General features: G+C 51.7%; 92 protein-coding genes, 2 tRNA genes, 1 other RNA gene, 2 pseudogenes and 1 other annotated feature (1 of these 98 running past the window's edge). Of the genes and pseudogenes, 48 read left to right on the forward strand and 49 right to left on the reverse strand.

Annotation, left to right across the window (positions count from 1 at the left end; translation table 11 throughout):
- Window positions 1-218: 218 nt before the first annotated feature.
- From ppx to Q3O12_RS01655, 3 genes are all read right to left on the reverse strand, one after another.
- On the reverse strand, window positions 219-1727 hold the full coding sequence (gene ppx / locus Q3O12_RS01645; protein WP_301669023.1) for an exopolyphosphatase: 1509 nt from the start codon (window positions 1725-1727) through the stop codon (window positions 219-221).
- Window positions 1728-1888: 161 nt separating this feature from the next.
- On the reverse strand, window positions 1889-3556 hold the full coding sequence (locus Q3O12_RS01650) for a surface lipoprotein assembly modifier (RefSeq protein WP_301669025.1): 1668 nt from the start codon (window positions 3554-3556) through the stop codon (window positions 1889-1891).
- Window positions 3557-3669: 113 nt separating this feature from the next.
- A complete protein-coding gene (locus Q3O12_RS01655; protein WP_301669027.1) occupies window positions 3670-4731 on the reverse strand; it encodes a factor H binding protein domain-containing protein in 1062 nt (353 codons plus the stop codon).
- 157 nt (window positions 4732-4888) lie between these two features.
- On the opposite strand from Q3O12_RS01655, the gene Q3O12_RS01660 reads away from it, so the two are divergent.
- From Q3O12_RS01660 to Q3O12_RS01680, 5 genes are all read left to right on the forward strand, one after another.
- On the forward strand, window positions 4889-5257 hold the full coding sequence (locus tag Q3O12_RS01660) for a transcriptional regulator (protein WP_301669029.1): 369 nt from the start codon (window positions 4889-4891) through the stop codon (window positions 5255-5257).
- A gap of 205 nt (window positions 5258-5462) precedes the next feature.
- Window positions 5463-6086: a lytic transglycosylase domain-containing protein gene (locus tag Q3O12_RS01665; protein ID WP_301669108.1), complete on the forward strand. Its 624-nt coding sequence runs from the start codon at window positions 5463-5465 to the stop codon at window positions 6084-6086.
- Between the two features lie 110 nt (window positions 6087-6196).
- Window positions 6197-7579 (forward strand): MFS transporter, encoded by a 1383-nt coding sequence (locus tag Q3O12_RS01670; protein WP_301669110.1) that lies wholly within the window; start codon window positions 6197-6199, stop codon window positions 7577-7579.
- Window positions 7580-7582: 3 nt separating this feature from the next.
- Window positions 7583-8107: a single-stranded DNA-binding protein gene (locus Q3O12_RS01675; protein WP_301669030.1), complete on the forward strand. Its 525-nt coding sequence runs from the start codon at window positions 7583-7585 to the stop codon at window positions 8105-8107.
- A 524-nt stretch (window positions 8108-8631) separates the two neighbouring features.
- On the forward strand, window positions 8632-9555 hold the full coding sequence (locus tag Q3O12_RS01680; protein WP_301669032.1) for a DMT family transporter: 924 nt from the start codon (window positions 8632-8634) through the stop codon (window positions 9553-9555).
- Window positions 9556-9620: 65 nt separating this feature from the next.
- Here Q3O12_RS01680 and fumC read toward each other — a convergent pair whose 3' ends face one another.
- Window positions 9621-11009, reverse strand: coding sequence for a class II fumarate hydratase (gene fumC / locus Q3O12_RS01685; protein WP_301669033.1), 1389 nt, complete (start codon window positions 11007-11009; stop codon window positions 9621-9623).
- Window positions 11010-11152: 143 nt separating this feature from the next.
- Window positions 11153-13132 (reverse strand): transketolase, encoded by a 1980-nt coding sequence (tkt, locus tag Q3O12_RS01690; RefSeq protein ID WP_301669034.1) that lies wholly within the window; start codon window positions 13130-13132, stop codon window positions 11153-11155.
- A 555-nt stretch (window positions 13133-13687) separates the two neighbouring features.
- Here tkt and ccoG point away from each other — a divergent pair.
- Together ccoG and Q3O12_RS01700 are read left to right on the forward strand one after the other, a co-directional pair.
- Complete coding sequence (ccoG, locus tag Q3O12_RS01695; RefSeq protein ID WP_301669036.1) at window positions 13688-15184, forward strand: cytochrome c oxidase accessory protein CcoG; 1497 nt, start codon at window positions 13688-13690, stop codon at window positions 15182-15184.
- Between the two features lie 2 nt (window positions 15185-15186).
- Window positions 15187-15735 (forward strand): FixH family protein, encoded by a 549-nt coding sequence (locus tag Q3O12_RS01700; protein ID WP_301669038.1) that lies wholly within the window; start codon window positions 15187-15189, stop codon window positions 15733-15735.
- A 343-nt stretch (window positions 15736-16078) separates the two neighbouring features.
- Here Q3O12_RS01700 and Q3O12_RS01705 read toward each other — a convergent pair whose 3' ends face one another.
- Window positions 16079-17254 (reverse strand): NAD(P)H-dependent flavin oxidoreductase, encoded by a 1176-nt coding sequence (locus Q3O12_RS01705; RefSeq protein WP_013448810.1) that lies wholly within the window; start codon window positions 17252-17254, stop codon window positions 16079-16081.
- Window positions 17255-17383: 129 nt separating this feature from the next.
- Here Q3O12_RS01705 and Q3O12_RS01710 point away from each other — a divergent pair.
- Window positions 17384-17530: pseudogene (locus Q3O12_RS01710) on the forward strand (IS5/IS1182 family transposase); the annotation flags it as partial.
- A 283-nt stretch (window positions 17531-17813) separates the two neighbouring features.
- On the opposite strand, the gene Q3O12_RS01715 reads toward Q3O12_RS01710, so the two are convergent.
- Together Q3O12_RS01715 and Q3O12_RS01720 are read right to left on the reverse strand one after the other, a co-directional pair.
- Window positions 17814-17888: transfer RNA gene (locus Q3O12_RS01715), tRNA-Glu, on the reverse strand.
- Window positions 17889-17905: 17 nt separating this feature from the next.
- A tRNA-Arg gene (locus Q3O12_RS01720) sits at window positions 17906-17982 on the reverse strand.
- Window positions 17983-18099: 117 nt separating this feature from the next.
- Between Q3O12_RS01720 and Q3O12_RS01725 the strand changes: the two genes are divergently transcribed.
- The gene (locus Q3O12_RS01725; RefSeq protein ID WP_301669039.1) at window positions 18100-19485 is read left to right on the forward strand and encodes a 3'-5' exonuclease; all 1386 of its coding nucleotides are present in this window, start codon (window positions 18100-18102) and stop codon (window positions 19483-19485) included.
- 210 nt (window positions 19486-19695) lie between these two features.
- Here the strand turns inward: Q3O12_RS01725 and Q3O12_RS01730 are convergent, their stop codons facing one another.
- Window positions 19696-20475: a ferredoxin--NADP reductase gene (locus Q3O12_RS01730; protein WP_301669040.1), complete on the reverse strand. Its 780-nt coding sequence runs from the start codon at window positions 20473-20475 to the stop codon at window positions 19696-19698.
- Window positions 20476-21376: 901 nt separating this feature from the next.
- Between Q3O12_RS01730 and dinB the strand changes: the two genes are divergently transcribed.
- A complete protein-coding gene (dinB, locus tag Q3O12_RS01735; RefSeq protein WP_301669042.1) occupies window positions 21377-22435 on the forward strand; it encodes a DNA polymerase IV in 1059 nt (352 codons plus the stop codon).
- Window positions 22436-22640: 205 nt separating this feature from the next.
- Here dinB and Q3O12_RS01740 read toward each other — a convergent pair whose 3' ends face one another.
- The 3 genes from Q3O12_RS01740 to aroD form a co-directional block, all read right to left on the reverse strand.
- Window positions 22641-23237 carry a hypothetical protein gene (locus Q3O12_RS01740; RefSeq protein ID WP_250314077.1) on the reverse strand — a complete coding sequence of 199 codons (597 nt, stop codon included), beginning with the start codon at window positions 23235-23237 and terminating at the stop codon, window positions 22641-22643.
- 277 nt (window positions 23238-23514) lie between these two features.
- Complete coding sequence (rep, locus tag Q3O12_RS01745; protein ID WP_301669044.1) at window positions 23515-25527, reverse strand: DNA helicase Rep; 2013 nt, start codon at window positions 25525-25527, stop codon at window positions 23515-23517.
- A gap of 22 nt (window positions 25528-25549) precedes the next feature.
- Window positions 25550-26314: a type I 3-dehydroquinate dehydratase gene (gene aroD / locus Q3O12_RS01750; protein ID WP_301669045.1), complete on the reverse strand. Its 765-nt coding sequence runs from the start codon at window positions 26312-26314 to the stop codon at window positions 25550-25552.
- A 261-nt stretch (window positions 26315-26575) separates the two neighbouring features.
- Here aroD and Q3O12_RS01755 point away from each other — a divergent pair, with 261 nt between their 5' ends.
- Together Q3O12_RS01755 and recA are read left to right on the forward strand one after the other, a co-directional pair.
- On the forward strand, window positions 26576-28486 hold the full coding sequence (locus Q3O12_RS01755) for an alpha-amylase family protein (protein WP_301669046.1): 1911 nt from the start codon (window positions 26576-26578) through the stop codon (window positions 28484-28486).
- 166 nt (window positions 28487-28652) lie between these two features.
- Window positions 28653-29699, forward strand: coding sequence for a recombinase RecA (recA, locus tag Q3O12_RS01760; RefSeq protein WP_115119194.1), 1047 nt, complete (start codon window positions 28653-28655; stop codon window positions 29697-29699).
- 174 nt (window positions 29700-29873) lie between these two features.
- Here the strand turns inward: recA and Q3O12_RS10925 are convergent, their stop codons facing one another.
- The 5 genes from Q3O12_RS10925 to mutL form a co-directional block, all read right to left on the reverse strand.
- Window positions 29874-30155: a hypothetical protein gene (locus Q3O12_RS10925; RefSeq protein WP_301669047.1), complete on the reverse strand. Its 282-nt coding sequence runs from the start codon at window positions 30153-30155 to the stop codon at window positions 29874-29876.
- Window positions 30156-31139: 984 nt separating this feature from the next.
- Window positions 31140-41018, reverse strand: a complete 9879-nt coding sequence (locus Q3O12_RS01770; protein WP_301669048.1) for a Hia/Hsf adhesin N-terminal domain-containing protein — start codon at window positions 41016-41018, stop codon at window positions 31140-31142.
- Between the two features lie 1221 nt (window positions 41019-42239).
- Complete coding sequence (locus Q3O12_RS01775) at window positions 42240-42575, reverse strand: YbaB/EbfC family nucleoid-associated protein (protein ID WP_301669049.1); 336 nt, start codon at window positions 42573-42575, stop codon at window positions 42240-42242.
- A 79-nt stretch (window positions 42576-42654) separates the two neighbouring features.
- Window positions 42655-44784, reverse strand: a complete 2130-nt coding sequence (gene dnaX / locus Q3O12_RS01780) for a DNA polymerase III subunit gamma/tau (RefSeq protein ID WP_301669112.1) — start codon at window positions 44782-44784, stop codon at window positions 42655-42657.
- Window positions 43556-43595 (reverse strand) — a sequence feature (This ribosomal frameshift element is known only in the genus Neisseria.). (Overlaps the previous gene by 40 nt.)
- 94 nt (window positions 44785-44878) lie before the next feature.
- Window positions 44879-46846 carry a DNA mismatch repair endonuclease MutL gene (mutL, locus tag Q3O12_RS01785; protein WP_301669050.1) on the reverse strand — a complete coding sequence of 656 codons (1968 nt, stop codon included), beginning with the start codon at window positions 46844-46846 and terminating at the stop codon, window positions 44879-44881.
- Between the two features lie 143 nt (window positions 46847-46989).
- On the opposite strand from mutL, the gene Q3O12_RS01790 reads away from it, so the two are divergent.
- The 4 genes from Q3O12_RS01790 to purE are packed head-to-tail and all read left to right on the forward strand — an operon-like array spanning window position 46990 to window position 49102.
- Window positions 46990-47175, forward strand: coding sequence for a DUF3460 family protein (locus Q3O12_RS01790; protein ID WP_002213027.1), 186 nt, complete (start codon window positions 46990-46992; stop codon window positions 47173-47175).
- Between the two features lie 10 nt (window positions 47176-47185).
- Window positions 47186-47854 carry a class I SAM-dependent methyltransferase gene (locus Q3O12_RS01795; RefSeq protein ID WP_301669051.1) on the forward strand — a complete coding sequence of 223 codons (669 nt, stop codon included), beginning with the start codon at window positions 47186-47188 and terminating at the stop codon, window positions 47852-47854.
- A complete protein-coding gene (locus tag Q3O12_RS01800) occupies window positions 47854-48567 on the forward strand; it encodes a tetratricopeptide repeat protein (RefSeq protein WP_301669052.1) in 714 nt (237 codons plus the stop codon). Before Q3O12_RS01795 ends, Q3O12_RS01800 begins: the two co-directional genes overlap by 1 nt.
- Window positions 48568-48616: 49 nt before the next feature.
- Window positions 48617-49102, forward strand: a complete 486-nt coding sequence (gene purE, locus Q3O12_RS01805) for a 5-(carboxyamino)imidazole ribonucleotide mutase (protein WP_301669053.1) — start codon at window positions 48617-48619, stop codon at window positions 49100-49102.
- Between the two features lie 71 nt (window positions 49103-49173).
- On the opposite strand, the gene aroA is transcribed toward purE, so the two are convergent.
- Window positions 49174-50475, reverse strand: a complete 1302-nt coding sequence (gene aroA / locus Q3O12_RS01810) for a 3-phosphoshikimate 1-carboxyvinyltransferase (protein WP_301669054.1) — start codon at window positions 50473-50475, stop codon at window positions 49174-49176.
- 397 nt (window positions 50476-50872) lie between these two features.
- Here aroA and greA point away from each other — a divergent pair, with 397 nt between their 5' ends.
- The 3 genes from greA (at window position 50873) to Q3O12_RS01825 (ending at window position 51982) form a co-directional block, all read left to right on the forward strand.
- Window positions 50873-51349 (forward strand): transcription elongation factor GreA, encoded by a 477-nt coding sequence (gene greA, locus Q3O12_RS01815; protein ID WP_002216944.1) that lies wholly within the window; start codon window positions 50873-50875, stop codon window positions 51347-51349.
- A gap of 135 nt (window positions 51350-51484) precedes the next feature.
- On the forward strand, window positions 51485-51628 hold the full coding sequence (locus Q3O12_RS01820; RefSeq protein ID WP_107859152.1) for a hypothetical protein: 144 nt from the start codon (window positions 51485-51487) through the stop codon (window positions 51626-51628).
- A 171-nt stretch (window positions 51629-51799) separates the two neighbouring features.
- Window positions 51800-51982, forward strand: coding sequence for a hypothetical protein (locus tag Q3O12_RS01825; protein WP_003674521.1), 183 nt, complete (start codon window positions 51800-51802; stop codon window positions 51980-51982).
- Window positions 51983-52043: 61 nt separating this feature from the next.
- Here the strand turns inward: Q3O12_RS01825 and Q3O12_RS01830 are convergent, their stop codons facing one another.
- Window positions 52044-53045, reverse strand: a complete 1002-nt coding sequence (locus Q3O12_RS01830; protein WP_301669055.1) for a tRNA dihydrouridine synthase — start codon at window positions 53043-53045, stop codon at window positions 52044-52046.
- A gap of 76 nt (window positions 53046-53121) precedes the next feature.
- Window positions 53122-56955, reverse strand: a complete 3834-nt coding sequence (locus tag Q3O12_RS01835; RefSeq protein ID WP_301669114.1) for a DUF3683 domain-containing protein — start codon at window positions 56953-56955, stop codon at window positions 53122-53124.
- 260 nt (window positions 56956-57215) lie between these two features.
- Between Q3O12_RS01835 and ffs the strand changes: the two genes are divergently transcribed.
- The 10 genes and pseudogenes from ffs to Q3O12_RS01885 all read left to right on the forward strand — a co-directional run bounded on the left by ffs (window position 57216) and on the right by Q3O12_RS01885 (window position 71984).
- Window positions 57216-57312: signal recognition particle sRNA small type (gene ffs / locus Q3O12_RS01840), an RNA gene on the forward strand.
- A 220-nt stretch (window positions 57313-57532) separates the two neighbouring features.
- The gene (locus tag Q3O12_RS01845) at window positions 57533-57952 is read left to right on the forward strand and encodes a hypothetical protein (RefSeq protein ID WP_301669056.1); all 420 of its coding nucleotides are present in this window, start codon (window positions 57533-57535) and stop codon (window positions 57950-57952) included.
- A 96-nt stretch (window positions 57953-58048) separates the two neighbouring features.
- The gene (gene dld, locus Q3O12_RS01850; protein ID WP_301669057.1) at window positions 58049-59740 is read left to right on the forward strand and encodes a D-lactate dehydrogenase; all 1692 of its coding nucleotides are present in this window, start codon (window positions 58049-58051) and stop codon (window positions 59738-59740) included.
- A 24-nt stretch (window positions 59741-59764) separates the two neighbouring features.
- The gene (locus tag Q3O12_RS01855; RefSeq protein ID WP_301669058.1) at window positions 59765-59902 is read left to right on the forward strand and encodes a hypothetical protein; all 138 of its coding nucleotides are present in this window, start codon (window positions 59765-59767) and stop codon (window positions 59900-59902) included.
- Between the two features lie 17 nt (window positions 59903-59919).
- Entirely contained in the window at window positions 59920-60291 is a 372-nt protein-coding gene (locus Q3O12_RS01860) for a DUF2628 domain-containing protein (RefSeq protein ID WP_301669059.1), read from the forward strand.
- A gap of 154 nt (window positions 60292-60445) precedes the next feature.
- Entirely contained in the window at window positions 60446-60994 is a 549-nt protein-coding gene (locus tag Q3O12_RS01865) for a carboxymuconolactone decarboxylase family protein (RefSeq protein WP_301669060.1), read from the forward strand.
- 135 nt (window positions 60995-61129) lie between these two features.
- The gene (locus Q3O12_RS01870; protein WP_301669061.1) at window positions 61130-62221 is read left to right on the forward strand and encodes an acyl-CoA dehydrogenase family protein; all 1092 of its coding nucleotides are present in this window, start codon (window positions 61130-61132) and stop codon (window positions 62219-62221) included.
- 132 nt (window positions 62222-62353) lie between these two features.
- Complete coding sequence (locus tag Q3O12_RS01875; protein ID WP_002217326.1) at window positions 62354-62524, forward strand: rubredoxin; 171 nt, start codon at window positions 62354-62356, stop codon at window positions 62522-62524.
- 415 nt (window positions 62525-62939) lie between these two features.
- Window positions 62940-70445 (forward strand): annotated as a pseudogene (locus Q3O12_RS01880) (ESPR-type extended signal peptide-containing protein); the annotation flags it as partial.
- 591 nt (window positions 70446-71036) lie between these two features.
- On the forward strand, window positions 71037-71984 hold the full coding sequence (locus Q3O12_RS01885) for a YadA family autotransporter adhesin (RefSeq protein WP_301669115.1): 948 nt from the start codon (window positions 71037-71039) through the stop codon (window positions 71982-71984).
- 685 nt (window positions 71985-72669) lie between these two features.
- On the opposite strand, the gene gyrA is transcribed toward Q3O12_RS01885, so the two are convergent.
- The gene (gene gyrA / locus Q3O12_RS01890) at window positions 72670-75420 is read right to left on the reverse strand and encodes a DNA gyrase subunit A (protein WP_301669062.1); all 2751 of its coding nucleotides are present in this window, start codon (window positions 75418-75420) and stop codon (window positions 72670-72672) included.
- Between the two features lie 202 nt (window positions 75421-75622).
- On the opposite strand from gyrA, the gene Q3O12_RS01895 reads away from it, so the two are divergent.
- Together Q3O12_RS01895 and Q3O12_RS01900 are read left to right on the forward strand one after the other, a co-directional pair.
- Complete coding sequence (locus tag Q3O12_RS01895) at window positions 75623-75757, forward strand: hypothetical protein (protein ID WP_301669063.1); 135 nt, start codon at window positions 75623-75625, stop codon at window positions 75755-75757.
- A 132-nt stretch (window positions 75758-75889) separates the two neighbouring features.
- On the forward strand, window positions 75890-76270 hold the full coding sequence (locus tag Q3O12_RS01900; RefSeq protein ID WP_301669064.1) for a hypothetical protein: 381 nt from the start codon (window positions 75890-75892) through the stop codon (window positions 76268-76270).
- Window positions 76271-76539: 269 nt separating this feature from the next.
- Here the strand turns inward: Q3O12_RS01900 and hscB are convergent, their stop codons facing one another.
- Window positions 76540-77040, reverse strand: coding sequence for a Fe-S protein assembly co-chaperone HscB (gene hscB, locus Q3O12_RS01905; RefSeq protein ID WP_301669065.1), 501 nt, complete (start codon window positions 77038-77040; stop codon window positions 76540-76542).
- 81 nt (window positions 77041-77121) lie between these two features.
- On the opposite strand from hscB, the gene Q3O12_RS01910 reads away from it, so the two are divergent.
- Window positions 77122-77343 (forward strand): alternative ribosome-rescue factor A, encoded by a 222-nt coding sequence (locus Q3O12_RS01910; RefSeq protein WP_301669066.1) that lies wholly within the window; start codon window positions 77122-77124, stop codon window positions 77341-77343.
- Here Q3O12_RS01910 and iscA read toward each other — a convergent pair.
- The 6 genes from iscA to iscR form a co-directional block, all read right to left on the reverse strand.
- The gene (iscA, locus tag Q3O12_RS01915; RefSeq protein ID WP_003712320.1) at window positions 77303-77623 is read right to left on the reverse strand and encodes an iron-sulfur cluster assembly protein IscA; all 321 of its coding nucleotides are present in this window, start codon (window positions 77621-77623) and stop codon (window positions 77303-77305) included. The two genes, Q3O12_RS01910 and iscA, sit on opposite strands and share 41 nt — an antisense overlap.
- 90 nt (window positions 77624-77713) lie before the next feature.
- Window positions 77714-78100, reverse strand: a complete 387-nt coding sequence (gene iscU / locus Q3O12_RS01920) for a Fe-S cluster assembly scaffold IscU (RefSeq protein WP_002225139.1) — start codon at window positions 78098-78100, stop codon at window positions 77714-77716.
- 69 nt (window positions 78101-78169) lie between these two features.
- Entirely contained in the window at window positions 78170-78298 is a 129-nt protein-coding gene (locus Q3O12_RS01925) for a hypothetical protein (protein WP_003712319.1), read from the reverse strand.
- Window positions 78299-78360: 62 nt separating this feature from the next.
- On the reverse strand, window positions 78361-78666 hold the full coding sequence (locus tag Q3O12_RS01930; protein WP_301669067.1) for a hypothetical protein: 306 nt from the start codon (window positions 78664-78666) through the stop codon (window positions 78361-78363).
- A gap of 106 nt (window positions 78667-78772) precedes the next feature.
- Window positions 78773-79987: an IscS subfamily cysteine desulfurase gene (locus tag Q3O12_RS01935; protein ID WP_301669068.1), complete on the reverse strand. Its 1215-nt coding sequence runs from the start codon at window positions 79985-79987 to the stop codon at window positions 78773-78775.
- A gap of 28 nt (window positions 79988-80015) precedes the next feature.
- Window positions 80016-80462 (reverse strand): Fe-S cluster assembly transcriptional regulator IscR, encoded by a 447-nt coding sequence (gene iscR, locus Q3O12_RS01940; protein WP_301669069.1) that lies wholly within the window; start codon window positions 80460-80462, stop codon window positions 80016-80018.
- Between iscR and Q3O12_RS01945 the strand changes: the two genes are divergently transcribed.
- Complete coding sequence (locus tag Q3O12_RS01945) at window positions 80461-80679, forward strand: hypothetical protein (RefSeq protein ID WP_301669071.1); 219 nt, start codon at window positions 80461-80463, stop codon at window positions 80677-80679. The two genes, iscR and Q3O12_RS01945, sit on opposite strands and share 2 nt — an antisense overlap.
- Before the next feature lie 131 nt (window positions 80680-80810).
- Window positions 80811-81983 carry an alpha-hydroxy acid oxidase gene (locus Q3O12_RS01950; RefSeq protein WP_301669116.1) on the forward strand — a complete coding sequence of 391 codons (1173 nt, stop codon included), beginning with the start codon at window positions 80811-80813 and terminating at the stop codon, window positions 81981-81983.
- Between the two features lie 64 nt (window positions 81984-82047).
- Here Q3O12_RS01950 and truB read toward each other — a convergent pair whose 3' ends face one another.
- From truB to rbfA, 3 genes are read right to left on the reverse strand one after another with little or no spacing between them, the layout of a single operon-like run.
- Window positions 82048-82968 (reverse strand): tRNA pseudouridine(55) synthase TruB, encoded by a 921-nt coding sequence (gene truB, locus Q3O12_RS01955; RefSeq protein ID WP_301669072.1) that lies wholly within the window; start codon window positions 82966-82968, stop codon window positions 82048-82050.
- Between the two features lie 57 nt (window positions 82969-83025).
- Window positions 83026-83550: a hypothetical protein gene (locus Q3O12_RS01960; RefSeq protein ID WP_301669074.1), complete on the reverse strand. Its 525-nt coding sequence runs from the start codon at window positions 83548-83550 to the stop codon at window positions 83026-83028.
- A gap of 10 nt (window positions 83551-83560) precedes the next feature.
- Window positions 83561-83932: a 30S ribosome-binding factor RbfA gene (gene rbfA / locus Q3O12_RS01965; protein ID WP_301669075.1), complete on the reverse strand. Its 372-nt coding sequence runs from the start codon at window positions 83930-83932 to the stop codon at window positions 83561-83563.
- Window positions 83933-84103: 171 nt separating this feature from the next.
- Here rbfA and Q3O12_RS01970 point away from each other — a divergent pair, with 171 nt between their 5' ends.
- Complete coding sequence (locus Q3O12_RS01970; protein WP_301669076.1) at window positions 84104-84445, forward strand: polymorphic toxin type 44 domain-containing protein; 342 nt, start codon at window positions 84104-84106, stop codon at window positions 84443-84445.
- On the opposite strand, the gene Q3O12_RS01975 is transcribed toward Q3O12_RS01970, so the two are convergent.
- Window positions 84442-85002 carry a hypothetical protein gene (locus Q3O12_RS01975; protein WP_301669077.1) on the reverse strand — a complete coding sequence of 187 codons (561 nt, stop codon included), beginning with the start codon at window positions 85000-85002 and terminating at the stop codon, window positions 84442-84444. The genes Q3O12_RS01970 and Q3O12_RS01975 overlap by 4 nt on opposite strands.
- A gap of 252 nt (window positions 85003-85254) precedes the next feature.
- Here Q3O12_RS01975 and Q3O12_RS01980 point away from each other — a divergent pair, with 252 nt between their 5' ends.
- Together Q3O12_RS01980 and clpX are read left to right on the forward strand one after the other, a co-directional pair.
- Complete coding sequence (locus tag Q3O12_RS01980) at window positions 85255-85710, forward strand: DUF4948 family protein (RefSeq protein ID WP_301669078.1); 456 nt, start codon at window positions 85255-85257, stop codon at window positions 85708-85710.
- Between the two features lie 112 nt (window positions 85711-85822).
- Window positions 85823-87067, forward strand: coding sequence for an ATP-dependent Clp protease ATP-binding subunit ClpX (gene clpX / locus Q3O12_RS01985; protein WP_301669079.1), 1245 nt, complete (start codon window positions 85823-85825; stop codon window positions 87065-87067).
- 106 nt (window positions 87068-87173) lie between these two features.
- On the opposite strand, the gene Q3O12_RS01990 is transcribed toward clpX, so the two are convergent.
- Complete coding sequence (locus tag Q3O12_RS01990; protein WP_301669080.1) at window positions 87174-88367, reverse strand: aspartate aminotransferase family protein; 1194 nt, start codon at window positions 88365-88367, stop codon at window positions 87174-87176.
- Window positions 88368-88769: 402 nt separating this feature from the next.
- Here Q3O12_RS01990 and Q3O12_RS01995 point away from each other — a divergent pair, with 402 nt between their 5' ends.
- Both Q3O12_RS01995 and Q3O12_RS02000 read left to right on the forward strand, forming a co-directional pair.
- Window positions 88770-89270: a hypothetical protein gene (locus tag Q3O12_RS01995; RefSeq protein ID WP_301669081.1), complete on the forward strand. Its 501-nt coding sequence runs from the start codon at window positions 88770-88772 to the stop codon at window positions 89268-89270.
- A gap of 84 nt (window positions 89271-89354) precedes the next feature.
- Complete coding sequence (locus Q3O12_RS02000; RefSeq protein WP_301669083.1) at window positions 89355-89909, forward strand: hypothetical protein; 555 nt, start codon at window positions 89355-89357, stop codon at window positions 89907-89909.
- A gap of 489 nt (window positions 89910-90398) precedes the next feature.
- On the opposite strand, the gene Q3O12_RS02005 is transcribed toward Q3O12_RS02000, so the two are convergent.
- Window positions 90399-91787, reverse strand: a complete 1389-nt coding sequence (locus Q3O12_RS02005; RefSeq protein WP_301669084.1) for a DEAD/DEAH box helicase — start codon at window positions 91785-91787, stop codon at window positions 90399-90401.
- A gap of 327 nt (window positions 91788-92114) precedes the next feature.
- Here Q3O12_RS02005 and Q3O12_RS02010 point away from each other — a divergent pair, with 327 nt between their 5' ends.
- Complete coding sequence (locus tag Q3O12_RS02010) at window positions 92115-93062, forward strand: class I SAM-dependent methyltransferase (RefSeq protein WP_301669085.1); 948 nt, start codon at window positions 92115-92117, stop codon at window positions 93060-93062.
- A 51-nt stretch (window positions 93063-93113) separates the two neighbouring features.
- On the opposite strand, the gene trxA is transcribed toward Q3O12_RS02010, so the two are convergent.
- Window positions 93114-93446: a thioredoxin TrxA gene (gene trxA, locus Q3O12_RS02015; RefSeq protein WP_003674588.1), complete on the reverse strand. Its 333-nt coding sequence runs from the start codon at window positions 93444-93446 to the stop codon at window positions 93114-93116.
- Window positions 93447-93743: 297 nt separating this feature from the next.
- Here trxA and dnrN point away from each other — a divergent pair, with 297 nt between their 5' ends.
- On the forward strand, window positions 93744-94217 hold the full coding sequence (gene dnrN, locus Q3O12_RS02020; protein ID WP_301669086.1) for an iron-sulfur cluster repair protein DnrN: 474 nt from the start codon (window positions 93744-93746) through the stop codon (window positions 94215-94217).
- Between the two features lie 69 nt (window positions 94218-94286).
- Here the strand turns inward: dnrN and nadE are convergent, their stop codons facing one another.
- Window positions 94287-95108 (reverse strand): NAD(+) synthase, encoded by an 822-nt coding sequence (nadE, locus tag Q3O12_RS02025; RefSeq protein ID WP_301669087.1) that lies wholly within the window; start codon window positions 95106-95108, stop codon window positions 94287-94289.
- Window positions 95109-95304: 196 nt separating this feature from the next.
- Here nadE and xseA point away from each other — a divergent pair, with 196 nt between their 5' ends.
- Both xseA and Q3O12_RS02035 read left to right on the forward strand, forming a co-directional pair.
- Complete coding sequence (gene xseA, locus Q3O12_RS02030; RefSeq protein ID WP_301669088.1) at window positions 95305-96660, forward strand: exodeoxyribonuclease VII large subunit; 1356 nt, start codon at window positions 95305-95307, stop codon at window positions 96658-96660.
- Window positions 96661-97448: 788 nt separating this feature from the next.
- Complete coding sequence (locus Q3O12_RS02035) at window positions 97449-98990, forward strand: L-lactate MFS transporter (protein WP_301669089.1); 1542 nt, start codon at window positions 97449-97451, stop codon at window positions 98988-98990.
- 68 nt (window positions 98991-99058) lie between these two features.
- Here Q3O12_RS02035 and Q3O12_RS02040 read toward each other — a convergent pair whose 3' ends face one another.
- Window positions 99059-100108 (reverse strand): pseudouridine synthase, encoded by a 1050-nt coding sequence (locus tag Q3O12_RS02040; protein WP_301669117.1) that lies wholly within the window; start codon window positions 100106-100108, stop codon window positions 99059-99061.
- Between the two features lie 225 nt (window positions 100109-100333).
- Here Q3O12_RS02040 and pdxH point away from each other — a divergent pair, with 225 nt between their 5' ends.
- On the forward strand, window positions 100334-100966 hold the full coding sequence (pdxH, locus tag Q3O12_RS02045; RefSeq protein WP_301669090.1) for a pyridoxamine 5'-phosphate oxidase: 633 nt from the start codon (window positions 100334-100336) through the stop codon (window positions 100964-100966).
- Window positions 100967-101367: 401 nt separating this feature from the next.
- Here pdxH and Q3O12_RS02050 read toward each other — a convergent pair whose 3' ends face one another.
- From Q3O12_RS02050 to gatC, 8 genes are all read right to left on the reverse strand, one after another.
- On the reverse strand, window positions 101368-101721 hold the full coding sequence (locus Q3O12_RS02050; protein WP_301669091.1) for a hypothetical protein: 354 nt from the start codon (window positions 101719-101721) through the stop codon (window positions 101368-101370).
- Window positions 101722-101734: 13 nt separating this feature from the next.
- Entirely contained in the window at window positions 101735-102094 is a 360-nt protein-coding gene (locus Q3O12_RS02055; protein ID WP_301669092.1) for a hypothetical protein, read from the reverse strand.
- A 186-nt stretch (window positions 102095-102280) separates the two neighbouring features.
- Complete coding sequence (locus Q3O12_RS02060; protein ID WP_301669093.1) at window positions 102281-102799, reverse strand: SMI1/KNR4 family protein; 519 nt, start codon at window positions 102797-102799, stop codon at window positions 102281-102283.
- A gap of 122 nt (window positions 102800-102921) precedes the next feature.
- Window positions 102922-103932: a 2Fe-2S iron-sulfur cluster-binding protein gene (locus Q3O12_RS02065; protein ID WP_301669095.1), complete on the reverse strand. Its 1011-nt coding sequence runs from the start codon at window positions 103930-103932 to the stop codon at window positions 102922-102924.
- Between the two features lie 86 nt (window positions 103933-104018).
- Window positions 104019-105449: an Asp-tRNA(Asn)/Glu-tRNA(Gln) amidotransferase subunit GatB gene (gatB, locus tag Q3O12_RS02070; RefSeq protein ID WP_301669096.1), complete on the reverse strand. Its 1431-nt coding sequence runs from the start codon at window positions 105447-105449 to the stop codon at window positions 104019-104021.
- A 42-nt stretch (window positions 105450-105491) separates the two neighbouring features.
- Entirely contained in the window at window positions 105492-106424 is a 933-nt protein-coding gene (locus tag Q3O12_RS02075) for a VirK/YbjX family protein (RefSeq protein WP_301669097.1), read from the reverse strand.
- Window positions 106421-107866, reverse strand: coding sequence for an Asp-tRNA(Asn)/Glu-tRNA(Gln) amidotransferase subunit GatA (gene gatA / locus Q3O12_RS02080; RefSeq protein ID WP_301669098.1), 1446 nt, complete (start codon window positions 107864-107866; stop codon window positions 106421-106423). Before gatA ends, Q3O12_RS02075 begins: the two co-directional genes overlap by 4 nt.
- Window positions 107867-107928: 62 nt before the next feature.
- Complete coding sequence (gene gatC, locus Q3O12_RS02085) at window positions 107929-108219, reverse strand: Asp-tRNA(Asn)/Glu-tRNA(Gln) amidotransferase subunit GatC (protein WP_118814611.1); 291 nt, start codon at window positions 108217-108219, stop codon at window positions 107929-107931.
- Window positions 108220-108369: 150 nt separating this feature from the next.
- On the opposite strand from gatC, the gene Q3O12_RS02090 reads away from it, so the two are divergent.
- Window positions 108370-109023 (forward strand): MarC family protein, encoded by a 654-nt coding sequence (locus tag Q3O12_RS02090; protein ID WP_301669099.1) that lies wholly within the window; start codon window positions 108370-108372, stop codon window positions 109021-109023.
- Between the two features lie 4 nt (window positions 109024-109027).
- Entirely contained in the window at window positions 109028-110371 is a 1344-nt protein-coding gene (locus Q3O12_RS02095) for an aldehyde dehydrogenase family protein (RefSeq protein WP_301669100.1), read from the forward strand.
- A gap of 48 nt (window positions 110372-110419) precedes the next feature.
- Here the strand turns inward: Q3O12_RS02095 and Q3O12_RS02100 are convergent, their stop codons facing one another.
- The 4 genes from Q3O12_RS02100 to Q3O12_RS02115 form a co-directional block, all read right to left on the reverse strand.
- Window positions 110420-110848 carry a DUF4124 domain-containing protein gene (locus tag Q3O12_RS02100; RefSeq protein ID WP_301669101.1) on the reverse strand — a complete coding sequence of 143 codons (429 nt, stop codon included), beginning with the start codon at window positions 110846-110848 and terminating at the stop codon, window positions 110420-110422.
- 344 nt (window positions 110849-111192) lie between these two features.
- Window positions 111193-112449, reverse strand: a complete 1257-nt coding sequence (locus Q3O12_RS02105; protein ID WP_301669118.1) for an RsmB/NOP family class I SAM-dependent RNA methyltransferase — start codon at window positions 112447-112449, stop codon at window positions 111193-111195.
- Window positions 112450-112484: 35 nt separating this feature from the next.
- Window positions 112485-113342 carry a DUF1853 family protein gene (locus Q3O12_RS02110; RefSeq protein WP_301669119.1) on the reverse strand — a complete coding sequence of 286 codons (858 nt, stop codon included), beginning with the start codon at window positions 113340-113342 and terminating at the stop codon, window positions 112485-112487.
- Window positions 113343-113412: 70 nt separating this feature from the next.
- Window positions 113413-114231, reverse strand: coding sequence for an RNA methyltransferase (locus tag Q3O12_RS02115; protein ID WP_301669103.1), 819 nt, complete (start codon window positions 114229-114231; stop codon window positions 113413-113415).
- Between the two features lie 243 nt (window positions 114232-114474).
- On the opposite strand from Q3O12_RS02115, the gene Q3O12_RS02120 reads away from it, so the two are divergent.
- Together Q3O12_RS02120 and Q3O12_RS02125 are read left to right on the forward strand one after the other, a co-directional pair.
- On the forward strand, window positions 114475-115260 hold the full coding sequence (locus Q3O12_RS02120) for an inositol monophosphatase family protein (RefSeq protein WP_301669104.1): 786 nt from the start codon (window positions 114475-114477) through the stop codon (window positions 115258-115260).
- A gap of 20 nt (window positions 115261-115280) precedes the next feature.
- A protein-coding gene (locus Q3O12_RS02125) for a hypothetical protein (protein ID WP_301669105.1) crosses the window boundary here: on the forward strand, window positions 115281-115343 show its start. 72 nt of this gene lie beyond the right edge of the window; only the first 63 of its 135 coding nucleotides appear in the window; its start codon is at window positions 115281-115283; the stop codon falls past the right edge of the window.

Consider the following 115343-nt stretch of genomic DNA (forward strand, 5'->3'; position numbering starts at 1 on the left):
ATAACCAATGAAAACAACAAGATAATAAATTTACAATTTATTTTGTTTGAATAATCAAGAAACATCTTTCTTGTTTGGTCATATAGTTCTTTTGCTTTATTAAGCAGGTTTTTGCTTGGAGTGGCAAATCGGCCAGATACAAGGCAGTCGGTTTTTTGGGTGTTGCGGATAGGCAAATGCCGTCTGAATCCTGTTCAGACGGCATTTGCCCCGCAAGGTCAGACGGCTTCAACTTTAAACGGCATATTGACTTTTTGCCATTGGACGCTTTCATATTCCAATGCGTCGGCAATCAGGGGGTGGTGTTCCAGCCATTCCCTGTCAATACGCAGGATGAAGCCGTGGCTTTCCGTATCCGTGCGCAACTGCATATTTTTCGGGAAAGACAGGTCTTGGCGCGAACGGCAGAACAAGGCGGCAAGGCGCAGCGACAAAACGGCGTACCACAACATTTCGTTGCCGCCGATAATGCCGCCCATTTTTTTCATATCGCCGCGATGACCGATGACCAGTTGGGCGAGTATGGTTTGTTCCTTGCGTGAAAAGCCCGGCATATCGGCGTTTTCGAGGATGTAGGCGGAATGTTTGTGATATCCCGTGTGGGCGATGTCTAAACCGATTTCGTGCAGCGCGGCGGCACGTCCGAGATACTGTTGCCACAAGGCAAGTTCTTGAACCGTAACGTTTTTAGCGTGGCAGAGGCTGTCCATAAAGGTTTGCGCGGTCTCGGCGGTGCGTTTCGCCTGATTGAGGCTGACGTGGTAGCGGTGTTGGAACTCGGCAACCGTTTGTCCGCGCATATCTTCGTTTAAACCGCGCCCGATCAAATCGTAAAACACGCCGTCGCGCAGGGCGGCTTCGGTTACGGTCATCCTGTCGAGTTTCATTTCCTCAAACGCCGCCATCATCACGGCAAGCCCGCCGGCAAAAACTTCGATGCGTTCCGGTTTCAGGTTTTCAAATTTGGCTTTTTTGACCGAACCGGCTTCGATGATGCGTTCGGCGAGGGCGCGCATACCTTTGTAGGTAATGTCCGCCTCTTGGGGCATTTCGGCGGCAAGCACATCACGGATGGATTTTGCCGAACCCGATGTGCCGACGGCGAAATCCCAACCTTCGCGCCTCATATTTTTGCTGATGCGCTGGATTTCGTTGCGGGCGGCGGAAATGGCGGCTTGGAAGTCTTTGGCGGTGATTTTGTTTTGGAAGAAGCGCAGGCTGTAGGTAACGCAGCCCAAGGGCAGGCTTTCGGTAATGTCGGGATTCAGCGTCGAACCGATGACAAATTCTGTCGAACCGCCGCCGATGTCGATAACCAGCATCTTGCCGCCGCCGGGGGGGAGGGTGTGAATCACGCCGGTATAAATCAGCCGCGCCTCTTCGCGTCCGGCGATGATTTCGATGGGGAAACCCAGTGCCGCTTCGGCCTTGGGAAGGAAATCTGCGATGTTTTTGGCGACGCGGAATGTATTGGTTGCCACGGCGCGCACCTGCTCGGGACGGAAGCCGCGCAGGCGTTCGCCGAATTTTGCCAAGCAGTCCAAAGCCTGTTCTTGGGAGGCGGCACTCAGGTTTTTCTGTTCGTCCAGACCGGCGGCAAAACGGACCATCTGTTTGAACGAATCGATGACTTTCAACTGTCCGTTGTTGTTTTCGCAAATCTGGAGGCGGAAACTGTTGGAACCCAAATCGACGGAGGCAAGGACGTTTGCGGGATTGGTGGTCATGGCGGATACCGGTGGGGAAAAACGCAATGTTACTCTGACGGCGCGGGCGTTGACAATAAATGATGCGGCTGTTTTTGATTCTGTTCACGGATGTTGTCGACGGTATGTTTCCGACAGCAAAAAATGCCGTCTGAAAAACGTTCAGACGGCATTTTTTGCGCTTATTTGAAATCCTTTTCCACGCTCATGAAAATCTGCATGTTTTTGCGTGTGTAAAAACTTTTCATATTGCTGTCGATTTTCAGATAGCGGAAATTGAGTTGCGGCGTAAATCCCTTCCAAGAGATTTTGTCGTGCCACAACGACAGGTTTGCCTGATATTCGTGGTCTTTGCGCGGGAAGCGGTACACAATTGTTCCGGGCGCATCAAAAGTCCTGCGGGTATAGCGCAGGTTTGCCCGCAGACCCAAGCCGCCATTGAACGTTTTGACCGCGCCGACACGCAAACCCTTGCGGACGGAAGCTTGTTCCGCCTCTTTCGTTATGTCGTGCGACCAGTCCGCACCGCCGTAAAGCAGCCAGTCTTTCGGCGCGGAATACATCAGCGTCGCGCCCGCCAGCGGCATATGGCTGTCGTATCGGGCGGCGGTGCGGTCTTCCTGATAACGCTTCCACATATTGCCCGCGTTCAGCGTCAACCGCCAGCGTTCGCTCAAGCGTCGGGAGAAATCGGCATTGAAGCCGCCGACGAAATTGTATCGGCTGCCGCCTAAGAGGTTTTGCTCGACAAACGGCACGATGCCGAACGAGCGCGTTACCGAACGGTTTTTATAGCCGAACGACAGGCGCAGGCTCTGTTCGCTGAAATCTTTGTTATCCCAATAATGCACGCCGCCGCCGCTGATGCCGCCGTAGAGGAAATGATGCCCGCCCGCATTGATTTCGCGCGACACGCCCAAGTCGTAGCGGATGCCATGCGCCTTTTGCGGCAGGCTGTCGGCAGTTTTTGTCCAGCTTTTGCCCGCAAATTCAATCGTTTTTTCGGACGAAGCGTTGTTCACATTGTCCGTTTGCTCGTATTGCAGCGACACATCGGGCTTCCAGCCTTGAGCCTTGTCTATGGCGGCAAGATAGCGGTCGGCAAGCTGCTGCATCGGCGGCTGCAAATCGGGTTTTGCTCGCTCCAATTCCGCCTTCGCCTCGCGGTACTGTTTGTTTTCAAACAGCATTACACCCAAATCGAAACGCGGATACGCCAAATCGGGCTGTTGCGCCAAAATGCCGCGATACAAAGCCACCGCCTCGTCATGGCGCAACTGGCTGCGGCGCAAACCGCCCAGCGCGTAATCGTGCAGAACCGGATTGAAATCCGGCAGGGCGCGATAGCTTGCCAGCAGCGTTTGCAGCGTGTCCCAATCATGGGCGACGACGGCGCGGTTGATCTGCTCTTCCAAACCCGCAAGAGAGGCATTGCCGTCTGAAACGGCTTCGGCGGCTTCCCCGGCTGCAAGGGTTTCAGACGGCACGGACGCACCCGTACCGAAAGCCGCCTCGTTGGAAAACTTCTTATGTGTTGCCACAGGCTTGATTTCGGTCTCTTCTGCCTTGCCGACAGACGCAACAACAGGCGCGGCAGCCCGCTTCGGCGCGGCACGCTGCAACAGGCGGAAGGCATTGTCGATCTGTTCGTCAAAAGATGGGGCATAGGAAGCAAGCGGCAGAACCGGAATTTCCGTTTCGTCAGCCCTTTCAAGCCTTTCGGCAGGCGCTATCCTATCGTCGAACTTGCCGTCCACGAACACCTGCTTCGACACGGGTATAGGTAAGACGGGCGTTTCGGAAACGGCCGCCGTCGGCACGGACAAAAGAAGCAAAGCAAATTTTTTCATAAGTCAAACAGTTTCAGGGCAAGGGACCGGACGGGCAAACCGCGCAGTCAAATGGTCGAAATGCCGTCTGAAAGACCGTTTCCGGTTTCAGACGGCATTTGTATCAGGCGGGATTAACGGGAGCCGGCAAAGCCGATTTTGTCATTTTTGCTATCACCAACAGTTCCGACGATTTCTTCGGCATTAGCACCGAAGAAGCCGAGCGCGTAATTACCTTTATTAGAAGAGCCTTGAATACCGTAGCCTTGAAGGTGGCTTCCATCAATTTCGTTATTATGATCGATATTGGTTATGTTGCCCTTGTTCAAGACGACTTTTTCACCCAAGCCGGTAATGTTGCCCTCACCCGTTCTTTCCTTGAAATCGACGGAGTAGCTCAATACGCCTTGATTTTGTCCGTCAAATGCAGCACCGGAATAAGTCGCTTTACCGGCTGTGGGTAAAACTTCAGTCGGTGTACCTTTGATGGTCAGATAATCTTCATCACGGATAGCCTCAGTTTTATTCACTCTATCTCCTTGAATTGAGTAGGAAGTCGGTTTAACGCCGGCAATCAGAGAATAATTCTGACGGTAGATATGGGACTCGCCTCTGCGGGTCAGTGTATAAGTTTTACCCTCTGCACGTACCTGTGCAGATTCTGTATGTGCAGCGCGGGTCAGCGTTTTCAAAGGTGCTTTAGACAAATCAAGAGAGCCGCTGTTGGCATTTTGACCCAGAGTGCTGACTTGGTAAGTCAAAACAGTTGCATCATCCACACCGTATTCTGCAGCCAACTTACGCACATCTCCTTCAGCCTCACGTTTCAATCCACTGACGCTGACTGAAAAATTAGGTGTGTCGTTTGTCAGTGTAAACGGAGGAGGATTGTTGGCGGCAGTGTTACCGCTATCGGCGGTGTTACCGCTATCGGCAGAGTTGCCGCTATTGGCAGAGTTGCCGCTATTGGCAGAGTTGCCGCTATTGGCAGAGTTACCGCTATTGGCAGAGTTACCGCTATTGGCAGAGTTGCCATTGTTGGCAGCAGCATTGCCGTTATTTGTTTGGTTGCTGTTGGACGGATTGGTAACAGTCGGGTTAGTGTTGGGCAGGGTGCTGCTGGGAGGTTTGCTGCCGCAAGCTGCCAGGCTCAAGGTAATCATGCTCAATGCGAAAACTTTGTTCAAAGTCATCATAAGTCCCCAAAATTTCAGAAAATAAGTAAATAAGTTTATGGTTGTGTAAACCGCTTCCCATCATACCCATATTTACTTTTACTGACAACCAAATTGTTAATGCTATCAATTATTTTGTTTAAAAAAGGTAATAGTCGGCTATTCATAATCCGCCATTATGCATACCGAACAAGATAAAACCGATTTCAGCGAACGTTTGAAAACAGCAATACGCCTCGCGGGTTTGGACGAGCTGTCCAATGCCAGCCTCGCCAACCGCTTCAACCTGCGCCATCCCAATCAGCCTGTCAGTACGCAGGCGTTCCACCATTGGCTGGTCGGCAGGTCGATTCCGACTCCGGATAAAATCGAGACGCTGGCAAAATGGCTGGATACTAGCGCGGAATGGCTGCGCCACGGCAGGCTCTCCGGCACGGAAGGTGCGGTTTCGCCGCAGGAAGCACTGCTGTTGAAATATTTCCGCCTGCTGCCGCCCGAAAAGCGTGATGCGCTGATGGTGCTGCTGCACAATCTGGACGACAGATAGCCGGTGAAAACGGGAAATGCCCGGGCGGTGTTGCCTGTGCCTGTTTGGACAAGCGTTCTTGAGAGCGGTAAAATCGAGATTTGCCTGAAAAGGGCAGGGCGATATGCCGTGTTTGGATTTTGTGCGCGGTTTTTCGCATTGAAAGCAATTATGTCTGTTTGAATATTTAATGCCGTCTGAAACGTCCGGACGCGCCCCATTCCCTATGAACAAAACGACCGATAATTTATCCGTCAACACGTACCGACGCCGCCTGTTGTGTGCCGCTGGTGCGTTGTTGCTCAGCCCGCTGGCACAAGCCGGCGCGCAACGTGAAGAAACGCTTGCCGACGATGTGGCTTCCGTGATGAGGAGTTCCGTCGGCAGCATAAATCCGCCGAGGCTGGTGTTTGACGATCCGAAAGAGGGCGAGCGTTGGTTGTCTGCCATGTCGGCACGTTTGGCAAGGTTTGTCCCCGATGAGGAGGAGCGGCGCAGGCTGCTGGTCAATATCCAGTATGAAAGCAGTCGGGCCGGTTTGGATACGCAGATTGTGTTGGGGCTGATTGAGGTGGAAAGCGCGTTCCGCCAGTATGCGATCAGCGGTGTCGGCGCGCGCGGTCTGATGCAGGTTATGCCATTTTGGAAAAACTACATCGGCAAACCGGCGCACAACCTGTTCGACATCCGCACCAACCTGCGTTACGGCTGCACGATTCTGCGCCATTACCAGAACCTTGAAAAAGGCAACATCGTCCGTGCACTTGCCCGTTTTAACGGCAGCTTGGGCAGCAATAAGTATCCGAATGCCGTTTTGGGCGCGTGGCGCAACCGCTGGCAGTGGCACTGATTTTGAACCCGCGCCGCAACCGAAATACGGCGAATCCTGTATAATCCGAAAATCTGTTCACTGGAAGTTCAGACGGCATTGCAACTGTTGATGCCGTCTGAAAAAATATGATGGCAAGAGATAACCGCATCCAAATGTTTCCGCACGAATGGCGCGCCAGTACGACGCTTTCCGGCGTGTACGCGCTGCGTATGCTGGGTATGTTCCTCGTGCTGCCCGTATTGGCGGTGTACGCCGCCTCGCTGCCCGGCGCGGAAGGCAACAAAACGCTGGTCGGGCTGGCAATGGGCATTTACGGGCTGACGCAGGCTCTGCTGCAACTGCCTTTGGGCATCGCTTCCGACAAGTTCGGACGCAAGAAAACCATTTATGCGGGGCTGGTCGTCTTTGCAGCGGGCAGCTTCCTTGCCGCCGCCGCCGATACATTGCCCTTATTGGTTGCCGCCCGTGCTATACAGGGTGCGGGAGCGGTCAGTGCGGCGGTTACCGCGCTGCTGGCGGATTTGACGCGCGACGGCGTGCGTACCCGCGCAATGGCGATGATCGGTTTGAGTATCGGTCTGACGTTTTCGGTCAGCCTCGTCGTTGCCCCTGTGATTGCCGACGCGGTGGGCGTACGCGGCTTGTTCCTGCTGACCGGTATTTTGACCGTTATCAGCATCGGCGTGGTGGCGTGGATGACTCCCGATCCCGAAGTTTCCAAGCTGCATGAGGACACGCAGGCGCAGCCTTCGCGCATAGGCGAAGTTTTGAAAAACCGCCGGCTGCTGACGCTCGATTTCGGCATTTTCGCCCTGCATGCCGCACAAATGGCATTGTTTACCGCGCTGCCTTTCGCGATGACTCAGCTCGGTTTGGAAAAAATACAGCATTGGAAAGTATATCTTCCTTCTACCGTTGCCGGTTTGGTGATAATGGTTCCGCTGATTATCGTCGGCGAGACGCGCAACAAGCTCAAACAGGTTTTTGTTTTGGGCATCGTCTGCATCGCGGCGGCGCAGCTCGGTTTGCTGTCCGGTATGCGCTCGGTAGGCTTGATTACCGCTTATTTGGTTGTTTACTTTATCGGTTTTAATGTGTTGGAAGCGAGCCTGCCGTCTATGGTTTCCAAAATCGCGCCGTCCGACCTGAAGGGTACGGCGATGGGTGTGTACAACACGATGCAGTCGCTCGGACTGTTTGCCGGCGGCGCGGCAGGCGGCTTGCTGTTTCAAAAATACGGCTTTTCCGGCGTGTTTGCCTTTTGCAGCATATTGATGCTGCTGTGGCTGGTAATTGCCGTTTTATCGCCCGCGCCCAAGCCCGTCAAAAACCTCAGTTACCCTGTCGGCGGCGTATGGCAGGGCAATCGAGACGGTTTGCAACGCGCCTTGTCGCAACTCGAAGGCGTGGAAGACATCGGTTTCAGTTTCGACAGGCAGACCGTCTATCTCAAAGTGTTGCAGAAGGGTTTCGATCAGGCTGCCGCTGAAAAAATCATCACAGGAGTTTAAAAAATGTCATTGAACAAAGTCATCCTCATCGGCCGCCTCGGACGCGATCCCGAAGTGCGCTATATGCCCAACGGCGAGGCGGTTTGTAATTTCAGCGTCGCCACCAGCGAAACTTGGAACGACCGCAACGGCCAACGTGTAGAGCGTACTGAGTGGCACAACATCACGATGTACCGCAAATTGGCGGAAATTGCCGGCCAATACCTCAAAAAAGGCGGGCTGGTTTATCTGGAAGGCAGAATCCAAAGCCGCAAATACCAAGGTAAAGACGGTATCGAACGTACTGCCTATGATATTGTCGCCAACGAAATGAAAATGCTTGGCAGTCGAAATGAAAACAGCGGCGGCGTGCCTTACGAGGAAGGTTACGGTCAGAGTCAGGAGGCTTACCAACGCCCCGCGCAGCAAAGCCGGCAGCCCGCTCCCGACGCGCCGTCCCATCCCCAAGAAGCACCAGCCGCGCCGCGCCGCCAACCCGTGCCGGCCGCCGCCCCGGTCGAGGACATTGACGACGACATCCCGTTCTGAATTTTACGGCAGCACATCCTCGCGGAGGGAAATCATAAAGGATGGAGAAACCTTAAACCTTACGGGGCAGGGTTTCTCTTTTTTGCATTTGTGTCGGCTTGTTGCCGCCCCTTGCGTTGGGCGGAACGTTGCGATTGCGCCGTTCTGGCGTTTTGAGGCAGTGATACCTGCCGCACGCCCCCGCTGTTTTCAGACGGTATAGTGGATTAACAAAAATCAGGACAAGGCAACGAAGCCGCAGACAGTACAGATAGTACGGAACCGATTCACTTGGTGCTTCAGCACCTTAGAGAATCGTTCTCTTTGAGCTAAGGCGAGGCAACGCTGTACCGGTTTTTGTTAATCCACTATATTTTAAAATTCAGGCGGTGTTTCCAAATAGCGCGAAGCAATAGTCGGGCTTCAGCCGGTTTGTTTGAAATCAAAAGGTTGGAATCAAACGCCAAACGCTTGAACCATCATTGCCCGATGCGGCAAACCGGCATCGTCCGGCAATACGGTTGTTTAAAAATGGGGAAATCAGGATGGAAAACCAAAGGCCGCTCCTAGGCTTCGCGTTGGCACTTTTGGCGGCGATGACGTGGGGGACGCTGCCGATTGCCGTGCGGCAGGTATTGAAGTTTGTCGATGCGCCGACGCTGGTGTGGGTGCGTTTTACCGTGGCTGCGACGGTATTGTTTGTTTTGCTGGCATTGGGCGGGCGGCTGCCGAAGCGGCGGGATTTTTCTTGGCGGTCATTCAGGCTGCTGCTGCTCGGCGTGGCGGGCATTTCGGCAAACTTTGTGCTGATTGCCCAAGGGCTGCATTATATTTCGCCGACTACGACGCAGGTTTTGTGGCAGATTTCGCCGTTTACGATGATTGTTGTCGGCGTATTGGTGTTTAAAGACTGGATGACTGCCGCACAGAAAATCGGTTTGGTTTTGCTGCTTGTCGGTTTGCTTATGTTTTTTAACGACAAATTCGGCGAATTGTCGGGTTTGGGCGCGTATGCGAAGGGCGTGTTGCTGTGCGCGGCAGGCAGTATGGCCTGGGTGTGTTATGCCGTGGCGCAAAAGCTGCTGTCGGCGCAATTCGGCCCGCAACAGATTCTGCTGTTGATTTATGCGGCAAGCGCCGCCGTCTTCCTGCCGTTTGCCGAACCGGCACACATCGGAAGTTTGGACGGTACGTTGGCATGGGTTTGTTTTGTGTATTGCTGCTTGAATACGTTAATCGGTTACGGCTCGTTCGGCGAGGCGTTGAAACATTGGGAGGCTTCCAAAGTCAGCGTGGTAACAACCTTGCTCCCCGTGTTTACCGTAATATTTTCTTTGCTCGGGCATTATGTGATGCCTGATACTTTTGCCGCGCCGGATATGAACGGTTTGGGTTATGCCGGCGCACTCGTCGTGGTCGGGGGCGCGGTTACGGCGGCGGTGGGGGACAGGCTGTTCAAACGCCGCTAGTTTGCAGGCAACGGAAAATGCCGTCTGAACGAGGCTTCAGACGGCATTTTTATTTGAGGGAAGGATTAGCGCGGATGAACCATATCGGCGGGGACGACCAGCTCGTCAAACTCTTCGCCCGTCAGCAAGCCCAACCCAACGGCAGTTTCGCGCAACGATTTGTCGTTTTTGTAAGCGGTTTTGGCGACTTTGGCGGCGTTTTCGTAACCGATTTTGCGGTTTAACGCAGTAACCAGCATCAGGGAATGGTGCAGGAAATAGTCGATTTTTTCCGGCACAGGTTCAATGCCGACGGCGCAGTTTTCGTTGAAGCTGTTGCACGCATCGCCCAACAGGCGGATGGATTGCAAGAGGTTGTAGGCGATAACGGGCATATAGACGTTCAGCTCGAAATTGCCCGACGCGCCCGCCATACCGATGGTAACGTCGTTGCCGAACACTTGGCAGCACACCATGGTCATCGCTTCGCATTGGGTCGGGTTGACTTTGCCCGGCATGATGGACGAACCCGGTTCGTTTTCGGGGATTTTGATTTCGCCCAAGCCGCAGCGCGGGCCGCTTGCCAGCCAGCGGATGTCGTTAGCGATTTTGTTCAGGCTTGCCGCCAGCGTTTTCAGTGCGCCCGAAGCGGCAACGGCGGCATCGCGTCCGCCCAAGGCTTCAAATTTGTTCGGCGCGCTGACAAACGGCAGGCCGGACAATTCGGCGAGTTTGGCGGCGGCTTTTTCGGCGTATTCGGGATGGCTGTTCAAGCCCGTACCGACCGCCGTGCCGCCCAAGGCGAGTTCGTACAAACCTTTGAGCGCGTCGTTCAGACGGCCTAAGCCGTGGTCGAGCTGGGAAACGTAGCCGGAAAATTCTTGTCCCAAAGTCAGCGGCGTTGCGTCCTGCAAATGGGTGCGGCCGATTTTGACGATGGGGGCGAAGGCTTGGGCTTTTTTGTCCAATGTATCGCGCAAGGCTTTTACCGCCGGAATAAGGTGGCGGTTGATTTCAATCGCGGCGGCGACGTGGATGGCGGTCGGGAACGCGTCGTTGGTCGATTGCGCGTGGTTCACATGGTCGTTAGGATGGACGGGCCGGTACGCCGCGAAACCCGTACCGGCGATTTCGTTGGCGCGGTTCGCCAGCACTTCGTTCATGTTCATATTGGACTGCGTGCCGGAGCCGGTCTGCCAGACCACTAAGGGGAACTGCCCGTCGAGCTTGCCGTTCAACACGTCGTCCGCCGCCTGCGTAATCAAATCCGCCTGTTCGGGCTTAATCCTGCCGAGGGAAGCATTGGTGGCGGCGGCGGCTTTTTTCACTAACGCCAAAGCATAAATCAGCGGCTGCGGCAGGGTTTCGCCGCCGATTTTGAAATTGTTGCGGCTGCGCTGGGTCTGCGCGCCCCAATAGGCTTCGGACGGGACTTCGACATTGCCCATCGTGTCGTGTTCGGTGCGGGTGTTCATACGTTTCTCCTTTTGAAATGTGAATAAGAGTGATTCGCAAATATTATAATGGAGATTGGCGGAATGAGGAAGCGTCAAGGCGGGAGGGCAAAAAAATGCCGTCTGAAAAGCGTTCAGACGGCATTTGATGCGGCGGATGCGGTTTACAGCATGGATTTCACAGTATCAACCACATTGTCCACGGTAAAGCCGAATTCTTTGAACAGCAGATCGGCAGGGGCGGATTCGCCGAAGCGGTTGATGCCGACGACTGCGCCGTTCAGCCCGACATATTTGTACCAGCCGTCGGCGTGTCCGGCTTCTACGGCGATGCGCGGCAGGCCTTCGGGCAGGACGGCGGCTTGATAGGCGGCGTCTTGGCGGTCGAATACGTTGGTGGACGGCATGGACACGACGCGCACGGCGATGTTTTGCGCGGCGAGGGCTTTTTGCGCTTCCAGAGCCAACTCAACTTCAGAACCGGTGGCAATGATGACGGCTTGGGCGTTGCCTTGGGCTTCGCTGATAACGTAGCCGCCGCGTTTGATGTCGTTCAGTTGTTGTTCGTTGCGCACTTGGAATTTCAGGTTTTGGCGGCTGAAAATCAGGCAGGACGGATGGTCTTCGGCTTTTGCCGCTTCCGCCCAAGCGACCAAGGATTCGGCGGTGTCGCACGGCCGCCATACGTCCATGTGCGGAATCAGGCGCAGGGTGGCGGTTTGCTCGATGGGTTGGTGAGTCGGGCCGTCTTCGCCGAGACCGATGGAATCGTGGGTGAACACGAACACGGGGTTGATTTTCATCAGTGCCGCCATGCGTAAGGCGTTGCGTTCATATTCGCTGAACATCAGGAAGGTCGCGCCAAAGGGTTTTACGCCGCCGTGCAATACCAAGCCGTTCATAATCGCGCCCATACCGAACTCGCGCACGCCGTAGTGGATGTAGTTGCCGCCTTTGTCGCGGGTAACGGAGACGCTGTTTGACCAGTCGGTCAGGTTGGACGGGGTCAGGTCGGCAGAACCGCCCACCAGTTCAGGCAGCTCTTTAGCGAGGATTTCGATGCTGTTTTGGCTGGCTTTGCGGGTGGCGATGGTTTCGGCTTTGGCGCACACTTCTTTCAATGCCGTCAGAACGTACCCGTCAAAGTTTTCCGGCAGCTTTTTATCCATACGGCGCACAAATTCTGCGGCTTCGGCAGGATATTTGGCTTGGTATTGCGCGAACAGTTCGTTCCATTCCGCTTCCAGTTTCGCGCCTTGTTCTTTGGCATTCCACGCATCGTAAATTTCTTGCGGGATTTCAAACGCAGGATATGCCCAACCCAAATGTTTGCGCGTGGCTTCGATTTCGTCCGCACCCAAAGGCGCGCCGTGGGTTTTGTGGCTGCCTTCTTTGTTGGCACTGCCTTTGCCGATTAAGGTTTTGCAGCAGATGATGGACGGTTTGCCGGTTTCGGCGCGGGCGGCTTCGACAGCGGCTTGAATGGCGGCGGTGTCATGACCGTTTACGTTGGGAACGACGTGCCAGCCGTAGCTTTCAAAGCGTTGCGGGATGTTTTCAGTAAACCAGCCGTCCACTTTGCCGTCGATGGAAATATTGTTGTCATCATATAAAACAATCAGTTTGCCCAAACCCAAAGTGCCGGCGAGCGAGCAGGCTTCGTGCGATACGCCTTCCATCAGGCAGCCGTCGCCCATGAAGACGTAGGTGTAATGATCGACGATGTTCAAACCGTCTTTATTAAATTCGGCGGCAAGGATTTTTTCCGCCAATGCCATACCCACTGCGTTGGCAATCCCTTGCCCCAACGGGCCGGTCGTGGTTTCCACGCCGTCGGTGTAGCCGTATTCGGGGTGTCCGGGGGTTTTGCTGTGCAGTTGGCGGAAGTTTTTCAAGTCTTCAATGCTCAGGTTGTAGCCGGTCAGGTGCAGCAGGCTGTACAACAGCATGGACGCGTGGCCGTTGGAGAGGATGAAGCGGTCGCGGTTGTAGAATTTGGGGTTGGCGGGATTGTGATGCAGGAATTTCGTCCACAATACTTCTGCCATTTCCGCCATGCCCATAGGCGCGCCGGGGTGGCCGGAATTTGCTTTTTGAACGGCATCTGCGGAGAGGAAGCGGATTGCGTTTGCCAGTTGAGACATTTTGTATCTTCCTTGCTGGTGTTTTGGATAAGTGGATGGTCAGAAGGCGTTGATTATCGCCCGATTTGCATATGCTTTCAAGAAAAGGAGGAGCGGGCGGTACGGCTGTGCCGGAAGGATATATGCTCCGGGTATCGGGATATCGGTTTCAGCTTGGATGTGAAAGGTGTTTCTATACTTTTGAAAACAAAGTGTTACAAATTATTTATTAAATAAATAGTGTTTGTTTATGATGGGATATCGACGTTTTTTGCAGTCATTTGCCTATTTATTTCTTACCCGTTGTTTTTTAATTATATTCAAATAAGGAAGTTTTCAGCATATATGGCTTTGTCCGTGAAGGGGAGGTGCATTTGGGGCGGTATTGTTCGGATATTTATCTTTTTGCGTATCAATAAGTGCATAAAGTTGTACAATAGCAAGAGTGTATTTTGAGAAAAATATATTTTCTGGAAATATCAAAACGTAAAGACATCAAAAAAAGCAAAATGCCGTCTGAAAAGAAAACAGTAGCCATGACGGACAAACCATTAATCAAAAATCAAGGAACGTAGCATGACCACGGAAAATCAAGCCGGTAATCCGGAACCCGAGCACAGCCCGTCCGAAAAAACAAAAGCCGCACCGAAAGTGAAAAAAACGTTTGATCCGCGTGCCAGCGTGATTCAAATCCATCCCGAAGGCGAACGCATCCATCCGAAAAAAGCGGAAGGGCGGTTTGCCAAATTGCGTATCGCCGCAGTGTTGGCGACCCAGTTTGTGTTTTACGTCATTCCGTGGTTCAACTGGAGTGGCAGGCAGGCTGTCGTTTTCAATATCCCCGAACGGCATTTCTTCATTTTCGGATTGTCGTTGGGGATGGGCGATTTGATTTACCTTGCTCTGCTGCTGATGATTTGCGCCTTCGGGCTGTTTTGGTGGACGACGATTGCAGGGCGACTGTGGTGCGGCTATTCCTGCCCGCAAACGGTTTACACGGAAATCATGCTGTGGATCGACAACCTGGTCGAAGGCGATAGAAACAAACGCCTGAAACTGGAAAAATCGCCGTGGAATTTCACTAAAACCCGCATCAAAGCCACCAAATACCTGTTGATTTTCCTTGTCTGCGCGTGGACGGGCATCACGTTTGCAGGCTGGTTTGTCCCCATCCGCCAGTTCGTTCCCGATTTATTCACCGGAGTAGCAGGCGGCGGCGCGATGTTTGCCGCAGCGTTTTACGGCTTTATGACCTTCTTCTTCGCCCATATTATGCGCGAAAAAGTGTGCCTGCATATGTGTCCGTATGCACGTTTCCAAAGCGCGATGTTCGACAAGGACACGCTGATTGTTTCTTATGACGCGGAACGCGGCGAACCGCGCGGAGCCCGCAAGAAAACGGTCAACAAGGAAGAGGCGGGTTTGGGCGACTGCATCAACTGTGCGATGTGCGTCCAAGTCTGCCCTGTCGGCATCGACATCCGCAATGGTCTGCAATACCAATGTATCGGCTGCGCCGCCTGTATCGACGCGTGCGATGAGATTATGGACAAAATGGGCTATCCGCGCGGATTAATCCGTTATACGACCGAAAGCGCGCTGGAACACGAATATGCCGAAAAAGACATTAAAAAACGGCTGCTCAGACCACGCGTGGCAGGTTACGGCGCGGTGTTGGCAGTGGTTATTGCCGCCTTTTTGGTCGGTTTGTCCACGCGCAAAATGGTCGAAGTCGATATTTTGAAAGACCGTGGCGTAATGGTGCGCGAAAACGCCAAAGGCTGGCTGGAAAACGCATACAGCCTGCGTATCATCAACAACAGCGAAAAAGAACAGCTGATTACCGCAAGTGTCAAAGGATTTGACGAAATCGCCCTGACCGGGCTGCCTGAAGGCGGTATAAAAGTGGCTCCGCGCGAAACAGTAACCCTTCCTGTACAAGTGTCTACCATTCCGGAATACGCGGACAAAGGCAGTCATCCTATCGAGTTTATCTTCCAATACCGGGAAAGCGGTGCATCAGACGGCAAGCCGGTTGTTTTGGAAGAAGACGCAACCTTTATCGGAGAATAACCGTGTCTCAAAACAATCCAATCAAGCCTTGGTACAAACACGTCTGGCCGTGGGTCTTGATGGCGGGTCCGATTTTTGTCGTCATCGCCAGCGTCGCCATGTTTTTTGTCGCACAGCAGCACGCGACAGATTTGGTTACGGACGATTATTATAAGGACGGCAAGCATATCGACATCCAGCTTCATCGGGATGAAGAAGCCGTCAGACGGCATATCGGGGTACAGGTCCTCATTTCCCCCGATATGAATGCGGCAAAGGTATTCGTCAGCGGCGAATTTGACGGCAAACAGCCTTTGAACCTGCTGCTGATGCATCCGACCCGCAAGGTGGACGATCAAACCGTAAACCTTAAGCCTGTCGGTAGTGCGCAGAACGGCAGGGCGGAATATGAGGCGGTGTTCAAAACCCTTCCGCCGACCAACCACTGGTATGTGCGCGTGGAGGACGCGGCAGGCGTGTGGCGCGTGGAAAACAAATGGATTACCAGCCAAGGCAATGCGGTCGATCTGACCCCGATGGACAAACTTTTCAATAATGCCGGAAGCAAATAAAAAAGCCGTGTTTTCATTGCATTGGTTTGTTATATGCAATGTCGGGCAGGCATTGTTTGATTATTCGGCGTGATGGTCTGATTTATCGGACGAAAATAAATGTATCTCATCCCGTTTATTTTTTAACACCCATTCCGAAACGCAGCCTGAAAAATGCCGTCTGAAGGGCTTCAGACGGCATTTGTGTTGTATGCCCGACACAATGCGGAAGGCGTTTTGTTCACATAAAAACGTTTTTTATTTTTCTCCGTTTTTTCAACACTATTCCGGAACACAACCTGAAAAATGCCGTCTGAAAGCCCTTCAGAGGGCATTTTGTTTGCAAATCAAATCCTACCTGATGTCAGCGTCCGAGCGTTGCAACAGGTTCGCTCCCCGTCAGCAGATATTGTATCGTCTCGCGGACGGTGCGGATGGCATTGCCGAAGGGAAGAGGGTCTTTACCTCTGAAGAACAGGCCTTTATCTACTTCTCCACGGAATGCGGCGGCAAGCTGGATATCAATGCAGAATTGTCCGGCTTTGGAAAGCCCGTCGCGCAGGCCGCAACTGGTCAGGCAGTTTAAACCTTGGGTACAGCGGCGCGGGTCAGCTTTGGCGTTTGCCTGAAGTTTGCTTTCACGCTTGATGTAGCTGTCTAGGAATTTGGTGCGGACACCGCGCGCCGGCAAACCGGCAACAGACATAAATTCGACTACTTTTTCAGTTTCCGCACCGGCGAGCGTTTTTTTGAAGTTAAGGTGCGCATCTCCTTCTTCGGTAACGGCAAAAGCCGTACCGATTTGAACGGCGGAGGCTCCCCAGTTCTTTAGGGCGGTTTTGACTTTTTCAAAATTTGCCATGCCTCCCGCAAGAATAAGCGGGATTTTTTCGCTTTCCAGCCCTAAACTTTTGAAAACTTCAAACGTTTCCTCAATCACACGTTTGAAGTCGAATTTAGCATCGTTTACGCCTTCAACGGTTGATGCACCCAAATGTCCGGCCGCGTGGGCGGGATGTTCGACCACAATCGCATCGGGCAATATGCCTTTTTTCATCCAACGTTTCAAAACGATATTGATGCCGCGCGATTCGGACAGAATCGGCAGCAGCGCGACATCTTTATGATAGCCCTCGGTCATTTCCGGCAGGTCCAAAGGCAGACCTGCGCCCATCACGACCGCATCCGCCCCTGATTCGCAAGCCTGGCGGACATACGCGGCGTGGTCTTTGACCGCCTTCATCACGTTGACCGCAATCAGTCCTTTTCCCTCTGAAGCACTTTTGGCTTTTTGGATTTCCCTGTCTAATGCGGTACAGTTCAAAGACGTATATTTCTCTTCACTCGGATTGATTTGGGATTCGGCGAGCAGGTCTTCGTGAAGGTGGCGTAAATCCACACTGGCAATCGTTCCGATACCGTTTTCACGCGCCACCGCGCTAGATAAACCCGATGCGGAAACACCGACCCCCATACCGCCTTGCACGATGGGGATAAGGGATTTTCCACGAATAATCAAAGGGTCAAAAATATTCTGCATCAGTTTCTCCGAGTATACGAATCAGTCAGGCTCATGAAAAATGGTTCTAACTGTTTTAGAACCATTGCTCAAATTTGGTATTATACTCTAAATATTGCAGTGGTAAATAGAAAAGCAGAAGGAGCTTCGGGCATATTCTGTTACGCTTGTTTCAATCGGGAAAGAAAATATTATAGTGGATTAAATTTAAATCAGGACAAGGCGACGAAGCCGCAGACAGTACAAATAGTACGGCAAGGCGAGGCAACGCCGTACTGGTTTAAAGTTAATCCACTATAAATTTGATGATGGCATAAAAAAGTCCTAGTCAGTTGCTGTTAAAGGGGATTGTTAAGAAAAGTAATGCCACGTTGATGGGGTGCAATATATCAGGCGTTTCAATCGGGTAAAATGTTGGACGGACACCGCATTCGGTTATAGGGTATTGGTTTATAAGGTAAAGGTTTGAATATGATTCGATTGTGTCTGTGATTACGATGAAGGGGATAGGTAAAGATATGGTAACGAGTTGCCGAGGCAATAAAAAATCCCCGAGGGATAATCTCGGGGATTTGGAATTTGGCACGCCCACGGGGAATCGAACCCCGGTTACCGCCGTGAAAGGGCGATGTCCTAACCGCTAGACGATGGGCGCATATTGTATTTTCTTACTGGCGCACCCGGAGCGATTCGAACGCCCGACCCTCTGGTTCGTAGCCAGATACTCTATCCAACTGAGCTACGGGTGCGCTGCAAGAAAGATTTGAATTTTAGGGTAATCATCGGATTCTGTCAATTGTTTTGTTGGATGAAATGCCTTAAAAGTGTAAAATATCGGTTTGTTGTTTGAATTTAAAGAGAATAAAATGATTGTTGCTTCTCGCTGGCCCTTGCTGGAAAAGGTATTTTTACGGTTTGGAATGCCTGTTGCCGTGGTTGATTTGGAATCGACGGGCGGCAATCTGTATGAAGACAGGGTAACCGAAGTGGCTTTGGTCAAGTTTGAGCAGGGAAGGGTGGTGAGGCATGAGTGGCTGGTTAATCCTCAAAAACCGATTCCGCAGTTTGTGGCGGAGCTGACGGGGATTTCAGACGGCATGGTTGCCGATGCGCCTGTTTTTGCAGAGATTGCCGGCGAGTTGTTTTCGGTATTGAAGGGTTGTGTGCTGGTTGCACATAACAGCCGTTTTGACTATACGTTTTTAAAGCATGAGTTTCATCGTGCGGGTATCGGATTCTCATCGCCTGCTTTGTGCAGTGTGCAACTGTCCCGGTGTCTGTATCCGCAATTTTACAAGCACAGCCTGGACAGTATCATCGAAAGGTTGGGGATTGTTGTGGAAGACAGGCATCGTGCGATGGCGGATGTGTCGGCGTTGTGCGATTATTTGGAATACAGTCTGTCGGAACATGGGGTTGAGGCATGGATCAGGCAGTGTTTCCGTTTGATGAATCCGAAACCGCTGCCTGCCGCGCTGCCCGAACGGTTGAGGGAACAGCTGTACGGCTTGCCGGACGGTATGGGGGTGCTTGCCTGTTTCGACAGCGGAGGGAAAGTAAATTACATCGGTACGTTTGAACGGGCATATAGCGAGGTTGCGGCTTTGTTGGATTCCGGAAAAGCCCCGTTTGATTGGTGCAATACGGAGGAGGTTCGGTTTTTTCCCGCATTGGGCAGGCTGCATGTACATAAGGTTAAAGCGGAATTGGTCGGGCATTATGGGGCGGATTGTTACGTATCTGCCAAAAATCTGCTGAAAACATTTACGACGGTCAGGTTTGAAAAAGGTTTAGACGGCATCTTGAAGGCAAAAACCGTCGTATTGAAAAATGGTTTGACAGAACATCCGCCTACCGGACTGTTTGCCAATAAAAAGGCGGCGAGACGGGCTTTGTCGTCGTGGGCGGAAACATACGGATTGTGTCCTGTTGCAGCCGGTATCCTGCCGGACGGTTATGCAGAGGATGAGCCTTGTCCCGTATATGTTTCGGACAAATGCGATGAAGCGTGCGGCCGTTCTGACGAACAGGTTTTGGCGTTTGCACACAAGTTGCCTGTTTTGGATTGGGGGAAAATGCATGAGGTGGAAATTACCGAAACTGATCCTTTAACGGGGAAAAAAGTTGTTCTGCATGGAATGGGCGGTGCATTGGAAATGGATGACGGGCTTTGGTATTTCGATAAAGATTTACCGGATGTGTTTAAGGCGAAGTTTAAAACGGACAGGAAAAATATTAAGGAAATCGGTTAAATCGATACCGGTTGGTGAAAGCCGGTAAGTATGTAAACAGCCGTTCGTATTGATTGCCTAATCGGTTTGGGTTGGAATGTGTTGCCGTTTGCAGGTAATGTGTCCGAAGATGCCGTCTGAACTTTTTCAGACGGCATTTTTGCCGAGGCGGTTTTCGTGCCGTGTCGGTTTGCCCTTCCATCCGAAGGCATCGGACAAGCAGGGTGGTTTTTAGAAGCCGTTTTCCATCATGATTTGACCGGGAATGCGGTTGCGGTGCATGGCGTAACCCATGTCGAGCAGCGTTTGGAAAGTGTCTTTGACCATTTCCGGGTTGCCGCAAATCATAAACCGTGTGGATTCCGGGGTGAACTTGGTATGCAGTGCCTGTTCGATGCTGCCGTTTTTTAAGAGTTCGGGAATGCGTTTGCCGCCCAATCCGTCGGAATTGGCGGCACGGGTGGTAACAGGGACGAAACGGAACGAGTGTCCGTATTCGCCTACCAGGGGATGTTCGGACAATGCGGCGAGCCGGTCGTTGAAAATCAATTCTTCGGGAAAAGATACGGAATGTATCAGGTTGACGGTATCGAAACGCTGCCGGATTTCGGGTTGTTCGAGAATGGAAAGGAAGGGGGCGATGCCGGAGCCGGTGCAGAGCATCACCAAATCCTTGCCGTCGGGGAAGCGTTCGGGCAGGAGGAAGCCGGTGGCATTTTTATCGAGCAGGATGGTGTCGCCCTGTTGCATTTTGGCGAAACGGGCCGACATAGGGCCGTCTTGGATGAGTACGGCAAAATATTCGAGCGTGTCGGCATATTCTGCGGAAACGATGGAGTAGGCACGCCAAATAAAGCCTTCCCCTTCGTAGAAACCGAGTCGGGAGAACTGTCCGGCTTTAAAACGGTAGGATTTGGGACGGCTGATGGCGAAAGTGATGAGTTTCGGCGTGTGGTGTTTGACCCACAAAATCTTTTCTTCGGTGAATTTTGCTTCGGGCGAGGCTGCCATGTTGTTGTCCTTGAGTGTGTTTGTCGGGATTATAGCCAATTTGGGTGTTTTTTTTCTACCTTACTCTGCTGGATTTTATGAAAAAATTAGATTTGACCGTTTTTATAATCATACTTTTTGGAACACTACCGAAAATAGATTACCGCCTAGGCAGTAATGACGACGGATAGTTTTACAAAAGTTTCGGCCTACAGTTTATAGGTTTATAATAATAAAAATATCTATCAAAAGAATGTAATTTTTCTTTTTTTAAAAGTTGCATCTTGCCATTCTTGTAATCACATTTGTAATATTCAACATTTTTCAAATCTGAATCAAATAGATATTGAGGTAAAACATTCCCTTCTCTGTCTAGTTCTATTAATTCCTCAAAAACTATCTTACCTTTATAATAAAAAACAATTTTTTGGAAATCTGAATTGATTATATACAGTTTTACATAATCCCAATTAAAATTCGTTATATCACTAATTAAGAATTCTTTTTTATTATAATTAAAACTTATTTTGCTTATTACATTCTTTTCAAATATAAAAAAAATAACAATAGTGATTAATAAAGAAAATATATAAAGTATATTTTTATTCATCTTTTATCTTCTCCATTGTCTGGCTGAAACTTGTGCTCTGATTTGTTTTCTCCTCTGCTGAATTTTAAATCCAGCACCAGTATTATCTAAGTGAATCAATGTATTGCTTGTATTTTGGTAATATTTTTCCAGATAATCTTTTTCTTACGATATCATAATTTCCATTACTGTTTCTTTCTGCTTGATAAAAACCATTATTTTTATAAGTTTCCAAAATTAATCCAGCCAACTCTTTTGTATTTAACCTGTTAGTATATTTGGAATTTGCCCGATGCCGGCAGTAGAATATCCCTTTTATCCTCAGCAGAGCCGATGTCTTCACGCAAAATTATCCACATCGACATGGACGCATTCTACGCATCGGTAGAGCTGCGCGAACAGCCGCATTTGAAAGGGCGGCCGGTGGTCGTGGCGTGGGAGGGCGCGCGTTCGGTGATTTGCGCCGCATCGTATGAGGCACGGCAGTTCGGGCTGCATTCCGCGATGTCGGTGGCAACGGCGAAAAGACTGTGTCCGCAAGCGGTGTATGTGCCGCCGCATTTCGACTTGTACCGTCAGGTTTCCGCGCAGATTCACGCCGTATTCAGGCGTTATACCGATTTAATCGAACCCCTGTCGCTGGACGAAGCCTATCTTGACGTTACCCGTAATTTCAAAAACATCCCTTACGCCAGCGAAGTTGCCAAAGAAATCCGTGCCGCCATTTTTGCGGAAACGGGTTTGACCGCATCCGCAGGCATCGCGCCGAACAAATTTCTGGCGAAAATCGCGTCGGACTGGCGCAAGCCGAACGGGCAGTTTGTGTTGCCGCCGCAAAAAGTCATGGCATTTTTGGAAACCCTGCCTTTGGGCAAAATCCCCGGAGTGGGCAAGGTAACGCTGAAAAAAATGCAGTCGCTGGGTATGCAGACGGCGGGCGACTTGCGCCGTTTTGAGCGCGGCGAGCTCTTAAACCATTTCGGACGCTACGGCTACCGCCTCTATGATTTGGCGCGCGGTACGGACGAACGCCCCGTCAAAGCCGAACGCGAACGCCTCCAAATCTCCACAGAAATCACCCTGCCCGAAGACCTGCCGCTCGAGCAGGCTGCCGGACACCTGCCCCATCTTGCCGAAGACTTGTGGCGGCAAATCACGCGCAAAAACGTCGAAGCCCAAAGCGTAACGCTCAAGCTGAAGACCTACGATTTCCGTATCATCACGCGCACGCTGACTTATTCCTCCGTATTGCCTGACTGCGCAGCTCTGCTGCAGGCTGCGCAAATGTTGACGAAGCGCGTCCCGCCGCAGACGGAAGACGCGTTCCGCCTCATCGGTATCGGTGTCGGCCGCCTTGTGCCGAGAAATCAACAGCAGGGCTTGTGGGCGTAAACCGATTTACCACGCCGTCCAAAAACATGCCGTCTGAACGGTTTTCAGACGGCATGGCTGCTTTATAGTGGATTAACAAAAATCAGGACAAGGCGACGAAGCCGCAGACAGTACAAATAGTACGAAACCGATTCACTTGGTGCTTCAGCACCTTAGAGAATCGTTCTCTTTGAGCTAAGGCGAGGCAACGCCGTACTGGTTTTTGTTAATCCACTATACTTAGTATTTTTTTATATCTATCTTTTAGATATTCACTTTTTGTTTCACTATATTTCAAACTGAAGTATTGAATCAATTCTGACTTATACATCATAGGTACAAAGTAAATGTATTCTTCGACCAAGTTAGTAAAGTATTCCGCAGAAGTCTTTTTAGGAGAGAGTTTAGGTATACTCATAAAATAGGCCCATTTATTCGGGAATTCCTCAAACATTTTCATCTTAGGGAGATGAAATGCTACAAAAAGAGCTACTCCCTTTCTTTGAATATTCGCTAACATAAGGCGATATATTTCCTCACTCTCAGGAAGCTTATACCTCCACATCATCATCCCAAGAGCAGATACTATACAGCGATTGATTTTACTGTTTTCCGCATACTTATTTGCTATTTGCACCAAAACACCCGCAAATTGAACATCTCTAAAAAGCTCCGTATAATAAGAAGACATTTCTTGCCTAGGCTGTTTCTCAAAATCAACAAGAAGCTTTTCGATCTCTTCGCTTGTTTGAGTTTCCCAATTCTCAATATGATGCTTCAGTTCGATTATTTTATTAACTCGAAGCTTAGTTTTGCTGTTCATATTTCTAGTGAGTATTATTTATCATATGAGTATTATTTATCATATGTCCTTTGGAATCAACTTCTGCTGTTTTTCCCTGACTCATTTTTAACTCAATGTCATCTTTAGATATAAAAGTTCTTCCATCTTTGACATTGTTGGGGTCATATGAATGATAGAAGCCACCATCATTTCTTCTCTTATTCATCTGACTCTTATTCAGTTGATTGTGATACAAAGAAGACCCCTCCATATCTCGAGCTGCAAATTGTCTCCGGCTTCGTTTCCCTATCTTGGTTTAATCCGACGGATTGCCTTTTTTCATGCTGTCGAGCCTTCCGATTATATCGGCAAGGTTGCGTCTGCCTTCTTCCTTGCTGACAATCGGCTCGCCGCCTTTGCGCCCCAGGATTTTCAAATCTTCCTGCGGCATTTCGTCTATGAAGCGGCTGGGTTCGGGGAACTGCCATGTGCCTTGTTTTTTGCGTTTGACGCAGTGGGTCAGCGTGAGTTGGCGTTTGGCGCGGGTGATGCCGACGTACATCAGGCGGCGTTCTTCTTCGACGTTGCCTTCTTCGATGCTGTCGTTGTGCGGCAAAACACCTTCTTCGCAACCGATAAGGAAAACATACGGATACTCCAAACCTTTGGCGGCGTGTAGCGTGGATAGCGAGACGGCATCGGTTTCTTCTTCGTCTTTTCCTTCCAAAAGCGTCATCAAGGCAACGGTTTGGGCGAGTTCGATGATGTTTTTGCCGTCTTCCCCGCCTTTTCGTGCAAACCATGATACCAAATCGCCGACGTTGCGCCATTTGATTTCGCCGGCTTTGCCTTCTTCGTTTTGCATCAAATGGTTTTCATAGTCGATTTCTTCGAGCAGGCTGTTGATGAACTCGCCTGCTTCGCCTGTTTCGGCTTTGGCGCGGTAGCTGCCGAACATATCCATAAAGGCTTGCAGGTGTTGGCGGTTGGTATTGTTCAGCGTGGCAAGGGCTTCTTCGTTTTGCGCGGCTTCATACAGGCTGCATTCGTGTTCGTGCGCGTAAGTGTTGAGCTTGCCCAGCGTTACATCGCCGATGCCGCGTTTGGGTGTGGTAACGGCGCGCAAGAAGGCGGGATCGTCATTGGGGTTGGCAAGCAGCCGCACATAAGACAACACGTCTTTGATTTCGGCTTTGTCGAAAAAACTCTGCCCGCCGGAGAGGCGGTAGGGGATGCGCGCGCCGCGCAATGCTTCCTCGAAAATCCTCGCCTGATGCTTGCCGCGGTATAACACAGCGAAATCGGCATATTGGGTTTTGTCGCCGCCGATGAGTTTTTGTTTGACGATTTGGCTGACGACCCAGTCGGCTTCGTGCTGCTCGTTTTGACAGGCAACGACTTTGACGGGCTCGCCTTCGCCCAATTGCGACCAAAGTTTTTTGGTAAACAGCTTGGGGTTGTTTTCGATGACTTTGTTGGCGATTTTGAGAATCCGCGCCGTGGAGCGGTAGTTTTGCTCTAGTTTGATGACCTTCATCTGCGGATAGTTTTCCTGCATTTTGCGCAGGTTTTCCATGTTCGCACCGCGCCATGCGTAGATGGACTGGTCGTCGTCGCCGACGGCGGTAAACATACCTTCCGCGCCGGTCAGAAGTTTCATCAACGTAAATTGGCAGGTATTCGTATCTTGGCATTCGTCAACCAGCAGATAACGCAGCCGCCGCTGCCATTTGTTGCGCACTTCGCTGTTTTGCTGCAACAGCACGGCAGGCAGGCGGATTAAGTCGTCGAAGTCCACTGCCTGATAGCTTTGTAAGGTTTCCTGATAGCTCGCATACACGCGTGCAGTTTGTTGTTCCCAAATGTTCGATGCCGTCTGAAGTACGTCTTCAGGCGTTTTTAAATCGTTTTTCCACAGGGAAATTTGATGCTGCGCTTTGAATATGGCTTCTTTGCCCGTACCGCCTAAGAGTTCGCCGATGATTTTCGCGCTGTCGGTAGAGTCGAGGATGGAGAAGTTTTTTTTGTAACCGATATGGTTCGCCTCTTCGCGCAGAATCTTCATGCCCAAAGAGTGGAACGTGCAAATCGTCAGCCCGCGCGTTTGCGGTTTGGGCAGCATTTTGGCGACGCGCTCCTGCATTTCCGCAGCGGCTTTGTTGGTAAAGGTAATCGCGGCGACGGTATGCGGCAGATAGCCGACATTGACAATCAAATGCTTGATTTTTTGCGTAATCACGCCGGTTTTTCCACTGCCCGCGCCTGCAAGGACGAGCAGGGGGCCGCCGAGGTAACGGACGGCTTCGAGCTGTTGGGGATTGAGTTTCATTGTGTCTTGATGCCGTCTGAAATCAGTCCGCGCCGCTTTCGAGGCAGTCGAGTGCCGCACGGAGGGCAGATACGCCGATTTGCCCCGGCGCGGAGTTTTGCGTTCCCGAACCGAACGTGATGCTTGAGCCGAACACCTGTCCAGCAAGCCGGCTGACCGCACCCGTCTGCCCCATCGACATCGTAACAACTGGTTTGGCGACAAGCTGTTTCGCTTTGAGCGTGGCAGAAAGCAAAGTCAGCACATCTTCCGCGCTTTGCGGCATCACCGCAATTTTGCAGATGTCCGCGCCGCAGTCCTCCATCTGTTTCAGACGGCATACGATTTCTTCTTGCGGCGGCGTGCGGTGAAACTCATGATTGCAGAGCAGGGCGGCGATGCCGTTTTTTTGAGCATTTGCCACGGCGCGCCGGACGGCGGTTTCGCCAGAAAACAGCTCGATATCGATAATGTCGGGCAGGCGGCTTTCAATCAGCGCGTCGAGCAGTTCGAAATAATAACCGTCCGAACACGGGAACGCGCCGCCTTCGCAATGCCGTCTGAACGTAAACAGCAGCGGTTTATCGGGCAGCGTGTCGCGGACGGTCTGCGTGTGGCGCAATACTTCGTCCTTTTTGCCCGCGCATTCCAAAAAGTCGGTGCGGAACTCGACGATATCGAAGGGCAGGTTTTGGATTTGGGGCAGTACGGCTGCAAGTTCGGTAGCAGTGCGGGCAACCAGGGGCACGGCGATTTTGGTGCGTCCGCTTCCGATAACGGTATTTTTGACGGTAAGGCTGGTGTGCATGGCGGTTCAGGCGGCTGGCGGGAAAAGTAAGGGCGTCATTATAGCAAAGGCACAGGCAATGTTTCAGACGGCATTTCTGTGCGGTCGGCTTGATATGAATCAAGCAGCATCCGCATATCGGAATGCAGACTTGGCACAAGCCCTGTCTTTTCTAGTCAGTCCGCAGTTCTTGCAGTATGATTGCACGACACGCCCTACACGGCATTTGCAGGATACGGCGGCAGACCGCCGGTCGGAAACTTCAGAATCGGAGCAGGCATCATGTTGACCCCCACGCAGCAAGTCGGTTTGATTTTACAGCACCTCAAAACACGCATCTTGGACATCTATACTCCCGAACAGCGCGCCGGCATCGAAAAATCCGAAGACTGGCAGCAGTTTTCGCGCCGCATGGATACGCATTTCCCCAAATTGATGAACGAACTCGACAGCGTGTACGGCAACAACGAAGCCCTGCTGCCTATGCTGGAAATGCTGCTGGCGCAGGCATGGCAGAGCTATTCCCAACGCAGCGCGTCCCTGAAAAACATTGACATCGAACGCGAAAACAACCCCGATTGGATTTTGTCCAACAAACAAGTTGGCGGCGTGTGCTACGTTGATTTGTTTGCCGGCGATTTGAAGGGCTTGAAAGATAAAATTCCTTATTTTCAAGAGCTTGGTTTGACTTATCTGCACCTGATGCCGCTGTTTAAATGCCCTGAAGGCAAAAGCGACGGCGGCTATGCGGTCAGCAGCTACCGCGATGTCAATCCGGCACTGGGCACAATAGGCGACTTGCGCGAAGTCATTGCTGCGCTGCACGAAGCCGGCATTTCCGCCGTCGTCGATTTTATCTTCAACCACACCTCCAACGAACACGAATGGGCGCAACGCTGCGCCGCCGGCGACCCGCTTTTCGACAATTTCTACTATATTTTCCCCGACCGCCGGATGCCCGACCAATACGACCGCACCCTGCGCGAAATCTTCCCCGACCAGCACCCGGGCGGCTTCTCGCAACTGAAAGACGGACGCTGGGTGTGGACGACGTTCAATTCCTTCCAATGGGACTTGAATTACAGCAATCCTTGGGTATTCCGCGCAATGGCGGGCGAAATGCTGTTCCTTGCCAACTTGGGCGTTGACATCTTGCGTATGGATGCGGTTGCCTTTATTTGGAAACAAATGGGGACAAGCTGCGAAAACCTGCCGCAGGCGCACGCCCTCATCCGCGCGTTCAATGCCGTTATGCGTATTGCCGCGCCCGCCGTGTTCTTCAAATCCGAAGCCATCGTTCACCCCGACCAAGTCGTCCAATACATCGGGCAGGAAGAATGCCAAATCGGCTACAACCCCCTGCAAATGGCATTGTTGTGGAACACGCTTGCCACGCGCGAAGTCAACCTGCTCCATCAGGCGCTGACCTACCGCCACAACCTGCCCGAGCATACCGCCTGGGTCAACTACGTCCGCAGCCACGACGACATCGGCTGGACTTTTGCCGACGAAGACGCCGCATATCTGGGCATAAGCGGCTACGACCACCGCCAATTCCTCAACCGCTTCTTCGTCAACCGTTTCGACGGCAGCTTCGCGCGCGGCGTACCCTTCCAATACAACCCCAACACGGGCGACTGCCGCGTCAGCGGTACGTCCGCCGCATTGGCAGGCTTGGCTCAAAATGACCCCCACGCCGTCAGCCGCATCAAACTTCTGTACAGCATCGCATTGAGTACCGGCGGACTGCCCCTGATTTACCTCGGCGACGAAGTGGGCACGCCCAACGACGACGGCTGGGCGCAAGACAGCAACAAAAGCGACGACAGTCGTTGGGCGCACCGTCCGCGTTATAACGAAGCCCTGTACGCGCAACGCAACGATCCGTCGACCGCAGCCGGGCAAATCTATCAGGGCTTGCGCCATATGATTGCCGTCCGCCAAAGCAATCCGCGCTTCGACGGCGGCAGGCTGGTTACTTTCAACACCAACAACAAACACATCATCGGCTACATCCGCAACAACGCGCTCTTGGCATTCGGCAACTTCAGCGAATATCCGCAAACCGTTACCGCGCATACCCTGCAAGCCATGCCTTTCAAGGCGCACGACCTCATCGGCGGCAAAACTGTCAGCTTGAATCAGGATTTGACGCTTCAGCCCTATCAGGTCATGTGGCTCGAAATCGCCTGACGCACGCTTCCCGAATGCCGTCTGAACCGTTTCAGACGGCATTTGTGCCGAAGCGGACGGTAGTCCCCAAAAGGGAAACATGCGATAATAGCCGCCCATCACATCCCGCGCCGCAGCCCGTGTTGCGCCGCATCCCACATACCGCATTTGTTCCGGAGTAACCCCAATGTCAGACGACAAAAGCAAAGCCCTTGCCGCCGCACTGGCGCAAATCGAAAAAAGTTTCGGCAAAGGCGCCATCATGAAAATGGACGGCAGCCAGCAGGAAGAAAACCTCGAAGTCATTTCCACCGGATCGCTCGGATTAGACCTCGCCCTCGGAGTCGGCGGCCTGCCGCGCGGGCGCATCGTCGAAATCTTCGGCCCCGAATCCTCCGGCAAAACCACCCTCTGCCTCGAAGCCGTCGCCCAATGCCAGAAAAACGGCGGCGTGTGCGCCTTTGTCGATGCCGAACACGCCTTTGATCCCGTTTACGCCCGCAAACTCGGCGTAAAAGTCGAAGAGCTTTACCTGTCCCAGCCCGATACCGGCGAACAGGCTTTGGAAATCTGCGACACACTCGTCCGTTCTGGCGGCATAGATATGGTAGTCGTCGATTCCGTAGCCGCACTCGTCCCCAAAGCCGAAATCGAAGGCGATATGGGGGACAGCCATGTCGGACTGCAGGCGCGCCTGATGAGCCAGGCTTTGCGCAAACTGACCGGACACATCAAAAAAACCAACACGCTGGTTGTGTTCATCAACCAAATCCGGATGAAGATCGGCGTAATGTTCGGCAGCCCCGAAACCACCACCGGCGGCAACGCGCTGAAATTCTATTCTTCCGTCCGCCTCGACATCCGCCGCACCGGATCCATCAAAAAAGGCGAAGAAGTATTGGGCAACGAAACCCGCGTCAAAGTCATCAAAAACAAAGTCGCCCCCCCGTTCCGTCAGGCAGAGTTTGACATCCTCTACGGAGAAGGCATCAGTTGGGAAGGCGAATTGATCGACATCGGCGTGAAAAACGACATCATCAACAAATCCGGCGCGTGGTACAGCTACAACGGCGCGAAAATCGGTCAGGGCAAAGACAACGTCCGCGTCTGGCTGAAGGAGAATCCTGAGGTTGCCGATGAAATCGATGCGAAAATCCGTGCATTGAACGGCGTGGAAATGCACATCACCGAAGGAAAATTGGACGAAACCGACGGCGAACGCCCCGAAGAATAAAACTTAAAATCCCGATAAACGGTACTTCTGTTGCGAAGTACCGTTTTTTTTGAGCAGCCGGCCGGCTTGGTTTATTTTGCTCGGATTCGGCCGGCATTGGTTTTCAGATCGGACGGTGTTCGAATATGCGGGGCGGCATCGGCATTGTTTGATATGGAATCCCGATTAATATCGTTACCGTTCGGCAGTGTTGTAGAGGCGGACTGCGGATTGTGGTGTAGGGCAGCCGTAGGGCGGATGCGTAGAGTGGCGGTAGGGCGGATATATGGTGTGATGTAGAGTGTGATGTAGGGTGTGATGTAGGGTGTGATGTAGGGTGTGATGTAGGGTGTGATGTAGGGTGTGATGTAGGGTGGGCTTCAGCCCACCAATCCCACTAATCCCACTAATCCCACCATTTCCGCCATTCCCACCCAATCCACCAATCCCGCCAACACATCCGCCAACCGCCGGCAAGCAAATGCCGTTATTCCCGATAAATTCCCACAACTTAAAATCCCGTCATTCCCGCGCAGGCGGGAATCCAGTCCGTCCGGTTTCGGTTTTTTTCCGATAAATTCCTGCCGTGTTGCATCTCTGGATTCCCGCTTTTGCGGGAATGACGGCGGTGGGGTTTCGGTTTTTTTGGACTTCGGGTAAGTTTCTGCACAGACAGCCCTAGATTCCCGCCTGCGCGGGAATGACGAATTAAAGGTTATTTGAAAATCGAGAGACCGGATTCCTGCTTTTTGCGGGAATGGCGGCGGTGGGGGGTTGGTGGATTGGTGGGCTGAAGCCCACCCTACAGCTCGTCCTGAAATCCGTCCTACAACCCGACCCTGCAATCTACTTTATAGCCCGATTCTACAGCCAGCCCTACAACCCGATTCTACAGTCCGTCTGATAAATTCCTACAACCTGAAATCCCGTCATTCCCGCGCAGGCGGGAATCCAGTCCGTCCGGTTTCGGTTTTTTTCCGATAAATTCCTGCCGTGTTGCATCTCTGGATTCCCGCTTTTGCGGGAATGACGGCGGTGGGGTTTCGGTTTTTTTGGACTTCGGGTAAGTTTCTGCACCGACAGCCCTAGATTCCCGCCTGCGCGGGAATGACGATTCGGGTATTTTTGATGATTCAGATTCCGCCAAACAGGCTGTCAAACGGTTCGGTGTCTTTATGATGAGGCAAATCCGAATATCCCTATCCGCCAAAACCGCAACGCCGCTTGGAAACGGCGAGATCGACGGGGATACGGGAGGTAATAAAAACGGTGGGAGCGGTGGGCTGAAGCCCATCCTGCACCCGCATCCTGCACCCATCTCCTACGCATCCGCCATCCACACTCTAAAACACACATCCGCCCGTTATGCGATACGCTTTTCCCGTTGCGAACCATCGGGCGGGGCAATAAAAATGCCGTCTGAAAGCCTTTCAGACGGCATTTTTCAACGCTTCGGGGTTGTTACCAGATATAGCCCACGCCGACACCGCCGCCGGCTTTGCTTCGGGTATTGACGTTGAGCTGGCCTTTGACCACCCATTTGCCGTTGTCGCTGATGCTGGAGTAGCCGACGGCGAGTGCGCCTGTCGAACCGTATGCGCCCGTCGCGGCGGAAATCATCGATTTTCCGGGCAGGTACGATTGCGGCAAGGCGGCTGCGGCATTCGCACCGGCAGCAACGCCTTCCAGTTCGCGTTTCAACGCCCTGACCATACCGACGGCCTGATCGGCGATGCCTTTGGTTGCCGCATACAGCTGGCTGCCGTTAATCGCATCGGTGGAAGTGGCAGAAATTTCGCCTGCCGCGACGTTTTGGATACGTCTTTCTTCGCCGCTCGCGCCGACAGAAACCGCACCGTGCGCCGTTGCGCCGGCAAAGCCGTTTACCGTACCTGTCGCGCCGGCGGTTGTGGTATTACCCGCCGTGCCGTCGGATTTCAGGTTGCTGCCCGGTTTTTCTGTCGCGGTTGAAGCATTACCGAGATAAACGGAATTTTCTACGGTTTTACCTAAGGCTTGCGGTACTTTTTCCGTTGTCTTATTGCCGTCCTTTCCAATAATTTCTTTTTCTTCAGTCAGCACATTGCCATTTGCATCGCGTTTCGCATTAACACTATTACCCAACACAAAAGTGTTTTTAGAAGTAATACGGTTATCGTTACCGAAAGCGTAGCTGCCGCCGGCTTTATCTTCGATGTAGTTCGGATCGCCGAATGCGCCGGATTTTTCCGCATTCACAACGTTGCCCGTACCAATCGCCACCGTGTTATCGCGCAAGGCTTTTGAGCCGTAGCCGAAAGCAATGGCATTTTCGCCTGCCGCATCGGCTTTCGCGCCGATTGCCGTTGCAAATTTGCCACTTGCGCTGGAATCGATTTCATTGCTTCGTTCGATTCTGCTAGTCGCTTTGCCGTCGTTGGAGTGGAAGAACTTAATCCCCTGTTCATTCATATTGTAGATGGCTTCAACCACTGAATTGGTGATAATTTCTTTTCTGCCTTCCACATTATAAGTGGTCAATAACGGGGTTTTACCGTCTTCGTCCACCACGACGTTGTGATACGTTTTGTTGGTATCGTTCGCGTTTCCGGCTGTGCCGACGTTTACCGTTTTACCATCCTTATCTACCGTGATACTCGTGATATTCGGTGTTTTGTTGCCGGTCAATGCGAAAATCTGGCTGCCGTTTACCGCCTGTTTGCTATTTGGCGAAATATCGCCATTAGCCACATTGTCAATGACCACGCCCTTACCGTTCGATTGATTGTTCGGATCAAGGCTGACAACGTGTTTTTCATCGGTGGAAACCTTATTACTCTCCACTTCCCCTTTATCTTTATCCGCAGTACCGTCAGCTTTGGCGTGATACCATTTATCGTTGTCTTTCACAACTTTCTTGCCGTCTGAATCCACGTTACCGAGGGTAACTTCTTTGTCCATATCAGTCGAACCGTTATCTTTCAGTTCATACCATTTAGTTTGACCATTTGCGACAACTTTAGTGATTTTCTTACCGTTTGCATCGGTATTGTAGATTTGCGTTAAAGGCAATTCCACATCGGTTTTCACAAAGGTTGTGGTTACTTTTTCGCCGTTTGCATCGATGCTTTCCACCGTTGCCGCGCTCACTTTGGTATTTTTACCGTCGGCAAAACGGACTTTATCGTTGGCATTTACGGTTTCCGCCTTATCTTTAGATAATCGCTTGTCTTTTGCGCTTTCCGCAAAGGCTTTTTCAGCTTCTGCCGCGTCAGCCAAACCAAGCTTAAAGCCTGATTTCGCAATCGCATCAGCCACTTGGTTACCTGTTACATAACCAGAACCTTTGTTGGTTAGGGTTGTTTCAGTATTGCCATTAGTAGAAATGATTTTACCGTTTTGAGTTTGGTATTTTTCTGTCGTACCAGTTTTCGGCTGACCCGTTGCAGCATCAATATCATCTTTGCTGTAATACTTATCGCCAACTTTAACCAAGCTCGTGCCATCCGGTGCGGTAAATTCATTCGATTTAACCACTTCGCCTTTAGCCAATTCAAAGGTAATTTCGCGCCTACCGTTGACCGTTTTACCGGATACACTGATACCGTTGCCGCTCTTGAATTTCACTTCGTTCGCATTCCGAACTTGATCGTGATATTCCTTTGAGTCGCCTGTGGTTTTGTCCGCAGAAATGACCCAGCCCAAGCCGCGCAAATCGCCCACGGTTGCGGCGGTATTGTCGGCAACAGTCGGATTATTATTCGCGCCTTTTTCATCCAAATTGGTCAAGCCTTTATAGGCAGTATCATTATGCTTTTCAAAATCTGCAATAGTGCCATTTGCCAACGGATGACCATCACCAAATTTCTTCAGTCCGCTCACAACGTTTTTAACCGCTTTATTACCCGCGCTGATGCCGTCTGAAGCCACTTTAATCTTGTCGGCATCAGTCGCCGCCGCACCATTCGCACCGTTTGCCGGCGTAATGGTCAAGCCGTCTTTGGTAATCTTCGTGCTTGCACCGTTTGCACCATTCGCCGTGTCTTTAAACTCCACGCTCTTCACGCCCGTCAATTCATCTTTGAGCGCGTAAGTGAAGTTTGTGCCGTCTTGTTTGACCTTCAGATTGTCGCCGGCTTTCAAAGTTACTTTATCGCCCGACTTCACTAAAGTATCGGTACGCGTGCCATCGGTCGCTCCTGTACCTTCAGTGCCGATGCCCACTTTCCAACCCAGTTTGTTCAGGCTGCCAACCAATTCGGAAGCTTCAACCAAACCGTCGGTTGTTTTCGTACCATTTTGGATAGTAGCCTTACCATCAGCAACCTGTACCGAACCTTTTTTCGGCGTAAAGGTAACTGTGTCGCCGGCCGCACTAATTTTCAACAACTCGCGGTCTGCGGATTTAAATTTAAAATTCAAACCATTGCTTAAAGTTTGAGTTGCTTCGCCGTCGTTGGTATCTGCACCGCCATTGGCATAAGCATTGCTCGCAGTTAAAGTAACCTTTTGGTCTTTCAAGGCTTTCAACTGCTTAAAGCTGACCGCATCGGTATCTTCCGTGCCGTCCGCAACATTGCTGATTTTCACCGGATCTGCACCGCTTGCCGATACCAATTTCACTTTGGTTGTCGCCAGCTTGCCATTTTCGACTTGTTTAGCCATATCCGCCGAACCGTCATCTTTGGCTTCGTAATACTTGTTGCCTACTTTCACAACGGTTTTGTCGTCTTCCGTAACATATTGGACCGGCAAGCCCGTTACATCCACACGGACGGTTGTCTTTTTGTGAGCCGTATCGGTAGCAAGGATCACATTGGCATTCGCACCCCCGACAAATTCAACGGTGTCATAAGGTGAAACAAAATCAACATTATCAACATCACCACCAATCGTTTTTGCGCCGCGAATATTCCAACCTGCATTTAATACATCGCCCACGCTTGCGGCACGATTGCGTTCTGCATCATTGATTGCTTTGTCCAAGTGTGCAGTTTTTCCACCTACACGAGGGTCATCCAAAGTCGAAGCAATACCGTTTAAGTGGACATTGCCGTTTTGACCATTCGTACCCGGTTTCGCGAAGTTCAAGCCATTTGCATCACTGGTAATATCGACCTTATTAGTAGAACCAATAGACAGCTTATCACTCACTGTCGCAGTTTTCACATCAAGGTCTTTTGCTAAAGCGAAGGTTACATTTTTACCATCACGTTTAACTTTTAAGTTTTTACCCGCTTTTAAGGTTAAAGTGTCGCCTGCTTTGAGAGCTTGCTCTTTATTGTCAGCCGCTTGAGTATCATCAATTTCAGTGTCATCACTTTCCACTTTCACGAAAGTTGCGGCATCGTTGATTGCTTTAGCAACATCAACCACTGTGGCGACTTTTTTCTTGTCAGCATCACTCGCGTTTGCAAGGTCTGTTACACCATTCACGGTTACTTTACCGCGATTAGCCTCAGAAGCATCAGTTTTAACAGTTTCAAAGCTACCTTTGGCAACAGACGCACCATTAGCATCCACAGTCAATAAGTTGTCAGCACCATCTTTAGCTTTCACTTTAATCTTGCCGTCGTTATCTTTCTCAAGACCATCGCCAACTTTGGTTTCTGCCACATCAATGGTAATGGTGTGTTTGCCGTTGTTAGATTTGGAAGTAACCTTCGCACCGCCTTTGCCTTCAAACAACACTTCATCCGCCTGTTTGACTTGTTGGCTTGTCTCATTCATCGTACCGTTTTTGCTAGACAATACCCAACCCAATTTACGCAAATCGCCTACGGTTGCGGCGGTGCTGTCAGCCACCAACGGCTGTTTATTCGCACCTTTTTCATTTAGATTCAATAAACCGGTATAAGCACCAGTAGTATCAAGCTGTCTCTCCAAATCGGTTGCAGAATTAGCGGTAGTATTGAAATTCGGATTATTCGTATCGCCATAAGCATTCAAACCGCTTGTAACATTCTTAACGGTTTTACCGCCGACGCTAATGCCATCTTTGGTTACGCTGATGGTGTTTGCGTTAGGCGCACCTGTGCCGCCCGCACCATTAGCTGCTGGAGTGATGGTTAAGCCGTTTTGGTCAATCTTGGTGCTTGCACCGTTGTTACCACCATTCGCTGCACCTTTAAGCTCAATGCTGGTCAGGTCTTTCAGGTCTTTTTTCAGTGAGTAGGTGAAGTCTTTGCCGCTTTGTTTGATTTTCAGGTTGTCGCCCGCTTTAAAGGTTACTTTGTCGCCTGCTTTGACTTCTTGTTCGGTTGCGTTACCCTCTTTTTCACCACCGTCTTCTGCATCAGCAGTCGCCGTCCAGCTTAGGCTGTTTAAGGCAGTTACCAAATCGCCTGCTTTAACCAGTTTTTTCTTGTCGTCTTCAGAAGTAATCTCTTTGACTTTACCTTTCGGAGTTGTGTTATCAACAGCACCATTTGCAGCCGCTCCATTCACAGTAAGCGTGGTCGTGTCTGCAACGATTTTATCGCCATCGCCAATCTTCAAACCGTCGCCAACTTTCGCTTCGTACTTAACAGTAATGCCATCAGTACCATTTTTAGTTACAGTCGCAGTTGTACCCTTACCATCAGCAAAGGTTACATTTGTGCCTGATGTAACGGTTTCAAAATTATCTCCGGCTTGACCAGCCTGACCATTGGCAGCGGTTGTTTTAATCCTCCAACCGCTCTTGTTTACGGCATCAATCACGGCTTTTGCAGTAACCAAGCCGTTGCCGGTGTCTTTGCCATCATCTTCACTAACGGTTGCACCATTATTCGCATCTTTCAGGTCTTTGCCTGTAAACAGTTTGCCGTTGTGGTCTTTGATAACAGAAGTTTTCGCACCGATTTTAACTTCAGCACCTTTACCATTATCTTTTTGGGTTACAGTTACTGTCGTTGTTCCTTGACCATCATCAGTAAAGTTTACTGTGTCATACGTCGCCACATAATCAACATTATTGCCATTGCCTTGAATATTCCAACCTGCACGCAACACATCTTCAATGCTTGCCGCGTGAGATTTTTTCGCTGCATCCACATTTAAATCAACGTGTGAAGACTTCGCTCCTGCACTTGGCTCAGTTAAAGTAGTTGCAATACCATTTAAATAAATTCTCGTATCAGGCGCACCACTTCCTGCTACAGGTGTTCCATTTTCTTTTGCAAAGGTCAAACCGTCAGCCGTACTGGTTACATTAACTTTGTTCGTATCTTTACCAATCGACAACTTATCGCTCACGGTCGCGGTTTTCACATCAAGGTTTTTCGCCAAGTCAAAAGTAATTTCTTTTCCACTACGTTTAACTTTCAGGTTTTTACCTGCTTTAAAGGTCAAGGTATCGCCTGCTTTAAGGGCTTCTTCGGTATTATCTGCCCCATTGGCTGCTGCATCTTCAATATCTTCAGTAGAATTTTCTACTTTTACGAAAGTTTCTGCTTTGTTAATAGCGTCGGCAACATCCTTCACTGTTGCCACGTCCTTATCGGTAGCATCAGTTCCATTCGCACTTTTCGCTTTTACCTGACCTTTTTTGTCGCCGTTGGCTGTGGTGGTGCTTACAACTTCAAGTTTGCCTTTGGCAACAGACGCGCCGTCAGTGCCAACAGTCAACAAATTATCATCGCCTGTTTTTACTTTCAGTTTGAGTTTGCCATCGTCGGTCTTCTCGATGCCGTCTGAAGTCTCAATCTCGGCTTTTTGTACGTCAACGGTAATGGTATGTTTGCCGTTTTCGGTTTTTGCGGAAACGGTAGCCGCACCTGTGCCTTTGAACTCGACTTCTTCGGCGTTTTTAACGGCGGCGTGGAATGCCGTATCGGTGCCTGTGCCATTCGTGGTTTTATCAGCCGAAAGCACCCAGCCGAGTTTACGCAAATCGCCTACGGTTGCGGCTGTGGTGTCGGCTACGGACGTGCCTGTGCCCCCGCCATTTGCAGGTGTTGTAGCAGTATCTAAATTAATCAAGCCATTTTTAGCCGTATTGGTGTTGGCTGCGGGCTGTCCGTTTTGGGTATCCCCATAGGTTTTCAAACCGCTTGCAACGTTGGTAATGGCTTTATTACCTGCGCTAATGCCGTCTGAACCGATTTTGACTTCGGTAGCCGTACCGCCATTTGCCGGGGTGGTAGAAACAGTTAAACCATTTTCAGTAATTTTGGTCGTGGTTTTGCCGTTTCCAGCCGTACCCAAAGCAATACTTGTCAAACCCGTAAGTTCGTCTTTCAGCGAATAAGTAAAGTCTTTTTCAGACTGTTTCACTTTTAAGTTTTTACCTGCTTTGAAGGTTACAGTTTCGCCTGCTTTGACTTCTTGGTCAGTCTCACCCTCTGCTTCGCCATCGGTATCCTTGTCAGCTTTCGCTTTCCAGCTTAATTTGTTTAACGCATCAGCCAAACTGCCTGCATCAACAAGTTTCTTCGTATCGCCCTTAGTGCCATTAGGGGCAGTAACTTTACCGTCTGTTACAGTAAGCGTGGTCGTGTCTGCAACGATTTTTTGGTTATCCAGCTTCAAACCATCGCCAACACTTGCAACAACTTTTCCACCCTCAACTTTCAAGCCGTCGCCGGTATTTACGGTGATTTTTTTATCATCTACCTTCAAACCGTCGCCGGTGGTTACATCGTATTTGACGTTGATTTTAGTCTCGCCATTTTCGGTTACTTTGCTTACGGTTGCTGTGGTCGCATTGCCGTTTTTGAAGTTCACGCTCGTGCCGGATGTAACGGTTTGTGCTTGATCTGCGGTAACGGCGGTTGCACCGGTTTCGGCAGTCGTACCCTCGCCGCTTACCCTCCAACCGCTCTTGTTCACGGCATCAATTACGGCTTTTGCAGTAACCAAGCCGGTGCCGGTGTCATTATCATCAGTAGCAGGGGTGGTATTTGTACCGCCGTTTGTTTGATTGTCCTTACCGGTAAGCAACTTACCGTCTTTTGCAGCGATAACGGAAGTTTTCGCACCGATTTTAACTTTAGTGGTTTTTCCACTATTTTCACTATCCACAGTTACGGTTGTTGTATCTTTATTTTCACTCAAGAACTCAACTGTGTCGTAAGTATGAACAAAATCGACACTTTCTGATTGACCAGTTGTTGAACCGGGTTTAACACCCTTAATATTCCAACCCGCATTCAATACATCTTTAATACTTGCTGCACGAGTGTAATGTGTACTTTGGTTGCCCGCATCAACGTGAGTAGCAGGAGAACCCGCAAGCGTATCGTGTAAAGTTGAACCAATACCATTCAAGTAAACCGTAGTATCGCCATTAGTACCCGTAGCGTCTTTCGCAAAGTTCAAGCCGTTTGCCGTGCTAGTGATATTTACTTTTGGCATTGCAGTACCACCTGCAACTTTATTACCGCCAATCGTTAAGGTATCACTCACTTTCGCAGTTTTAACATCAAGGTCTTTCGCTAAAGCAAATGTTACATCTTTACCATCACGTTTAACCTTTAAGTTTTTACCCGCTTTTAAGGTTAAGGTGTCGCCTGCTTTAAGGGCTTGGTCTTTAGTTGCATCTTGGGTTGTAGCACCATTTTCAATATCTTCATCTGTGCTTTCCACTTTCACAAAGGTTGCCGCACTGTTGATAGCCTCCGCAACGTCGCCGACAGTCGCCACTTTTTTCTTATCATCCGCAGTTGCTTGACCGACATTTGCAGAAGCCTTAACGGTTACTTTGCCACGGTCGTTAGCATTTCCACCTTGACCTGTAGTCGTTGTTGTCTCTACTGTATTAAACTCGCCTTTGGTAACGGACACGCCGTCATCACTTACGGTTAATAAGTTTTCTTCTCCTGCTTTGGATTTGACTTTGAGCTTAATCCTGTTACCGGTAGTAGTATCTTTCTCAAGACCGTTGCCGGCTTCTACTGTTGCCACATCTACCGTTACGGTATGTTTGCCGTTTGTGGTTTTTGCGGACACGGTTGCGCCGTTTTTACCCACAAACTCAACTTCCGTTGCGTTTTTAATGGCAGCGTGGAATGGCTTATCAGCAGTTTCGTCCGTTGTTTTCGTAGATGAAAGCACCCAGCCCAAGCCCGCTAAATCGCCTACGGTTGCGGCTTTGTTGGCTAAACCATTATTTGTTGTACCGACGGTTGCGGTGTTTGTCAGGCTGCTTAAATCAACCAAGTCTTTCTTAGCGTCATTATTATTGCCATTGTATTTAGTCAAACCACTCTTAACATTGGTAATTTCTTTGTTACCTGCACTAATACCTGACGTGGTTACGCTGATTGCGTTAGACGTACCTGTGCCTGCCGCAGCACCATTCGCCGGCGTGATGGTTAAGCCGTCTTTGTCAATTTTGGTGCTTGCACCAGTGCCGCCGTTTGCGTCTTTGAACTCTACGCTGGTCAGGTTTTTCAGGTCTTTTTTCAGCGAGTAGGTGAAGTCTTTGCCGTTTTGTTTGATTTTCAGGTTGTCGCCGGCTTTGAGGGTTACTTTGTCGTTTGTATTGACTTCTTGTTCGGTAGGTGTGGTGTTTGCAGGGTCAAGTTCGCCACCGTCTTCTTTATCGGCGGTGATTTTCCAAGAGCCGCCTGTGTTTGCGCCTTGGGTTTGGGCGGCTTTGATGGTAACGGTGTGTTTTGCTCCATCGCTTGTCGTGGTTACTTCAACGCCTTCGCCTTTGAACTCGACTTCGTCGCCGCTTTTGACGGTCGAGGTCGCGTTAGTGTCGGCTGCGGCAGTACCGTTGGTGGTTTTAAGCTGCCAGCCTAAGCCGTTTAATGTGGTTGCCAAATTGCCTGCGTTGACGAGTTTTTTATTGTCGCCATTATTGGGGGCGGTTACTTTGCCGCCGGTAACGGTAAGGTCAACGGTATCGGCAACGAGTTTGTCGGTGGTGGTGTCAATCTTCAAGCCGTCGCCTGCTTTTACTTTGAACTTGGCAGAACGTCCTTCTTGGTCGATTTCAATTCCGCCGTTTTCGCGGAGGTAGAGGTAGCTGCTTGACAGCTTGGGGCGAGCCTTTGAGCCTTCGGATGCTTCTACTGAGATGGTGCGCTTTCCCTGGTCATCATCATTGGCAGTTGCAAACTCTGTATCTTTTAACTTCCCATCCTTATCAACGACAAGCAAACCAAACTTGTAACTAGAGTTACCATTTTCATCCTCTGTGTAATAATCATCTGTAAAATTCGGATTTTCAGGGTCAAATAAGCTGGGATCTGGGTCATTCCCCCCCCCCGAAGCGTTGGTGCTCGCCTGTGCCGTTGCGGACAAGAGGGTCGCCAATACGGCAACCGCCGCCGTCGCGGAGGCGCGTTTGGTGTGGTTGCGTGTGAGTTCGGATACGACTACCCAGGCATTGAGGGCCGAATTCCAAATGATGCGGTATATTTTGTTCATTTTGTTTTCTCTTTCTGTTTGTTTGAATGGTTAAAAAGGGTTTGGGGGGCGGATGGTACGGTATCCGCCCGGTTTTTGGGGGTTGGGGTTTTTCAGGGAAATTTCCTCAACTTAAAATCCTGTCATTCCCGCGCAGGCGGGGATTTAGTCCGTTCGGGTTGGGGTTTTTCCGATAAATTCCTGTTGTGTTGCGTTTCTGGATTCCCGCGTTCGCGGGAATGACGGTGTGGGGTTTCTGTTTTTTTCGATAAAGTCCTGTGGTTTTTCGGTTATTGGATTCCCGCTTTCTCGGGAATGACGGCGGCGGTGCTTGTCGGTGCGGCGCGTATGACGGGAGGGATTCTCGCTTGGAATATACCATTTTTTTCGCGGGGGGGGGGATTTTACATTAGCGGACGGGTTTGGGGGAGGGGGTGTTTGGGTTGGTGCGGATGGATTGGCGGAGGCGGCAATATTCAAAGATTATCTGGAAGTTTAGAGGTTCCGGATTCCCGCGTTCGTGGAATGACGCGGTGGGGGTTTCTGTTTTTTTCGATAAATTCCTGTGATTTTTCGGTTATTGGATTCCCGCCTGCGCGGGAATGACGAAGTTTCGGACGGTATCGGAATTTTTGTGTTTTGGTTGGCTGAAGCCCGCCCTACGATATACGGATGCGGAAATGAATGGCAGGGCGTAATGGCAGGGTGGGCTTCAGCCCACCGCTCCGACGACATTTCAGACGGCATTTAAGCGGTACGGACGTGTAAATAATGGCAGGGTAGGCTTCAGCCTGCCGATTCCCGCTATTTTTGCCGTTTTTACGTTCCTATCGTTCTCGCTGTTTTTACCGTTCACGCCGTATCCTGCAAACTGATGCCGTCATTCCCGCGCAGGCGGGAATCCAGACCCGTCGGCACGGAAACTTACCGGATAAAACAGTAATGGTAGGGTGGGCTTCAGCCCACCGATTCCGCCGAATCCCGCAACCTGCACGGGAATGACGAAGTTTCAGACGGCATCGGGGCATTGTTGTTTTGGTGGGCTGAAGCCCACCCTACGATATGCACCCTACGATATACTGGAATGACGGCTGTGGGGGGTTGTGTGCTTGTTGGTGGATTGGTGGGCTGAAGCCCACCCTACAGCCCAGCCTACCGGATTCCCGTTTTCGCGGGAATGACGAGGTTTCAGACGGCATTGCCCTCCGTCATTCCCGTCTGCACGGGAATGACGGCCGGGAATCAGCGGAAGAAGTCGCCCACGCCGGGGGGGAGTCCTTGGGTAAATGCGCCCATTGTTTTGTTTGCGGTTTCTTCGGCTTTGCCACGGGCGGATTTGAGGGCGGCGAGGATGAGGTCTTCGAGCATTTCTTTGTCGTCGGCGGCTTCTTGAATCAGCTCGGGGCTGATGTCGATTTTGCGTACTTCGTGCGCGCAGGTCATTGTGATTTTGACTAATCCGTTGCCTGCTTCGCCTTCTACTTCGGTTTCGGCAAGTTTGGCTTGTGCTTTTTTCATATTTTCCTGCATTTGCTGCGCCTGTTTCATCAGGCCGCCTAATCCGGCTTTTCCGAACATTGGTAAAACTCCTGTCTGTTTTGATTGGATAAGGGAAACGGCAATGCCGTCCGAAGGGTTCGGGCGGCATTATATCTGTTTATAGGCGGTTTGCCGCCAATTCCAGTGATTCGGGCTGCCATTGCGCGCCGAATGCCTGGAGGATTTTTTGCGCGGCGGGGTCGGCTTCGAGCAAGGCTTGTGCTTTTTGCCTGCCTTCGGCTTGGACGCGCTTGTCCTGCATCGCGGGGGTTTCCCGGCCGGCTTCGTCCTGCCAGTCTTGGGTTTGCAGGGTGAGTTGCAGCCCGTAGGCTTGGGCGAGGGTGTCGCGGATTTTGTCGAGCCGCTTTTTGTCGGCGGTGGCGCGGGCTTCGGCGGTCATCGCCAAAACCATCAGGCCGGTGTCGGGATGGTATTCCGTCCACGCGGAGTGTTGCGCCGGCATTTGCGCCGCGCCGAGTTTGCGGGCGAAATGCCGGACGATGGCTGCCCAGTTTTCGGTGGAAAATTCGGGCGGCGGGGCGGACGGCGTGTTGTTTCCGTCGATGCCGCCCGCTTCTGCTTCTTCGTCCGTCCCTCCGCCTGCGGTATCGGCAGGGGCGGCGTGTTCCCAATCGGGCGGCGGGATTTCTGCGTTGTCTTCTACGGGGCAGTCATTATCCGGAAAGCCGTAACCGTAGAAAGGTTCTGTAGGGGCTTCGTGTGCAAATGTTTCCGTTTCAACGGCTTCATCATTCGGTGTTGCCTGAATGGGGTTTTCAGACGGCACTTCGGACAAGGAAGCCCCGGTTTCGTTGTCGGCTGCCTTGTTCTTGGAAACTTGGTTTTCGGGCGGCATTCCGGCTTCGGATGCCGTCTGAATGCTTTTTGCCGATGCCTGCGCCGTGCCGTCTGCGGTTTGGGCTTCGTCCGGCGCGTCTTCCCAAGGCGGAACATCGTTGTTTTCCTGATGGGAAACGGGGCCGGCAGTTTTGCCTTCAGACGGCATTGCCGCTGCGGATGCCGTCTGAACGGGTGTTTGGGCGGTTTCCGCTTCAGGGCGCGCTTGGGGCTTTTTTGCGGCGGTTTCCTTTTCGGCGGTTTGTGCCGACGGGGATTGAAGTTCGGTATTTCCAATCACGGCGTTTGCATCACACGAAGCCGCCGCCAAGGGGGCGAACGCGAGCATACGCAGCAGGGTCATCATAAAGCCGGCGTATTCGTCGGGGGCGAGGCCCAGGTCGCGTTTGCCGTGGACGGCGATTTGGTAGTAAAGCTGGATTTGTTCGCCGCTTATGGTTTGGGCGAGGCGGTGCAAAATATCGGAATCGGGGTCGTCGTGCGCCAAGGCGGAGGGGACTGCCTGTATCAGGGCGAGTTGTTGCAGCAGTATGGCAAGTTCGCCCAAGGCGTTGTCAAAGCCGACGGCACGCGTCGCCATTTCCCGCGCTTTTGCGGTCAGGGCCGCGCCGTCTTGGTTGACGATGCCTGTCAGCAGTTCGTACAGGTATTGTTTGTCGACCGCGCCGATCATTTGGCGGACATCGTTTTCGGCAACTTTGCCCGAACCTAGGGCGATGGCTTGGTCGAGCAGGCTTAAGGCATCGCGCATCGATCCGGCGGCGGCGCGTCCCAAAAGTTGCAGGGCGGGGGGTTCGTAGGCGATTTTTTCGCTGTCGAGGACGTGGGCAAGGTGGTCGGCAACCTGCTGCGCGGTCATATTGCGCAAGACGAATTGCAGGCAGCGGCTCAAGACGGTAACGGGAACTTTATGCGGATCGGTGGTGGCAAGGATGAATTTGACGTGTTCGGGCGGCTCTTCCAGCGTTTTGAGCATGGCGTTGAACGCGCTTTTGGAAAGCATATGCACTTCGTCGATGATATAGACTTTGTATTTGCCGGCGGTCGGCGCGTATTGGGCGTTTTCCAAGACTTCGCGGATGTTGTCGATGCCTGTGTTGGAGGCGGCGTCGATTTCGAGCAGGTCGACATAGCGTCCGGCATCGATTTGGGTGCAGCTTTGGCACACGCCGCAAGGTTCGCCGTGTTGCGCGTTTTCGCAGTTGAGGCTTTTGGCAAGGATGCGGGCGATGGTGGTTTTGCCCACGCCGCGCGTTCCGGTCAGCAGGTAGGCGTGGTGCAGCCTGCCTTCGTCCAAGGCATTTTGCAGGGCTTTGACGACGTGTTCCTGACCGACTAAGTCGGCAAAGGTTTTGGGCCGCCATTTTCGGGCGAGAACTTGATAGGCCATGTTTTTCTCTTGGTTTCGGTCGTGATGTTTCTGTCGGTGCGTCGGAATGCCGTCTGAACGGCGGCTTCGGGCGGCGTATTCTAGCATTTTCGGCTTATTGTCCGCGCAAGAACAGTGCGTCCAATTCTTTCAAAGTCAGTTTGACCCAAGTCGGTCTGCCGTGGTTGCACTGGTTGCTGCGCGGCGTGTTTTCCATATCGCGCAGCAGCGCGTTCATTTCGGGCAGGGTAAGCCTGCGGCCGGCGCGGATCGAGCCGTGGCAGGACATTGTGGCGAGGATGCGGTTTTCGTGTGATGCGATGGTTTGGCTGCTGCCGACTTGGGCGAGTTCGCCCAATACGTCGCGTGCGAGGGAGACGACATCGGATTTGCCCAACATTGCGGGTGCGGCGCGGACGGCGAGGGTGTTGCCGCCCATATCGGACAATTCCAAACCAAAGCCCGCCAACGTGTCGGCGTGGTCGGCAAGGGCGGCGCATTCTTCGTGGGACGCGGCGAAGGTTACGGGAATAAGCAGGCGTTGGCTTTGCAGCCTGCCGTTTTCCTGCCGTTGGCGTTTCATTTTCTCGTAGTTGACGCGTTCGGCGGCGGCGTGCATATCGATGAGCAACAGGCTGTCTTCGGCTTGGGCAAGGATGTAGATGCCCAATAATTGGGCGATGGCGAAGCCGAGCGGCGGCATTTCCGAAGCCTGTCCGATGCCGTCTGAAACGTTGTTCGGGCTGCTTTCAGACGGCATACCGCCGCCGAAATACGGCTGCCCGAACCGGTTTGACTCAAGGTCGATGTCGTCGGTTTTTTTGTAAAGCTCAGCATAAGTATTCATTGCCGCGCGGCTTTCGCGCAGGGACAGGCTGCGTTGTTGCGGCGCATATGCGGACTGATAGGGCATAGGCGCGGTTTTGCCTGACGAACCGAAGGCATTGCGCGTATCGGGTTTGTTGCCCGTCGGGTAGTCGGATGCGCGATCAAACAGATTTTCGCTGTCGTTTTCAGACGGCATTGGTGCAGGCGTAACGCCGGTAATGTCATGCAACACTTCGCCTGCGTTGCCGACGCTTTCGGTCAGGTCGGCGCGTGTGTCGGCAAGGGCTTTGTTGAGCGTGTGGAACACAAGTTGGTGCACCTGCTGACTGTCGCGGAAGCGGATTTCTGTTTTGGTCGGGTGGACGTTGACATCTACGGCTTCGGGCGGCAGGTCGAGGAAGAGGACGAAAGCGGGGGTGAGGGCGTTGTGCAAAACGTCGCGGTATGCCTGTTTGACGGCGTGGAGCATCACTTTGTCGCGGACAAAACGATGGTTGACGAAGCAGTATTGTTTGTCGGTTTTGCCTTTGGCGAAAGTCGGCTTGGCAATCGCGCCATAGAGCCGCAATGCGCCGCTGCTGCTGTCGATTTCCAGGGATGCCGTCTGAAAATCATCGCCGACAATGGCGGCAATCCGTTCATGCAGGCTTTGGGCTGGAAGTTTGAACACTTGTTTGCCGTCGCGTTTGAGTGAGAAGGCAATGTGCGGATGCGCCAGCGCGAGGCGTTCGAGCATAGTGGCGCAGTGGGCGTATTCGGTGTTTTCAGATTTGAGGAACTTGCGCCGCGCGGGAGTGTTGAAGAAGAGTTCGGCGGCTTCGATGGTGGTGCCGACGGGGTGGGCGGCGGCGGTGGGGCTGCTGAGTTTGCCGTCTTCGGCTTTGACTTGGGTCGCGTGCGTGCTGTCTTCTTGACGGCTGGTCAGGGTCAGGCGGCTGACGGAGGCGATGCTTGCCAAGCCTTCGCCGCGAAAGCCCATACTGGCGACGTGTTCCAAATCGTTTAAGGTTTTGATTTTGCTGGTGGCATGGCGGTGGAGCGCAAGCCCGATGTCGTCCGGATGGATACCGCTGCCGTTATCGCTGACGCGAATCAGGCGGATGCCGCCGCCCGCCAGTTCGACATCGATCGCCGTTGCGCCTGCATCGATACTGTTTTCAACGATTTCTTTCAGGGCGTTGGCAGGGCGTTCGACCACTTCGCCGGCGGCTATTTGGTTGACAAGATGGTCGGGCAGGGCGGCAATGCGTGGCATAAGGTAGGCTTCCGTTGCAAAAAACGCTTCATTCTATAATAAAACCCCTTACTTTTCTGCCCGTATTCTTGATAAAAGCCGTTTATCCCGTTTGGAAAATACCAGTATAATCACGCCGTATCCCATAAAATTGGAGCACAAAGATGTATCACTACCAATCCGATGCCACACAATTCCTCAACCGCCTGATTGAAGAAAAACCTGAGTTGGAACAGCAGCGTTTGGAAAACAGGGGGCTTTTGTGGGATGTCGAACTCAATCCCGAAGAACAGGAAAACTTTGAGGCGGCAAAAGTAGCGAAAAAACCTTACACCTATTACCAAGACTGAACCTGCCGAAATGACGACCAATCTGTCCAATGTCGCACCGGACCTGCAAAACTATTTGAACGCCATCGGCGAACCCGAACATCCCGTTTTGACGCGGCTGCGTGAGAAGACGGGGCATCACCGTATGGGCAAAATGGCGATTGCGCGCGAACAGGCGGCGGTTTTGGTTTGGCTGGCAAAGCTGATTCGCGCGGAAAAATATCTGGAAGTCGGCGTGTTTACCGGATACAGCAGCACCGCGCTTGCATTGGCGTTGCCAGAACACGGGCGGATTACCGCCTGCGACATCAATGTAACCTTTACCGATACGGCGCGTCAGGTTTGGAACGAGGCCGGTGTGGCACATAAAATCAGCCTGCACCTGCAACCCGCATTGCTGACATTGGATGATTTGATTGCACAGGGTGAAGTCGGAAGCTACGATTTGGCACTGATAGACGCAGACAAACCGCCCACGCCGCAATATTTCGAGCGTTGCCTCAACCTCGTCCGTCAAGGCGGCATCATTGCCATCGACAATATTTTGTTGAACGGAAGGGTGATGCGCGAAGCTGCTTCCGATGCGCCGCCCAGTGTCGGCATCCTCAAAGATTTCAATCAAAACCTGCCGAACGACCCGCGCATCGTCCCCATCACCCTGCCCGTCGGCGACGGTTTGACCCTGCTTCTGAAAAAATAATGAAGACCAAATTACCGCTTTTTATCATTTGGCTGTCCGTATCCGCCGCCTGTTCTTCCGTTTCACCTGTTCCGGCAGGCAGCCAAACCGAAATGCCGATACGGGAAAATGCTTCAGACGGCATTCCCTATCCCGTTCCGACCTTGCAAGACCGTTTGGACTATCTGGAAAACAGGATTATTCGCCTGTCGAACGAAGTGGAAACCTTAAACGGCAAAGTCAAAGCACTGGAGCATGCGAAAACACACCCTTCCGGCAGGGCATACGTCCAAAAACTCGACGACCGCAAGTTGAAAGAGCATTACCTCAATACCGAAGGCGGCAGCGCATCCGCACATACCGCCGAAACCGCACAAAACCTCTACAATCAGGCACTCAAACACTATAAAAGCGGCAGGTTTTCTGCCGCTGCCTCCCTGTTGAAAGGCGCGGACGGAGGCGACGGCGGCAGCATCGCGCAACGCAGTATGTACCTGTTGCTGCAAAGCAGGGCGCGTATGGGCAACTGCGAATCCGTCATCGAAATCGGAGGGCGTTACGCCAACCGTTTCAAAGACAGCCCAACCGCGCCTGAAGCCATGTTCAAAATCGGCGAATGCCAATACAGGCTTCAGCAAAAAGACATTGCAAGGGCGACTTGGCGCAGCCTGATACAGACCTATCCCAGCAGCCCGGCGGCAAAACGCGCCGCCTCAGCCATACGCAAACGATAGTTTTTTCCGTTTTTCCGCTTTTTACCCCATCCCCACCAAGGAGAGATTTATGATTCAAGTCGGCATCATTATGGGCAGCAACAGCGATTGGCCCGTTATGCGGCAGGCAGCGCAGTTTCTTGAAGACTTCGGCGTGAAATACGAGGCGCGCGTCGTTTCCGCACACCGTACCCCGGATTTGATGTTTGAATACGCCGAAACCGCACGGGAGCGCGGCATCAAAGCCATCATTGCCGGTGCGGGCGGCGCGGCGCACCTGCCCGGTATGGTTGCCGCCAAGACCACCGTCCCCGTTTTGGGCGTACCCGTCCCCAGCAAATACCTGCGCGGCGAAGATTCGCTTTTATCGATTGTACAAATGCCCAAAGGCGTACCCGTCGCCACCTTCGCCATCGGCGAGGCAGGCGCGGCAAATGCCGCACTCTTTGCCATCTCTATGCTCGCCAACGAAAACCCTGAACTGGCGCAAAAACTGGCAGACTTCCGCGCCAAACAGGAACAGGCTGTTTTGAATATGGAATTGGAACAGATTTAAAACCCGCCGTCCGCGAATACACAAATGCCGTCTGAAGCCCTGTTTCGGGTTTCAGACGGCATTTCCCCATCTTATTCCGCTGTTTCGGTCAGTGATGAGAACACTTCAAAATAAGTCGGGAAGGTTTTGTGGGTGCATTTCGGATCGTTGATGACGACGGGTACGCCCAACAGCGAAACCAGCGAGAAACACATCGCCATGCGGTGGTCGTCGTAAGTGTCGATGACGGCATCGGGTGTCAGCGTTTCGGGCGGTGTGATGCGGATTGCTTCGGCTTCTTCGGCGACTTTTGCACCGAGTTTGCGCAACTCGTTCGCCATTGCGGCGATGCGGTCGGTTTCCTTGACGCGCCACGAACCGATGTTGCGCAGCGTGCAGGTTTGCCCTGTGGCAAGCGCGACGATGGCGAGGGTCATGGCGGCATCGGGGATATGGTTTGCATCCAAATCAAAGGCTTGGACGGCGCGTTCTTTCGGGCGCGAGACTTCGACGAAGTTTTCGCCCCACACTACATCCGCACCGATTTTTTCCAGCTCTCGGGCAAAGGCGACATCGCCCTGTATGCTGTTTGCGCCGATGCCGGTAACGCGGATGGGCGTGGCGGCAATCAAACCGGCTGCGAGGAAGTAGGACGCGCTGGAGGCATCGCCTTCGACATATAAATGGTCGGGCGCGTGGTAGCAGGCATCGGCGGGAATTTTGAAGACGCGGTAGTTTTCATTGGCAACCTGTACGCCGAATTGCGCCATCAGTTTCAATGTAATGTCAATATAGGGCTTGGAAATCAATTCGCCGACCATACGGATTTCAAATGCCTGTCCGGTCAGCGGCAGCGCCATCAAGAGGGCGGTCAGAAACTGGCTGGATACATTGCCTTTAATCGGAATCACGCGTTCGCCGTTGTCTTGGCGTTCGCCGATATGAAGCGGCGGATAATGTTCGTTGCCGAGATATTCGACATCGGCGCCGGCAATCCGCAGCGCATTGACCAAATCGCCGATGGGGCGTTCGTGCATACGAGGCACGCCGTGCAGATGATAATCGCCGCCCAAAACGGCCAGCGCGGCGGTCAGCGGACGGAACGCCGTTCCCGCGTTGCCTAAAAACAAATCGGCAGTACGGTTGGGGAAACACTCGCCTGTGCCGTGCACTTTCAGGCGGCCTTCGGCAAGATATTCGATTTCAACGCCGAGTTTATCGAGTGCTTCGAGCATACGGTCGGTATCGTCGGATTTGAGCAGGGAATGGATTTCGCAAGTATTGTCGGACAGGGCGGCGAGCAGCAGGGTGCGGTTGCTGATGCTTTTGGAGCCGGGCAGGGCGACGGTGGAAGGTTTGAGCGAGGCGGCAGGGAGGCGGAGGGATTCGGTCATAGCAAAACGTAAAACGTAAAACAGAAATAGGAAAGCAGCCATTATACTGAATACGGATGCCGTCTGAAAAACCGGGATACCGGCATTTTTAAGCAGAAAACCGGGAAACTTGGTTTTTTGTGCCGAAAATTTATTATTTGTGAATTTTTTGTTTCTAAAATTTTTTTGCCGGCATATTTTCGGCTTTTGTTGCGGGCAGATGGCGTTTGCGGACGGTACGGTACGATTGCCAATTTCATAGAATTTGGTAGAATAGCCGCTGTTCAACGATAGACAAGCCGCCGATTTTCCGGGCGGCTTGTGTTTTTATTTTAATATCCGAACACACAAAGCAAGACGGTACGCGGGATGCTTCCTGCCGCAAACCGGTGTGCCGGAACATGGAGAATACGATCTTATGCAAAAAATCCCCCTGACCGTACGCGGTGCGGAATTGCTGAAACAGGAATTGCAGCAGCTTAAAAGCGTGGCGCGCCCCGAAGTGATCGAAGCGATTGCCGAAGCCAGATCGCACGGCGATTTGTCTGAAAACGCCGAATACGAAGCCGCCAAAGAACGCCAAGGTTTTATCGAGGGCCGCATTTCCGAGTTGGAACACAAACTTTCCGTTGCCCATATTATCAATCCGACCGAAATCCATGCCGAAGGAAAAATCGTGTTCGGTACGACGGTTACGTTGGAAGATTTGGAAACGGAAGAACACGTTACTTATCAAATTGTCGGCGAAGACGAAGCGGATATCAAACAGGGCAAAATCTATGTCGGCTCTCCGATTGCACGCGCCCTAATCGGCAAGGAAGAAGGGGATACGGCGGAAGTTCAGGCTCCGGGCGGCGTACGCGAATACGACATTATCGAAGTCCGATATATTTGATTCGGCGGTAAAATGCCGTCTGAAGGCCGACCTTCGGTTTCAGACGGCATTTTCCATGCGGCTCCCCCTTTTCACGCTTAGGTTAAACATGCTATATTTCCGAATCTTTTAAACTGTTTTCCACGAGGTGGCGAAATGAGCGAAACTGCTAAAATCAAAGTCAACGACTTGCCTGAAGATGCAGAAAAACCAAACGAAGAAGTCGAATTGCCCGTTGCAGGCGACGATAAAAAAGGCGGACACAGCGAGGGCGGCTGCTGCGGTGCGTGCGGCGGTTGATTCGAATTCGTCAAATTGGGGCATCTGAAAAGTTTTGCAAAATTTTCAGGTGTCCTTTTTTGTTTTCAAAGTAAATGAATGAAATAATGCGGGTAGAAGATTTATTTGACCATGGGCTTGTGGTAGATTCGGTACCGTATTTGATATGATTTTAACAAATCGGGAGGGGCAATGTTTTGGTATGTAGTCGGCTTTTTCGCCTTTATCGTTTCGCTGCTGTCGCTGTGGGTCAATGCTAGCGCATTCGGCATGCAGGAAGACGATACCCCCCAATCGGATTATGAAAGACGTTTGGGCTTGGGTGCGAAGCTGAAAAACAAAAATACGCCGGATACGGAAGAAAAGCAGCAATAAAGATATGAAATGCCGTCTGAAAGATTTTCAGACGGCATTTGCTTTGAAGCATGGGAGACAGTCAAACATTCATCTTATGCTCAAATGCGCTCAGGATTCGGCGTACTTCATCCGCATCCTTAACCGTTCGGATGCGGTCAAACAGCGTTTGCGCAGGGTCGAACGTTTTTTTCATCATGCCCAGCCATTGCTTAAGACGGGCGATCGGGTATTTATTGTTTGCCTCTTTTGCCAGGCACAGCTCGAAAAACTGCCGTATCCATGTGGAAACTTCGGCAAAATCCGTGTCTTTGACCGGCCCGCCGTTCTCGTATTGCTTGATTTGCCGCGCCAAATCCGGGCGGATGACCGCGCCGCGCCCCAGCATTACGCTGTTGCAGCCGCTGGCGGTTTTGATGCCGATATAGTCCTGCAGGCTGAAAACGTCGCCGTTGGCGGTAACGGGAATATTGACGGCATCTCGGATTTTTTTTATCCATTCCCAATGCGCCGGCGGTTCGTAACCCTCGGCTTTGGTGCGCGCGTGTACGGTCAGTCCGCACGCGCCTCCTTCGGCAATCGCACAGGCGCATTCCAAAGCCCGGCTTTTGTCCTCATAGCCGAGCCGCATTTTTGCGGTGAGCGGAATATGTGCGGGCAAACGTTTGCGCAGCGTTTTGACGATGTGGAATATCAGTTGCGGCTCTTTTAAAAGGATTGCGCCGCCTTTGTGTTTGTTGACTGTCGGAGCGGGGCAGCCGAAGTTCAAATCGATTTTGTCCGCACCGAAGCGGACGGCTTCCAGCGCATTCGCCGCCATATTGTCCGCATCGCTGCCCAGAAGTTGGACGGTGCAGGGCGTGCCGACGGGCGTTTTGTTCCCGTTGGCGATTTCGGGGACGTATTTTAACCAAGTGGCGCGGGAATGCACGGTATGGGTAATGCGTACAAATTCGCTGACGCATTCGTCGTAGCCGCCTATCCGTGTCAGCAGGTCGCGCATCACATCGTCTATCAGACCTTGCATAGGGGCAAGGATGATTCGGTTTTTTTGTTTGGGTTCGGTTGTTTGTCCGTCAATCATGATTTGGGTAGGTATTTGGTTTAAACAATGCCGTCTGAAGGCTTCCGGCGTTCAGACGGCATTTCCGTGTCCGCTGTTACAGCAATACTTTTTCCACGCCGCCGTCGTTGGCTTTTTTGACGAATTCGTCCAGCCAGTTTTCGCCGAGGATGTGTTTCGCCATTTCGATGACGATGTAGTCGGCAGGCATATTGTTGTCGTCGGCGTAGCGGCTCAGACCTTGCAGGCAGGCGGGGCAGGAGGTGAGCATTTTGACGGGTTCGCCCTGCGGCAGCTCTTTGAGGTTTTTCTCGATTTCTTCCTGTTTGCGGAACTTGACCTGAGTGGCAATGTCGGGTCGTTTGACGGCGAACATGCCGGACTCGCCGCAGCAACGGTCGCTTAAGACGACTTTCTGCCCCATGAGGCTGCTTGCCATTTGGGTGGCGTTCATGGTTTTAATCGGGGTGTGGCAGGGGTCGTGGTAGAGGTATTGCTGACCTTTCACGCCGTTCAGTTTCACGCCTTTTTCGAGCAGGTATTCGTGGATGTCGATGATTCGGCAGCCGGGGAAGATTTCTTCAAAGCGGTATTTTTCGAGCTGGTCGTAACAAGTGCCGCAACTGACGACGACGGTTTTGATGTCGAGGTAGTTGAGGGTGTTTGCCATGCGGTGGAAGGCGACGCGGTTGTTGGTACTCATTTGTTCGGCTTTTGCCTTGTTACCACCCGCATCCTGCGGATAGCCGCAACACATATAGCCGGGCGGCAGGACGGTTTGTACGCCGACGTGCCAGAGCATGGCTTGGACGGCAAGTCCGATTTGGCTGAACAAACGCTCAGAACCGCAACCGGGGAAGTAGAACACGGCTTCGGCATCTTCGGGCGCGGCGGGGTTGCGGATGATGGGGATGCTTTTGTCGTCTTCGATGCCGAGCATGGAGCGTGGTGTTTTGGCGGGCACGATTTTGGGCAAAGGACGGTTGATGAAGTGGATAACCTGTTCTTTGATTGAGGCGGTGCCGACGGTTGCCTTGGGTTCGGCTTTTTGCTTTTTCGTGCCGATCGGAAGAAGCTTGCCGATTTTGTAGGCAAAGTTTTGCGCTGGGAAGCCGGTCTGTATCATGGCGGCGCGAAGGGCTTTGATGGTTTTCGGGCCGGTGGCGTTCAAAAACGCCATACCCATAGCTGCGGCAGGCGCAAATCGTTTGTGGCCGGAATCGGCAAGGTAGTTGCGGACGGCTACGGTTACGTCGCCGAAGTCGATGTTGACGGGGCAGGGTTTGACGCAGCGGTGGCACACGGTGCAGTGGTCGCCGATGTCCATGAGTTCTTCAAAGTGTTTGACGGAAACGCCGCGGCGGGTTTGTTCTTCGTATAAGAAGGCTTCGGTCAACAAGCCTACGCCGAGGATTTTGTTGCGCGGGCTGTACAGCAGGTTGGCACGCGGAACGTGGGTGGAGCAGACGGGTTTGCATTTGCCGCAGCGCAGGCAGTCTTTGACGGAATCGGCAATCGTGCCGAGGTCTGATTTTTCCATAATCAGCGATTCCGCGCCCAAAAGCTCGAAAGACGGCGTGTAGGCGTTGCGTAGGTCCGAACCTTTCATCAGTTTGTGACGGTTGAAGGTGTGCTTGGGATCGACTTGGTTTTTGTAGTCCCAAAACGGCTGCAAGTCTTCATCGGTCAGAAATTCGAGCTTGGTGATGCCGATGCCGTGTTCGCCGGAAATCACGCCGCCGAGCGAGCGGGCGATTTTCATAATGCGTTCGACCGAACGATAGGCCGTCTGAAGCATTTGGGCGTCGTCTGAATTGACGGGGATGTTGGTGTGGACGTTGCCGTCGCCGGCGTGCATATGCAGGGCGACGAAGACGCGGCTGCGTACGGTTTTGGCGTGGATTTTGCCCAAGCCTTGGATAATTTTGGTGTCGGTTTTGCCGCTGAAGATTTCAGAAAGCGGCTTCATTACGTCCGCTTTGACAGACACGCGCAGGCGGAAGTCGCGAAATGCGGTGAAACAGCTCTCGTTGTCTTTGGCTTCGGGTGCGGCGTGGACGGCTGCGCCGTAGCGGGCTTTGTAGTCGGCAAGCGGCGCGTCTAAGTTAGCAAGCAGCCATTCCCAACGCGCTTTGACGGCGGAAACATGGGCAAGGGCGTGTTTGCCGCGTTCGCCCAACAGTTCGGCGGTTGGCAGGTCTGTTCCCATTTTGTCGATGGGGAGTTTGCCGGACAGATATTGTTCCAAAGCGGCACAGAGTTTGAGTTTGTTTTGGATGGAAAGCTCGATGTTGATGTGTTCGATGCCGTCTGAATACTCACCGAGTCTTTCAAGCGGGATGACCACGTCTTCGTTGATTTTAAAGGCGTTGGTATGTTTGGCGATGGCGGCGGTGCGGCTGCGGTCGAGCCAGAAGGTTTTGCGCGCTTCGGGCGATACGGCGATAAAGCCTTCGCCGTCGCGAGCGCGGGCGAGTTCGCAGATGTGTTCGGCGGCTGCCTGTACGGCGGCTTCATCGTCGGAAACCACGTCTGCCAGCAAGACCATTTTCGGTCGTCCCTTGCCTGCTGCTTTGGTGGCATAGCCGACGGCGCGGACATAACGCCAGTCTAAATGTTCCAAACCGGCCAACCGTACGCTTTCATGGGCGAGCAGGAAGTTGCGGATTTCGACGATAGAAGGCGTGGCGGTGGCGACCGTGCCGAAAAACTCCATACACACGGTGCGCGTGTATTTCGGCATTTTATGCAATACGAAGGCGACGCTGGTGATGATGCCGTCTGTACCTTCTTTTTGCACGCCGGGCAGGCCGCTCAAGAATTTGTCGGTAACGTCTTTGCCCAAACCGACTTTGCGGAATTTGTGACCGGGGATTTCCAAACGTTCGGTTTTAACGATATTGATGCCGTCTGAATCCAGCGTGTGAACGTCGAACACGGCGGTTTCTTCATCGTGGATTTTGCCGAAATTGTGGCGCACGCGTTCGATGCGCAGCCATTCGCCCTGCGGGTTGACCATGTTCCAGTAGGCGAGGTTGTCCAACGCCGTCCCCCACAGCACGGCTTTTTTGCCGCCCGCGTTCATCGCCACATTGCCGCCCACACAGGACGCATCGGCGGAAGTCGGATCGACGGCGAACACCAAACCTGCCTGATGCGCGGTTTCTTCCACCCGCCGCGTGACCACGCCCGCGCCGCAATGAATAATCGGATGCTTGCCGTCCAAGCCCGCCAGTTCGACAAATTCCACGCCGCGATGTTTGTCCAGCTTTTCCGTATTGATGACTGCGCTCATTGCGTCCAAAGGAATCGCACCGCCGGTATAACCCGTGCCGCCGCCGCGCGGGATAATGACCAAATCCAGCTCGATTAAGACGCGCACCAAAGGCGCGACTTCCGCCTCCGTGTCGGGATTGACGACGACAAAAGGATATTCGACGCGCCAGTCGGTCGCATCGGTAACGTGCGTTACGCGCGCCAATCCGTCAAACATGATGTTGTGCGGCTTGGTAATTTTGCTTAAGCGTTCCAAAATTTGATGGCGTTTTTGGCTGGTTTCATCAAAACTGCTATCAAAACGCTCCACTGCTTTTTCTGCTGCGGCAACCAAGACATCCACTTGCTGATTGTCGTCGCGGCGTTTGTGGATTTCGTTCAACCGGTGGCGCATTTCCCGCACCAGCGCGGCGCGGCGTTTCGGATGCTCCAGCAAATCATCAACCAGATACGGATTACGCACGACCACCCAAATATCGCCCAATACTTCAAACAACATCCGCGCCGAACGCCCCGTCCTGCGCTGTCCGCGCAGGTCTTGCAGGATTTGCCACGCTTCGTCGCCCAGTAGGCGGATGACGATTTCGCGGTCGGTATAAGAAGTATAGTTATAGGGAATTTCCCGAATACGCTGCGGGGCGGTAGTCGTGGTCATGGTGTGTCCGTGTTTGGCAGTTTTTATTTGAATGCCGTCTGAAAAGTCGGTTTCAGGCGGGTTTGAAAAGGCGATAATGTAGTTCAATTTTTGATATTTTTCAATGCCGAAACAGGAAATACCCTTATAGAAACAAAATAACGCTTTGAGAAATTGTTGACAATATTATCAAATATAAATTTTAGGTGGTGTTTCCGGCGTATGACCGTATCAAAACGGTTGAGTTTTTCAGAAAACCCGTTATAATGCCGTTTCTCTGAGGCGGGTCTCCCCGCATGGCAAATCGGAACACCGGGTCAGGGGCGGAAGCCAGCAGCCCACTCCGATGCGCCAGTGCCGGGGGTTTGGCCCGCCGCCCTATTTGAAACGCCGGAGCTTCGATGTTCCGGCGTTCCCGTATTGCACCGATGCCGTCTGAAAGCCGTTCAGACGGCATTTTCTTTACTTTGCCATAACGCATCATTACAATGTATCCATACAGGCCAATGAAGAACCGGCTTCATAAAAATGAAGTATGGTTCAATTTCAAGTTTATGACGAATAGGGCAGTTTGATTAAAGACTAAAGGAGTAGGCAAATGAAAAAACTTCTAATGATAACCCTCACCGGTATGCTTGCAGCTTGCGCAACAGGTGTCAATGTCGGACGGCTGATGGTTGAAATGCCGCAGGGAGAACGCTCTGTCGTTGTGCAGGTTCCCGCGACAAATAACCCGCTTTCCGATGCGGTGGCTGTCGGAATGATTAAAACATCCGGCTCGCCTTCGGCATCAAATATGATTGAAATGCTCGGCGCGGACAATATCAACGTCGGCGTGGTGGGAAGCAGCCAAATGCTTAATAAGGCGACCGCACTTTATTCCTTAAACCATGCAAAGAAAGTCGGAAATAATGTCAGTGTCTATATGATGGGCGATAGCGAAAGCGACAAGGCCGATTTGGAAAACGCGGCAAATGCCAAAAATATCAAATTACATTATTTCTTTAACCAAAAATAATTTGCAGGGTGCAACCTGCCGCACCAAAATATCCAAATTGAACATACGGCGGCGTACCGGGATTTGCGCCGCCGCTTATCCCGATAGGAGAGTACCGTGAACGCCTCGCAATTAATCAGCAGCCTGACCCAAACCGTAGGCGAAAAATACATCATCACCGACCCCGCGAAAACCGAACAATACCGCCAGGGCTACCGCTTCGGCGAGGGTAAGGCGTTGGCGGTGGTTCGCCCCGGAACCATTCTGGAAATGTGGAAAATTCTGCAGGCCTGCGTCGAAGCGGACGTGATTGTGATTACGCAGGCGGCGAATACCGGTTTGACGGGCGGCTCGACCCCCGACGGCAACGATTACGACCGCGACATCGTGATTGTGAACACCATGCGGATGAACATCATCCAAACCATCAACAACAACGAACAAGTCGTCTGCCTGCCCGGCTCTACCCTGAACCAGCTTGAACTGCTGCTGAAACCTTTGGGGCGCGAACCGCATTCGGTCATCGGCTCATCCTGTATCGGTGCGTCCGTTTTAGGCGGCGTGTGCAACAATTCCGGCGGCGCATTGGTGCAGCGCGGCCCTGCCTACACCGAAATGGCGTTGTTCGCCCAAATCAACGAAGAAGGCAGGTTGGAACTGGTCAACCACTTAGGCATAGACTTGGGCGACACGCCCGAAGAAATCCTGACCAATCTGCAAGGTCATCATTATCAAAACAAAGACATCAAACAAGACGCGGGCAAAGGACATGACCACGCCTATTGCGAACACGTCCGCCAAGTGGACGAACCGACCGCCGCGCGTTTCAATGCCGACCCCGCGCGCCATTACGAAGCCTCGGGCTGCGCGGGCAAACTGATGGTTTTTGCCGTCCGTTTGGACACCTTCCCGCAAGAAAAACAAACCGCCGTGTTCTACATCGGCACCAACGACATCAACGAACTGACCGACATCCGCCGCGCCGCCTTGGGCGAATTTGAAAGCCTGCCCGTTTCCGGCGAATACATCCACCGCCACGCTTTCGATATTGCCGACGTGTACGGTAAAGACACGTTCTACGTCATCAAAAAATTCGGTACGCACCAGCTGCCAAAATTATTTGATTTGAAGGCGCGTGTGGATCGATTCGGCAAAAAAGTCAGCTTCCTGCCCAAACATTTTTCCGACAAGGCCATGCAGTTCGTCAGCAAATTCCTGCCCGACCACCTGCCCAAATCCATGCGCGATTACCGCAACAAATACGAACACCATCTGATTTTGAAAATGGGCGGGAAAGGCGTAGATGAAGCGCGCGCGTTCCTGAAAGAATATTTTGAACACCACGGCGGCGCGTTTTTCGAGTGCAACGCCGAAGAAACCCAAGCCGCCATGCTGCACCGTTTCGCCGTCGCTTCCGCCGCCATCCGCTACCGCGCCGTGCATGATGATGAAGTGGAAGATTTGGTCGCGCTCGACATCGCCCTGCGCCGCGACGACCGCGACTGGTTTGAAAAACTGCCGTCGGAAATCGACAATAAAATCATCCACAAGCTCTACTACGGGCATTTTATGTGCCACGTTTTCCATCAGGATTACATCATCAAAAAAGGCAACGACTGCATGGAATTGGAACACGAAATGCTGCACCTTTTAGACCAACGCGGCGCGCAATATCCCGCCGAACACAACGTCGGCCATTTGTACGAAGCCAAGCCCGCGCTTAAACAGTTTTACCGCAAACTCGACCCGACCAACAGCTTCAACCCGGGCATCGGCAAAACCAGCAAAAAGAAAAACTGGGCGGAATAAGCGCGTCCGCTTTGAAGGCAGGCAATGCCGTCTGAAGGCAAAACACCGTTCAGACGGCATTGTCGGGTTTGCGTCCCCCGAAGGGCATGTTCAAGCCGTATGCCGGCACACGGGCGCAACCTTCCGGCAGCCGCCCCCGATTCTGCCCGAAGGCAGGTTTGAAGCATTAAGGAAACACGATGAAACCATACAAAATCTACACCCATCCCGCACTGCCGCCCCAAGCCGTCAAACAAGGTTGGTCGTGGCCGGGCCTTTTGTTCGGCACGCTGTGGGCGTGTTTCAAAAGAATGTGGGGTTTGGGGCTGGGGCTGACGGGCGCGATATTCGTGCTGGCGGTGTTTGCCCAACTGGTTTACGGCGACACGCCCGCCACAGACTTAGCGTTTAACGTATTGGGCTTGGCGGTTTCCGTCTGGTTCGGCGCAAAGGGCAACAGCCTTTATGCACGCCACCTTTTATCGCGCGGCTATACCGAATTGCCCGAAACAGTCCAAGCCGCCAACCCCCAAGCCGCATTGGCGCAATATTTCGGGCGCGGGCGCGGCTAGGCGCGTTTCCCCGCTATGCCGTCTGAAAGGCTTCAGACGGCATTTCTTATAACTTTTCGTTTGCAGCACATAACCAATCAGTCTTTCCTATTTCATTCCGAAATACGTACCATGCGTCCATCCCTTCAATAATATTGCAAACAAGGAAAGAAACATGGCACGTTTAACCGTACACACCCTCGAAACCGCTCCCGAAGCCGCCAAACCGCGCGTCGAGGCGGTACTCAAAAACAACGGCTTCATCCCCAACCTCATCGGCGTATTGGCAAACGCCCCCGAAGCCTTGGCGTTTTACCAAGAAGTCGGCAAGCTCAACGCCGCCAACAGCCTGACCGCCGGCGAAGTCGAAGTCATCCAGATCATCGCCGCCCGTACCAACCAATGCGGTTTTTGCGTGGCAGGGCACACCAAACTCGCAACCCTGAAAAAACTCCTTTCCGAACAATCCCTCAAAGCCGCACGCGCTTTGGCGGCAGGCGAATTTGACGATGCCAAACTCGGCGCGCTCGCCGCCTTCACACAAGCCGTAATGGCGAAAAAAGGCGCGGTATCCGACGACGAACTCAAAGCATTTTTCGATGCGGGCTACAACCAGCAGCAGGCAGTCGAAGTCGTAATGGGCGTAGCCTTGGCAACCCTGTGCAACTACGTCAACAACCTCGGACAAACCGAAATCAACCCCGAATTGCAGGCCTACGCCTGATACGGCAAACCGCCCGAATATCGGGCGGTTTTTCAAAAACACCCCCTCAAACAAAAACAAGCCGCCCAAGCGGCAGGGGAAGCAGCCGCCCATCAGACGCGCCCCCGATTCCCCCGCAAACCTTAAGGAACAAAGATGAACGCCCAAACCCTGATTGCCAACGTTGCCGAACTCGTCAAAACCAAGCTCAAACCCATAGTGGACGACATCGACCGCAAAGGATACTACCCCGAAGCATTTATGCGCGAACTCGGCGCAATCGGCGGATATGCCTCGGTCGGCACACAAGAAGAAGGCGGCAACGGCTTAGGTTTGGCAACGCAAATCGCCGTATTGCGCGAAATCGGCAAAGAATGCGGCGCAACCTCCTTCAGCGCGTGGTGTCAGGCGGCTTGCGCGTGGTATCTGCACCAAACGCCCAACCAAGCCGTCAAAGACAAATACCTTGCCGACATCCTGCAAGGCAAAGTATTGGCGGGCACCGGAATGTCCAATACCGTCAAACACCTTGCCGGTATTGAAAAACACAACCTCCAAGCCGAACGCGTGGACGGCGGCTACAAAGTCAACGGCGCGCTGCCGTGGGTGTCCAATATCGGCGAAGACCACATCTGGGCAAATACCGCCCAAATCGGCGGCGGTTACGTTATGTTTATCACAGGCGGACAATGGGAAGGCGTAAGCCTGCAAAACTGCCCCGAATTTTGCGCCCTCGAAGGCACGCGCACCTTCAGCCTGAATTTCAAAGACGTATTTATCCCCGACGAAGACATCATCGCCGCGCCCGAACAGTTTGCCGATTATATCCAAAGCATCAAAGCAGGCTTCATCCTGCTGCAAATCGGCATCGGCGCGGGCGTGATAGACGGCAGCCTCGGCATCATCCGCCTCGCCAACGTCGTCAACGCCGAAGTCAACAGCTACCTCGACGACGGCTACGACAGCCTCAAAGCAAGGTTGGACGGCGCGTGGGCAGAAACCGAACGGCTTGCCGGATTGGCGTGGGACAACACGCCCGACAACCTCGCCACCCTCAAGCTGCGCGAAGCCGCCGCCGTACTGGCCATTGCTGCCGCGCAATCCGCCGCCCTGCATTCCGGCGCAAAAGGCTACCTGATGCGCAGTCCCGCCCAAAGGCGCGTTCGCGAAGCAATGTTCGTTGCCATCGTAACCCCCGCGATTAAACACCTACGCAAAGAAATAGCGGCAATCGAAGCCGCAAAATAAACAGGCGGAAAATGCCGTCTGAAGCACCGGCCGCCCAAGGCGGGACGGATGCGGCGGCACGCTTCAGACGGCATCTGAACCAAACCCCGACGGCCCGCTGCAAAAAAGCACGGTACAAACAAGGAAACACAAATGGCGCAATATATGTGCGGCCCCTGCGGCTGGATTTACGATGAAGAACACGGCGACCCCGAACACGGCATCGCCCCCGGGACAAAGTTTGAAGACATCCCCGACGACTGGAAATGCCCCGAATGCGGCGTGGGCAAAGAAGATTTCTACCTGTTGGATTTCGTGATATAGCGGCAGCCGCACCTCTCGGAAAATCCCTCGGCGTTCTGCCTGCAGCGGCAGGGAACGCCGTTTTATAGTGGATTAACAAAAACCAGTACATCGTTGCCTCGCCTTGTCCTGATTTTTGTTCATCCACTATATCCGTTTCCGCCCGCCAAGCCGTGTTGCACAGATGCGACACGGCTTTTTCCTTTCCGTCGTCCGAATGTAAATTTTCGGCAAAAAACGTCAAAAATCCCCCCCCCGCATTTGCGTAAAAAAGTGTAATGCGTTCAATTATAAGGGAATGTTGACAATTAGAGCGATTCTCCTAGGTTGGTTTTCGCAATATAATGAGACTGTCAATAAGTGTGTATGGCCGTTTGCCGTCCGACGGCCGGAAGCATCAAGAGCGTGGGCGGCGTATCACAAACAGAGAGAATCAATGAACAAAATTTTCCGTGTCATTTACAGTCAGGCAACCCAATCTTGGGTGGCAGTGTCGGAATTGACAAAAGCACATAAAAAACAAAGTTCGTCAAATGCACAAAAAAATGCAGTGAACATTTCGGGAAGCATCTTCAAATCCTCCGTTATCGCCTTAGGGTTGTTAACGGGCGCGAATGCGGCTTATGCCGTCAATACGGCGGGGCAAGGACAGGGAACGGCAGTGGCTTGGGGTTCTAACTCAAGTGCGGATTCAGCAACATCTGTGGCTATTGGTAATAATGCGAGAGCCAATAATCCGGATGGTATAGCCATTGGTACAGGTGCATATAATGACCGCGTGGGTGCTGATGGCGCGATTGCTATAGGTAAGAGTGCACACAATAGCCAAAAAGAATCTATTGCCATTGGTGTGTCTGCTAATAATGTGGGCAATAATTCAATTGCCATCGGTAATACGGCTCAGACAAAAGATGGTAAAGAAGCGATTGCTATTGGTAGCAATACGGTGGCTAAACAACAATCTGTTGTTTTAGGGAATAATGCTACTGCAGTCAGTAAAGCCATAGCTATAGGTTATACGGCAAGTGTGTCGTCTGAAGGTGGTATCGCGCAAGGATATGGTGCGTCTAGTACTAACACCGATGCAATAGCACTGGGAACTGGTGCTAAATCTGGAGGCGGTGGATCAGTTGCCCTAGGTCAAAAAGCGGATGCTATGGGAAATCACTCTCTTGCAATAGGTCCTTTAGCAAAGGCAAGTGCAGCTAAGGGTGACGCTATAGCAATTGGTTTTAATAGTGAGGCTAAGGCATACCGGTCAGTGGCGATTGCTAATGAATCTGTTGCCGAAGGGGAAAACGCTGTTTCTATTGGTTGGTATGCAAAAGCTATTGGAACAGAAAGTGCAGCCTTGGGGGATCATGCACAGGCTCATGCAGAACACTCAATGGCTATAGGCTCTAACTCAAATGCGCGGGAAGAAAATGCCATTGCCTTGGGTACGCAGGCAGATGCGGCAAAACGAAACGCGCTGTCCTTGGGTACTTCTTCTCATGCAGGTCAGGACGCGGTAGCAGCCGGATATAAAGCGGAAGCGGCAGACAGGTCGGTAGCGATTGGTTCTGAATCAGCATCGCTGAATGAAGCAGATATTGCGATAGGTAAAGGGGCGAGAGCGATTGGTAAGCAAGGGGCAATCGCGGCCGGTCTCGGTACGCGTGCAACCGGGCATTCCTCCATTATGATTGGCGGTTCGGATATTTCGGAGGCGGCAAGCCAAACTGTCAAGTATGACGAAGAAGACCATACAAAAGTGACAGACGTTATCGTGGATGAACTCATTAATGGTGCAAAGGTGAAGCGTCATTACAAAGTTATCGACACGAAGAATAAAACCGACACGCTTGCTAAAGCCTATAAGGCACTGACCGGAAAGGATATGAATACGACTACTTTGGATTATTCCGATTCAAAGAACCAAAACGGCCATTCCTCCATTTCCCTCGGTATCCACGCCCTGTCTACAGGGCATTTGGGTACGGCAATCGGCACGGGTGCGCGCGCCGACAGCCTCGGCTCAATCGCACTCGGCGCGGGGGCGGTGGCAAACCGTCAAAATGCCGTGGCAATCGGCACCGGTTCGACAACCGAATTGCAAGGCTCGCGCCAAACCGACGTTTCCTACAACGCCGCCGGGGCGATTGTTTCTTCCGATTCGGATGATGTTGCCTATACCTTCAAATGGGCGGGCGGTATCAACACTTCCGCCGGCGACGTGGTGTCTTTCGGCAGCGCGGGCGCGGAACGCCAGTTGAAAAATGTGGCGGCGGGGCGCGTGGCAGAAGATTCCACCGATGCCATCAACGGCTCGCAGTTAAACTCCGTGGCACGCAAAGTGGCATCCGGCTGGCAGATTGCCGGCGATGACAAAACCAAAGTCTCCGGCATAGGCACGGACGAGCAGGTCAACTTCATCAACGGCAACGGCACGACGGTGAGCGTGACGGCGCAGGACGTGGTAAAAGAAACCGTTACCGAAAACGGCAAACAGGTTGAAAAAATCACAACTCCGAAAGGTGCGAACGTCAAATTTGATGTCGATACCGATAATAAAACAATCACTGTCGACACAGACGGTAAAGTGAAGGCGGTTACAGGAACGATAGAAACGGTTACAGCTGCCAATAAAACCGAAAAAGCCGGCCAGGTGCGTGTTGCAGATGCGGAAAAAGGCAAGCTGGCGACAGTCGATGCGGTGGCAAGTGCCGTCAACAATGCCGCGTGGAGCATTACGTCCGACACCGACGGCGGCAGCTTCGCAACGTCCGGCCATACCAAAACCACCGAAAAAATCAGCGCGGGCGGCAGCGTAACCTTTAAAGCGGGCGACAACCTGATAATCAAACAGGCTGGTACGGGCTTTACCTACTCGCTCAATCCGATTTTAAGCGGGCTGACATCGGCAGAGTTTAAAGGCACAGGTGCAAATGCGCCGACCACCAAGCTGACCAATGAAGGCATTACGGTGACAACACCGGCAGATGCGGCTGCAAATACGCCGGAGAAAACGGTAACGCTGAATCAAGACGGCTTGAACAACGGCGGCAATGCGATTTCTAATGTGAAATCTAATCTTCCTGCTACTAAAAATAGCGACACTGCAAATACAGCAGCTGCGCCAAGTAATGCCACGAAAACTCAAGCAGTGCCAAATACAACGAATATGAAAGGCACAGATTATGTCAATCCAAACAATGCCGCTACCGTGGGTGACGTATTAAATGCAGGTTGGAACTTGAAAGGCAAGGGTGCAGCGGTTGACTTTGTAAAAGCCTACGATACTGTGGATTTTGTGGACGGTGATGGTACAACTGCGTCTGTTGAAAGCAAGGATGGTCAAACCTCGACAGTGAAATACAGTGTAAACACCACGACAATCAAAGCCGATACAGCTAATGTAGGTAAGGTTAAAGCAGAAGGAACAGGCAATACATTTGCAACAGCAGAAACTGTAGCAAGTGCGATTAATGATGCCTATTGGAAAGCGGCGGCTTCAGGTAATGGTGTAACAACGGATGTAGCAGACAATGTGAAAGCCGGCGACACGGTTACCTTCAAAGCAGGCAAAAACCTGACGGTCAGCCATACCGCCAACAGCTTTGAATTTGCCACCACCGATACGCCTGAATTTACCAGCGTCCAATTCGGCAACAACGGCCCGAAAATCACCAACGATGGTAATAACTTAAAAGTCACTAAAGCGGATGGCACAAGCCCGACCAAAATCACCAACGTAGCTAACGGTAGCGATGGCAACGATGCTGTAAACGTCAGCCAATTAAAAGCAAGCGGTTGGAAAGTTGCAGGAAATAACAAAACTGAAGTTGACACCATCAATCCAAGCGACCAAGTGAACTTCTTGGATGGCAGCGGCACAACCGTAACTGTTGAAAAAGATAAAGGTGCAGACGGCAAAGAAAACGGCAACGTCAACGTGAAATACGATGTGAACGTTGGCAATGGTTTACAGAAAGATACGGCAAGCAATACTATTTCTGTAAAACCAGCGGATAGCACAATTACCGTTGGTACAGATGGCGCGAAAGTAAACACGGGCGATATTGCAACGGAATCAACGGGTAAGGCAACAACTGCACTAGATAAAGCGATTGCAGAGGCGACCAAGGAATTGGATGAAGCGACCAAGGCTGGGGATGCTACTGCACAGCAAAAAGCACAAGAGAAACTTGATGCTGCACGTCAAGCAAAAACTGCTGCGGGCAAACAGATTGCAACGGTAGAAAATGTCACTGAAGCCATCAACAAGGCGGGTTGGAATGCCATTGCTGCTAAAACTGAAAATGGAGAGGTGTCAGGCGAAGCAACGAAACTTGTGAAACCGGGCGAAACCGTTACATTTGAAGCAGATAAAAACATCAAGATTGCTCAAGATGGAAGTAAATTCACATTCTCGACAAAAGATAATGTTGAATTTAAATCTGTCAAAGTCGGCGAAGAAAAAGACGGCAAAAAACCGGTCAGCCTGACAACCAGTGTGGCAACAACTGCCGATAATAATCAGACAGGAAAAGCCCCGACGACCGCGTTGAATATCAGCAGCGGCGCAGGTAAGGATGCGAAACCGACTCAACTTGTTGGCGTAGGTTCAGTGTTAAATAAAACGACGTTTAGCACGACACCGACAGGTACGGTACCGGTGGGTGGCACATCGACAACAGCGGATTTAGTGGACTTGAAAGGCACTAATGAAGCTCCTGTGAACAAAAACGCAGCGGCTACGGTAGGTGACTTACAAAATATGGGCTGGAAAGTATCGTCAGATAAAACGACGGGTGCAGACGGTGCATATTTAGATGTAGTGAAAAACGCGGACGAAGTGAAATTCGTCGGCAAAAACGCCGCCAAAGTATCGGGTAAAACCGTGAACGGCGTACGCACTATTACCGTTGATGTGGAAGTGCCTGATGTAAAAACAACCGAGCTGGTTTCAAGCACCGACGGTTCTGTGATTGCGCCGTCAACTGATCCCGCGCTCCAAAAAGCATTAAAAGATGCGAAAGACGAATTGGCCGCATTGCCTAAAGATGCGACAGATAAACAGAAGAAAGAGGCTGAGAAAAAAGTCGAAGATGCCGAAACGGCATTAAATAAGGCTTTGGATGACAAAGGTGTTGCTACGGCTAAAAACGTTGCGGATATGATTAACAATTCCGGCTTTACGCTGAAAACTTCCGCTGACGAGGGTAGGAAAGATACCGCATCGGCAGGCAGCGAAGTCATCAAACCGGGCAAAACCGTTGAAATGGTCGCGGGTAAAAACTTAACCGTGAAACAAGAAGCTAACGGTAAAGTAACTTACAGCTTGAATCCGGAATTAATTAACCTGACCTCCGCTGAGTTCAAAGCCAACGGCAAACCGACGACAAAAATCAGTTCAGACGGCATAGTCATCACGCCGAACGGCAAAACTTCGCCTACCGTCAGCTTGACCGAAAACGGCTTAAACAACGGCGGCAACCACGTTACCAACGTGAAAGGCAACTTGCCGAATACCGTAAATGGTGCACCGGGTAAGGCAACAACCAAACAGGATACCCCTGAAACCTCCGGTGAAAATGCCGTGAAAACCGACAACGCCGCCACTGTGGGCGACATCCTGAATGCAGGTTGGAACATCCAAGAAAAAGGTACGGCAAAAGACTTTGTCAAAGCCTACGACACCGTAAACTTCGACGAAGGCAACGGCACGAGCGTATCCGTCGGCGTATCCAAAGACGGCAAAATATCGACCGTGAAATACGATGTCAAAGCCGACGGTACGACCATTAAAGTGGGCGACGACGGCAAAGTTACAGCCGTAACGGGCACGATAGAAACGGTTACAGATAAGAATAAAATCGCTGGTGAAAAGGTTGGTCAAGTACGTCCTGTTGATGCTAATAAAGGCAAACTGGCGACAGTTGATGCGGTGGCAAATGCCGTCAACAGCGCGAAATGGTATGCGAAGGCAACCAACACAGATGAAGAGATTAAAGATAAGGATAAAACCAATGACACAACAGGCGAAGGCATTGCCGCAGGCGATGAAGTAACCTTCACGGCAGGCAAAAACCTGCGTGTCAAACATACCGGCAAAAACTTTACCTTTGCCACTGTGGAAACGCCCGAGTTTGAAGGCTTGAAACTGGTTCAAGGCGGCAACACCGTCAATATCGCACCGACTGCAAACGGTTTGACCTTTAGCCGTCCTGCCGCAACGGCAGGTGGTGCGGCTCAACCAGTGAGTATTACAGGCGTAACTAGCGGTTTAGCGACTTATCCGCAAGTTGACAACAAAGATACGCCAAAAACAGGCTTGGTTGATTTAAGCAAACCGACTACAGGCACTCCGACAGTCGGCGACAATACCGCCGCCACCGTGGGCGACTTGCGCGGTATGGGCTGGGTGCTTTCTGCCGATAAGAAAACAGACAATCCCGCCAAGGCTTACAACGCGCAGGTAAAAAATGCCGAAGAAGTGAAATTCGTGGGCGCATCGGGCGTTACCGTTTCCGGTAAAACGGAGGGCAATGTCCGCACCATTACGGTGGGTGTGGATCACCAGCTTGCGACGAACAATTCGGTCAAACCCGTGGAATATACCAAGAAAGACGGAACAAAAGTCTATCCGAAAACCGTAACCAATGGCGGCAAGACGGAAACCAAGTTTTATCCGAATGCCGACGGTACGGGAGACGAAGTGCCGGCAGGCGACGTAATCGTTTCGGTCAACGGCGCGAACGGCACGACATCTCCGACCACTTTGTCGAATGTCAAATCAAACCTCCCTGAAACACGCAACACGGCGGATGCCGGCAATCCGGCAAGCAAATCGCAATCCGCCCCGACAATCGGTACGGCGGACGGCAATGTGAATGCGAACAACGCTGCCACTGTGGGCGACGTGTTAAACAGCGGCTGGAACTTGAAGGGCAACGGAAGCGCGGTTGATTTTGTCAGGGCGTATGACACCGTGAACTTTGTAAACGGCAAGGGAACGACGGTCAGCATCGAAACCGACGGCAAGGAAAGCCGGGTGAAAGTGGATGTGGATACGGGTGTAATCACTGCGGAAACCAAAGACGGTAAAGCTACGGGTAAAGTTGCAGGTCCGGTTGCCAATGCTGCGGATTTATCGAAAGCAATCAAAGATGCTCAAGATGAATTGGCGAAAGCAGGAGATGAACAGGCTAAGAAAGCGGCTCAAACTAAACTTGATACTGCAAATAAAGCGGCAGATGAGGCAGGTTTGAACAAAGTGGCAACTGCCCAAAATGTTGCGGATATGATTAACAATTCCGGCTTTACGCTGAAAACTTCCGCCACTGTCGCCGCCGACAATCTGACTGCCGACAATACCCTGAAGAACGACGGGGAAGTCATCAATCCGGGTAAAACCGTTGAGATGGTTGCAGGTAAAAATCTGACCGTGAAACAGGATGCGGGCGGCAAAGTCACTTATGCGACCAAAGACGATGTTGAGTTTGCAACCGTGAAAATCGGTAAAGATGAAGACGGTAAAAAACCGGTCAGCCTGACGACGGAAAAAGCCGTAAACGCAAGCAACAACGAAACAGGAAAAGAACCGGAAACGGCACTGAAAATCTCTTCAGACGGCAAACCGGCCCAACTTGTCGGCGTGGCATCGGTGTTGAATACAAGCGAAGTAAGCACCAAACCGAACGGCGATAAAAAGGCGGACGGTAAGCCGGCAGAGTCGAAAACGGAAAAACTGATTGATTTGGCAGGTACAAAAGCTGCACCGGTGAACAAGAACGCCGCCGCAACCGTAGGCGATTTGCAAAATATGGGCTGGGTGGTATCGACCAAAGACGGCAACGGCTACACCGATGTCGTGAAGAACGCCAACAAGGTCGACTTCAAAGGCGGCAACGGCATTGAGGTGCGCGGAAGCACCGCCGCCGACGGCACACGTGTGATTACCGTGTCTGCCAAAGAAGGCAAGGTTACCAACAAAGTCGAGATAACCAAAAACGACGGCTCGAAAGTTCACGCGGTCATCATTGACGGCAAATACTATGAGCGCGATGAAAACGGGAAACCGAAGACGGATACGGAAATTCCCGCTGCGGATATTAAAGCGGCAGACAATGGCGGCTCGGGTTTTGTAACCGGCAATACGGTCGCCAATGCAATCAACAAATCCGGCTGGAACGTTGGATTGGCAGAAAAAGCCAAAGCGGATGCGGCATTCGGCGACAGCAAATACGCGCTGGATGCGGGCAAGCCGGAAAAAGTGAATCCTGACGACAATGTACACTTTGCCAATGGCAACAATACCGTCGTTAAAGCGGCAACGGTTGAGGAAGTCGACAAAGACGGTAAGACCGTAACCAACACCTACATCAGAGTAGATGCCGAGTTGCCGATAAGCCAGATTTCCGCTGTCGATGAAAACGGCAATAAAGTGGTTAAAGATGCAGACGGCAACTGGTATCCCGGCAAAGCCGACGGTACTGCCGACAAGACCCAGCCTAAAGTCGATCCGGCGAAAGTCCGCCAGTCTGCCAGCATGGACCCTGAGAACAAGGGCGACCGTTATACGCCGCTTGCGAAACGTTCCGACGATGCCGTGCTGACTGTCGATCAGAAAGACGCATTGTCCAAGCAGCAGGACCAATATGCCAAATCTGCTGCCGACAAGATTGCCGAACAGCTGAAGGGTCAGCCTCAAGCCGTTATCGAAGCCGCTCAAAAAGCCGCAGCAGAAGTCGCACGGGTTGAAGCGAAAGACAAATACCTGAAAGACAACGGTTTGGACAAAGGTATCGGCGGCACGGTCATTACCAATGTTGCCTGGGGTCAGAAACCGGACGATGCCGTCAACGTCGATCAGCTGCAAAACAGCGGTTGGAATTTGGATTCCAAAGTAGTTAAAGGTTCTTCGGGCAAAGTCATCAGCGGCAATGTTTCGCCGAGCAAGGTAAAGATGGATGAAACCGTCAACATTGATGCCGGCAACAACATCGAGATTACCCGCAACGGTAAGAATATCGGCATCGCCACTTCGATGACTCCGCAGTTTTCCAGCGTTTCGCTCGGTACGGGGGCGGATGCGCCCACTTTGAGCGTGGATGGGGACGCATTGAATGTCGGCAGTAAGAAGGACAACAAACCCGTCCGCATTACCAATGTCGCCCCGGGCGTTAAAGAGGGGGATGTTACAAACGTTGCACAACTTAAAGGCGTGGCGCAAAACTTGAACAACCGCATCGACAATGTGGACGGCAACGCGCGTGCGGGCATCGCCCAAGCGATTGCAACCGCAGGTTTGGTTCAGGCCTATTTGCCCGGCAAGAGTATGATGGCGATCGGCGGCGGCACTTATCGCGGCGAAGCCGGTTACGCCATCGGCTACTCGAGCATTTCCGACGGCGGAAATTGGATTATCAAAGGCACGGCTTCCGGCAATTCGCGCGGCCATTTCGGTGCTTCCGCATCTGTCGGTTATCAGTGGTAAGGGCTTTTTCGCCTGTCTGCTGTTTGGGCAGGCGGAAGGTTTGAAGGGAAGGGCGGCGATTTGCCGCCCTTTTTATAGTGGATTAAATTTAAACCAGTACGGCGTTGCCTCGCCTTGTCCTGATTTTTGTTAATCCACTATATTTGGGTGTGCCGCATTTTCAACCTATGCCGTCTGAAAGGGTCTTCAGACGGCATAGGTTTGTATGGGACAAAAGGATTGGCCTGCTTTATCGGAATTTCCCTAACGGTTAAGTTCCGCTTTGAAGGACGGGAAGGTTCGGTTTATTGGCTTCTTTCCAATTCGGGCAAGATGCGGGATGTGTTTCATCGTATTTCCTTTTCGGTTGAAACCCCGCCCTTTAGAGCGGTAGAATCAGACTTTATTTGGGAGGGGGTAACCCCTTCCAAATCAGGACAACACACAGGGCGACGCTTTATGTGTCGTCCTGTGTGTTGAAACATATGCAATCCTATGCCGAAATATTCTCAAACCATCTTTCAGTATTGGTGTTCCACGGAGAACCCTTCGGCTGGTTTTGGACATTCCGATTCCTGAAGTAAAAAAGCCGATAAAACATCTGTATTGGAGCAGGAAATCTGGTGTCCATTCCGTGTTGTTGAGCAGGGCAGTTCCATAAAAAATGCCGTCTGAAAGGCTTTCAGACGGCATCGGAAGATGATTTTCAGTTCTCGGCTTCCGGTTCGGTTACATTGGAAATTACAGAAGCGTCGGAGAGTTCGGATTCGGATTCGTCTTCGGCAACACGTTCCAGCGATACCAAGGTTTCGCCTTCATCCAAGTTAATCAGTTTCACGCCTGCTGCGGCGCGGCCGGTTTCGCGGATTTGTTCGACTTTGGTGCGGATAAGCACGCCGCCGCTGGTAATCAGCATCAAATCGTCGGTTTCGCCGACCAAGGTTGCGGCGACCAAATCGCCGTTGCGCTCGCCGGTGTTAATGGCAATATTGCCTTGCCCGCCTTTGTTTTTACGACTGTAATCGGCAATCGGGGTGCGTTTTCCGTATCCGTTGGCGGTGGCGGTTAAAACTTGCAAACCGCTTTCTTCGGTTTCAGGAGCGAAGGTAATCAGGCTGACGATTTTGCCGTCGGCGGGAAGGCGCATACCGCGCAAACCGCCGCTACCGCGGCCGGACGGGCGAACACCGTGTTTGCCACTCGGCAGGGCGTTTTCGCTGTCGGCGGTTTCGTCTTCGATGCCGTCTAAAGTTTCGATGTCGGCATCTTCCGCTTCGCCGTTGTCGGATTTTTCCCAGTATTCGTTGAAGCGTATGGCTTTGCCCAAGTTGGAGAACAGCATGATGTCGTCCGCACCGCCTGTTTGCGCGGCGCCGACGAGGTAGTCGCCTTCTTTGAGCGCGATGGCTTTGATGCCTTGGGCGCGGACGTTTTTAAAGGCGGAAAGTTGGACTTTTTTCACCATTCCCTGCGCGGTGGCGAAGAAGACGTATTGGTCTTCGGGAAACTCGCGTACTGCCAAAATCGCGCTGACTTTTTCGCCTTCTTCCAACTGGATGACGTTGTTTATCGGACGGCCGCGGCTGTTGCGTCCGCCTTCGGGCAGCTTGTAAACCTTAATCCAGTGGCACTTGCCTAAATTGGTAAAGCACATCAAATAATCATGCGTGTTGGCAACAAACAGGGTTTCGATAAAGTCTTCGTCTTTGGTGGCGGCAGCCTGTTTGCCGCGTCCGCCGCGACGCTGCGCCTGATAGTCGGTGGTCGGCTGGGTTTTGATATAACCGCCATGTGTCAGGGTAACGACCATTTCGCGTTGCGGAATCAGGTCTTCATCGGCAATGTCGCCGCCGAACGGGTTGATTTCGCTGCGGCGTTCGTCGCCGAAATTGGTTTTGGTTTCTTCCAATTCTTCGCGGATGATTTGGGTAATGCGTTCCGGTTTCGCCAAAATGTCCAAATAGTCGATGATTTTTGCCATAATGTTTTTGTAGTCGCCGACGATTTCTTCTTGGTCGAGGCCGGTCAGGTTGCGCAGGCTCATGCGCAGGATGGCGTCGGCCTGGATTTCGCTCAGATAATAGCCTTGTTCCTGTAAGCCGAGATTGGCGGGCAAACCTTCGGGACGCGCCATGTGCAGGTCGAGGTCGGTACGGCTCAACATGTCTTCCACCAAACCGCTGCGCCATGCGCGGGACAGCAGTTTTTCTTTGGCTTCAGGCGCGTCAGCAGATTCTTTAATCAACCGAATCATCTCGTCGATATTGGACAAGGCGACGGCTTTACCTTCGGCGATATGGCCTTCATGACGTGCTTTTTTCAGGCGGAACAGGGTGCGGCGGGTAACGACTTCGCGACGGTGGCGCAGGAATTCCGCCAAAATCTGTTTCAGGTTCAGCAGGCGCGGCTGACCGTCCACCAAGGCAACCATGTTGATACCGAAGCTGTCTTGAAGCTGGGTGAGTTTGTAGAGTTGGTTTAAAACGACTTCGGCGTTTTCGTTGCGTTTCAATTCGATAACGACGCGCATACCGGATTTGTCGGATTCGTCGCGCAGGTCGGATACGCCTTCCAAGGTTTTTTCGCGCACCAGTTCGCCGATTTTTTCCACCAGCTTGGCTTTGTTCACCTGATACGGGATTTCGTCGATGATGATGGCTTCGCGTTCGCCGTTTTTGCCTATGGGTTCGATATGGGTCTTACCGCGCATAACAACGCGACCGCGGCCTGTTTTATAGCCTTCGCGCACCCCGCTCAAGCCGTAGATGGTTGCCCCAGTCGGGAAATCGGGGGCTTGCAGGATGTTGATCAATTCGTCGATTTCGGTTTCGGGTTCGTCCAAAAGACGCAGACAGGCGTTGATGGTGTCGGTGAGGTTGTGCGGCGGGATGTTGGTCGCCATACCGACGGCGATACCGGACGAGCCGTTGACCAACAGCGCGGGGAAGCGGGTCGGCAACACCAGCGGCTCGTGTTCGCTGCCGTCGTAGTTCGGGCCGAAATTGACGGTTTCTTCTTCGATGTCCGCCAGCATTTCGTGGGCGATTTTCGCCATGCGGATTTCGGTATAACGCATCGCTGCCGCGCCGTCGCCGTCAACCGAGCCGAAGTTGCCCTGACCGTCAATCAGTACATAACGCATCGAAAAATCCTGCGCCATGCGTACGATGGTGTCGTAAACCGCGGAATCGCCGTGCGGATGGTATTTACCGATGACATCGCCGACGATGCGCGCCGATTTTTTGTAGGCGGCGTTCCAGTTGTTTTTCAGCTCGTGCATGGCGTAAAGCACGCGGCGGTGTACGGGTTTGAGACCGTCGCGTACGTCCGGCAGCGCGCGCCCGACAATCACGCTCATGGCGTAGTCGAGATAGCTTTTTCGCATCTCGTCTTCAAGGCTGACGGGCAGGGTTTCGAGGGCGAATTTGTGGTCGTTGCGGATGGTTGCGTCGGTCATGGTTTCAATGTTTCGTATGGCAAAAAATTGTTGCTTATTTTAGCATATTTTGACGCGAAACGGTGCGGCGGCCGGATATGCCGTCTGAAAGGCGTGGGCAAAATGCGGCGGGAAGCGTCCGGCTTCCACAAATTTGTACGGCGGCATTTAAGACGGCATTGGGGCATAATCCTTTCCATAGGAAAACGGGACGGAGGGGAAGATGGCGTATCGTGCCGATGACGGTGATTGGTGGGAAGTATTGGCGTTTTTCGATTTGGAGGAACAGGTGGATGAAGACGGTATATTTTCGGATGGGAATGCGAGGAGGAAAAACGGGCGGATTGAAAAAGTTTGATGTGCAGGTATGTGTGCTTTCGGGACGGTCTTTGCCGAAGCTGATGCCGATTTTGGCATACCGTCCGAAGAAGGATTTTCTGCCGATAGTAGACCCTATTAGAGTAACAGATGTAATAATAACAAAAACATTATGAATAATACAGAAAAACTGCAAAAAGCTATTGCACAGGACGAAATTTTTGATTTTTTAGTTGGAAAAGGAGAATATGAAATTAAATTGTATGAGGCAAATATGCCAACAGATACAATAACAGTTTCTCGTACTATCAAAAGCTATATACAATTAAACCCATATTTTGATAAATCTGAATTTTACAAAGCATTTTATGAATTAAGCAAATCGGAATGGTCTTGGTTGATTGTGTATTATATGCAAGATAGTGAATTAGATTTTATTTCTTTTACAAATCATTTACCAAATTTGAGGGAACAAAAAAATCACTCTCAACACGAAATGAATGGATATGTTTTAATTTCGGTGATGATTGTCCTAATTTGTGGAGTGTTATAATGCACGAATTGAATGCAATGAATGGGAAAGGTATAAAATTACCTGACTTATCTGATTGGTAATGTTTCGAAGGATAGAATGGGGGCAATGCCGAAACGTCGGCGCACGTCATTAAAAAACGGACGCAGGCGGAGGTTCGGCATTGCCTCCCGCAAAAATGTTATTTTTTGGATGTCCCTCCACGGCTTTTGTCTGTTGTGGGCGGGTAGCCGCTATGTTCAGACGGCATGGCGTATGAAGCGGGTATGCCGTCTGAAACACGGTGCGGATTATAATGCTGAGGAAATTTCGTTTCGGAGTTTGTCGAGAAACCTGCCTTGTCGGACTTGTTGTGCGGCGGTGTCGTAATCTTGGCGCGCGAATGACTGTTTCAGACTGCAGAACAGTTTTTCTTGTTCGGCGCGGATTTCGTTATCGAGATTTTTCAAGGAGTCAAGGTCGTTGCCTGCCTGTGCCTCCATCAGCGTTTCGCGCCATTCCATTTGCTGCATGAGGAAGTCGGGGGCGAAAGAGGTATGCTCTGGCGCGTCGGCATCGATACCCGATGTCTTCAGCAGGTAGGCGGCGCGGTCGATGGGATTTTTTAAGGTGCGGTAGGCATCGTTGATGGTGGACGACATCATCACAGCCTGTTTTTGCTCAAAGGCGGATGCTGAAGCGAATTTGTCAGGATGGAAGCGGGCAGCCAAGGCGCGGTAGGTTTGCTCCAAGTTTTCGGCGTCGATATCGAAAGCGGGTTCAATCCGGAAGAGGGTGAAATATTGGGACATAGTAGAATGATAAATGTAAGATTTTGGCAGAAAACTGTTTTTGCCTTATAATCTGCTATTTCTTAAACGAAAGGACTGAATATGGGCGGTAAAGTGCAGCACAATAAAGGCAAAATACGCGACAATGCTTTAAAAGCCTTAGTGAAATCTGATTTGTTCCGACACAAGGTAGAACGGAAAAGAAAAGGCAAAGGCAGCTACAACAGGCAGGAAGCGAAAAAATGGCGGGACGGTTTGGATACGGTTCCGCCATTTTTATGTCTTAAACGTGGAAGCTCTCGCCGCAGCCGCAGGAGTCTTTGACATTCGGGTTTTCAAATTTGAAACCTTCCTGCAAACCCTCTTTGGTGTAATCGACTTGCGTACCGTCTAAATAAACCAAGCTTTTCGGATCGATATAAATGCGCGCGCCGTGTTCTTCAAAAATCAGGTCGTCGCCGTCGGCTTCATCGACAAATTCAAGGTTGTACGCCATACCCGAGCAGCCGCTGGTTTTCACACCCAAGCGTACGCCCAAGCCTTTGCCGCGTTTGGCGAGATAGTCATTGATGTGTTTTGCGGCATTCTCGGTAAGGGTAATCATATTCTTTTCCTTGTTGTGCCGCCCCGGAAAGAACCGAAGCGGCGGGCGGTTCAGACGGCATTGCGGGAGGGCGATGCCGTCTGAAGGGCTTTATCTGTTTTCCTGACGTTTGCGGTAGTCGGCAACAGCCGCTTTTACCGCATCTTCAGCCAAGATGGAGCAGTGGATTTTTACCGGCGGCAGTTCCAGTTCTTCGGCGATTTCGCTGTTTTTGATTGCCAGCGCGTCATCCAGGCTTTTACCTTTGACCCACTCGGTAATCAGGCTGGACGAAGCGATGGCGGAGCCGCAGCCGTAGGTTTTAAATTTCGCATCTTCGATGATGCCTTCGTCGTTCACTTTGATTTGCAGGCGCATTACATCGCCGCAGGCGGGCGCGCCGACCATGCCGGTGCCGACGGAATCGTCGCCCTTGTCGAATGTGCCGACGTTGCGTGGGTTTTCGTAGTGGTCAATTACTTTATCGCTGTATGCCATGATGTGGTTTCCTTAATGTTTTTTGATAGTTTAAGTGGTTTGTTTGCCGATTTTCAGACGGCCTGAAATTCAGATTTTGCACGCGCCGCCTTCGCAGCCGTCGTCGTTTTCCGAATCGACGCCGCCTTCTACGGTAACGCCGTCAAAATCTTCAAGCAGGTTGTCGAGATTATCGAGGTCGAGTTCTTGTTCGTTCATAGGTTGCATCCTTGATTTGAAGGTTGTGGCTTTTAGGCCGTCTGAAAAGGTCTTTATGGTTTTCAGACGACCTTTTTTGTTTGTAATCTTTGGCTGGATGAGCTGGATTGCAAAATCCAACGTTCCATCAGTTGTAACGGATTTTTTAGGCTTTCAACTGACATACGTTTGCTGTTTGTTTTAAGGTCGTAAACTTGGACGGTCAAATTCCAAGCAACATTCCTCATGGCAAAAAGGACATTTTGCGTATTTTTTACAGCCACCACTCCCTTTAGGTACTGGTTTAGGGAAGCTATTTCCACTTTTTGGGTATGTTGCACCACATTTCTTGCAAACAATATCGTTACCTTGGCAATTACATTTTTCATATCTACTCATAATACTTTCCTTCATCTCCAATTAGAAAATAATTTCTTAGTTTACCCAAAATTTGAACGTCCAAACTCTATTACGGCATTTACTTAGTGGACAACTTTAATGCGCCGCCCATTCAATCGAGTTCAAATCAATCCCGTCTTTGAACATTTCCCACAGCGGCGACAGTTCGCGCAGTTTGCCGATTTTGGATTTGATCAGTTCGGCGGCGAATTGCACTTCTTCTTCGGTGGTCATGCGGCCGAAGGTGATACGCAGGGACGAGTGCGCCAATTCGTCATTTCTGCCCAATGCGCGCAGGACGTAGCTTGGTTCGAGCGAGGCGGAGGTGCAGGCGGAGCCGCTGGATACGGCGAGTTCTTTCACTGCCATAATCAGGCTTTCGCCTTCGACGAAGTTGAAGCTGACGTTCAGGTTGTTCGGGGCGCGGTGTTCGAGGTCGCCGTTGACATAGACTTCTTCGATGCCTTCGATGCCTTTGAGGAAGATGTCGCGCAGTTTGCGGTAGTGCGCCATATCTTGTTCGAGTTCTTCTTTGGCGATGCGGAAGGCTTCGCCCATGCCGACGATTTGGTGGGTCGGCAATGTGCCGCTGCGAAAGCCGCGTTCGTGGCCGCCGCCGTGCATTTGGGCTTCGAGGCGGACGCGAGGTTTGCGGCGGACATACAGCGCGCCGATGCCTTTGGGGCCGTACACTTTGTGCGCGGACATCGAGAGCAGGTCGATTTTGGCGGCTTCGACATCGACAGGCACTTTGCCGCAGGCTTGGGCGGCATCGACGTGGAAGACGATTTTGCGTTCGCGGCAGATTTCGCCGATGGCGGGAATGTCTTGCACCACGCCGATTTCGTTGTTTACCCACATTACGGAAATCAGGATGGTGTCGTCGCGGATGGCGGCTTTGAGTTCTTCCAAATCAATCAAACCGTTTTCCTGCACGCCGAGGTAGGTAACTTCAAAGCCTTGGCGTTCGAGTTCGCGCATCGTGTCGAGCACGGCTTTGTGTTCGGTTTTGACGGTGATGAGGTGTTTGCCTTTGGTTTTGTAGAAGTTTGCCGCGCCTTTGATGGCGAGGTTGTCGGACTCGGTCGCGCCGCTGGTGAAGATAATTTCTTTGGGGTCGGCGTTAATCAGGGCGGCGATGTCGGCGCGGGCTTTTTCGACGGCCTCTTCTGCCTCCCAGCCGAATGCGTGGCTGTTGGAGGCGGGGTTGCCGAAGGTTTCGGTCAGATAGGGAATCATTTTTTCGGCAACGCGTTTGTCAACGGGGGTGGTGGCGGCGTAGTCGAGGTAAACGGGGGTTTTGACGGTCATGGTTTGCTCTTTCTTTTTCGAGTGTTATTTAATGGATGTGTGTAAATTGGACGACGCGGCTGCCGTCGCCGCTGTTTTTCTGTTCGATGATGCTTTGCAGGGTAACGCTGCCGAGGTAGTCGTTGATGGTTTTGTTTAAATTCTCCCAAAGGTCGTGCGTTAGGCAGGGCGCGCCGTGGTGGCAGTTGGCTTTGCTGCCGCATTGGGTCGCGTCCAGCCGGTCTTCGGCGGCGGAAATGATTTGGGCGATGTTGATGCGTGCTGCCGGTGCGGCGAGGATGTAGCCGCCGCCGGGCCCGCGCAGGCTTTCAACCAGTCCGGCGCGGCGGAGTTTGCCGAACAATTGCTCGAGATAGGAGAGGGATATGTTTTGGCGTTCGCTGATGGCACTGAGTTTGACGGCGCCGGTTTGCGCGTTCATCGCCAAATCCAGCATAGCGGTAACGGCGAAACGCCCTTTGGTGGTCAGTCTCATGGTAGTGGTTGCCCGTGTCGGCTTTTTTATAGTGGGCGGAATTGTCCAATATCTGAGTGTTTCAGTCAAGTATGGGGGAGCTGTTGCCGATTGTTTGTTTAAATGGCGGTATAGTCTGATTTTGCTTTATTTGTTTGGTTTTTTGAATCAGTTGGTTATGTTTTTTGAGGAGCGCGGTTGGGGCGTTTTGCCGGCAAGCGGTTTCAAAACGATTTGATTTATTTTTGATATTGATATAGATTATCTAAATCTTAGTGATTTATTTGGGTATTGCCTGGAATGCCGTCTGAAGGCTCAAGCGGTTTCAGACGGCATATTCCATCAGGCTGTCAAACAGGGAAAAACAAGATGAAACGTGATTTGAGCAAAATGACCTGCATCGAAGACTTGCGCCGCGTTGCCAAACGCAAGATGCCGCGTATGTTTTACGATTACATCGATTCGGGTTCGTGGACGGAAACGACTTATCGGGAAAATACTTCGGATTTCAAAGACATCCGCTTCCGTCAAAAAGTATTGGTCAATATGGAGGGACGCAGTCTCGAAACCAAAATGATCGGGCAGGATGTGAAAATGCCGGTGGCGATTGCGCCAACAGGTTTCACGGGTATGGCGCACGCCGATGGCGAAATTTTGGCGGCGCGGGCGGCGGAGAAGTTCGGCATTCCGTTTACGCTGTCCACAATGTCCATCTGTTCGATTGAAGACGTTGCCGAGAACACCAGCGCGCCGTTTTGGTTTCAGCTTTATGTGATGCGCGACCGCGAGTTTATGGAAAACCTGATTAAGCGCGCGAAAGATGCCAAATGTTCGGCCTTGGTTTTGACCGCCGATTTGCAGGTTTTGGGTCAACGGCACAAAGACATCAAAAACGGCCTGTCTGCGCCGCCGAAACCGACCATCGCCAATTTAATCAATTTGGCGACTAAGCCGGAATGGTGCATGAAAATGCTGAACACGGAACGCCGCACCTTCCGCAATATTGTCGGCCATGCGAAAAACGTCGGCGATTTGTCTTCGCTGTCTTCGTGGACTTCCGAACAATTCGACCCGCGCCTGAGCTGGGACGATGTGGCGCGCATTAAAGATTTGTGGGGCGGCAAGTTGATTATCAAAGGCATTATGGAACCTGAAGACGCAGAAAAGGCAGCGAAAAGCGGCGCGGATGCATTGGTTGTTTCCAATCATGGCGGTCGTCAACTTGACGATACCGTGTCCGCCATTAAAGCTTTGCCTGATGTAGTCAGCGCGGTGGGCAGCGACATCGAGGTTTGGATGGACAGTGGCATTCGCAGCGGTCAGGATATTTTGAAAGCTTGGGCTTTGGGTGCGAAAGGCACAATGATAGGCCGCGCGTTCCTGTATGGTTTGGGTGCGTATGGTGAAGAAGGCGTAACCCGTGCGCTGGAAATCCTATATAAGGAAATGGATATATCTATGGCGTTTACGGGACACCGCGATATTCAAGATGTCGATGCTTCGATTTTAAGGGGTAAAGATTGGGGTAGGGAAACGGTTTAAATACTGAAAAATACGATGCCGTCTGAACACATGGTTCGGACGGCATCATATTTTTCATTCCCGCTCAGGCGGCGGATACCGCAGTATTCATCAGGCGCAAGGCTTTCAGACGGCATATTTCCTTTTGATATTCCGCCAGGCCGACAAAGCGGCCGTTTCCCGTGTAAACGCGTACCGGCGTATCGGAAGGCAGGTCTTCCTCGAAACGCGGACGTTGTCCGCAGCGGAGCATATGGACGGCATAATCGTTTAAAACGGTTTGGGGGAAGTGTGCAACCAATACGTCGCAGGGCAGCAGCAAGCTGTCGCGTTCTTTTTCGTTCAAATTTGCCAAGGCCTCAAGCGTGTGGCTTTGGGCGATGGTAAAGCCGGCGGTTTCGGTGCGGCGCAGGGCGGTCAGGTGGGCGAACGTACCGATGTGTTTGGCGATGTCTTCGCTGAGGGTGCGGATATAGGTGCCTTTGCTGCAACGCACGTTTATCACGGCTTTGGGCGCGTCAAATTCGGCAATATCGATGGCGTAAACGGTAATGTCGCGCGCTTTGCGTTCGATGACGATGCTTTTGCGGGCGTATTCGTACAGCGGTTTGCCTTCGTGCTTGAGGGCGGAAAACATCGGCGGCACTTGGCGGATGTTGCCTGTCAGTGCTTGGCATGCCGTCTGAAATTCGGCTAAGGAAATATTGGCGCGAGCGGTGGCAACGATTTCGCCTTCGGCATCACCCGTGCTGCTGGCTTCGCCGAGTTTCAGCGTGGCGGTGTAGGCTTTGTCGGCATCCAGCAGGTATTGGGCGAATTTGGCGGCTTCGCCGAAGCAGACGGGCAAAAGTCCGGTTGCCAAAGGGTCGAGCACGCCGGTATGTCCGGCTTTTTCGGCACGGAACAAACGCCGCACTTTTTGCAGGGCGGTGTTGCTGGAAAGGCCTTCGGGTTTGTCGAGAAGAAGAACGCCGTTGACCGGGCGTTTGGCGGGTTTATTGGTCATATCAATTAGGGAATATTAATGTTCAGACCGTCTGAAAGGGTTCAGACGGCCTGCGTGTTAGCTTAATTCTTCATTCAATAATTCACGAACAGATTGTTTTTCATCAATTAGATCAACGCTGATTGCATCAAAGCCATTTCGTTTTAATGAGTCAAAACTAATGACGCGACCATCAATTAAGGGAACTTGTCCTTCAGAATTGACGAAATCTTCATATTCATCTTCGTAGTCTATATTGTAATAAAGATGAATCAGAACTCGGTAAGCATACTCATCCAAATCAGTTAACGTTCTGTTTTGCTTTTGATTTGGGCTATATTTGTTGCAAAACATAGCGTTATAGCCATGTTCCGCACCATCAAACAATACGATTTCATCGCCGCTTACAGCTTCTACCGCCACAATTTTTACCGGCGCCTTATCAGTATCGGTAATCAATCCGTCAAAAGGCTCTCCATAGTAACGGATGTGGAAAGTATCTCTACCTTGGCAGGATAATGAAAAGCAACGATGCACGCCTTCAATTTGCAGGCTATCACTATGTGCATAGGCGGCTAAATGTTCGGGAATCAGATTGTTCATTTTAGTAGTATCAGTCTTCAACCGGTTTTTCCGCCGCCACTTGATCGATAAGGGCGGACAGGTTCATACCGCGTTCCAAGGATTCGTCGTATTTGAAATGCAGCTCGGGGATTTTGAACAGCTTGATGCGTTTGGCCAATTCGCTGCGGAGGTGTCCGCGCGCGTGTTCCAGCACTTCTTCCGTAATTTCGCGCGCGTCTTGGTTTAAAACCGTATAGAACACGGTTGCATGACTGTAATCTCGGGTGACTTCGACTTCGTTAATGGTGATGAAGCCGGCGCGGGGGTCTTTCAGTCCGGTACGGACGAGTTCGGCAAGCTCGCGCATAATTTGTTCTTTGACACGGTCTTGGCGGGCGTAGCCGCGTTGGGTTTTTTTCATGAATATCCTCAGATTTCAGATTTGGTTTCAGACGGCATTTCTGCCGCCGGGGCGGTTGCGAAGGGGCGTATTATAGCCGAATCGGCGGGATTTTAAGGTAATACGCGGCAGGATGTCCTTGGAATCACAAGAAGGCAATACAAAGACTTCAAGGGTATAAACATTGGTCTTGTGATAAGAATAAACATTTCTTGTTTTTCTATGATTTGTGGTCTAAATATACACTATGGTTTTATCGGAAAAGCGGTTGGGTTTACAGAATGGGAGTTAACAGCCGGTGCAGGAGTAGCACAGTTGAAAGATAATACTCGAAATTTGGGGGCATGGGTTTCTCAATACATTCAAAATCGGATTAGAGAACTTTGGGATGCAGATTTTTTAGCAGCTTTTGATGATGCGAGTGATATTGAGGGAACTAAGACATTGCGAGTACTCTTGATTTTGCCGAAAAGGTCATTATTCCGGTGGCAAAGCCCCAAAACAACTATTGTGACCATCAATTGCTTCTTTTAATACTGGCAATTTTTCATATCCAATTCTTTTAATTCCTGATTTTTTATTTGTTTTAAAATTTCGTCATTCACAATAATACCTGTTAAAGCGCTTGGAAAGAAAGTGAGATTTGGGATAGATTTATCCACAATATACCAACTATTTAATGGCAAAGGAAAATATAAAACGACTCCGCACTTTTCACATATACTACAAGTTGATTCTTTCCCTCCCCTTATATAAATTCTAAATTTTGGAACAACTGAAATGTATTCTTTGGATACAGTTTTGTTTACATCATAAACCTTTCCTACAAAATATACATTCTCAATATTTTGAATGCCCAGTAATGAAACAATATCTTTATGTAACATTCCAATAAATGTACCTCTTGCGTAGGTAATTGGAGCAAAACTTTTTTTTATTTTTTCATTTAGAAAGACATCAATTGCTGTATGTTTAATGATATTTCCACAATCGCACATTATATTCTCTTGTTTCAATTGATCTATCCAACTGTCATCTCCTTCGGGAACATTTTGTGTGGGGTCGCTAATTTGATAAAACATTTTTTCCATTATGGGTGTACTTTAAAATTTCCTTTATAGATATAATGAAGCTATCAAAATAGGTTTCAGACTATATAATAGATATGGAGGAACTCCTTCTTTTTTAACGGCTCAAGTTATCTTAGATGAAATCTATAAATCTTATCAAGATAACAAACCTGTAAATATCAAGAAATGCCTAAATCATCAATATTCTTTTTAATTACATTCATTTTTTTGCTTTTTGGGTGTACAAGAAATAATGTGTCGTCAGATCATCAAATGTTAGAGCATTTCAAGCTCTACGAGTCTGAATTTGAGAGATTGAGAAAAATTTCTGTTAAGTACGATGGATTTCATTATCCCCCTTATGACGAAACAGATAGTACGGCCCATGTTATCTCATCTAAAGATAAAAAGGAATTGGACTCTTTAATCAAGAGACTGGATATTATTAGTATACAGTATGATGGGATATCAGAAGTATGCTTGCTCTTTCATACATGGGGTGTTTCTATCAGCGGAGGGTACAAGGAGTATGTCTATACTCCAAATCTTGAGGATCATATAAAGAACTACGATAAAGAGGTTGCCTTAGATCCCAGCACTGAAATGTATATCGTAGAAAGAATTACGGAGGAAGATTTGGATCAAGTTGCTCAAAGATATTCTGCAAATATAGAGTTATATCGTCCTATAAAAAATGGTTGGTATATACATCTCAGTCGAGAGAATTGATTCTTGAGATGTATGCTATTCTTTTATATTGATAAGCACGGATATAGTTATTATACTTGGCAACCCGAACGGCGCGTGCCGTTTCTGCAACGCATACATTGTAAAGAAAGCTATGTCCAACGAAAACCGTACCTGTTCCTTTTGCGGAAAATCCAAATCACACGTCAAACATTTGATTGAGGGCGAAAACGCCTTTATCTGTGACGAATGCGTCTCAAACTGTATTGAAATATTGCATGAAGACGGAAATGACGGCACGCCTTCGGAAAGTGCCGGAGGGGAGCCGGAAGAATCCGGCAAACTGCCCACGCCCGCCGAAATCGTCGCCAACCTTAACGACCACGTTATCGGTCAGGAACCAGCCAAGAAAGCCTTGGCGGTGTCGGTGTACAACCATTACAAACGCCTGCGCCATCCTAAAGCCGGCGGTAATGTCGAATTGTCGAAATCCAATATCCTGCTTATCGGCCCGACCGGATCGGGTAAAACGCTGTTGGCGCAATCTTTGGCGCGTAAACTGGATGTGCCGTTCGTGATGGCGGATGCAACCACGCTGACCGAAGCAGGTTATGTCGGCGAAGATGTCGAACAGATTATCACCAAGCTCTTGGGCAAATGCGATTTCGATGTCGAAAAAGCCCAGCGCGGCATCGTCTATATCGACGAAATCGATAAAATTTCACGCAAAAGCGACAACCCGTCGATTACCCGCGACGTATCCGGCGAAGGCGTGCAACAAGCCTTGCTGAAACTGATTGAAGGTACGGTGGCAAGTGTTCCGCCCCAAGGCGGCCGCAAGCATCCGAATCAGGAATTTATCAACGTCGATACCACCAACATCCTGTTTATCTGCGGCGGCGCGTTTGCAGGCTTGGAAAAAGTAATCCGTCAGCGCACCGAGAAAGGCGGCATCGGTTTCGGTGCGTCCGTTCACAGCAAGGACGAGGATGCCGACATTACCAAGCTGTTCGGCATCGTCGAACCGGAAGATTTGATCAAATTCGGTCTGATTCCTGAATTGATCGGACGTTTGCCCGTGATTGCAACTTTGGAAGAGTTGGACGAAGACGCGCTGATTAATATTTTAACCGAGCCGAAAAACGCCTTGGTCAAGCAGTATCAGGCCTTGTTCGGCATGGAAAACGTCGAGTTGGAATTTGAAGAAAACGCTTTGCGCAGCATTGCCCGTCAGGCAATGGAACGTAAAACCGGCGCACGCGGCCTGCGGTCCATCGTTGAACGCTGCCTGTTGGATACCATGTACCGCCTGCCTGATTTGAAAGGTTTGAAAAAAGTGGTGGTCGGTAAGGCAGTCATTGAAGAGGGCAGGGAACCGGAATTGGTGTTCGAGTCCTGATGGCAAACAAAACCGCTTCGGAACGTTGAACCACGTTTCCGAAGCGGTTTTTTGTTTCTGATGCCGTCTGAAGCCTTCCCGCCTTCAGACGGCATCTGCTTTCTGCCTAGGGGCAGTTTGCGGCGGCAAATTCTACCAGCGTGTTTTCCAGACGCGCCAAACCTTCCGCCATATCTTCATCGTTCAACAGCAGCGAAGGCGCGAAACGCAATACGTCCGCACCTGCAACCAAAATCATCACGCCGTGTTTCAAGGCGGCGGCGGTTATTTCGGATGCGCGTCCGCGATAAGGCGCGTCCAACACGCAGCCGAGCAGCAGACCCATGCCGCGAACTTGCTTAAACACGCCCGTTTGTTCTCCCAAAGACCGCAATGCCGTCTGAAGTTTCTGCCCCTGTTCACGGACATGGTTTAAAGTTTCGGGCGCATTGATGATGTCGAATGCGCGGCTGCCGACCGCACACGCCATCGGGTTGCCGCCGAAAGTCGAGCCGTGCGTGCCCGGTTGGAAGGCGGCGGCAATCTTTTCTGTCGCCAGCATCGCGCCGATCGGAAAGCCGCAGCCCAATGCCTTTGCCGAACTCAAAATATCGGGAACAACGCCGTAATGTTCATAGGCAAACAGCCTGCCCGTATGCCCCATCCCGGTTTGAACTTCGTCCAAAATCAACAACGCATTGTGCCGGTCGCACAGACGGCGCGCGGTTTGCAAATATTCCGCAGTGGCGGGCAGGATGCCGCTTTCGCCCTGTATCGGCTCGATGATGACCGCGCAGGTCTGTTCGCCGACGGCAGCTTCCAGCGCGGTAATATCGTTGAACGGAACGTGCGTAATGCCTTGCGGCAGTGGTGCATAATCCTTGCTGTATTTCGGCTGGCCGCCGACGGACACGGTAAACAGCGTGCGCCCGTGGAAACTGTTGATACAGGCGACGATTTCGCTTTTGCCTTCGCCGAAACGGTCGCGCGCATATTTCCTCGCCAGCTTCAACGCCGCCTCATTCGCCTCCGCGCCCGAGTTGCAGAAAAAAACCTTGTCGGCAAAGCTGTTTGCAACCAATTTTTGCGCCAATTCCTGCGCCGGCCGTGTCGTATAGATATTGGAAATGTGCCACAGCTTGTGCATCTGCGCGTTTAAAGCATCGACAAGGGCAGGGTGGCAGTGTCCCAGCGCATTAACGGCGATACCGCCTGAAAAATCAATATATTCACGCCCTTCCGTATCCCAAACGCGGCTGCCTGAGGCGCGTTCGGGAATCATCGGTGCAAAGGCGAAATTGGGGGTCAGATAGTTTTGCATAATTGCTCCTGATTGTGGTTTTGCTCGGGATTATGCACCGTTTTTCAGGGCGGATAAAGGGAAATTGCCGACAATATCAGGTAGTGTTAAAAATAAAACTAAATATTTTCAATCGGATAGCTAAAAAATCAAAAAAATTTCGATAAGATGCTTGAGGCACGGCAGCGTTTTGATTTAGACTCTCCCCATATTTTTATCTTCAGACGGCATTTCATTATGCAAGGCAAAACGTTTACAACCGCTTACTGCTATTGGTACCACACAGACGTGCGGTACTTTTTTGCGCTTGCTTGAAATCCATCCCATACGCAAAACAGGCCGCTCGAAAACGGGGCGGCTTTTTTGTTACCTTCACACAGGTCGCCCGATTCGGCAACACACGACAGAATCAGGAAAATGACCATGAATGCAATGCCCCAAACCGCCGTACAAAACGAAACCCTGCACACTTGCAGCATTATTGTCGATGATGCACAGGATTTTTCCCCAATGCTTCTCAATGCAGGGCGGGACGACACACTCATCAGCGAATCGATGATTCCGCAAATCCGCACCGTTGCCGCCCTGATAGCCGCCGAACGGCACGATTTCAGCCGCAGCAGCCCCGCCGAGTTTACCGATGCCGCCGATTTTTTTGCTGCACGGATTCTCGTATTGGGTGTGCGACGCTTCCATCTGGACGTATCGCTGCTTCAGATTTTGAAAACCGCAAACAAGCGTGCCCGCCGTTTTGCCGAAAAACACCGCCTGTTTTTCGTCCCCGCCGAAGCCGAATTGAGTTTGAACAAATGCAAAAACAGCCGCCTGCTGACCGTAGAAACCGAACACGAAGTCGAAAACAAAGGTAACCCAGTCGCCAACAGCCTCGAGTTTGTCCGCAAACTGCACACCCTGCCACTGTAAACATCACGATTTGCCGGCAGAATGCTTGCCAAAATTCCCGACGGCGATACAATAAAACCGATTTTCCACCCGAACAGGACACACATGAAAAAAATCATCGCCTCCGCGCTTATCGCAACATTCGCACTCGCCGCCTGCCAAGACGACACGCAGGCGCGGCTCGAACGGCAGCAGAAACAGATTGAAGCCCTGCAACAGCAGCTCGCACAGCAGGCAGACGATACGGTTTACCAACTGACTCCCGAAGCAGTCAAAGACACCATTCCTGCCGAAGCACAGGCAAACGGCAACAACGGTCAACCCGTTACCGGCAAAGACGGGCAGCAGTATATTTACGACCAATCGACAGGAAGCTGGCTGCTGCAAAGCCTGGTCGGCACGGCGGCGGGCGCGTTTATCGGCAACGCGCTGGCAAACAAATTCACACGGGCGGGCAACCAAGACAGTCCTGTCGCCCGGCGCGCGCGTGCCGCCTACCATCAGTCCGCACGCCCCAATGCGCGCACCAGCAGGGATTTGAACACGCGCAGCCTCCGTGCAGAACAACAGGCGGCGCAGGCGCAGCGTTACCGTCCGACAACGCGCCCGCCTGCCAATTACCGCCGCCCCGCTATGCGCGGTTTCGGCAGGAGGCGGTAAATCCGTCGCGCCAATGCCGTCTGAAGGGCTTTCAGACGGCATCATATCGAACCGTCAGGCCGTAGGGCGAGCATTCTTGCCGACCGATGCAAGGGCGGGATTTGGCGGGTGGGAATGCCTACCCTGCATCTGAACCTTTCCGCGTCATTCCCGCGTAGGAAGGAATCTAGGTATCTAAATTTACATAAATTTCAATTGTTTCCAAAGCGGAAAAGGGTTTTTATCGCAGCCTAATCCTTTGGGTATCAAAGCCGGGCGGTGCTGAAACATTATAGTGGATTAACAAAAAGCAGTACGGCGTTGCCTCGCCTTAGCTCAAAGAGAACGATTCTCTAAGGTGCTGAAGCACCAAGTGAATCGGTTCCGTACTATTGTACTGTCTGCGGCTTCGTCGCATTGTCCTGATTTTTGTTAATCCACTATACAAAAATGCCGTCTGAAACCCGAAATCGGTTTCAGACGGCATTGGTTTATGCGGCAGGTTGGGGCTTAGCGGTCTTTGTAACGGCGTTCGCTTTTGCCTACAAAAGAATCGCCGGCTTTGTGTTTGCCTTTGAAGCCTTCGCCGGTTTTTTTGAAACTATCTTTCTTAAAGCCTTCTTTCTTGAAACCTTCGCCGCGCGTTTTGCCGCCGAAGCCTTCTTTGCCCGGTTTATGATCGTCGCGCCAGCCGCCGGATTTGCGATCGCCCCAGCCGCCTTTACCTTTCGGCTTGCCGCTTGCGGATTTGCGCTTGCGGGTCGGTTCCATGCCTTCGATGGTCAGCTCAGGCAATTTGCGACCGATGTATTTTTCAATTTTGTGTACTTTGACGTATTCGTTTACTTCGGCAAAAGTCATCGCAATGCCGGTACGCCCTGCGCGGCCGGTGCGTCCGATGCGGTGAACGTAGTCTTCCGCCTGTTTCGGCAAGTCGTAGTTGATGACGTGGGTAATGGTCGGCACGTCGATACCGCGTGCGGCAACGTCGGTGGCAACCAAAATTTTGCAGCGGCCTTTGCGCAAATCCATCAGCGTGCGGTTGCGCCAGCCCTGCGGCATATCGCCGTGCAGGCAGTTGGCGGCGAAACCTTTTTCGTACAATTCATCCGCGATGACTTCGGTCATGGCTTTGGTGGACGTGAAAATCACGCATTGGTCGATGTTGGCATCACGCAGGATGTGGTCGAGCAGGCGGTTTTTGTGGCGCATATCGTCGCAGTACAGCAGTTGTTCTTCGATTTTGCCTTGGTCGTCCACGCGTTCGACTTCGATGATTTCAGGGTCTTTGGTCAGTTTGCGCGCCAGTTTGCCGACCGCGCCGTCCCAAGTGGCGGAGAACAATAAAGTCTGACGGTCGCTCGGCGTTGCTTCCACGATGGTTTCGATGTCGTCGATAAAGCCCATATCCAACATACGGTCGGCTTCGTCCAAAATCAGCACTTCCAAACGGGCGAAATCGACTTTGCCGCTTTGCATCAAGTCCATCAGACGGCCCGGCGTGGCGACAATCAGATCGATGGGTTTGCTCAGGGCGCGGGTTTGATAGCCGAAAGACGCGCCACCGACAATGCTGACGGTACGGAACCAACGCATATTTTTGGCATACGCCAGCGCGTTTTTCTCGACTTGCGCCGCCAATTCGCGGGTCGGGGTCAATACCAAAGCGCGCGGGCCTTTGCCTGGTTTTTCGCTGCGTTTGGTCAGTTTTTGCAAAGTCGGCAGCAGGAAGGCTGCGGTTTTGCCGGAACCGGTTTGTGCCGAAGCCATAATGTCGCGGCCATCCAAAGCAAACGGAATCGCTTGCGCCTGAATCGGGGTTGGGCTTTCGTAACCCTCGCTGCGCACGGCGGACAAAATGTTTTTATCGAGGTTCAAATCGGCAAATTTAATAGACATAGCTATCCTTGGAAGACAACAACGCCCGCGTCCGAAAGGTTCAGACGGCCTGAAGCAGGGAAGGGTAACGATACGGGGAATGTGAAGTTACAGGGTTGTCGCAAGCGGCTCGCTTGTGGTTTACATCGACGGCAACCTGCACAGATACGCTTTGCAAAATCAAAGCAACAAAAGAAACGCGCCCGTAAGGGCGGTTTAGGTTGGAAGGCGATGGCTTCGTATGACAAGATAAGCGGCGGATGGTATAGGGTTTGCCCGAAACGGTCAAGCAATCGGGCGTTAATTACAGTAAAATTGCCGTTTTCCACTTTATTCCGCCTGAAATCAATGACCGACATCACACCGTTTGCCAACCGCTTGGGCAAAAACATCAAACACCTTATGAAATGGGCGAAACGCAACGGCATCGAAGCCTGGCGCATTTACGACCGCGACATCCCGCAATTCCCTTTTGCCGCCGATGTTTACGGAGATCGAATTCACCTTCAGGAATACGATACCGGCTGGCTGATGCGGCCCGAAGAATATGAAGCGTGGCTTGCCGAAGTCTTGGAAGCCATCGCTTTCGTTACAGGTTTTGCGCCCGAACAAATCCACCTCAAACGCCGCGAACGCCAAAAAGGTTTGCAGCAATACGAGAAAACCGGAAAGGCGGGCGACGATTTCGTCATCACCGAAAACGGCCGCAAGTTTTGGGTCAACCTTGATAAGTATTTGGATACGGGGCTTTTTTTGGATCATCGAAACACGCGCAAAAAAGTCGGCGAAACGGCGGCGGGCAAACGGTTTTTAAACCTGTTTTCTTACACCGGCAGCTTTACCGTCTATGCAGCCACCGGCGGAGCAGCGTCCAGTGAAACCGTTGATTTGTCCAACACGTATCTCGATTGGGCGAAGCGCAATTTTGAATTGAACGGCATCGATATGGAACGGCACAAAATCGTCCGCGCCGACGTGTTCCAATATCTTCAGACGGCATATGGGGAAGGCAGGCAGTTCGACCTCATTGTGATGGACCCGCCCAGTTTTTCCAACAGCAAGAAAATGTCCGACATCCTCGACATTCAGCGCGACCACAAAAAGCTGATTGACGGCGCGATGAAGCTGCTCGCTTCAGACGGTCTTTTGTACTTCTCCAACAACTTGCGCAGCTTCGTCTTGGACGATTCGGTATCGGAACAATACGCCGTCAAAGACATTTCCAAGCAGTCCGTTCCCGACGATTTCCGCAACAAAAAAATCCATCAGTGTTGGGAAATCCGTAAAAAGGCTTAAAACAAAAAAAGCCGTCGGATTAAATTCCGGCGGCTTTTTTTCATATTGCCGTTAGGCGATGGAAGCCTCAACAAAGGCAGTCAGCTGACCTTTTGCCAATGCGCCGACTTTGGTGGCGACGACTTCGCCGTTTTTGAACACCATCAGGGTCGGAATACCGCGTACGCCGAAACGGGACGGGGTGGCTTCATTGTCATCGATATTGAGTTTGACCACTTTCAGACGACCTTCAAATTCGGCGGCAATGTCGTCCAAAATAGGGGCAATCATTTTGCAGGGGCCGCACCACGGAGCCCAAAAGTCCAGCAGGACGGGGATATCTGCATTTAAAACGTCTTTTTCAAAAGCGGCATCGCTGGTGTGTACAATCAATTCGCTGCTCATCAAATTTTCCTTTTAGGTTTGGATTAGTGGGATAGTGTGCAGAATAGGGCTTGAACGCAAAAGTTTCAAGGGGGATGTTCGGATAATAGTTTTTTTGTACCGCCCTCATCGTCTTTGCAAATTCATCCGACGGCACGGGTCGCATTATATTTCTGAAAATTACTTTTATTATCAAAATGTAATAAATATGTTTGAGGCTGTACAGAAGCGCGCGGGTGGTGTATGCTTTGTTTAAATAGATTCTTAAAATATGAATGTTAAAAATAAACCCTAAAACCCTATAAAAGGAACCCTGCCATGACTGATTTTTCCGTTTGGGAAACCGCCCCCTTTGGTGCGACTGTCGATCATATCCTGCAACGCTACCACAATGTACACCGTGCACAATTTGAAGAATTGGTGCCGCTGGCGCAAAAAGTGGCCCAAGTTCATGCCGACACCTTTCTGGCGAAAATTGCCGAGCTGCTTGCCTATATGCAGAACGAACTGCTGATGCATATGATGAAAGAGGAAAGGATGCTGTTTCCGATGATTAATCAGGGTGTTGGCCGGGGGGCGGCGATGCCGATCAGCGTGATGATGCACGAACATGAAGAACACGACCGCGCCATCGCACGGCTCAAAGAGCTGACCAATGATTTCCACGCGCCCGAAGGGGCTTGCGGAAGCTGGACGCGGCTTTACGCTTTGGCCAAAGAAATGGTGGAGGATTTGAACGACCACATTCATTTAGAAAACGATATTTTGTTTGCCCGCGTACTCGATTCTTAAGGGATAGGAGTCGGATATTTCCATGCCGTCTGAAACACGGTTTTCCGTTTCAGACGGCATTTTCATGTTTCAGCCCAGCAATTCGGGTGGAATGCGGCACACGGGAATAGGGTTGATTTTGTGCTGCATGGCGCGGTGCAGCCGCGTATAGATTTCCAGAATTTCGCGCCGCCGCCCTTCAAAATCTTCGGGTTTGCGCGTGCCGTACACGCCCATTGCCCACTCCAGTTCGGGATAGCTTGCGCCCATCTGTTCCTCGTCGGTGCGTTCCGTATCCCACAGGCCATCGGTCGGAGGGGCTTTTTGAATCGCCTCGTCCACGCCTAATGCTTCGGCAAGCCGGTAAACCTGGGTTTTGGTTAGGTCGGCAATCGGGCTGATGTCCACGCCGCCGTCACCGTATTTGGTAAAAAATCCTACGCCGAAATCTTCAATTTTATTGCCTGTCCCTGTAACCAGCAGTCCGTGTATCTGCCCGTAGTAGTACAGGGTCAGCATACGCAGGCGGCTTCTGGCGTTGGCGAGGGAAAGCGGCTGATTGTCAAATGCCGTCTGATGAATGCCGACGGTTTGCTCAAAGGTCTGGAAGGTGTCGGTCAGATCGACCGTTTGCGCGCTTACATTGGCATATTGCCGTTGCAGATTGCGGATGTGCAGCCTTGCCCGCTCAAGCTGGTCGGGGTGTTGGCGTATCGGCATATCCAGAAGCAGCGTGGTGCGGCCGGTGCGGGCGGCGAGTGCGGAGACGACGGCGGAATCGATGCCGCCGGAAACGCCCACGACAAACCCTTTTGCATTTGCCCGGGCGGCGTATTCGTCCAACCATCGGGCGATATGTGTGATAACTGCCTGCGTATCCATTTTTCCTCCTGTCGAAAATATCCGCATCATAGCTTGTCGGCGGTTCAATTTGAATAGATTGCAGGCAGGTTGATGAATATTTTTCCCATTCCCCGCTTAAAAAAGTCATATGGGAAAAGGCGGGCGGCAAGATGGCGCGTGTTATAATATTGTTGACAATTTAGGCGGCTCGATGCCGCCTTAGGCTTCAAAACATATTTATATTTTTTACTATTTGATTGATTCGATGTCTGATTTTTTTCATTCTGACGTATTGTCCGTTTCTGAGTTGAACGCATTTGCCAAAAGTCTTTTGGAAAACCACCTTGCCGGTTTGTGGATTGCCGGCGAAGTGTCCAACCTGACCCGCGCCGCCAGCGGACATTATTATTTCTCGCTCAAAGACAGCCGCGCGCAGGTGCGTTGCGCGATGTTCAAAGGTGCGGCGGCGCGTTTGGCGAAGCCTTTGAAAGAAGGCGACCATATCGAAGTGTCGGGCAAAATCAGCATTTACGAGGCGCGGGGCGAATTTCAGATTACGGTGAACGAGGTACGGCTCAAAGGTTTGGGGCAGCTTTACGAAGCCTATGAGCGGTTGAAGGCGCAGTTGCAGGCGGAAGGCGCGTTTGCGGCGGAACGCAAAAAACCTTTGCCCGTCCGTCCGCAATGCATCGGCATCGTCACCAGCTTAGCGGCGGCGGCTTTACGCGATGTCGTGACCACCTTAAACCGCCGCGCGCCCGAAATCCCCGTTATCGTTTATCCGACACCCGTTCAAGGCACAGGCAGCGAGTTACAAATCGCACAAGCGATTAAAACCGCATCGCAACGCGCCGAATGCGACGTGTTGATTGTCTGTCGCGGCGGTGGCAGCATTGAAGACTTGTGGGCGTTTAACGAAGAACCGGTCGTACGCGCAATCGAAGCCTGCGCGATTCCGATCGTCAGCGGCGTAGGCCACGAAACCGATTTCACGCTCGCCGATTTCGTCGCCGACGTTCGCGCACCGACACCGACCGGCGCGGCAGAGTTGGTCAGCCCCAACCGTCAAGAATCTCTACATCGCCTCGCCCAAGCCCAAGGCCGTCTGAAAACCGTTTTGGAACAACGCTATTTCGATGCCAGCCAAAAACTCGACTGGCTTGTGCGGCAAATCCGTCATCCGCGCCAAAAACTCGACGAACAGCACACCTACATTCACAAACTGGCGCAAACCCTGTCTTACTCGATGACGCAAAACGTCCGCGCCCACACCGCCCGTTTCGAACGCCAAACCCAAGCCCTGCAACATTGCCGCCCCGATATTTCCGTTTACCGGCAAGACATCGAGCGTTTTCAGACGACCTTGTCGCACGCCTTCCGCCAGCTGCTCGCCCGGCGCCGCCAAAGCCTGACCGCCCAAGCCTCCCTGCTCGAAGCCGTTTCGCCGCAGCACATTCTGGAACGCGGCTTTTCCGTCGTCAAAAATACACGCGGACAAGTCATCCGCAACGCCGATGTTTTGAAGCAGGGGCAGAAGCTGCACATTACTTTCGCCGACGGCGAAACCGACGTGCGCGTAAGCAAAGAACAAGGGCAGCAGGATTTGTTTGATTGTATTTAAACCCAATCGGAAAAACCGCTCCCCCTCTGCCGTCATTCCCGCAAAAGCGGGAATCCAGAAGCGAAAAGTGGTGGGAATGTATTAGAAATGACCGAAACTCAAAAAACGGATTCCGCCTGCTCGGGAATGATGAGTCAGAAGTTACTCGAAACTTAAAAAAAACGAAATCGAACGGACTGGATTCCCGCCTGCGCGGGAATGACGATTGATACGTTTCGATAATTTATTGAAGATGGCTGAAATTCAAAGTTACAGAAATTTATAAATAAAAAACAGCAACCTGCCGCCGTCATTCTCGCGAAAGCGGGAATCCAGTCCCTTGACCTTAAGATAATCTTTAATTCGTCATTCTCGCAAAAGCGGGAATCTGGAAGCGAAAAGTGGTGGGAATGTATTAGAAATGACTGAAACTCAAAAAACCGGATTCCCGCCTACGCGGGAATGACGATTGATACGTTTCGATAATTTATTGAAGATGGCTGAAATTCAAAGTTACAGAAATTTATAAACAAAAAACAGCAACCCGCCGCCGTCATTCCCGCGAAAGCGGGAATCCAGTCCCTTGACCTTAAGATAATCTTTAATTCGTCATTCCCGCAAAAGCGGGAATCCGGAAGCGAAAAGCCGCAGGAATTTATCGGAAAAAACAGAAACCTCTCCGTACACCCGAAATGTTTCAGACGGGGCATCTTGGGGTGGATAAAAACCAACCCAATATTTTTATAATTTTCAATAAGTTATATTGAGAAAACGAAATTTTATTTTTCAACTGACAGAAAGAGGATGTTATGAAGTTTTTAGACCGTGAGGCAAGCATTGCCAAGCCGGGTTTCAACCGTTGGCTCGTACCGCCCGCAGCATTGGCGGTGCACCTTGCCATCGGGCAGATTTACGCCTATTCCGTATTCAACGCGCCGCTGACCAAACTTATCGGCATAACCGAATCGGCGGCCGGAGATTGGAAGCTGACGACCGTAGGTTGGATTTTCAGTATCGCACTCGCGATGCTGGGCGCGTCGGCCGCCCTGTTCGGCACATGGATGGAACGGGTAGGGCCGCGCAAAGCCATATTTGCCGCCGCCTGCTGTTTCAGCCTGGGCTTCTTCGTATCCGCATTCGGCGTGAGTACGCACAACCTCTTCCTGCTTTATTTGGGCAACGGCGTCATCGGTGGCGTAGGCTTAGGCTTAGGCTACATCGGGCCGGTTTCCACACTGATGAAATGGTTTCCCGACAAGCCGGGTATGGCGACCGGTTTGGCGATTATGGGTTTCGGCGGCGGCGCAATGCTGGCCTCTCCGCTTTCCGTATCACTGATGAACGCCTTTTCAAACGCCGCTTCAGTCGGGGTTGTTGAAACCTTTGCCGTATTGGGCCTGCTTTACCTCGCACTGATGATGTTCGGCGCGTTTACCATCCGCGTACCTGCCGACGGCTGGAAACCTGAAGGCTATACCGCGCCGAAAACGCAAAACAAGCTGGTCAGCAGCAATCATGTCAACGTGTCACAAGCCATGAAAACGCCGCAATTTTGGCTGTTGTTCTGGGTATTGTGCCTGAACGTAACCGCCGGCATTGGCGTATTGGGTCAGGCATCCGTGATGATTCAGGAACTCTTTTCCGAAACCTCCGTAGGCAGGCAGGCGTCAGTCGGCGCAGGTGCGGCGGCAGGCTTCGTCAGCCTCCTGAGCCTGTTTAACATGGGCGGACGCTTTTTATGGTCGAGCGTTTCCGACAAAATCGGACGCAAAAACACCTACACCATCTTCTTCGTACTCGGTTCGCTGCTGTATTTCGCCGTTCCCTCCATCGGCGAGGGCGGCAGCAAAGCCCTGTTCATCATCGGCTTTTGCGTGATTATTTCCATGTACGGCGGCGGATTTGCCGCCATTCCCGCCTACCTGAAAGACCTGTTCGGCACCTATCAGGTCGGCGCGATTCACGGGCGCATCCTGCTGGCCTGGTCAACCGCCGCCGTCATCGGCCCGGTACTGGTCAATTACATACGCCAAAGCCAAATCGACAGCGGCATACCGGCAGCACAGGCATACAGCGTAACCATGTACATTATGGCGGGCCTGCTGATTATCGGACTGCTGTGCAACCTCGCCGTCAAATCCGTACACGAAAAACACCACGAAAAAGACATCAAAACCGCCGCACGCAGCGGCAACCCCGATGACGAAACCGCCATATCCGACGCTTACCTTGTGGGCGAAAAAGTTTCCGGCGGCGGCATATCGGTCTGGTGGCGTTGGGCATTGGCCGTCATACCGCTCGCCTACGGCGTGGTGATGGTCTTTGTCAAAGCACTCGACCTTTTCTCCTGAAAACGCCCGAATAAAATGCCGTCTGAAACAGCAGATGTTTCAGACGGCATTTTTGTGTTTTGGCGGGTTTAGGCTTTTTTGCGGCGGCGTTCGCCCGGTAGCAGCATGTCCGCCCATTTGAGGATGTTGGCGACTTCGGCGGGGTTGAGTTCGTAGAACTGTCCGCGTTTGAGGCGGTTGGGCAGTCCGATGGGGCCGAAGCCGACGCGCACGAGGCGGCTGACGGTGAGCCCTTGACTTTCAAAAATACGGCGCACTTCGCGGTTGCGGCCTTCTTTAATTACGACGTTGTACCATTTGTTCGCGCCTTCGCCGCCTTGTTCGTAGATGCGTTCGACTTTTGCCAAGCCGTCTTCGAGCATTACGCCTTCTTCGGTGAGGACGCGCATTTGTTCGCCGGTCAGCCCGCCCAGTACGCGCACGGCGTATTCGCGTTCAACTTCGAAGCTGGGATGGGCGAAACGTTGGACGAGTTCGCCGGAGGTAGTGAGGATGAGCAGGCCGCTGGTGTTGATGTCTAAGCGTCCGATGGCGACCCAGCGGCTGCTGGCGGCCTGCGGCAGGCGGTCGAAGATGCTGACCCTGCCTTGCGGGTCGTCGCGGGAGACGATTTCGCCTTCTTGTTTGTAATACAGGATGATGCGCGGCAGGCGGTCCGCCCATTTGAGCTTGATGATGCTGCCTTTGACGGTAACGTGGTCGTCGGGGGTGACTTTGTCGCCCAGTTGCGCGGTTTTGCCGTTGACCGTTACCCAGCCGTTGTTGATCCATTCTTCCATTTCGCGGCGCGAGCCGACGCCGGACGCGGCAAGCACTTTTTGCAGGCGTTCGGGTTCCATGCGCGATAGGTCGCTGCGGCGTTCTTTCAAATCGCGCGCGTGTTCCATAATTTTTTGGTTGGGATTGCGGACGACGAGTTTTTTGGCTTTGGCGGCGCGCTGTTTGGGGGCGTTTTGCGGCTTGATGCCGTCTGAAGCTTTTTGTCCGTAAGCTTTGGCGGCGGTTTTGCGCGTTTCGTCTTTGGGACGGGCTTTGCTTTTGAAAGGTTTGGCGGTTTTCTTGGCAGACGGGGCTGCGCCGTCGCGCCATTGGCGTTTGCTGGTGGGTTGCTTGGACATCATTTTTCCTAACTCGCTTGATAAAGCGGTTCTTCTGCGGCGTGTGCGGCAGGACGGGTTGATAAAATGCCGCCCTCGGTCGGACGGTTCGCTATTGTACCTTATGTGGCGTGTTTGCGGATGAAATCGTTGTTGCGGCTTGGGGTCGGGGCAAAGTTTGTGCAACGGTTGAAATCAGTTTGCGTGCGGGGGTAGAATCTTTCAAATGACAAGAGGAGCGGTAACATGGATTTGCACAATATTCGGGAAGATTACAGCAAACGGGAATTGTCGGAAGCCGATTGCGCCGACAATCCGATCGAGCAGTTCGAGCGGTGGTTGGACGAGGCGGTACGCGCACAGGTCAACGAGCCGACGGCGGTCAATGTGGCGGCGGTCGACGGACGCGGCAGACCCAACAGCCGTATGGTACTGCTGAAGGAAGTTAATTCTGAAGGTTTTGTTTTCTTTACGAATTATCACAGTCGCAAGGGGCGTTCGCTGGATGCCTGTCCGTTTGCGGCGATGACGTTTTTTTGGCCGGAGCTGGAGCGTCAGGTGCGCGTGGAAGGGCGTGTCGAAAGGCTGGCGGAGAAGTTGTCGGACGAATATTTTGAGAGCCGCCCGTATCAGAGCCGTTTGGGTGCGTGGGCAAGCGCGCAGAGCGAGGTGATTCTGAACAAGGCGGTATTGGTGGCAAAGGCGGCGGCGGTCGGACTCAAACATCCTCTGCACGTTCCCCGTCCGCCGCATTGGGGCGGCTATATTGTGATTCCCGATTTGCTTGAGTTCTGGCAGGGCAGGCCGAGCAGGCTGCACGACCGCATCCAATACCGTTTGCTGGATGGCGGCTGGATACGCGAGCGGCTGTCGCCTTGAACGGGAAAAAACATATGCCGTCTGAAAACCGGAATCAGGTTTCAGACGGCATTTTTTCATGGGGAAAATACGGACGGGAAGTTTTTTGTGTTCCGAACGGAAAGCCTGAATCCTCTTTTGAGGTTATCTAAAACAAGATTTAATTCAGTCCTAAGCTTCTCATGATGAAAAATGTAAACATGGTTTTCTATAACTTATTCTATAACTTGGCCGGTATGGATGCCTGAGCTGATAGTAATGTCATTTTTAGCATACACGGCAAGCACGCGCAGGGTGGGCAACTTGTTACCCACGCAGTATTTTCAGACGGTCTGAAATAAAATTCCGTGAAGCCCAAACCGCGTATACATGAATGCACACCCTACCATTTCACGATTAGTATGTTGCACAGGCTACGCAGACTAAATATTTATATTCTGCATACCAATTTTTTTTGCCAACCTAAAAAATAATTTGCAAGCTTCATTATTTAATGTTTCTATATACTCATCAATATCAATTACATTTGTAATATATGATGTATTTGCATGCTTGTTAAATTCTAAATTTACAATTTTAGTGCCATTGACTAATATTTTATATATATCTTCTTCTTCCGGAAGCATAGATAAACAATAGGCACTTGTTGCTAAAAACTTCTTTTTTAAATCATCAATAAGAAATGTATTATTAAGCAAAATATCATTAAATTCATTTAATGACTGCTCAACTTCATTCTCTGTCCAAATTTTAGTTTTTTGATTACGTTGTTTCATTTTATTCTACTAATTATGTATTCAATAAACTCAAATCATCATTTGTTGGAATGGTAAGGTGATTTTCATTATTTCTAAATTCCCCATTAACATATTCTGAGAATGCACATGTTTTGCAGCAATAAACTAATCTATTAGTCTCGATTTCCTTCCATAAATCAAAACCATAGGTGCCATGGCAAATATTACATTCCATATCTGGTTCTTGAATAATAAATAAATTCTCTAAAAAATTTTGTAGCGATTGATAAATATATGGATTATTTCTTTGCATGGAAATATCTATTTCCCGTTTAAGAGCTTTTAAATCGTAAAAACTAATTAGTGATTTTTTTATTGGATAATTAGGGATATCTAAAATTTCTATATTCATAAATTTAGAAATATTTGAACGGTGATCTAAAAATTCTTTCTCTAAACCAGGATAATCATGTAACCATTTAAGAATTAAAGTTGCGAGTAAGATATGATCTACATTATTACCTATACCCTCTATTTTTTCTTTTAAAGAAAGTATTATTTTTTTTTTGCATAATTACTGCCCTTTTACTATAGCTTACTATATTTGTGGATTCTTTTTGAATTCCTTTATTCTTGCGTATATTTCAGGATTTTCTTTTTCTAAGTCATCCAAAAACATATCTTCGGAGGTTAAAGATGATATAAAAGCATCAAATGTCTTATTAAGCATGACGATACTTTGGGCATTAAACTCTGTATCGATAAGTTCTGTATCAATAAAATATACAAAACCATAATTTTCACCATTACTTACATTTATAGCAAAATGATTGCCGAAAGAATCTTCTGCAAACAATAACATACCTTTTTCTACTTTCAATCTGTATGCTTCATGGTTATGTAACCCATACATATGATGAACAATAGTCCCACCATTACTATTAAATGAACAAATTGTATTTATTGGTTTAGCCCCATTAAAATGGCATAAATAGTTTCTATAATCTTTAGGAATTTTGATTGAAAATTTTTTTTCAAAATTTTCTATTTGAGTGATATGACATTCGCCAAATGGATTAGGCTTTTCGAAAAAAATTGAATTGCTCAAACTATTCATTATAAGATCTTCGTTAAATTAAAATTTAATGGTTAAATTTACTGTTATTTCTTAATTGTCTAACCCTCTCCTGAAATTTTAAATAGGATTGCCAATTCTGAAAACCTTGCCTCACCGGGGAATTATGATGCGGACGGCGTGAATGCGTCGGAGAAAAACAAGTTTTCCGGTAGCTTATGCTGTTGCACAAACAGATTTTTTGCTTGTTCGGTCATGACAGGGGAGCCGCAGGCAAACACTTCGTATTCCGACAGGTCGGGGTAGTCTTGTGCCGCGATGTCTTGTACGTGGCCTTTTCTTCCTTGCCAGCCCTTTCCGGGGCGGGACAATACGGGGGTGAAGCAGGCGTTTTTCAGACGGCATGCCAACCCTTGTGCTTCTTCGAGGGCATACAAATCATCTTGATGACGCGCGCCCCAGTAGAAATGGACGGTGCGGCTGCTGTCTTGGCGGATAAGGTCGAGCAGGATGCTGCGGATGGGGGCGTAGCCTGTGCCGCTTGCCAGCAGGATGACGGGCTTGCCGCTGTCTTCCTGTAAGGTAAACGAACCGAGCGGGCCTTTAACGCGGACGATGCCTTTTTCTTTGACTTTGGGTTCGCTGCCGAAAATCATTTCCGAGCAGACACCGTTTTCGCGCCTGCGGATGTGTAGTTCCAAAATGCCTTCTTGGTCGGGCGAATTGGCGATGGAGTAGCTGCGGCTGACGTTGCCCGGCAGCAGTAAATCAATGTATTGCCCGGCGTAGAAAGTAAACGGCGGGGCTTTGGGCAGGGCAAGTTTCAGGAGGGCGACATCGTGTTTGAAAACAATGCTTTCGATGCGTGCGGGCAGGGTGCGGACGGGTAGGGCATCGGCTTTGTAGCCGGGGATGTTGATGCTGATGTCGCTTTGCGCGGTGGTGCGGCACATCAAAATCTTGCCTTGCGCTTTTTCTGCTTCGGATAAAGCCTGTTCCGAGTGTCCGCCCATTTGAATATCGCCGCTGACCAGTTCGGCTTTGCATTGTCCGCAGACACCGCTTTTGCAGGAATGGGGCAGATTGAGGTTTTGACGGGCGGCAGCGGCCAAAACGGTTTCGCCTTCGTTGGCGGCAAAGGTGGTTTGGTCGGGCAGGGTAACGGTGTGGTTCATATTGTTTTTTATGCTGTTTTAATGTGGTCAGACTGTGAAAATGCCGTCTGAACGTCGGATTTGGGTTTCAGACGGCATCTTGCTTGTCAGGCAAGTTTGGCTTTAATCAGCTCTTGAACCTGCGCGGGGTTGGCTTTGCCTTTGCTGGCCTTCATTACTTGTCCCACAATCGCATTCAGGGCTTTTTCGTTGCCGGATTTGAATTGTTCCACGGCTTTGGCGTTGTTTGCCAGCACTTCGTCCACAATGGCTTCAACTGCGCCGGTATCGGTCATTTGCTGCAAGCCGTGTTTTTCAATGATTTCGGCAATGGTGGCTTCGGGTTCTGCCCACATGGCTTCAAAGGCTTTTTTCGCCAGTTTGCCGCTTAATGTGCCGTCGGCGATTTTGCCCACCAGTGCGGCGAGGCGCGGGGCGGTAATCGGGCTGTCGGCAAGTTCCAAACCGGCTTTGTTCAGCGCGGCGGCGAGTTCGCCGTTCATCCAGTTAGCAGTCAGCTTGCCCTGTCCGCTTTCTTTGGCGGCTTCTTCAAAATAGGCAGCCTGTGCGCGGCTGGCGGTGAGCAGGCGCGCGTCGTATTCGGACACGCCGTAATCCGCCACGAAACGCGCCGCCATTTCTTTCGGCAGTTCGGGCATTTCTGCTTTGGCTTTTTGCAACCGGTCGTCTGAAATGATAACGGGCAACAAATCTGGGTCGGGGAAGTAGCGGTAGTCGTGCGCGTCTTCTTTCAAACGCATCACGCGGGTTTCGCCTTTTTCCGGGTCGAACAGCATCGTTGCCTGCTGTACTTTGCCGCCGTCTTCCAAAATCTCGATTTGCGCTTCCACTTCGTAATTGATTGCCTGCTCCAAGAAACGGAAGGAATTGAGGTTTTTAATCTCGCGGCGCGTGCCGAATTCCGCTTGACCTTTCGGACGCACGGATACGTTGGCATCGACGCGGAACGAACCTTCCGCCATATTGCCGTCACAGATGTCCAGCCAGGTTACCAAGCTGTGTAAGGCTTTGGCGTAGGCAACGGCTTCGGCGGCGGAGCGCATTTCGGGTTCGGATACCACTTCCAACAGCGGCGTGCCGGCGCGGTTCAGGTCGATGCCGGTCGCGCCGTTCAAGCCCTCGTGCACGGATTTGCCTGCGTCTTCTTCCATGTGGGCGCGGGTTACGTTGATGATTTTCACATCGTCGCCGACTACGATTTCCAATTTGCCGTGTTCGACAATCGGCAAATCCAACTGGCTGATTTGATAGCCTTTCGGCAAGTCGGGATAGAAGTAGTTTTTGCGGTCGAACACGTTTTTCCGGTTGATTTTTGCATCCAAGGCCAAACCCAATTTGATGGCTTTTTCAACGACTTCGCGGTTCATTACCGGAAGCACGCCCGGCAGCGCGCATTCCACCACGCTGGCGTGCGCGTTGGGTTCTGCGCCGAATGCGGTCGATGCACCGCTGAAGATTTTGGATTTGGTGTTCAATTGGACGTGGATTTCCAAGCCGATTACGGTTTCCCAGGTCATAAGAGGTTCTTTCTCTAAAATATCAATTCGATAGTCTTCGCGTCAGGCTGTCCGGCGGAGCGGTTTTTCCGTTTGGATGCCGTCTGAAATGCCGCGTGCTTCCGTTTTCAGACTGTCCTTCATCTCTGCAACCATGTTGTCCAGCATTTCATAACGTTTGCGGTACATCGAGCGTTTTTTGCTTTCGATATCGGCAAGGTCTTTGCGGGCGGGGGTTTGGGGGAGATGCCAGTAGCCGTCCCGTTCCAAACTTGCGCCGTATTCCTGCCAGAATGCGTCGTAATTCATTTTGACGCGCTTTTTAAGTTTCCAGCGTAATTTGACTTGATGTTTTTGTGCAATGCCTATCGCGCCGTCTAATTTTAATGCGGCGGCGAAATATTGCAGCGCGGTTACCATCAGTTGTTGGGGACGCAAGCCGTGAAGTTGTTTGGTTATGCGGCGGACGGTGTCTTTGGCTTCTTCACCTGACGGCCCTTGTACGGAGGCTGTCAGCAGGTGTGTGCCGACAAAGGCGAAGGTCGCCATATACAGCCGGTTGCCTGCTTCATCGCGCAAAGATAAAGACCACGCGCCTTCTTCGACGCAGTTGTCGTTGCGGTTGAGCCACAAGCTGATGCCGTCTGAAAGGTGTGCCAAGACCAGATGGAAGCGGCAGTCTTCCATTTGGTGCAGAATGTCTGTGCCGAACAGTTTTTCCGCCATGAGAAAATCTGCCGTCATCGCATCTAAACGGCGTTTGCAGTTAAAACGCCTGTCAACAAATTCGCGCAGCAGCGGATAGGCATTTTGCGGGCAGTGGAGGAACAGCCCCTGACGGATAGGGGAGGCGTTGACAAACTGCTCGAAGGCGTAAATTTCTTTTTTTCCGAAAAATTTTCGCAATGTGTATTTTAAATGTTGCAGCCGATATAAAGGGGCATAGCTGTAAACGGTGCGAAAATCGGGGAAGGTAAAGGTGCGGTTCTGCTTCATTCGGGTCGTTTGCCGTGCCAATCGCTGTTGAGTTGGATTTGATGCGCCGCACCGAGGATTTTGGCTTCGGCGAAGTAGTTGCCGACAAGCTGAACACCGACGGGCAGTCCGCCGCCGCTGAAGCCTGCGGGCAGGGTCAATGCGGGCAGTCCGGCGAGGTTGACGGCGATGGTGTAAATGTCGCTCAAGTAGGTTTCAACCGGCGAAGCATCCGCTCCGATTTTGGGTGCAGCGGAGGGTGCGGTTGGCGCGAGGATGAGGTCGCACCGTGCAAATGCCGTCTGAAAATCATCGGCAACGAGGCGGCGCAGTTTTTGGGCTTTGAGATAATAGGCATCGTAGTAGCCGTGCGACAGTACATAAGTACCGATCATGATGCGGCGTTTGACTTCGCTGCCGAAACCTTCGGCGCGGGTTTTGCCGTACATTTCTTCCAAATCGCCGAATTGGGCGGCGCGGTGTCCGTAGCGCACGCCGTCGTAACGTGAAAGGTTGGTGCCGGCTTCTGCGGAGGCAAGGACGTAGTAGGCGGGGATGGACAGCTTGGTTTGCGGCAGGGAAACTTCGACCAATTCCGCGCCTTGCGCTTTCAGCAAATCAATGGTGTTCTGCAATGCCGTCTGAACATCGGCGCTGTTGCCTTCGCTGAAGTATTCTTTGGGCAGGCCGATTTTCACGCCTTTAAGCGGTTTGTCCAAATCGCGGGTGTAATCTTCTTTTTCGCGTTCGAGGCTGGTGGAGTCTTTGGGGTCGAAACCTGCCATTGCGTTTAACAGAATCGCGCAGTCTTCGGCGGTTTGCGCCATCGGACCGGCCTGATCGAAGCTGGAGGCGTAGGCGACCATACCGAAGCGGGAAACCGTGCCGTATGTGGGTTTGATGCCGGTAATGCCGCAGTGCGACGCGGGTTGGCGGATAGAGCCACCCGTGTCCGAACCGAGCGAGGCAGGGGCGAGGCGCGCGGCAACGACGGCTGCCGAACCCCCTGACGAACCGCCGGGGACGTGTTCGTGATTCCACGGGTTTTTGGCCGCGCCGTAGAAAGAGTTTTCATTGGTCGAACCCATAGCAAACTCGTCCATATTGGTGCGGCCGAGCGTTACCATACCTTCGTCGAGTAGGTTTTGGACGACGGTGGCCGTGTATGGGGAGATGAAGTTGTCGAGCATTTTGGAAGCGCACGCGCTGCGCCAGCCGGTTTGGCAGAAAATGTCTTTGTAGGCGACGGGTACGCCGGTAAGTGCCGAAGCGTTGCCCTGAGCGATACGTTCGTCGGCGGCACGGGCTTCTGCAAGGGTTTTATCTTGGTCGATGGTGATGTAGCCGTTGAGGGCGGGATTTTTTTCGGCAATGGCGGCAAGGTATTCGCTTGCCAGTTCGACGGCGGAAATCTGTTTGGACTGCAACAGGCTGCCTGCCTGTTTCAATGTGTATTGGGTCATAAATCTTCCATCCTTAAAGGGCTTCGGGCGGTATTGCTGATGCCGTCTGAAGCGTATTCGGATTATTCTTCGATAACTTGCGGTACGATGTACAGACGGTTGCGTACTTCCGGCGCAACCGCCTGATATTCGGCGGCGCGGTCGGTTTCGGTTACTTCGTCTTCGCGCAGGCGCAGGGCGGCCTCGTGCGGGTGCGCCATCGGTTCGATGCCGTCTGTGTTGATGGTTTGCATCTGTTCGACCATAGAGAAGATGTCGTTTAATTCTTGAAGCGATTTTTCTTTTTCTTCCGCAGTCAGGTGCAGTCGGGAGAGTCGGGCGATTTTGTCTACGTCGGCAAGTGTCAGTGCCATGAAAAGCATCCTTGTCTGATGGTAAAGATACCGTCGTTCGGGTATGATGGGGCGTATTGCTTGAATTTTTAATTATAACGGAAAAATCCGTTGCGGCGGCAATTTGCAGCATCGAATGCCTGCCGTACGGGTTTGAAGGAGGGGGAAATAATGGGATTGGGTATGGAAATCGGCAAGCTGATTGTGGCTTTTTTGGTGCTGATTAATCCGTTCAGTGCGTTGTCGCTTTACCTTGACCTGACCAACGGGCACAGCACGAAGGAGCGCAGGAAGGTTGCGCGGACGGCCGCCGTCGCCGTGTTTGCCGTGATTGCGGTATTTGCGCTGATCGGCGGTACGCTGCTGAAGGTTTTGGGCATCAGCGTCGGTTCGTTTCAGGTCGGCGGCGGAATTTTGGTGTTGCTGATTGCCATTTCGATGATGAACGGCAACGACAATCCCGCCAAGCAGAATCTCGGCGCGCAGCCGGACACGGGGCAGGCGCGCCCCGCCCGCAATGCCGGAGCGATTGCCGTCGTGCCCATCGCCATACCGATCACCATCGGCCCGGGCGGTATTTCGACCGTGATTATTTACGCTTCGGCAGCCAAAACGTACAGCGACATCGCGCTGATTATCGTGGCCGGTTTGGTGGTCAGTGCGATTTGTTATGCCATTTTAATCGTTGCCGGGAAGGTCAGCCGCCTGCTGGGCACGACGGGGCTGACGATTTTAAACCGCATTATGGGTATGATGCTGGCGGCGGTATCGGTGGAGATTATTGTGTCGGGACTGAAAACGATATTCCCGCAACTGGCAGGTTGATTCGATGTTTCACAGTGTCAATGTATTTACGGGCGAAACACTTTACCGCCGCCCCGCTCAAGATTATGCGGAGTTTGAACGGCGGCTGGCGGATTTGAAAATGCGCGGCAGGGCGTTCGCGCAATTGGGCGTAACCGAACGTGCCGCGCGTCTGAGGCGGTTTGCCGACCGTTTGGAGGCGGAAAAAGAGCGTTTTGCGGAAATGGTGTGCGAAGAAGTCGGACGCTGCCTGCACGAATGCCGCGCGGAAATCGTCAAGTCTATCGAACTGATACGCTATTACGCCCGCCTCGCCCCCGAACTGCTTGCCCACAAAACCATTGCGACGCAGGCGAGTTTGAGTCAGGTGCGCTTCGAGCCTTTGGGCGTGGTGTTTGCCGTCATGCCTTGGAACTATCCCGTCTGGCAGGTATTGCGTTTCGCTGTTCCCGCCATGTGCGCGGGCAACGCGTGCGCCGTCAAACCCGCGCTCAGCGTGGCACGCGTCAGTCAGGCACTGTTCGATTTGGCTTCAGACGGCATTCCTTTGGCAGGCGCGTGGCTGGATGAGGCGGACACGCTCAAAGCCATCGAACACACCGACGCAATGGCGTTTACCGGTTCGACGCATACGGGGCGCATCCTTGCGGCACATGCGGGCGCAAACCTCAAGAAAACCGTCTTGGAGCTCGGCGGCAGCAACGCCTTTATCGTGATGCCCGATGCCGACTTGGAACGCGCCGCCGCAGAAGCCTGTTATTCCCGTTTCCGCGATGCGGGGCAATCGTGCAACGCCGCCAAGCGCATCATCGTAACCGAAGCCGCAGCCGATCGTTTCATCCCGCTGTTTCTTGCCGAATGCGCCAAATTGAAAATGGGCGACCCCAAACATCCCGATACCACGCTTGCACCGCTGCACCGCGAAGATTTGCGGAACCGGGTTCACGGGCAGGTTGAAGACGCCGTTTCAAACGGCGCGGTATGCCTGGCCGGCGGAAAAATCCCACAAGGGCGAGGCTGGTTTTACCCCGCAACGGTTTTAGACAGGGTAAATCCTGCCTGCCGCGTCTGGAGAGAAGAAGTATTCGGGCCGGCCGCCCTGATTTTGCGTGCTGCAAACGAAGAACACGCCATCGCGCTCGCCAATGATTCCCCGTTCGGGCTCGGCGCCTGTATTTATACCGCCGATACCGAACGCGCCTGGCGGTTTGCCGAAAAAATACAGGCGGGATCGGTGTTTATCAACCGCCATACCAGCAGCGATTTGCGCCTGCCTTTCGGCGGAGTCAAAGATTCCGGTTACGGGCGTGAATTGTCCGAATTCGGGCTGTACGAGTTCGTCAACGTCAAAACCTACTGGCAGAAATAAACAAACCCCGTGCCGCTTCAGACGGCATGGGGTTTGCGCTAGAGCCGATCAACGGCAGTATTTGTTCACATCGTTATTGTATTTCCGAATTAAATCATCTTTGTTTTTCGCATTTGAGTTTCCCACCGCCTTCAGGTTCATTTTTGAAATCCGGCAGTTTTCTTCTTTGTTCTGCCGTTCGGTTTCGGCAATTTTTTTCTTTTCTTCCTCAAGCTGCCCGTTTTTCTCGGTAATATCCTTTTTGTTTTCCTTCGCACTGTCCGCATTCTTATCGACGGCAGGTTTGGGCTTGACCGCCGGTTTGGTTTGGCGCGTCCGCAGGTTGAGGATTTGGCTCTGGTCAGGATGGAGCTGTTTCGGTACATCCGAATAGCTGTTGCCGCCGCCGTCCTTCCAAGTAAAGACGGCGGCTTCGGCAGGCGGTATGAGCAGGAAAGAGGCGAGGGTAAATATGATGACGGATAAAGAAAAGTTCATTAGGGTTTCCTTAATGGTTGGCTGCCGAGGCAGCATCAGGATTGGCTCGGGCGGTGTCTTTTCCGGGTTCGGGTCAAAGTGGGGAAGAAACTCCGCCTTATATGGTGCTTTATATATTGGAGTAAAACAGATTCCCAAAAATATCATTGGAATATGTTTATGCTACCGTATATTTCGACAAAGAAAAAGAAAATTGCAGCCCGGTGCGTATAAAATCCGATGGGAGCGTGCTTCTGCCTTTGGTGTTGAATCGGTTGAATCTGCGGTGTTTTGATATTTTTAATTGATGAAATGCCGTCTGAACGCTTTGAAAAGGGTTCGGACGGCATTTTGTTTAAACAGGGTTATTTGCGTTGCAATACGGCGGCGAAGAAGCCGTCGGTTTGGTGTCTTGCCGAATCGAGGCGCAGGTATTTTCCGGTATCCAAATCGATTTTCAGGCTTTGCAGCAGCTCGGCGCAGTTGACGGGTTCAAATTCGGGATGTTCGGACAGGAAGCGTTCGACTTGCAGCTCGTTTTCTTCCGGCAACACGCTGCAAGTGGCGTACACCAAGCGTCCTTGCGGTTTCACCAGTTTGGATGCGGCATCGAGGATGCTGTGTTGCTGTTCCAAAAGCTTGGCGACGGTCTCGGCGGATTGGCGGTATTTGAGGTCGGGATTGCGGCGCAGTGTGCCTAAGCCGGAGCAGGGCGCATCCACTAAAACGCGGTCGGCTTTGCCTGCCAGTCGGGTGATACGGGCATCGTGTTCGCTGCTGATGCGTTCGGGGTGGACGTTGGTCAGTCCGGCGCGGGTCATGCGCGGTTTGAGGTTGGCAAGGCGTTTTTCGGCAATGTCGAAGGCGTAGATTCTGCCTTTGTTCGCCATTTGCGCACCGACAGCCAAGGTTTTACCGCCGGCACCGGCACAGAAATCGACAATGATTTCGCCGCGTTTTGCGCCCACCAATAAGGCAAGCAGCTGGCTGCCTTCGTCTTGGACTTCCAGTGTGCCGTCTAAAAACAGTTCGTGTTTGTTAAGCGCGATTTTGTTTTTCAGGCGGATGCCCCAAGGCGAATAAGGCGTGGCTTCTGCATCGGCACTTTCGGCTTGCAACAGCGGCAATACTTTGTCGCGTTTGCCTTTCAAGGTATTGACGCGGATGTCGAGCGGGGCAGGTTGGTTGATGCTGCGGCCGAAGGCGAGGATTTCTTCTTCGCTCAAATGCTGTTGCAATTGTTCCACCAGCCATTGCGGCAATTCTGCGGCGGTATTCAGGCCGTCTGAAAACTCGGTTTTACGGGCTTTCAAATTGCCGAGGAACTCTGTTTCTTCTTCATCAAGCAGGTCTTTGATTTGGCTGATGTTGGTGCTTCTGCCGAGAACCAGTGCAGCGAGAGCGGCTTTGCGCGGCTGCGCATGCGGACGGCGCAGGGCAGTACTGATTTTTTGATAGTGGCGCAGCGCGGCAAAGGCAGTTTCGGCGATTTCGTGGCGGTCTTGGCGGCCGAGCTTTTTGTGTTCGCGGAAATAGGCAGAGAGGACAGCATCGGAAGGCTGTTTGAAAGTCAGCATTTCAGCCAAAACTTTGGCGGTATGGTCGAGTTGTGCGGCGTTCATAATGTAATGGGTTCTCTTAAAGTTGGGAAAGGGTTTCAGACGGACTTCATAATGCGTTCGATTTCGTGCCAAAAGCCATCCGGCCGTAATTCCAAAACGGCAATCAAGCCTTGGTCGATACGGCGGATTTCGGTTGCGTTTAATGCTTCGGTTTCGGCGACACGCGCAGGCGCGAGATAGGCCATACGGTCGAGCAGGTGGTAGCGGGCTTCTTGGCGTTCAAACCCGTATTCCGCCCAATCTTGAATATAGACGCCGCGCCAACCGTATGGATTAAGCGGCGGCTCAAAAGCATGGAAACCTTGTGGAAAAAATCCGATGCCGCGCACGACGGACGCGGGTTTTACGGTAAGCGGCAAACCGTGTCGCCGCAAGGTTCGGATGCCGTCTGAAGTGTGCGGCAGACCGAGTTGGGCGGTCAGCTTGGCGGCTTTTCCCAACAGCGTGTCTTTGGGGTTGAGTCCGCGCATGTTTTCGGGTTTGCCCGTGCCGCCGCCGTAGTATTTGCAGGTCAGCTCGATATGGTAGGGCTTGCCGTTAAGCCTTGCCACAAAATCCGCCGCGCCTTGCGTATTGCCGTCCGAACCGGAAACTGTGAGGTTGTGCGCGAGCAGTTCGGTGTGTGGGGCGTTGGCAAACCAAAATGCCGACAGTTCTTCGGCGTAAATGCCGAGGCGGTGGCCGAACGGGGCGCGTCGGGCGAGGTGTTTCTTCAGCGGCGCGGGATTGGCATCCAATGCCAAAAGGTAACGGAAACCGCGTTCCCCCAGTAGTTCGCGCACGCCCAATTCGCAACCGCTTTGCCACAAAGGCGGCGCGGTCAGCAGCGAGGCTAAATCCCGCACGGCAGGGTCGGTCAGTTTCCACCACAGGGCATCGAGGGCGTAGTTCATGGTTTTCCTGTTTCTGTATTCTGATTTTTCCTGAAATGCCGTCTGAAAAGCGGATTCAGACGGCATGTGCTTAGGATTGCCCGTCCTTCAGACGCTGTTGCAGCGTATTGAAAAAACCGCGCAGGATGTCGATGTCTTCCGTTTGCGTGTTGGCGCGTCCGAACAGGCTCTGCATACGGCGCATCAGGCGTTCGCCGTTGCGGCGGTTGAAAAAGCCGATGCTGTCCATCACGCTTTCCATATGGGCGACCATACCTTTGATTTGCTCGTGGGTCGCGGTATGGTCTTCTTGTTGAAGGTGGGTCATGGGCGAATCGGTTTGGCTGAAGATTTCGTAGCACACGACCTGCACGGCTTGGGCGAGGTTGAGCGAGAAATAGTCGGGGTTGCCGTTGATGGTCATCAGTCGGTTGCAGGCTTGGACTTCTTCGATGCTCAAGCCGAAAGTTTCGTTGCCGAACACGAGTGCGGCCTGTTCGCCGCGTTGCGCCGCCTGCAACAGCTCGGGAACAAGTGCGCGCGGCGTTTGCAGCGGGGCGGTGATTTCGCGGCGGCGGCTGGTGAGGGCGCAGGCGATGGTGGTATCGGAGAGGGCTTCGTCCAGCGTGGCGACGATTTTGGCGTTGTGCAATACGTCCGCCGCGCCCGAAGCGAGGATGAAACTTTCTTCAGGCAGTGCAAAACTTTGCACGTCATCGGGATTGAAAACGGGCGGATTTTCCGTCATCGGCGTTGCCATCAGATTGGGGGCGACGATGGTCAGTTTGTGCAGACCCATTGTTTTCATTGCGCGTGCGGCAGAGCCGATGTTGGCGGGGTGGCTGGTGCGGGTCAGGACGATGCGGATGTTGTCCAGATAAGCGGGCAGGGCGGGTTTTTCGGAAGTCATGTTCGGTTTTCGGTCGGAATGGAATAGGGTATAATGCGCCGTCTTTTTCGTTCGGACGGTCAAATGCCGTCTGAACTGTTCTTTAACAACGTCGGAAATTTAACGTTGCGCCTGAAGTAGACACGCGTCAGGCGGTATTTTACCCGATTTGGCAGGGTTTACCCCAACCAAATAAACTCCGATTTTGCCGCTCCGAAGGACTGCGCGTCCGAACCGGCGGTATGCCACCCTTAAGGAAATCTGATGAATCCGTTTTTGAATACAGCCTTTAAAGCCGCCCGCCGTGCCGGTCAGATGATGATACGCGCCGCAGGCAACCTCGATGCCGTCAAAACCGACAGCAAAGCCTTCAACGATTTTGTTTCCGATGTTGACCGCAATTCCGAAATCATCCTGGTTGAGGCTTTGAAAGAAGCCTATCCGCACCACAAAATCACTTGCGAAGAAAGCGGCTCCCACGGCGAAGCCGCTGCCGAATACGAATGGATTATCGATCCGCTCGACGGCACGACCAATTTCCTCCACGGCCATCCCCAATACGCCATCTCTATGGCACTCCTGCACAAAGGCGTGTTGCAGGAAGCTTTGGTGTACGCCCCCGAACGCAACGACGTTTATATGGCTTCGCGCGGCAAAGGCGCGCTGCTCAACGACCGCCGCATCCGCGTTTCCAACCGCATCGAATTGAACCGCTGCCTGATCGGTACGGGCTTCCCCGTTGTCGATCAAAGCATGATGGACAAGTATCTGGCGATTTTGAAAGACTTTTTGGCAAAAACCGCCGGCGGCCGTCGTGAAGGCGCGGCTTCTTTGGATTTGTGCGCCGTAGCGACTGGTCGTTTTGACGGCTTTTTCGAGTTCAACCTCAAACCGTGGGATATTGCCGCAGGCGCATTGATTGTTCAGGAAGCGGGCGGTATCGTAACCGATATGACGGGTGAAGACGGCTGGCTGGAAAGCGGAGATATTGTGGCTGCCAATCCCAAAGTGCTGGCGCAAATGTTGAAAATCATTTCCGCACACGTTTAAATTTCAGCCCGCTCCCGGAAATGCGGGAAAACGGGCGGGTATGCCGTCTGAAGTATCGTGCCGATATTTCAGACGGCATTTTT

The organism is Neisseria benedictiae, assembly GCF_958267435.1.
In the GTDB taxonomy this organism is placed as follows: Bacteria; Pseudomonadota; Gammaproteobacteria; order Burkholderiales; family Neisseriaceae; genus Neisseria; species Neisseria bergeri.

Bases quoted from the DNA above. Each gene is read 5' to 3' on its own strand.
- purE (WP_301669053.1), top strand. From the start codon at position 48,617: ATGATTCAAGTCGGCATCATTATGGGCAGCAACAGCGATTGGCCCGTT.
- Q3O12_RS01670 (WP_301669110.1), top strand. From the start codon at position 6,197: ATGGCAAGAGATAACCGCATCCAAATGTTTCCGCACGAATGGCGCGCC.
- Q3O12_RS01925 (WP_003712319.1), bottom strand. From the start codon at position 78,298: ATGAACGAACAAGAACTCGACCTCGATAATCTCGACAACCTGCTTGAA.
- Q3O12_RS01895 (WP_301669063.1), top strand. From the start codon at position 75,623: ATGGCGTATCGTGCCGATGACGGTGATTGGTGGGAAGTATTGGCGTTT.
- Q3O12_RS01820 (WP_107859152.1), top strand. From the start codon at position 51,485: ATGAGCGAAACTGCTAAAATCAAAGTCAACGACTTGCCTGAAGATGCA.
- Q3O12_RS01950 (WP_301669116.1), top strand. From the start codon at position 80,811: ATGAAACGTGATTTGAGCAAAATGACCTGCATCGAAGACTTGCGCCGC.
- Q3O12_RS01995 (WP_301669081.1), top strand. From the start codon at position 88,770: ATGAATGCAATGCCCCAAACCGCCGTACAAAACGAAACCCTGCACACT.
- Q3O12_RS01845 (WP_301669056.1), top strand. From the start codon at position 57,533: ATGAAAAAACTTCTAATGATAACCCTCACCGGTATGCTTGCAGCTTGC.
- rep (WP_301669044.1), bottom strand. From the start codon at position 25,527: ATGAAACTCAATCCCCAACAGCTCGAAGCCGTCCGTTACCTCGGCGGC.
- Q3O12_RS01860 (WP_301669059.1), top strand. From the start codon at position 59,920: ATGAAACCATACAAAATCTACACCCATCCCGCACTGCCGCCCCAAGCC.
- Q3O12_RS01660 (WP_301669029.1), top strand. From the start codon at position 4,889: ATGCATACCGAACAAGATAAAACCGATTTCAGCGAACGTTTGAAAACA.
- Q3O12_RS01835 (WP_301669114.1), bottom strand. From the start codon at position 56,955: ATGACCACGACTACCGCCCCGCAGCGTATTCGGGAAATTCCCTATAAC.
- tkt (WP_301669034.1), bottom strand. From the start codon at position 13,132: ATGTCTCAACTGGCAAACGCAATCCGCTTCCTCTCCGCAGATGCCGTT.
- Q3O12_RS01935 (WP_301669068.1), bottom strand. From the start codon at position 79,987: ATGACCGTCAAAACCCCCGTTTACCTCGACTACGCCGCCACCACCCCC.
- Q3O12_RS02065 (WP_301669095.1), bottom strand. From the start codon at position 103,932: ATGAACCACACCGTTACCCTGCCCGACCAAACCACCTTTGCCGCCAAC.
- Q3O12_RS02075 (WP_301669097.1), bottom strand. From the start codon at position 106,424: ATGAAGCAGAACCGCACCTTTACCTTCCCCGATTTTCGCACCGTTTAC.
- gatB (WP_301669096.1), bottom strand. From the start codon at position 105,449: ATGACCTGGGAAACCGTAATCGGCTTGGAAATCCACGTCCAATTGAAC.
- aroD (WP_301669045.1), bottom strand. From the start codon at position 26,314: ATGCACACCAGCCTTACCGTCAAAAATACCGTTATCGGAAGCGGACGC.
- iscR (WP_301669069.1), bottom strand. From the start codon at position 80,462: ATGAGACTGACCACCAAAGGGCGTTTCGCCGTTACCGCTATGCTGGAT.
- Q3O12_RS01800 (WP_301669052.1), top strand. From the start codon at position 47,854: ATGAAGACCAAATTACCGCTTTTTATCATTTGGCTGTCCGTATCCGCC.
- Q3O12_RS01870 (WP_301669061.1), top strand. From the start codon at position 61,130: ATGAACGCCCAAACCCTGATTGCCAACGTTGCCGAACTCGTCAAAACC.
- Q3O12_RS01650 (WP_301669025.1), bottom strand. From the start codon at position 3,556: ATGAAAAAATTTGCTTTGCTTCTTTTGTCCGTGCCGACGGCGGCCGTT.
- Q3O12_RS01865 (WP_301669060.1), top strand. From the start codon at position 60,446: ATGGCACGTTTAACCGTACACACCCTCGAAACCGCTCCCGAAGCCGCC.
- Q3O12_RS01680 (WP_301669032.1), top strand. From the start codon at position 8,632: ATGGAAAACCAAAGGCCGCTCCTAGGCTTCGCGTTGGCACTTTTGGCG.
- Q3O12_RS01825 (WP_003674521.1), top strand. From the start codon at position 51,800: ATGTTTTGGTATGTAGTCGGCTTTTTCGCCTTTATCGTTTCGCTGCTG.
- Q3O12_RS01730 (WP_301669040.1), bottom strand. From the start codon at position 20,475: ATGGCAGCCTCGCCCGAAGCAAAATTCACCGAAGAAAAGATTTTGTGG.
- ccoG (WP_301669036.1), top strand. From the start codon at position 13,688: ATGACCACGGAAAATCAAGCCGGTAATCCGGAACCCGAGCACAGCCCG.
- Q3O12_RS01885 (WP_301669115.1), top strand. From the start codon at position 71,037: ATGGACCCTGAGAACAAGGGCGACCGTTATACGCCGCTTGCGAAACGT.
- ppx (WP_301669023.1), bottom strand. From the start codon at position 1,727: ATGACCACCAATCCCGCAAACGTCCTTGCCTCCGTCGATTTGGGTTCC.
- recA (WP_115119194.1), top strand. From the start codon at position 28,653: ATGTCAGACGACAAAAGCAAAGCCCTTGCCGCCGCACTGGCGCAAATC.
- Q3O12_RS02055 (WP_301669092.1), bottom strand. From the start codon at position 102,094: ATGAATATAGAAATTTTAGATATCCCTAATTATCCAATAAAAAAATCA.
- pdxH (WP_301669090.1), top strand. From the start codon at position 100,334: ATGGATTTGCACAATATTCGGGAAGATTACAGCAAACGGGAATTGTCG.
- nadE (WP_301669087.1), bottom strand. From the start codon at position 95,108: ATGATGCGGATATTTTCGACAGGAGGAAAAATGGATACGCAGGCAGTT.
- Q3O12_RS01910 (WP_301669066.1), top strand. From the start codon at position 77,122: ATGGGCGGTAAAGTGCAGCACAATAAAGGCAAAATACGCGACAATGCT.
- clpX (WP_301669079.1), top strand. From the start codon at position 85,823: ATGTCCAACGAAAACCGTACCTGTTCCTTTTGCGGAAAATCCAAATCA.
- Q3O12_RS02060 (WP_301669093.1), bottom strand. From the start codon at position 102,799: ATGAATAGTTTGAGCAATTCAATTTTTTTCGAAAAGCCTAATCCATTT.
- dnaX (WP_301669112.1), bottom strand. From the start codon at position 44,784: ATGGCCTATCAAGTTCTCGCCCGAAAATGGCGGCCCAAAACCTTTGCC.
- gyrA (WP_301669062.1), bottom strand. From the start codon at position 75,420: ATGACCGACGCAACCATCCGCAACGACCACAAATTCGCCCTCGAAACC.
- Q3O12_RS01725 (WP_301669039.1), top strand. From the start codon at position 18,100: ATGATTGTTGCTTCTCGCTGGCCCTTGCTGGAAAAGGTATTTTTACGG.
- Q3O12_RS02095 (WP_301669100.1), top strand. From the start codon at position 109,028: ATGTTTCACAGTGTCAATGTATTTACGGGCGAAACACTTTACCGCCGC.
- greA (WP_002216944.1), top strand. From the start codon at position 50,873: ATGCAAAAAATCCCCCTGACCGTACGCGGTGCGGAATTGCTGAAACAG.
- hscB (WP_301669065.1), bottom strand. From the start codon at position 77,040: ATGTCCCAATATTTCACCCTCTTCCGGATTGAACCCGCTTTCGATATC.
- xseA (WP_301669088.1), top strand. From the start codon at position 95,305: ATGTCTGATTTTTTTCATTCTGACGTATTGTCCGTTTCTGAGTTGAAC.
- gatA (WP_301669098.1), bottom strand. From the start codon at position 107,866: ATGACCCAATACACATTGAAACAGGCAGGCAGCCTGTTGCAGTCCAAA.
- Q3O12_RS01960 (WP_301669074.1), bottom strand. From the start codon at position 83,550: ATGAACAATCTGATTCCCGAACATTTAGCCGCCTATGCACATAGTGAT.
- Q3O12_RS01795 (WP_301669051.1), top strand. From the start codon at position 47,186: ATGACGACCAATCTGTCCAATGTCGCACCGGACCTGCAAAACTATTTG.
- dinB (WP_301669042.1), top strand. From the start codon at position 21,377: ATGTCTTCACGCAAAATTATCCACATCGACATGGACGCATTCTACGCA.
- Q3O12_RS02010 (WP_301669085.1), top strand. From the start codon at position 92,115: ATGACCGACATCACACCGTTTGCCAACCGCTTGGGCAAAAACATCAAA.
- gatC (WP_118814611.1), bottom strand. From the start codon at position 108,219: ATGGCACTGACACTTGCCGACGTAGACAAAATCGCCCGACTCTCCCGA.
- Q3O12_RS01770 (WP_301669048.1), bottom strand. From the start codon at position 41,018: ATGAACAAAATATACCGCATCATTTGGAATTCGGCCCTCAATGCCTGG.
- rbfA (WP_301669075.1), bottom strand. From the start codon at position 83,932: ATGAAAAAAACCCAACGCGGCTACGCCCGCCAAGACCGTGTCAAAGAA.
- Q3O12_RS01875 (WP_002217326.1), top strand. From the start codon at position 62,354: ATGGCGCAATATATGTGCGGCCCCTGCGGCTGGATTTACGATGAAGAA.
- iscU (WP_002225139.1), bottom strand. From the start codon at position 78,100: ATGGCATACAGCGATAAAGTAATTGACCACTACGAAAACCCACGCAAC.
- Q3O12_RS02105 (WP_301669118.1), bottom strand. From the start codon at position 112,449: ATGAACGCCGCACAACTCGACCATACCGCCAAAGTTTTGGCTGAAATG.
- Q3O12_RS01975 (WP_301669077.1), bottom strand. From the start codon at position 85,002: ATGGAAAAAATGTTTTATCAAATTAGCGACCCCACACAAAATGTTCCC.
- Q3O12_RS01755 (WP_301669046.1), top strand. From the start codon at position 26,576: ATGTTGACCCCCACGCAGCAAGTCGGTTTGATTTTACAGCACCTCAAA.
- Q3O12_RS02040 (WP_301669117.1), bottom strand. From the start codon at position 100,108: ATGTCCAAGCAACCCACCAGCAAACGCCAATGGCGCGACGGCGCAGCC.
- Q3O12_RS01855 (WP_301669058.1), top strand. From the start codon at position 59,765: ATGCCGTCTGAAGGCAAAACACCGTTCAGACGGCATTGTCGGGTTTGC.
- mutL (WP_301669050.1), bottom strand. From the start codon at position 46,846: ATGCCACGCATTGCCGCCCTGCCCGACCATCTTGTCAACCAAATAGCC.
- Q3O12_RS01930 (WP_301669067.1), bottom strand. From the start codon at position 78,666: ATGAAAAATGTAATTGCCAAGGTAACGATATTGTTTGCAAGAAATGTG.
- Q3O12_RS01900 (WP_301669064.1), top strand. From the start codon at position 75,890: ATGAATAATACAGAAAAACTGCAAAAAGCTATTGCACAGGACGAAATT.
- Q3O12_RS01830 (WP_301669055.1), bottom strand. From the start codon at position 53,045: ATGATTGACGGACAAACAACCGAACCCAAACAAAAAAACCGAATCATC.
- dnrN (WP_301669086.1), top strand. From the start codon at position 93,744: ATGACTGATTTTTCCGTTTGGGAAACCGCCCCCTTTGGTGCGACTGTC.
- Q3O12_RS01775 (WP_301669049.1), bottom strand. From the start codon at position 42,575: ATGTTCGGAAAAGCCGGATTAGGCGGCCTGATGAAACAGGCGCAGCAA.
- Q3O12_RS01790 (WP_002213027.1), top strand. From the start codon at position 46,990: ATGTATCACTACCAATCCGATGCCACACAATTCCTCAACCGCCTGATT.
- Q3O12_RS01675 (WP_301669030.1), top strand. From the start codon at position 7,583: ATGTCATTGAACAAAGTCATCCTCATCGGCCGCCTCGGACGCGATCCC.
- aroA (WP_301669054.1), bottom strand. From the start codon at position 50,475: ATGACCGAATCCCTCCGCCTCCCTGCCGCCTCGCTCAAACCTTCCACC.
- Q3O12_RS01705 (WP_013448810.1), bottom strand. From the start codon at position 17,254: ATGCAGAATATTTTTGACCCTTTGATTATTCGTGGAAAATCCCTTATC.
- fumC (WP_301669033.1), bottom strand. From the start codon at position 11,009: ATGAACACCCGCACCGAACACGACACGATGGGCAATGTCGAAGTCCCG.
- Q3O12_RS01665 (WP_301669108.1), top strand. From the start codon at position 5,463: ATGAACAAAACGACCGATAATTTATCCGTCAACACGTACCGACGCCGC.
- Q3O12_RS02005 (WP_301669084.1), bottom strand. From the start codon at position 91,787: ATGTCTATTAAATTTGCCGATTTGAACCTCGATAAAAACATTTTGTCC.
- Q3O12_RS02000 (WP_301669083.1), top strand. From the start codon at position 89,355: ATGAAAAAAATCATCGCCTCCGCGCTTATCGCAACATTCGCACTCGCC.
- Q3O12_RS01945 (WP_301669071.1), top strand. From the start codon at position 80,461: ATGGTAGTGGTTGCCCGTGTCGGCTTTTTTATAGTGGGCGGAATTGTC.
- trxA (WP_003674588.1), bottom strand. From the start codon at position 93,446: ATGAGCAGCGAATTGATTGTACACACCAGCGATGCCGCTTTTGAAAAA.
- truB (WP_301669072.1), bottom strand. From the start codon at position 82,968: ATGACCAATAAACCCGCCAAACGCCCGGTCAACGGCGTTCTTCTTCTC.
- Q3O12_RS01655 (WP_301669027.1), bottom strand. From the start codon at position 4,731: ATGATGACTTTGAACAAAGTTTTCGCATTGAGCATGATTACCTTGAGC.
- Q3O12_RS02090 (WP_301669099.1), top strand. From the start codon at position 108,370: ATGGGATTGGGTATGGAAATCGGCAAGCTGATTGTGGCTTTTTTGGTG.
- Q3O12_RS02100 (WP_301669101.1), bottom strand. From the start codon at position 110,848: ATGAACTTTTCTTTATCCGTCATCATATTTACCCTCGCCTCTTTCCTG.
- Q3O12_RS02035 (WP_301669089.1), top strand. From the start codon at position 97,449: ATGAAGTTTTTAGACCGTGAGGCAAGCATTGCCAAGCCGGGTTTCAAC.
- Q3O12_RS02115 (WP_301669103.1), bottom strand. From the start codon at position 114,231: ATGACTTCCGAAAAACCCGCCCTGCCCGCTTATCTGGACAACATCCGC.
- Q3O12_RS01990 (WP_301669080.1), bottom strand. From the start codon at position 88,367: ATGCAAAACTATCTGACCCCCAATTTCGCCTTTGCACCGATGATTCCC.
- Q3O12_RS02050 (WP_301669091.1), bottom strand. From the start codon at position 101,721: ATGAAACAACGTAATCAAAAAACTAAAATTTGGACAGAGAATGAAGTT.
- Q3O12_RS01980 (WP_301669078.1), top strand. From the start codon at position 85,255: ATGTTAGAGCATTTCAAGCTCTACGAGTCTGAATTTGAGAGATTGAGA.
- Q3O12_RS01740 (WP_250314077.1), bottom strand. From the start codon at position 23,237: ATGAACAGCAAAACTAAGCTTCGAGTTAATAAAATAATCGAACTGAAG.
- iscA (WP_003712320.1), bottom strand. From the start codon at position 77,623: ATGATTACCCTTACCGAGAATGCCGCAAAACACATCAATGACTATCTC.
- Q3O12_RS02110 (WP_301669119.1), bottom strand. From the start codon at position 113,342: ATGAACTACGCCCTCGATGCCCTGTGGTGGAAACTGACCGACCCTGCC.
- Q3O12_RS02120 (WP_301669104.1), top strand. From the start codon at position 114,475: ATGAATCCGTTTTTGAATACAGCCTTTAAAGCCGCCCGCCGTGCCGGT.